Here is a 115,343-nt window from a genome sequence, read left to right as displayed (position 1 = left end):
TCAAGAAACTATAGCATTTATTCCAAATACAGATTTATTTCCTGACGGTATTAGCGTATCATTTAAGTTAAACCAAGATTTTGAAGGCTTAAAAAAAGATAAGAAATATGAAATTTTCAATTTAAAAGCTCCTCAAGATATCAACTACACTCTACAAATAAATAACTTAATTTTAGAAAATAAATTATTAAAGAATGCTGGTTATAAGATAAGTAAACTAGAAGTTCCTATGTCAAAAGAGCTTTTACCAAGCTTTAAAATAAAACCGAAAAACTTTTTAATTCTAGACACCCCTTTCCAATGGAATAATATTATTAAACAAGTATTTATTAATAAATTATATGATGAAAATTTATCTTATAATTTAATCTACGAACATTTAACTAATTCTGAAAAGTATGATTATGTCAACTTTTTAGAAGAAAATTGTTTAGTTGAAATTGAGAAAAATATTTATGCTTTATTACATGAAAGAGGCGGTTTTTTATTCATAGGCTATCATCCAGAGAATTTAGTAGAAAGTGTAATGTGTGACGATGATATAATGGACTATTATCATCTTTTAAATTTCATTTTTTCTAAGGATAAATATCTATACAAAAACATTAGCTTAAATATTATCAATTACGAAGACTTTGCAGTTTTAGCCGTAAGCGTTTATCCTTTAAACGAAGAATCTAAAAAACAACATGCTTACAATGGAGATAAAATTTTTGTTAGACTTAATAATAAAATTGTACGATTAAATGAAGAATTAGAAGATTAATTAATAAAACTTCTATTTTTTATTTTAAAATCATATTTAATATCAAGACATCTTAAAGATGTCTTTTTTTATTTATCAAATTGTGCTAATTTAGGGACAATTTGTAAAATTTAAGTTTCATGAAATTAATTAACACACTTACCTACTCTACTTTATTATTATCTTCAATTGCTATTCATGCACAAGAAAAATTAAATCCGACAGTTCAGAATTTTGTTAACGAAATAGAAACTAATTCTCAATTAGAGAAAATGTCTGTTGAGTTACTTGATGGTATTGGACCACGTTTAGTTGGAACTCCACAAATGGATCAGGCAGGAGATTGGGCTATTAAAACATTAAAATCTTGGGGTATTGATGCTCGTAAAGAAGAATATGGAACTTGGAAAGCTTGGGAAAGAGGTTTAACGCATGTTGATATGACTTACCCAAGATTAAAATCTATAGAAGCTACTCAACTAGCATGGTCGCCAGCAACAAAAAAAGCCTTCACTGCAGATGTTGTTGCAATGCCTTTATTTAAAACAAAAGCAGAATTTGATGCTTGGTTACCAAAAGTAAAAGGAAAAATTGTATTAATAACACAAAACCAACGTTATGGACGTTCAGATTATCAATACAAAGAATTTGGTAGAGAAGAATTATACAAAAAAGTAACAGAGACTAGAAAAGCCGAAGCTGAGGCTTGGGCGAACTCAATAAAATTAACGGGGTATACAAACAATACATTACCAGAAGTTTTAGAACAAAATGGTGCTGCTGCAGTTGCTATTTCTAATTGGACTGGAATTATGGGTGCTAACAGAATTTTTGGTGCTAAAACTAAAAAAATTCCAATGTTAGATATTTCTAATGAAGATTATGGTTTATTATACCGTTTAGCAGAAAGTGGAACAACTCCTAAATTAACTGTAAATGCAGAATCTAAGCACAACGGAACTGCAAAAACTTTTAATATTGTTGGTGAAATAAAAGGAAAAGAAAAACCTAACGAATATATTATTCTTTCTGCTCATTTTGATTCGTGGGACGGAGCACAAGGTGCAACAGATAACGGAACGGGTACAATTACAATGTTAGAAACAATTCGTACTATCAAAAAATTATATCCAAATAATAAAAGAACAATCCTTATTTGTTTATGGGGAAGTGAGGAACAAGGTTTAAACGGTTCTCGTGCTTTTGTGGAAGATCACCCAGAAATTATCAAAAATACACAAGCAGTTTTCAATCAAGATAATGGAACTGGTCGTGTTGTAAATATTAACGGAAGTGGTTTCGAGAAATCTTACGAATACATGACACGTTGGTTAGCTGCTACACCAAATTCTGTTCGTAGCGAAATAAAAACAGATTTCCCTGGAATGCCAAGTGGTGGTGGTTCTGATCACGCATCATTTATTGCTGCTGGAGTTCCTGCATTTGGTTTAAGTTCTTTACATTGGGGATATTTTAACTATACATGGCACACAAACAAAGATACTTACGACAAAATTGTTTTTGAAGAAATACAAAACAATGCCATCTTAACAGCTACATTAACTATGATGGCGGATCAAGAAAAAGACTTAGTAAACCGTGAAAAACGTGCTTTACCAACAGATAAAGAAGGAAAAACTGTTGAATGGCCAGAAGTAAAAAGCCCTCAAAGAAATTCTGAAAATTATTTAAAATAATTAATGAATCGTTATTTGTATTTCGAGATGTGAAATTTAGATTTCTAATTACTCAAATCTAACACCTCATATCTTATTCTATAACGAGATTTATCCATACAAAAAAAGCTGTTTTACATTTTGTAAAACAGCTTTTTTATTATTCTTTATTTAGAAAGTCTTAATGTCCTCCTTCAGATTTTACTTCACTTAAATCTATTCCTTGATTTTTAAGAATAATTGGTGATATAATAGCATAAAATGCTAAATATGAAAAACAAAAAACACCAACAATGTAGCTTAAATGAATAGAAGTTGCATCGGCTAATAATCCTTGTAAAAAGCTCATGACACCACCTCCCATAATCATCATGATTAAGAAACTACTTCCTTGAGATGTATTTTTACCTAATCCTTTTATAGCTAAAGCAAATATACCTGGCCATAAAGTACTACAGAATAATCCTACACTAGTAATTGCATATACACTTACTATTCCACTTGTATTCATACCAATTAATAAAGCTATTATTCCTAAGATAGAAAAAGTTAGTACCATTCGTGCCGGATTTCCTTTTGTAGAAATATCTGCTATAATTAGTAATAAAATAAAAACAGCATAGAAATAGAAAGGTTTTAAATCGTGACCTGCAAGATGGTTTACAAATAAGAAAACACCAAATGCTAAGAAAGGCGCAACAAACTTAAGAATTAATGTTTTTGTTTTATCTAAACCAAAAGCTTCTGCAGCTCCACCCCAACGACCAATCATCATACTTGCCCAGTAAAGAGATACATACGGTGCAACTTGAGAAATTGAAAACCCTAATTCTTTTTCCATATAATCTGGTAAATTACTAGCGGTTGAAACCTCAACACCAACGTAAAGGAAAATAGCAATCATTCCTAAGATTAATTGTGGGTATTTTAAAGCTGAAGATCTATCTTTTATAACAACTGAATCATCAATTGTATCCTCTTCTTGTTTTGGATGACTTGGTAAAGCAGAAAATTTAAGAAAAATTGCTACAAGTAAAAATGCTAATCCTAAACATAAATATGGAATTTTAACACTCTCTATACTTAATGTAGAACTTGCATTTTCTGCGTTCCCAAAAATTGCATAAGCAACAATTAAAGGACCTATAGTTGTTCCAAAATTATTAATTCCTCCAGCTAATGTTAAACGTTGTGATCCTGTTTTTGGATCTCCTAAAGCAATTGCCAAAGGATTTGCTACTGTTTGTTGTAAAGAAAATCCTAAACCAACTGTAAATAACCCAGATAACATTAAAGGAAATGATTCCAAGTTTACTGCTGGAATAAATAATAATGTTCCTAAAGCAGAAACTAATAAACCTAATGATAAACTATTCTTGTAACCTAATTTATTCACTAAATCTTTACCCATAATAACAGAAACAATCATATAAATAATTGATCCTACTGTATAAGCGATGTAAAAAGCTAAAGATACTAATTGACTTTCTCCTTGCGATAAATCGAAAGCTTTTTTGAAAACAGGAATTAAAATATCATTACTTGCTGCAACAAATCCCCAGAAGAAGAAAACTGTAACTAATGGAATGAACTGTCCCCAATTTGTTTTTTGTGTTTGACTCATTTTTTGTAATTGTGTTTATTGTAGTAATTACTTATTTTTTCGCTAAATATAGGCGATTTAAAGTGTATTTTGCAAATACTTTTTTATTCAAAATAGAATTTAAATTAATCCCTATTTAACATTAATTTGAATGTTATTCTTTGTTGAATTAATAACTGATTGATTAATAAAATCAAAAACTTGATTAAGATGTTCTTGTTTTAACCCAGACCATTCGTGTTTTCCAGATGTAGAGAATATTGACAAAGAAGCTTGTTGATACTTTCTACTTAATGCATCTAAAGAATATGATCCATTTAAAGGAAAAAATCCTGGTTGATTATCTAAACAACTTCTGTGTGGAGCATCATAAGCTGGTACAACATCGTCACTTAATCCATGCACATAAACTGTAGGTATAATATTAGATTTAGTTACGAAACGATTATCTACAATTGCTCCTGCATAACTTACTAAACCATGTACTATAACATTATCAAACTTATTCCCAAACCATAAATTTCTCAAATAATAAGCATTTAATATAGCTTCTGCTCCTGCACTACTTCCTCCTAAAATAAATTTATTCATTGTCATGCTTAATTCTGGTTGATTATTTTGAATATAGCTTAATGCTTTCAAAACATCAAAAGAAGCTTCTTTAAAAATATTTAATTTCTGATCTTTAGGTAACTCACAACCAAATCCTTCTGGTGTATTAGCTAATAATCTGTATGAAATAGATATTGCGATAAAATCTCTATTTTGTGCATCTTTCATACGAGCTACTTCTTCTTTATCTGCTCTAGTTCCTCCAGAAAAACCTCCTCCATGTACCCATGCAAATACATTGTACATTTTATCTTTTCTATAATTTTTTGGATAATAAATATCAAAAGCTAAATTATTCTCTTTGTCATAAACAACTGTTTTCTGACCAAAAGAAAAACTACCAAAAACTAAAAGTATTAACGTTATATATTTCATTATTTTACATTTATTATTGATGATTTTTTACTGATACCATTTTCATTAAAGGCTTCTATTTGGAAAAAATATTCATCGGAAAAATCCATACCAGTAAAGTAGTATTCTGTATTATTATATACCATAATACTACCATATAATTTATCAGATTTTTTACCAAAATAGATTACATATCCATCAGCATCAGGATTTTGTTTCCATTTTAACCAAGCACTTCTTCTCTCTCCTTTCTTTTTAGGCTCTGTACGAAGTACGATAAAATTTTCGACATTTTTAGGAACTTCTCCATTTCCTTTTCCAAAAATTCTTAAACCAGAAATAGCAAATTTACCTGTAGGCATTTTAATGTTTTCTAATTTCACATAACGATATTTTACAGGCTTATCTAGCTCTATATAATCATGTGGAACATCTTTTGTATTTTTTGATTTATCTGTAATTACCGACCATTTCTTTAGGTCGTTAGAACCATATAAGATATATTGATGACTTTTACCAATCGTTTTTCCTAAGAACTCTGCATCTTGATCGGCATAGTTAATCTGAATAGCATGAATAGTTAATTGATCTTCTAAATCTGAAATAATATTTTCCCCTTTATTTCCTGTTTTTGCAGACCAATAAGTCTTTATATCTTCATCTACTAAATAGTTTGCTTTATATCCACCCAATGTAGAAGAAACTTGTACTGGTTTATTAAAATTTAATAACATCCAGCCTGGTGTATTATTTTGGGTGTGATTAACTGATTTTTTTGGTAAAAATGTGGGATAATCTCCGTAAGCTGTATTAGAATATAAAATTCCATCTTGATCGAATCCAGAAGGAAATAAAACATTTCTACGTTCAAAGTTATTTTTAAGAGAAATAATTCCTGTCGTTATATGCCACCAGTTTTTATAATTATCCTGAAAAGTGGCTCCATGTCCAGCTCCACGTATAAAACCACCCGGTTTATATGAAAATGGATTATGCGATTGATATTGAAAACCTCCTAGAGGTTTATCACTTACATAAACACCATCTCCATATCCAGAAAATTCTGTTCCGGGTGCTCCATACTGTAAATAGTATTTCCCATTATGTTTCGTCATCCATGCACCTTCCATAAAAGGTTGCAAGAATGTATTATCATTGTATTCTCCAAATCTTTCCCAACCATGCTCTTGATCGTTTAAAGTAATTAATTCTACTTTTTCTCCAATCGGTTGAAAAGTCTTTCTGTCTAATTCTTGTCCGTATAATGGATAAACATTACTCGATCCCCAATAGATGTAAACTCTATCTTGGTCTTCGTCATAAAAAATATCAGGATCCCAAGCGCCAACTTGAAAATCATCTACTAAGGATTCCCATTTATTATTTTTAGGATCAGAGCTTTTCCATAAAGTAAACTCTTTTGTATGTGTTGAACCAATAACAACTAAATCGTCTCCGATAGAGCGAACAGCTGGCGCACACAATTCGTCGTAAACTTTATTTTTATCTCGCAAAAATTTACGTTCTACAAAATGCCAATCAGATAAATCGTCACTCCACCAATATCCCCATTGATTGGTTGAGAATAAATAGTAAGTACCTTTATGATTTACAATTACCGGATCTGCTGTAGCACGATGTTTCCCGTTTGTAGCAAATGCTGGAATTGGTGTATAACCATAATCTAAATTCATCGGATTAGCATACGTTTTGTTTTGCCCAAATACATGAGAAAACATTCCAAAAACTGCTAAAAAAAGAAACTTTTTTTTCATTTTATTGAATTAAAAATTTTGCTAAAATTGGTAAGTGATCAGATGGGTATTTAAAGTCGTAAAAATCATCAATCGTATTAAAACTTTTACAAGTTACTTTATCGTTTTTCTTGTAAAAGATATAATCTAAAATTTCTGTTCCTTTTACATTAAATTTAAAATCTTCCCATGTAAAATTTGGCCCGTAAACTAATTCTGCATTTAAACGAGTATCTAAATATTTATTTTGAATATATTTTACAGAAGCATCATCATGATTCATATTAAAATCTCCCATAAAAAAAGTTGGAACATTTTTCTTTTTCGTTAAATCCTGAATCAATTGATCTATTAATTCTAACGATTTTTGACGAGCTATTTTACCAACATGATCAAAATGAGTATTAATTACCCAAAATGTTTTCTTTGTTTTCTTGTCTTGAAATAAACCGTACGTAATAATTCTATTGTAAGCTGCATCCCATCCTTTCGAAACTTTTTCTGGTGTTTCTGATAACCAAGATGTTTTTTGTTCTAAAATTTTATATTGATCCTTTTTATAAAAAATAGCTGAATATTCGGCATTATTATCTTCAGAACGTGGTAAACCAATAAAATCTAATTGAGGATTATTTTGTTTGATAAACTCTAATTGTGGAACTTGAGCTTCTTGAACACCTATAAAATCAGCATCATAATATTTTATTAAATCGACTAATTTCTGTTTTCTGATATTCCAATGGTTTGCACCATCGTCTACAGAACCTAAACGAATGTTGTAAGACATTACTGCCAAATTTTGTTGAGCAAAAACAAGCATTATTGTCATTAAAAACAAACTTAAACTAAGGTATTTTTTCATTGTTTTTTCTTTTAAAAATAAATCCAAGTAAGCAACTTAATGCTTACTTGGTTGAGAAATAAAAAATTAAATTTCTATATATGAGGAATTTAATCAACTAAAGTGAAACTTGCTTTTAATGGTGCGTTAGAATTTGTACCAACAAATACATCAAAATCACCAGCTTCTGCAACATGTTTCATGTTAATGTCATAAAACTTTAAATCATTAGGTGTTAAAGTGAATGTGATTGTTTTAGTTTCACCTTTCTTAATCATCACTTTTTCAAAACCTTTTAATTCTCTTACAGGACGTGTTACACTTCCTACTAAATCGCGAACATATAATTGTACAACTTCTTCTCCATCATAGTTTCCTGTGTTTTTAACATTAACAGTAACTTTAATTTCGTCTTTTCCATTTTTCATTGTCGATTTATTCAACTTAAGATTACTATAATCAAATGTTGTATAACTTAAACCGTAACCAAATGGGAATAATGGAGTATTTGGAGAATCTGTGTAACGAGATTTATATTTTTGTTCCGCATCTACATCACCTAAATAAGGACGTCCTGTATTTTTTTGGTTGTAATGAATTGGAATTTGACCAACTGAACGAGGGAATGTCATTGGCGTTTTTGCAGATGGATTGTATTTTCCATATAAAACATCTGTAATTGCTAAACCTCCCATTGTACCAGGATACCATGCATATAAAATAGCATCCATATTATCATTTTCCCAAGAAATTGTCATTGGACGACCAGACATTAAAACTAAAACAATTGGCTTACCTAATTTTTTTAATTCTTTTAATAATTCTTTTTGATTTCCTGGTAAATCTATATTTGTTTGAGATGCTGCCTCACCTGTTTGACCTTCATTCTCTCCCATTACAGCAACAATTACATCAGAGTTTTTTGCAATGTTAATTGCTTCTTGGAAACCATCTGTTTTTGTTGTGTTAATATCTGTTCCTTGTGCGTAAGTTATTTTTGCATTTTTACCTAAAACATCATTTAAACCTTCCCAAACAGACCAAGCTTTTCCAAAACGATCTCCACGAGCAGCCCAGTTTCCGATGATATTTTTCTCATCTTTTACTAATGGTCCAATTACTGCAACTTTCTGAGATTCTTTTAATGGTAAGATTTGTTTATCATTTTTTAATAAAACCATTGACTTGCGTGCAATATCTCTAGCTTCATTTAAAAACTCTTTTTTCATTACTGTTTCTTTCTCACGCTTAGCATTAGAATAACGGTAAGGATCTTCAAAAAGACCTAAATCATATTTAGCTGCTAAAATTCTACGAACAGCAGTGTCAATAACATCTTCTTTTACTTTTCCTTCTTTTACCAATTTAGGTAAATGATTTAAGAAAGCACCACTCATCATATCCATTTCGATACCAGCTTCAACAGATTTTAAAGTTGCTTCTTCTAAATCTTTTGCAATCCCATGCGGAATTAATTCCTGAATAGCTGTATAATCTGTTACAACAAAACCATCATAATTCCATTCTTTACGAAGAATTTGATCGTATAAATATTTACTTGCTGTAGATGGAACTCCTCCAATTTCATTAAAAGAAGTCATGAAAGAAGCTGCTCCTGCATCAACAGTTGCTTTAAATGGAGGTAAAACATAATCTCTTAAAAAACGATCAGAGATTTCTACCGAACCATAATCACGTCCAGCTTGCGCTAAAGCATAACCAGCAAAATGTTTTGTACACGCTAAAATAGTATTTAAGTCATGTAAGTTTTTACCTTGAAAACCATTAACACGAGCAATTGCTATTTTACTTCCTAAGAATGTATCTTCTCCTGCTCCTTCCGAAACACGTCCCCAGCGAGGATCAAAACCTATATCTACCATAGGTGCAAATGTCCAATGAACACCTCCTGCAGCTGTTTCTTCTGCAGCAATTTGTGCCGATCTTTCGATTGCTTTTAAATCCCAAGAAGATGCTTCTCCTAATGGAATAGGGAATATTGTTTCGTAACCGTGAATAACATCGTAACCAAAAATTAATGGAATACCTAAACGTGTTTCTTCTACGGCAATTTTTTGTAATTTTTTAGTAATGTCTGTTGTCGTTGCATTAAAAATCGACCCCATCATTCCTTGTTTCGTATATTTTATGTAATTTTTATCGATTGCTGATCCTGTTACGTCTCCTCCATCGTATGTATACTGTACCATTTGACCAACTTTATCTTCTATAGTCATTTGGTTCATTACATAATCAATAAATTCTGTTTTAGACTTTGTTTTATCAAATTTTATTTTCTGTGCATAAGCATTAAAAGCTAATCCTAAGAAAGCAATTGAATAAATTAATTTTTTCATTTTTTTATTGTTTTAATGTGAGGCTTTAGTTGTAAAGTTCAATTTTTTTAGACCTCTTTGTACATCTTCATTTTTCATAAACAAATCCCATAATAATCCAGAACGGTAGTTCTCTATCATTGGGGTAATTGTTCCTTGATCTATCGCTAAGTATTTCGTAATTACTTTATCATTTTTTAAATCAACAGCATCATATGGTCCTGCAACACCTATTAATTTCTTATTCTGTTTTTGATAAATAAACTTTAAGAAATCCATTGATTCTTTTGGTGTGTAAGGGAATGAAGATAAAGCAGCTGTTGGTGTAATAATATCTCTATCGTTTGTAGGAGAATGTGCTGTGTATCCATCTGTACCATCTGGATTAAAAGAATAACTAGCAGTTAATCCCCACATATTTTTCTCATAATTTTTGAAAGATTCTGTTTTATTTTGATTGTAGACATAATGAATTTTGGCTTGATTTTTTACCACTTTTCCATAATCTACACCAATACCATCAACCAAATGAGTAGGATTTAATCCGATAAAAGAATATTGAGACCAAAATAATGGTCCTACATTTTTATCTATCCCATTATGTTTAACAACTAATGGAATTCCATAAACTGAATCTGTCGATTTTATTGCTCCATTTCTTGTCCAACCTTTGTAATAAACATCAGAAGAAATAGAATGGTTTGGTGAAGCCGCTGCAATAATGTAAGTAATCAACGTTTCATCAAAACCTTTTAATGGGAAATTAATTTTCCATTCGTAATTAGGCGACCAATGCCAATATAAAACATCTTCACCTTTTGTATAAAAATTAAAATCGATTCCTTTCCAAAGTTGATCTGCTAATTTTGAAATCTCTATTTCTTTCTCATTTTTACCATCTTTGAAATATTCTTTCAAACAAATTAAACCTTGAGCAAGAAATGCAGTTTCTACTAAATCTCCTCCATTATCATACGTACTAAATGGTTTTACTTTTCCTGTTTCTCCATTTAACCAATGTGGCCATGCACCATGAAAACGATCTGCTTTTTCTAAGAATTTTAAACCAGTTAAAATTCTGTTTACAGCTTCTTCTCTTGGAATAAATTTTCTATCTATCCCAACTATTAAGCTCATTAATCCAAATCCTGTACCTCCTGTTGTAATAATATGAGCATCATTTTCTGGATAATTCCCATCTGGATGAAAACGTTCTCTCGCTAATTTAGATTTTGGTTCAGCATAATCCCAAAAATATTGAATAGATTGTTTCTGAACTTTATCTAAAAGCTTATTTTCTTGTTTTGTTTGAGCAAAGCTACTTGCACTACATAACATAGTGCAAGATAGAATTGCTATTTTATTTAAATTGATCATTTTTACCAATTTGGATTTTGCAACATTGCTGGTGTTTGAAGAATTTGATTATTTGGAATTGGGAACAATTCATGTTTACCTGTCACGAAATTCTTACCATCTAAAGCCATCATTTGTTTTGCTTGTCCTGTACGAACTAAGTCGAACCAACGGTCATGCTCAAATGCTAACTCTAAACGTCTTTCGTTCCAAATTTTTAATCGTAATTGATCTTTTGATAATCCAGTTACTGATGCTAAACTAACTCTGTTTCTTACACGGTTAAGAGGCGTTAATGCATCTTGACCGATTTCGTTAGCTGCTTCTGCTTGAATTAATAAAACTTCAGAAAAACGAATTACACGAACGTTTTTATCACCATCTCCTGCTCCTAAATTAGCACTAGAATATGCTTTTTCATTGTACATTGGGTTTGCAACTGATTCTGGAATAAGACGTCCATCGTATAATGTTTCTCCGCGGAAAATGATTGTTGCATTCTTACGAATAACATCACCTTCAGCATCAAATGCATTTACTAAGTTTTGAGTAGGAACATTGAATCCCCATCCCCAACCTCCGGTACCACGAACACCTTGAGTTTCTGAATATTGTTGTACACCATGTGCTACAGCATCACCACGACCTTGAATTTCGAAAAGAGATTCTTTTCCATTCTCTGTCGATGCTCTCCAAGTTGTTGCGTAATCTGCCTCTAAATCATATTGACCAGAGTTAACAACTGTAGATGCCATATCATACGCTTGTTGATATTTTTGCTCGTATAAATATACTTTTGCTAATAATGCTTGTGCAGCTCCTTTTGTTGCTCTACCTAAATCTTTTGCTTGGTATTCGCTTTTTAAAGGTAATTTTTCGATTGCATCTAATAAATCTGCCTCAATGTAAGCATATACATCTGCTTTTGGTTGACGAACAGAATAAGTTGTAGGATCTTCTAAATCTTGAATCACCGTATCACCAAACATACGAACTAAATAAAAGTAAGATAAGGCACGTAAGAATTTTGCTTCTCCTGTTAATCTTGCTTTATCTGCATCTGTAATTGAAGTAGATTCTGCTGTATATTTTATAGAATATGATGCACGACCAATTGTTTTGTAAAATCTTCTCCACATTGCTTCTATAGAACCAGATGTCGAGTTGTGCAACAACATATCTAAATCTCTTTTATCACCTCCATTATCAGTATCAGAACTTCCTTTATCTGCATTATCAGAAATTATTTCTGTTACTCCTAACCAAGAGAATCCAAAATCCCAATCTGTAAATGCTCCATAAATTCCGTTTACAAATTGCTCCGGCGAAACACTTGCTTGATCATCAATTGCTACGTTTTCTTGTGATTTTACATCTAAAAAATCATCTGTACAAGAGCTGAAAACTGCTAAAGAAGAAAACGCTGCAACTACTGCTATTTTGATAGTATTTTTTTTCATTTTGTTTAAATTTAAAGATTAGAATTCAACATTTAATCCTACCAAGAATGTTCTCACGTTTGGATATGCAGAGAAATCCATTCCTGTTGTTCCATAAGGATTAGCATCGTAACGCTTTCCTTTAACATTGTCTAACGTTAACTCAGGTGTAAATCCAGAGTATTTTGTAATAATGAATACATTTTGAGCACTTACATAGAAACGTAGATTTTTGATAAAATCAATCTTATCTCTAAAGTTATAACCTAATGTAATATTACTTAAACGGAAGTAATCTCCTTTCTCTAAATAGTATGATGATGCAACTTGATCTCTTTCAGAACCTGGATTTGTATTAGAAGTTCCTGGACCTGTCCATCTTGAGTTGAAAGTATCAACTGTTATATTTTCTCCTCCTAAACGCGTGTTTTTAATTCCGTTGTAAATTTTATTTCCACCTGCACCGTAACCACTAATGTTTAAATCGAAGTTTTTATATTCCATGTTGATGTTGATACCATAGTTAAACTTAGGAATATAAGATCCCATAAATTTCTTGTCACGGTCATCAATCACACCATCTCCATTTACATCTTTGTAACGTAAATGTCCTGGACGCGCACTAGATAAATGTGGATTATTATCTATTTCTTCTTGTGTTTGCCATACTCCGTCAGCCTCTAATAACCAGAAAGATCCAAGTGGTTGACCAGCTTCAAGACGTTTTGCAATTTGTCCATTTCCTAATGATCCTCCTGTCATTCCTTCGTATCCTGGTTTTACAGAAACTACTTTATTTACATTGTAATTGAAGTTACCTCCTATCGAGTAACGGAATCCTCCAGATGTTTGATCGCTATAATTTAAACCAATTTCAAAACCTTTGTTTTCAATTTTAGCTGCATGATCATAGAAATCTTTTTCGTAAGGAGATGATAATACTTGTTTAACATTAATAATTGCATTCTTAGTTGTTTTGTTGTAGTAATCGAAATTACCCGTTAACTTACCTCTAAACAATTCGAAATCTAAACCTGTCGTCCATTCTTCTACAATTTCCCAAGAAACATTAACTGCTGGCGCTCCTAAGTATGCTCCAAAAATTAAGTCTTGACCTGGTCCAAATACATAGTTATAACTCTCACTTCCTGGTCCTCTATCAAAAGTTGTGTAATTAAATGGAATCTCAGCATTACCTAAGCGTCCCCAACCTCCTCTAAGTTTTAAGAAAGAAATAGTATTGCTATCTTTTAAGAAATCTTCATTAGAGATATTCCATGCAACAGAAGCTGATGGGAAAGTTCCCCAATATTGATTATTTAATTTGAATTGACTTGATCCATCTCTTCTTAAGATACCAGAAACGTAGTATTTGTTATCATAATTATATTGTAAACGTCCAAAATAAGATGCATAAGCAACTGGCGTATAATTATTTTGTTTTGTTATTGGCGTATATCTAGCTAAGTCTGCATGGTTTGCTGCCCAATATTGTTCTTGTACTGGTACATCATAAACAGTAAGATCTGAAAATTGTCCAATTCCAACTTTTTCTCCAGAAACACCAACTACAGCATTAATCGAGTGTTTACCAAATTTACGATCAAAAGAAACGAAATTTTCCCATGACCATCTAAATGTCTCAATATTATTTAAGTTTAATGAATTATCAGCCCATGTAACAGATTTTTGATTTGCACTTTTCTGAGCTTCAAATTCTCCTGCAGTTCTACTAGGGTTTGCAGCAATCCATCTGTCTTTTATTGGAGAAAATTCTCTGTATTTAGACCAGAATTTTGTAGCACCAGCACGAGAAGTAACAGTTAAACCTTTTGCAAGTCTTAACTCTGCTTCTATATTACCTTGTAATACAGTTGTATTTGTTTTTTGATTATCATAAAACAACGATGATACAGGATTTCCATGAGAATTGAATGTATCTGTAGATTGCCCTGGTTGAGTAATATACGTTGCTTCTCCTGTTGTTCTATTAAAAATTGGAGCTCCCCAACGACCATTGTCGTATTTAACTGGTACTAAAGGAGACTGGCGGTAAGCCATATCTAACACTCCATAAGGCTTAGGAATTTCTCTAGAGAAAGTAGCACTTACATTTTGTTTAATTTTCAACTTACCATCTAATAACTTATAATCATTGTTATTACGAACAGTTGTACGTTTAAAATTATTTCCTTGTATAATTCCTTTTTCTTCGAAATTGTTAATACTAAACATGTAGTTAACATTTTCAGTAGCTCCAGATAATGCAACATTGTTACTTACCATCTGACCTGTTTGTAAAACTTGGTCAAACCAATTGGTATTATAACGTTGCGTCGTAGAAATTGGAGTACCACCTAGTGCAGCTCTTTGTTCGTTGAAATAAGTAATATATTGATCAGCATTTGCCATATCAACCATATTCATTGTACTTCTTACTCCAAAATAAGTATCGTAGTTAACTTTTAATTTACCCGTTTTACCTCTTTTTGTTGTAATTACAACAACTCCATTTGCTCCACGAACCCCATAAATTGCAGACGAAGCTGCATCTTTTAAAACATCAATTTTCTCGATGTCACTTGGGCTAATATTTGCAATGTTTGGAACAATAAGACCGTCGACAACATATAATGGAGCTTTACCTCCTAAAGCTGTTCCCATACCACGAACTAATACTGTTGGCGTTCCACCAGGAGTATCAGTATTAATAATATTTACACCCGCTAATTTTCCTTGTAGGGACTGCATTGCAGTTGTACTAGCAATTTGTGTAATATCTTTTGCATTTGCAGAAGAAACTGCAGATGTCAAATCAGATTTCTTAACAGATCCGTATCCAATTACTACAGCTTGATTCAGAATAATAGAATCACTTGCAAATGGATCTTCTTCAACTGGTATAGAATCGTTAGTTACTTGGGCGTTTACATATAAAGACCCAAGAATTAATAATGGAAAAAAATATTTTTTCATTCTATTTCAATAATGGTTAAGTCAAAATTAGCATCATTTAACACTTGATTAACATGATGAATAGTGTACAAAATACATTTCTGAAATAATAAAACGTATAAAACTGATATTCTTATTGTTAAATATTTAGTTTTAACACTTTGATGTAGTTATGATGTATAAAATATTCTGATTTTTAAAAATTAATCATCCATTTATTAAGGTTTACCTCCGAAGAAATTTGCATTTTTTTGCGTAACCTATAACGTTGTAGTTCTATCGAACGATAATTAAGATGCATTAATGGAGCTATTTCTTTTGTAGAAAGATTCATCCTAAGGAAAACGCATAGCTTTATATCTTTAGCTGTTAAACTTGGAAACTTAAGCGTTAGTCTTTGAATGAAATCTTGATGAATTTCTTGAATATTCATTTCGAAATTCTGCCATTCGTTTCTATTATAATTATATTCCGAAAACGTTTTCTCGAATTTTCTTTTCAGCTTCTTATTTTCATCAGTTACCTCCAACTGTGAAAATAATTCATTAACCTCTGTTATAATGGCTCTTTGGTTAACTAATTTTAATGCTTGCGCAGCTAATTCTGTCGATTTAGACTGTAAAGAACTTTCTAAAAGTTGTCTCTCCTTTTTATAATTAACCTCTTTTAATTCTTGCTGATGGCTGATTTCTAATAAATTCAACTCGTACTGAAACTCTTTCTGCTTCATACGAAAACGTTGTTTTATTTTTAATTTATTATATCTGTAAAAGATAAAAACAATTGCAGCAATTATAAAGATGTAAACCAAAATCATACCATTAGATAAATACCAGATTTTTTTTATGGTAAAATCAAAAGAATTTAGTTGTTCGAAATTTCCATTTTTAAGCGAGAAAACCGAAAGTTTATATTGCCCACTCTCTAATTGCTTATAATTAAGAATTGGTGATATTAAAGGCAATAACTTAGAATCATTTAATTGATAAAATAATTGATAGTTTGTAAAATCGTCACTTAATATAGATATAAAGAAATCTATATAATTATTAGAGTATTCGATGCTTGAATTATTTGTTAAAACATTCTGATTAATTTTTGCAGATATTTTAACTTTTGGTAAATCTCTTCTAATCGATTTTAAATCATATTTCAGTACTCCATTTTCTAAATTAATGTATAAAAAATCTTCTTTCTTTTTTACAACTAAATTATCGTCAACAAGTTTTCCGTCGTATAATTTCTTTGGAATTAAGTAATAAATTAAAGTGTTGTTTTCAATTTTAGAATAATATAGAATATTATCTGCCTCTATAAGAAAAGTATTATAGTCTATTTCTCTAATTCTATATATATTCTTAAGTTTAGAATTTAGTTTATTCGTTGTAAACTCTTCCGAATTAACATCAAATTCCACTAAATTTTGAGCATCAATCAAAATATAAACTTTATTATCTTCTCTTATGATTTGAGGATTTATTAAAGATTGATTTTTGTATAAAATCTCTTTACTGGTGTTATCTTTTATATTAAATAAATACAACCCTCCATTTTTACCAATTCCTAAAATTTCGTTGTTTAGATATACAAAATCTAGAATTGGAACTGAAAGGTGACCTATTTTTTGAGGATTATTAATGGTAGATTTATCAAACTTATAAACTCCAGTAAACGTAGATTGATAGTAAGTAGCATCTTGTTTTATAAGTTTATATCCTCCGTTATTAGAAGAAATTTTATCTAAAGAGTTTCTATATAAATAAGTCCCCCATCCGTCAGAAACAAATAATTGATTGTCTATATTGGATACATTCCAGATTAATCCTTTTTCTATAAGCTCTTTTGTAATGTTTTGTTGAGATGAATAAGAATAAAAACCGTGATTTGTACCAATGTAAAATTTATCATTCGAAAAATCGAAACCAAAAACATTTCCTAAATTCCCATTGTAATCATACAATAATTCAGTTTCGTTTTTTAATTCGATTTTAGAAATCCCTTTATCCGTTCCCAACCATGCATTTCCTTTATGATCTAATTTTATGGTTTGAATGGTATTACTAATCAAACCTTGATTTTGATTGTAATTTCGATACGTTTTATTTTGCAGATTATAAATGTAAATTCCATTATTTGATGTTCCTACAATTAATTTATCTTCAAGAATAAGCATTTTAAGTATTAATGTATTCTTTAAGACTTGATTAAATTTTTCATCAAATTGTCGAACTTCATTTTTATTATTAATTACAAAAATTCCTTCTGTTAAAGTTCCTACTAAAAAATCATTCTTATAATGTTCTATTCCATGAATAACAACTGGTTTATCATTTAAAACATTAAATTTTTTAATAAAATTACCTTCTAAAAATTCGTAAACACCTTTAGAAATGGTTGCTACAAGTAACTTACCATCAACTAAATATACATAAGAAGATAATGCAGGAAGTTTATAGCGTTTTACTTGATTCCCATCAAAAGCAAATAAATAATTAAACGATTGAAAGTAAATTTTCTTTTTATGATAAAATATTTTCCAAATTTCTTCTTGCTCTAATCCTTTAAAACTATTAAACTTATCTGATATAGAAATATATTTCCTCTTCCCATCTACCCATTTCCAATAACCAAAATTTTTAAGAGAACCAGTATATACTACATTATTGATACTTGCAACAGAACGAGTAATAGAAAGATTATTAGTTACAATTTTTTCCCAGAAATTACCATCGTATTTAAGTATATTACGATTATTCGCAAAAAAAACTGTCCCCGTTTTGCTATTTTCCGCGATATCCCAAATTGGAGATTCGCCCATATATTCTGTTTTAGAATAATTTGTTATTATTGGCGCAAACGATTGAGCTTTTGTAAAAATTGAAAGTATTAAAAGTATGTATTGGCAATATTTCATCATAAAAAAAGACTGCTTTAAAAACAGTCTCTAAAATTAACGTATATTTTTTAATTATAATTATTTAAAATCTACATCAAAAACTTCTGCAAAATGTTTTTGCGTCATGTTTTTTATTTCTTGCATATCAACCTTGTAACCAAGTTCTCTTTCTAAAGAAGCAACAGCTTTATCTTGAATTCCACAAGGAACAATATATTCAAAATAGCGTAAATCTGGATTAACATTTAAAGCAAAGCCATGCATCGTAATCCATCGAGAAGCTTTTACACCCATCGCACAAATTTTTCGTGCATAAGGCTTTCCTACATCTAACCAAACACCAGTTTCTCCTTTAGAACGTTCTCCTTTTAATCCGTACTCTGCAATAGTTTTTATAATTACTTCTTCCAGATTTCTCATATATAAATGAATGTCTGGTTTAAAATTATCTAAATCTAAAATAGGATAACCAACCAATTGTCCTGGTCCGTGATAGGTAATATCCCCTCCTCTATTTGTTTTTACAAAAGTTGCGTTTATCTCCGATAATTTATCACTAGAAGCCAACATATTCTCTAAATGTCCGCTTTTTCCTAATGTATAAATATGTGGATGTTCTACAAATAATAAGTGATTCTTAGTCGATTTAAAATCAGAACTTCCTTCTTTTTCTTGCGCTCTATTATATTGTTTTGTCGCTATATTTTCCGCTAAAAGACTTTCTTGAAAATCCCATGCTTCTTGATAATCTTTATTAATTCCTAAATCTTGGAACTCGACAACTTGTTTCATTTTGAAAAAATTTCAGATAACAAATTTACAAAATGATTTAATGATTAGCATAAAAGTTTCTTGCAAAGAATTTATAGCCTCATAGAGATAAATAATAAAATAGAAGTACAGTTTTAATCTTCTAATTCAACTTCAAAATTTGCTAGTTCTGGATTATCTATAATATCACTTAAAGAATACTCCATAATAAAAGATTTACCATCTGCTGTAAACATGGCATCTTTAAGACTTAATGACTTTATTTTTCTAGGAAAAGTATATTTGTATTTATACTTTATCTTCTTCATCATACCTAAAAGCATCAGTTTTTCTCCTTCTTCTTCTTCCGAAGAATCATCTGAATGAAAATTGTTTAAGTATCTTTCAACATCAATTTTTTTAGTAAAATTTTTCCCATCAAAAGAATAATCAAAACCTGTTGACATTGAAAATGGATTATCCGAAAAGGGATTCTTTTCTTCTACAGCATTCTTCTTTTTTTTCTTCCTTTTAGTAAGCGCTGTATTTTTATTAGCTTCAATTCTTTCATCTTCCCTTAACTTAATTTCTTTAAAGGTATTATCGACTAATTTAGATTGTGCATTAAATTCATCTACAGATTTTGATCTATTAATAATTTCCACAGTAAATTTATCGCGCATATCTAATCGAAATTTGAAAAAATCAATCTTTGATAATTCAGTTTTATACAACTTATATTTTTCAAATTTTCCTTTGTTTTTCTTACTACCCATTTCTTCCAACAATTGCATAAAATCTAAGTAAGAATATTCAGCATTAGAAATCTGATTAATTTGTATTTTTTCATCAAGATCGGCTTTATTTAAAAGTGCTCCCATCTGTGGAATATCAATTATTTCAACATAATCTATTGCTCCAGTCTCGGAAATCAAGACCTCTTCGGTAACAGAACAAGAGTTAGTAAATAAAATAAGTATTAAAAAAGTAAAAATTCTTTTTATCATCTGTAAGTAATTAAGGTTCATTTAATTTGCTAAATTACATTATTAATATAAAACATAAAAATGTCTTTCATCATCTATAATAATCATTTACTAAGTATTTAAATTAAAATAAAAAGATGACAGTCAAGTCATAATCTATTATCTTTGATTTTTAAGAAATCGATATAAATTTTAATAAAGAATGAAAAAACTGATTGTTAAAGGATCTGTTTTGATGACTTTGTTGGCAAGTTTTAGTGTATTTGCACAACAAGGCGGAGGAATGTGGATTCCGACAGAGTTGAATGAAAAGGAGATGAAAGAAATGGGATTAAAAATATCTGCAAATGATATTTTTAGTACTGGCGATAAAAGTATTAACAATGCTGTTGCTCATTTTGGAGGAGGATGTACTTCGGAAGTTATTTCTCCAAATGGATTATTATTAACAAATCACCACTGTGGATATGGAGAAATACAAGCACATTCTTCTTTAGAACACGATTATTTAACAGATGGTTTTTGGGCAAAAGAATTAAAAGACGAATTACCTAATGATGGTTTAACTGCAACTTTTATTACAGATATAAAAGATGTTACTTCTGATATTTTAAAAGGAATTAAGGATAATACTTCTGAAGAAGAACGTAACAAAATCATCAAAAAAAATATAGAAAGCTACAATGCTAAAAGTAAAACAGATACTTTTAAAGCAGTTTTTATAAAACCTTTTTACAAAGGAAATAAATATTACCAGTTTACAACAGAAACATATAAAGATGTTCGTTTAGTTGGTGCGCCACCTTCTGCAATTGGTAAATATGGTAATGATACAGATAACTGGGTTTGGCCTCGTCACACTGGAGATTTCTCTATGTTCCGTATTTATGCTGATAAAAATAATAAACCAGCAGACTATTCACCAGAAAATGTACCGTATAAACCAAAACATTTTTTACCAATTAATATAAGCGGAATTAGCGAAGATGATTTCACGTTTGTATATGGTTTCCCAGGAACAACAGACGAATATTTACCAGCTTCTTCTATTCAACAAATAAAAGATGTTATAGATCCTGCACGTATTAATGTTCGTACAATTGCCTTATCTCATATTGATAAAAAAATGAGAGAAGATAATGCTACACGAATTGCTTATGCTTCTAAACAGGCTCGTATTTCTAATTCTCACAAAAAATGGATTGGAGAAGTTTTAGGACTTAATCGTTCTAAAGCTGTAGAAAAACGTCAGGCTTATGAGCAAGAATTCTTAAACAGAATTGCTAAAAACTCAAAATTAAAAGCACAATACGCAAATACAATTTCAGAATTAAATGATTTAAATAAAGCGAATGAAGATTATGCTTTAGCGTATACAATGTATACAGAATCTTTCTATTCTAATTCTGAAACATTTAGAATGGCATTAGCGTTAAATACTGTATTAAATGCTGTTGGACAAAAAGATTATGCACAAGTAAAAGCAAAAGCATTAAACACTGTTGCTGGAATGCACAAGGATTATAATGCCGACTTAGATAAAACAATTTCTTCTGATCTTACAGATAATTATTTTAAAGTTGTTCCTAAAAATTTATTACCAAATACAACAGCAGAAAATATTAAAACTGCACTTAATAATTCGGTAATTAACGGAACTAAAAAGTTAAATGGACAATCTGTTTTAGGAAATATAAAAGAGTTAGCAGAAAATGATGCTGAGTTTGTAAAAACTTTACAAAACGATGCTTTAATTGCTCAAATTCGTTTAGTTTTAGATGCTAACCAAACAAAAGTTAGTCCTACTTATTTAGCTAATCAAGAGAAAATAAGCAAATTAATGCGTTCTTATATGAAAGGTCAAATGGATGTTTTTACAGACAAAAAAATCTTTCCAGATGCTAATTCAACATTACGTGTAACTTATGGTAAAGTAGATGGTTACCAACCTCGTGATGCTGTTTATTATGAGCCTATTACACACATCGAAGGTATTTTAGAAAAATATGTTCCTGGTGATTATGAATATGATTTACCTAAACACATGATTCATTTATACGAAAACAAAGATTATGGTAAATATGCTGATAAAGACGGGAAACTTCCTGTAAACTTTATTGCAACAAATCATACTACTGGTGGTAATTCTGGTTCTCCGGCTTTAGATGCGAAAGGAAATTTAATTGGATTAAATTTTGACCGCGTTTGGGAAGGAACAATGTCAGATTTAAATTATGATCCAGAAATTTGTCGTAACATTATGGTTGACGCTCGTTACATTTTATGGGTTGTAGATAAATATGCTAACGCACAACGATTAATTGATGAAATGACAATTATTGACAACAATAAAAAATAATTGACTAACACAATACTTAAAAAGCAGTTTCAAAAATTTGAAACTGCTTTTTTTTATTTATAGATATATTTTCTGTCAGTTCGAGTGATTTTTTGAAATGAAATGAAAAAAAAAATTGTATCGAGAACTTAGACAAGAAAATCAATTAATCCTTACTTATTTCTCGATACAAAATTCTAAACGAATTTCACTCGAAATGACGGATTAAAAATAATATGAAATACAAATTTTCTGTCAGTTCGAGTAATTTTTTTGAAATGAAATGAAAAAAAATTGTATCGAGAACTTAGACAAGAAAATCAATTAATCCTTACTTATTTCTCAATACAAAATTCTAAACGAATTTCACTCGAAATGACGGATTAAAAAAAATATGAAATACAAATTTTCTGTCAGTTCGAGTGATTTTTTGAAATGAAATGAAGAAAAATTGTATCGAGAACTTAGACAAGAAAATCAATTAATCCTTACTTATTTCTCGATACAAAATTCTAAACGAATTTCACTCGAAATGACGGATTAAAAATAATATGAAATACAAATTTTCTGTCAGTTCGAGTGATTTTTTGAAATGAAATGAAAAAAAATTGTATCGAGAACTTAGACAAGAAAATCAATTAATCCTTACTTATTTCTCAATACAAAATTCTAAACGAATTTCATTCGAAATGACGGATTAAAAAAAATTGTTCTCTCAACTCATAACTTACTTCCCAAGCAATCTCTGTGTAACATGATTACTAAAAGTTTCTATTTTATCATTTTTAAGAAACTTTACGGTCATTGTTCCATCAAACTCTTCTAAATCAAGAATAACAATTTTATCATTCAATTGGATATTTTTAGAATTTAAATATTTTAAAAACTCATCTGATGAACCAGTCACAGCACAAATCTCTACCTCATCATCTTTCTTAAATTCTGCTAGTTTTTGATAATTTGTTGTATCAAATTTTCCATTTTTATCTGGAATTGGAGAACCATGTGGATCAAATTTAGGGTAATTTAATAATTCATCCATTTTGTCAAAAAACAATGGACTTTGTATATGCTCAATTTGTTCTGCAATTTCATGTACTTGCTCCCATCCAAATCCCATTTCTTGCACTAAAAACATTTCTGTTAAACGATGTTTTCTTACAATAAGAGATGCCTTTAAAATACCTTTTTCCGATAAACGCAAAGGTTTATATGACTCGTAAATAACCAAATCTTTCTCAGCTAATTTTTTCATCATACTATTTACTGTTGGCATTTTTATTTCTAAATGCTTACTTAAGTCCTTTACATTCACTTCTCCTCCCCCATTTTTAGAAAGGTGAAATAGCGCTTTAAGATAGTTTTCTTCAACCAATGAATTCATTTTGTAAAGATAATTGAAACAGTTATTAAAATTAAATTTTTAATTAAATAAATATTTTTGTTAGATTTGTCTAACTTTTATATTTCAATAATAAATCTCTTATGAATAAAATATTAATCCCACTACTATTTGCTTGTTCTATTTTGCAAGCTCAGGAAACTGAAACAAAAAACGATTCTATAAAAAGTGAATTAGATGAAGTTGTATTAACAGGAACTATGAAACCCGTTTCTAGAAAAGATTCTCCAGTTCCAATAGAAGTCTATTCTTCAAAATATTTTAAGACCAATCCGAATCCTTCTATTTTTGAATCTATTGGAATGATAAATGGTATTCAACCACAATTAAATTGTAATGTTTGTAATACAGGTGATATTCACATTAATGGAATGGAAGGACCATATACAATGATTTTAATAGATGGAATGCCAATTGTTTCTTCTCTTTCTACCGTTTATGGTTTAAATGGAATCCCGAATAGTTTAATTGAAAAAATAGAGGTTGTTAAAGGCCCTGCTTCATCACTTTATGGAACTGAAGCAATGGGAGGAATTATAAATATCATTACAAAAGATACTGAAAAAGCGAATAAATTTAGTGCCGATATTTACACAACCACTTGGTTAGAAAATAATATTGATTTATCCTACAAAGCAAAAATTAGTGATAATACAAGCACACTTTTCGGCGTAAATTATTTTCTGTTCGACAACAAACAAGATAAAAATAACGACAATTTTACTGATGTAACTTTACAAGATAGAATTTCCATTTTTAATAAATGGACTTTTAAACGCCCAGAAAATAAAATTGCTTCTCTTGCTGCACGTTATGTTTACGAAGACAGATGGGGCGGAGAAATGCAATACGATAAAAGAAAAGATAGAGGAAGCGGAGATGTATATGGCGAAAGTATTTTTACTAACCGTGCAGAAGTAATTGGAATGTATCAATTACCAATAAAAGAAAAAATATTTACACAGTTCTCTTATAATTTCCATCAACAAAATTCATTTTACGGAGAAAATTCATACCAAGCAAAACAACATGTTGCTTTTGGTCAGCTTTATTGGGACAAAGAAATCAAAAGCCATAGTCTCTTGACCGGAGCAACATTTCGTTATACTTATTATGACGATAATACACCTGGAACAGCTACAAGCGATGGAAAAAACAATCCTATGAAAACTCCATTACCAGGAATTTTTATTCAAGATGAAATTACATTTAATAACCAACATAAACTTTTATTAGGTTATAGATTAGATTATGACAAACACCATAAAGACATACATTCACCTCGATTCGCTTATAAGTTTTCTCCAAACAAAACGCATACATTTAGAGCAAGTTTTGGTACAGGATTTCGTGTTGTAAATTTATTTACAGAAGATCATGCAGCTTTAACAGGATCAAGAGAAGTTGTCATTAAAAATAACCTTAATCCTGAAAAATCATATAACGGTAATTTAAATTATGTTTACAATAAAACCCTTGGTTTTGGAAATCTAAACATTGATGCGACAGCTTTCTATTCATATTTTACAAACAAAATTATTGGAGATTTTGAGAGTGATCAAAATTTAATTATTTATGATAATTTAGATGGACATGCTGTTTCGCGTGGAATTTCGGTTAATTCTGATATTACTTTTCGTTTTCCATTAAAAATTAATCTTGGTGTTTCTTATATGGATGTTTACCGAACAGAAACAAATGAAGAAAATCAATCCGAAAAAATACAACAATTGCACGCACCAAAATGGTCTGGTAATTATACTATAAGTTATAATTTTCCTAAGAAATGGACGGTTGATTTAACGGGAAATTGGTATGGAGCAATGCGTTTACCTATACAACCTAATGATTATCGACCAGAATATTCACCATTTTATATGCTTACAAATATTCAATTAACAAAAACATTTAAACAGTTTGAAGTCTATGGAGGTTTAAAAAACATATTTAATTTTATTCCAAAAAATCCATTAATGCGCCCATTCGATCCATTTGATAAAAACGTGAATGATCCCGTAAATAATCCTTATGGTTATACATTTGATACAGCATATAATTATGCTCCATTACAAGGCATACGAGGTTTTATTGGTTTAAGATATACAATTAAATAATGAAAAAATTATTATTCTCAATATTCACAGTCCTTTCTATCTTTTCTTTTGGTCAAATCTCATTAGAACACTATAATCATGACTATTTAAAAGATAAAAAAATTACAATTCTATATTTTTATACCGATTGGTGTGCGTACTGTAAAATTCAAGAAAGAGAAATTGAGAATAATAATGACATTAAAAATAGCCTCAATCATAATTTCTATTTTATAAAATTAAATGCTGAATCAAGAGATGAAATTATATTTTTAAACGAAAAATATTCTCCTATCATCATCAATAACAAAGTTAAAACACACAGTTTTGTAAGGAATTTTGCAGAGGATAACGAAAATGACAGTTATCCTCTCTGGATTTTTTTAGATAAAGATTTAAAAATAATAGGAAAACATTCTGGCTTATTAAGTGTAAAAAATTTAAATAAAATTTTCACACAAGTCAAATCAATTAATTATAATTAATTGATTTGATCCTCAATATAATTCAAAATATCACTTTCATTACATAATTTTTGATTAGGCATAATTCCTCTTTTATAAACTTTTTTTTGATTATCTGCCATGTAATTTACAGTCAAACGCAATTTATCTAAATTTTTCAAACTAACATCAACATTATTAGTTGTATAACCTCCAGTTCTACTTCCAATAAATTCTACATTAGATAATGATTTTAATGATATTACTACAGCTTCAGCTGAACTCATGGTCTTTTGATCAATTAAAACAAAAACTTTTTTAGGATTAACAGTAAAATATATTTTATCATTTAAATAATGTTCTGATTGATTCTGATCTCCCAGAAAAATAGAACCTTCCTTCTTTACCCACGCTGTACTAAAATTATTTTTTTTAAAAACATTATGTCCAATTATTCCATCTTGATAAAAAGGCAGCAATGAAATTAACATTGGCCATATAGCTCCTCCAGTATTACCTCTCAAATCAATAATCCAATAATCTGAATTTATTTTACTTGAAATTAAACTTAAATTCTGAAAAATATACTCTCTTTCAGACATTTGAGATTTGTTATCTATTCTATCAATTTTGATGTATGAAATGTTTTTTAAGCTTTTAAATAAATTGTTATTGGTAAGATTAAAGCAATTTTCTTCAACTTTATTTATCGATTTATTAAATTTCCCTCTCAAATGAACACCATTAGCTTTTATATAAGATGTATGCCTATTTCCCAACAAAGTTAAAGCTTCAATTATTGCAGAATCTTTAGAAATTTTATTTTTCAATAAAACAGCTTCTTCAAATTTCAACCAGTCTATAGAATCCTTATCTATGAAATTTTCTTTTAGTATAGAAAATAACTCATCAAAGGAATCATCTCTCTTTTCTATTTTTAGATCACTTTCAAATTTAGAATTACAGCTGTAAAATAATACAGATAGGAAAATTATTATAATATTTTTCAAATACATTTTAAAATTGCGATGAAATAAATTTAAATAAAATTCTTAATAATAAAAAAATCGCAACTAAATTATAGTTGCGATTTCACCACAAAAAATTACTCAAAAGCAATTATTGAAAGATTGTCATTTTCAATAATATCTTTATTTTTTAGCTTTTCTATATCTATTATTCCTATAATATGATTATAATCTTTACTTTGGTATCGCTCTTCTACCTCATCTAAAATTTTAAAAACAGTATCATCTGCCTGTTTAAAACCTATATAGACACGTATTTTTCCCGATTGATTAAAAACACCACTTTGAGTATTTTCATATTTTCTTATCGCATATTTATAATCATATTTTAAAGCAGAAATATCACTTAATACAGCAGACGCTGTAGGAAATCTCCCTGCTCCTTTTCCATATAAAAATTGTTCATCTGCCAATGAGCTTCCGATCAAAACACCATTATACTCGTTATTAACTAGCGCTATTGTCTTGTGTAACGATACAAATGTTGGTAAAACAGTAGATGTTATTTCTCCTGTTTTTATATCTATCTGTGATTTAGCAATTAATTTTATTGTTGCTCCTTTTTCTTGCGCATATTTAAAATCTTCAACCTGTAAAGATGTTATTCCTTTTCTAATAACTTCTTCTGCTTTTATTTTCTTACCAAATGCGTGTAAGGTTACAATAGAAATTTTACTTGCTGCATCAAACCCTTCCACATCTGCTGTAGGATCTGCTTCAGCAAAACCACTTTCTTGCGCAGAACTTAAAGCATCTTGGTAAGACTGATTTTCATTTGCCATTTTAGTTAAAATGTAATTGGTTGTCCCATTTACAATTCCAGAAACATAATTCAGTAAATCATTATCAAAATATTCCTCTAAGTTTCTAATAATTGGAACTGAACCACATACTGATGCTTCATATAGAAATGAAACATTATTTGCATGTTGTAATTCTAATAACTCTTGGTGATGATCTGCTATCAATTTCTTATTCGCACTAACAACATGTTTTTGTTTACCAAATGATTTTTTAATAATTGTATAAGCTGCATCTGCATCAGAAATTAATTCTACCACAACATTAATATCGTCGTCTTCTAAAATATCATCTGGATTTGAAGAGAATAAATCTTGTGGTGCATTTCGCGGTTTATTTGGATCTTTTATTACGATTTTTTTTATAACAGCATTAAGTTGAGGCTTTTCTTCTAAAACTTTGTAAATTCCTTCTCCTACAACTCCAAATCCGAATAAACCGATATTCAATTTTTTCATAAAATGACTTCTTATTTTTCTGGGTTACATTTTATCAAGCTAAAGAAGAGACAAAAAAAATTGGTTAAATTGTCAATAAAAACAATTCAACCAATTCTCAATTAAATATTAAATGATCGTTTTTGGTATTCAGTTTTTATTATCTCTCCTCTTACGAGGCTGGAATTAGCACCTTGATAATATAATCAGGTTGCTAAAGCTTCAACGGGCCATTTCCCTCCACTTTTCTTGATAAATTGTAAAATTTAATAAACTATTTCGTTGGTACAAATTTAAAGTAAACTAATTCAAATTTCCAAAATTATTTTTTACCTAAAACAATACATTTTTCTAAATAATCTAAAATTAAAGCATAAAATAATTATATTTTTCTTTATTTTAAATTATTATAGAATTTAATTCTAATTTTTTTCATTTTTCATTAAAAGAAATATTTTATTATCTAATTATTAAGTACTTAACTTACTATTTATATAATAAAATTTTATAAAAAATGAAAGAACATAAGTCATAAAGCGGGTTATTTAATCTTTTTTTATTTTTTTTTACAGTATCATAACCAAAGCATTAAAACCCCTTAACGTTTAATTAACAAGTCGAAATTATGTTTGTAAATCAAAAAAATACAAAAACAATAATTCTATTAAAATGATTCGACAGATCACAACACTCGCCGCGCTAACAGCATCAACAATTTGTGTTTATGGCCAAGGAACACAGAGTTCTATCTCAGGAAAAATTAATGACGAAAACGGACAAGGAATACCTTCTGTTACAGTTGAAGTAAAAAATGAATCGACAGGTTTTACAATTTCTACAACTACAAATGAAAAAGGAGAATTCTATTTTAAACAGTTACCTCTTGGCGGTCCTTATACTGTTACAGCAAAATCGAATGAACTAGGAGAACAAATACAAAATGGTTACCAATTGAACCTTGGTGATGACCTTAAGGTTGATTTTGATTTTAATTCTTCTGATGTTATAGAAATTGACGCTGTAGAAATTACAGGAAATTCCTTAAAGAAAACAATTAAGAACATTGGTTCTTCAACTTCTGTTACTGCAAAAGATATTGAAAGATTACCCGTTAACGGACGTAATTTTACATCTTTAATAGATTTATCTCCATTAAGCTCAGGAGAAACTTTATCTGGACAGTTAGCATCTTCTACCAACTTTACTATTGATGGTATGACTGCAAAAAACCCTACTTCTGGTGGAGCTACTAACCGTAATGGAGGTCCTTACTCTATTTCAATGGAGTCTGTTCGTGAATTTGCTGTTGTAACAAATGCTTACGATGTAACATTTGGACGTAGTGGTGGTGGTACAATTAATACCGTAACAAAATCTGGTACCAACACATTTTCGGGTAGTGCCTTTATGTTTGGTCGTACAGACTGGTTATCTAGTCCTTATGACATTAATGCAAATAAAAGAGATTCTAAATTCTCAACTTATCAATATGGTTTAACTTTAGGTGGACCAATTATTAAAGATAAATTACATTATTTCTTTGCATGGGATCACCAAGCTCATTCATCACCATTAATTATTGCAGATATAAGAAATGCTGAGGATGAAGCAAGATACAATTTAACACAATCTACATTAGATCGTTTTGTTGATATTGCAAGAAATAAATATGGTGTTGCATCTTCACCTCAATTTGGTCAGTTTGATAAAAAAAGAGGAACAGATGCTTTATTCTTACGTTTAGATTGGCAAATTAACAGCAATAATTTATTAACTATTCGTAATAACTATGTTAACGATAGAAATAATTTAGGGTTAGGAGATAATACAACGATTAATTTATATGAAGTTTATGGAGATGTAAAATCTGTAGACAATAGTTTTTTAGCTAGTTTACGTACAAAAATAAGCTCTAAAATAACAAACGAATTAAAAGTTCAGCATTTATATACATCAGAACAATCAACTCCAAGTAAGCAATTACCACAATCTAATATTCCTCGTGGAATTGTAGAAAGGGTACAATCTTCTGTTGGAGGAAGAGATGTTTTTACAAACATACAAATTGGTGGACAACGTTATTCTCCAGAGAATTTTTACAACCACGTTTTCCAAATTACAGATAACTTATACTGGAATACAGAAAAAGTAAATTACACTTTTGGTGGTGATTTAATGTACACAAACATGAATTCACTTTATGGAAGTGAAATAAATGGTCGTTACTACTTTACAGGAATGGATAACTTTGATAATTTAACGCCATACCGTTATGCAAGAGAAGTTTATTTAAACGATGATAATCGCGTAAAACAAAATATCTTAGCTACTGGTGTTTATGGACAATTACAAACTAATCTTGCTCCTGGTTTAGAGTTAACAGCTGGTTTACGTTTAGATTATACACATTACTTTGACAAAGGAAATTTCAATCAGTTAGTTTTTGACGAATTAGGTTTAAGAACTGATAATGTTTTAAAAACGTTCCAAGTTCAACCTCGTTTCCAATTTACATGGGATGTTAACCAAGATAAGAAAGACATTATTCGTGTAGGTGCTGGTATTTTTGGTTCTGATATTAACAACTATGCTATGATTAATAACATGGTATTTGACGGAACAAAAGTTGCTTCTATCGACGTACAAGGAAATTTAGTTCCAAGACCAGATTTTATCGGATATAGAGAAGATCCTAGAACTGCTCCAGGTGCAGAATTATTCAACAATCCAAATATTCCTAAAATAGCAACTATCAATATGAACTCTGCAGATGCAAAAGTTCCTGTTGTATACAAAGCAAATGCATCTTATACACACTTCTTTAGCAATCGCTTTAAGGTTGGTGCACACGCTTACATGTCTTTAGGAAGAAATAACTACATGTATGTAGATAGAAACATGGTAGATGATCCATTCTTTAGAATTGCTGCAGAAGGAGATCGTGGTGTTTTTGTACCTGCAAACTCAATTAATACGACTAATGGTGCTACAGATTGGATGTTAGGTAGAAAATCTGATAAAATTGGACGTGTTTTAGAAATGGTAAGTGATGGTAAAGTAAATCAATATGCATTTGTTGTTGATGGAACTTGGAATTACTACAAAGAAGGACAAATTTCTGTTTCTTATACTTGGAACGATACAAAAGATAATACAACATATACTGGTAACGTAGCTAACTCTGCAACTTTATCTTTAATGGTAAATGACGATCCAAGAAATTTAAGTAGAATGACGTATTCAGATAATCATTTTCGTCACAAAGTAGTTATTTATGGAACAACTCCTACATTCTTTGGGATTAATGCTGGTCTTAGATTCTCTGCCATTGGAGGTACAAGATATTCTTTAGGTGTTGCAGGAAATGTGAATGGAGATTTCGTTAATTCTAATGATTTAGCTTATATTTATGACATCAATAGCGCAAGTACGCCTGATTATATCAGAGAAGGAATTCAAACTATCTTAGATAATCCTGATGTAGACAAGAGTACTAAAAAATATATAAGAAATAGTTTCGGGAAAATTGCAGAAAGAAACGGAGGTGTGAATGGTTTCTATGGGTATGTAGATTTACGTTTATCTAAAAAAATAAAAATCGTAGACAAACATAGCTTAGAAATTTCTGCTGATATTTTTAATGTTGCGAACTTAATGAACAAAGAATGGGGACGTGCTAAAAACTTAGGTAAACAAAATATTTATTCTGTTAGAAGTTTTGATGCAGAAAAACAAGAATTTGTTTATAATGTTAATACAAATACAGGAGTATCAAGTTATTCTGGTAATCCATACCAAGTTCAAATTGGATTGAGATACGCTTTCTAAAAAAATTAAAATGATGAAAAATACAGTAAAAAAACTTTTATTTGCAGGATTATTTATTCCTACAGTTATGATTAATGCACAAACAAAAGTTATCGGACACCGCGGATATTGGGATACTCCAAACAACGCACAAAACTCGATTCAATCTTTACAAATGTCTAACAAGATTAACGCATTCGGAAGCGAATTTGATGTTTCTATTACAACAGATGGTGTTTTAGTTGTTAATCATGATGCAGATATACAAGGAGTTGATATTGAAACAAACACGTACGATAAAATCAAAAATCTTACAATCAAAAATGGAGAAAAAATTCCAACAGTAGAACAATACTTACTTGAAGGAAAAAAGTATCCAAAATTGAAAATGATTTATGAGATAAAACCTCATAAAACAAAAGAAAATGAGGATCGTGCAGTTTTAGCTTCATTAGAATTAGTTAAAAAATTAGGTGTAGAAAATCAAGTAGAATATATTTCTTTTAGTAAAAACATTTGTGAACAATTAAAAAAACACAATCCTAAAAGTCATGTATCTTACTTAAATGGAGATTTAAGCCCAGAGGAAGCTAAAAAACTTAATTTCACAGGAATTGATTATCATTATTCTTTATACAAAAAGAATCCAACTTGGATTAAAGATGCACAGAAATTAGGATTAATTGTTAATTCTTGGACTGTAAATAAAGAAGATGATATGCAGTATTTACTTGATCAAAAAATTGATTATATCACAACTGATAAACCAGAGGTTTTACAGAAATTGATTAAATAAATATCTACAAATAGAAAAAGGGTATTCAACTAAGTTGGATACTTTTTTTTGTTATTGGAAAATAGAGGTTGGAAATTAGAAGTTAGGTTTTTACTTCACCTTCTTAAACCTACTCAACCACAAAGAATACAAAGATTACGCAGAGAACGCCAAGTTTAAAATCTAGTTTGTCATACTGAAATTAGATATTGGAAATTAGAAGTTAGATTTTACTCTATATAATTTTAAACCTACTTTAATCAATATTTCGCAGTGGTTTGTCCTGTTGAACTTGTTTCAGTATCACATCATGCAAGGTTTCTTGATATTAGAAATGAGATTTAAATAATAAAATCTAATAAAATAGAATCCAAATTTCGAGTTTCCAACTTCTAATTTCTTACTACTCAAATCTCATCTCTAGCAACTAACCTTTACCAAATATTTTTTTATCTAAAATAGCTATTTAACATTATTAAAAATATTTTTTCTAAATAAATCAACATAAATAGAATTTATTTCTAAAAAATAAGAATTAAAAAACTCATCATCAACAAAACTAACTTCATTAACTAATTTATTTTAAATCAAATTATTTTTTAAATTCTTTACTTTTTTATTATCAATACTTTGAATAATTTTGTGGGAACCTTATAGCGAAAAGATGGAGGGAATAGGACCGCTGAAATCTTGGCAACCCAAAACATAGTTGGGTGCTACATCCTACTCTAGTTTTATAGAGAAAGATAAGGAAATACTTTATTCAAAGATTCGCTATTCGGTTTAATTAAATAACAAAAATGACATTAAACGATATACTTAAAGAGCGAATTGTTATTCTAGATGGTGCAATGGGAACTATGATCCAAAAGCATAATTTACAAGAAGATGATTATAGAGGCGAAAGATTTAAAGATTTTCATACTTCCTTAAAAGGAAATAATGATTTACTTGTCTTAACGCAACCAAAAATTATAAAAGATATTCATCGTGAATACCTTGCTGCTGGAGCAGATTTAATTGAAACAAATACATTTAATGCTAACATCATTTCTATGGTGGATTATGATATGGTGGATTTGGTAGATGAATTAAATTATGAAGCTGTTCGTTTAGCAAAAGAAGCGTGCGAAGAATATTCTACACCAGATAAACCTCGTTTTGTAGTTGGTTCATTAGGACCTACAAATAAAACAGCGTCTATTTCGCCACAAGTAAATGATCCTAGTTTTAGAGATATTGACTTTGATACATTAGCCAATGTTTATTATCGTCAGGCAAAAACAATGTTAGAAGCTGGTGCAGATATTTTATTAGTTGAAACTATTTTTGATACATTAAATGCAAAAGCTGCATTTTTTGGAATACAAGATGCAATAGAAGAAACAGGAATTAACGCACCTTTAATGGCTTCTGGAACAATTACAGATAAATCTGGAAGAACATTATCAGGACAAACAACAGAAGCTTTTTTAATTTCTTTAGAACATATCGATTTAATTTCTGTTGGGTTAAACTGTGCTTTAGGAGCAACAGATCTTATTCCATATTTAGAAGTTTTAGCAGAAAAAGCGCCTTTTTATGTTAGTGCATATCCGAATGCTGGTTTACCAAATGCATTTGGTGGTTACGATGAAACGGCAGAAATGATGCTAGAAAATATTCGTCCTTTTTTAGAAAAGAAAATTGTCAACATAATTGGAGGATGTTGTGGAACAACTCCAGACCATATTAAATTAATGGCAGACTTAGCAAAAGAATACCAACCAAGAAAAATTGCAGAACAATGGCAGGCGTAAAAATTCAACTTTCTGGATTAGAACCTTTAATTGTTAGAGAAAATTCAAACTTCGTAAACGTTGGTGAACGTACGAATGTTACTGGTTCTAAAAAATTCTTACGATTAATAAAAGAAGAAAAATTCGAAGAAGCTCTTCAAATTGCACGTGATCAAGTAGATGGTGGTGCGCAAGTAATCGACATCAACATGGATGAAGGAATGCTTGATGGTGTTTCTTCTATGGTAAAATATTTACGTTTAGTTGCTTCTGAACCTGACATTTCTAAAGTTCCAATTATGATTGATTCCTCTAAATGGGAAATCATAGAAGCAGGACTTAAAAACGTTCAAGGAAAAGCAATTGTAAATTCAATTTCTTTAAAAGAAGGTGAAGAATTATTTATTGCTCATGCTAAAAAAATAAAACGTTACGGAGCGGCTGCAATCATCATGGCATTTGATGAAAACGGACAAGCCGATAATTACGAACGTAGAATAGAAATTGTAAAACGTTCATATGATATCTTGGTTAATCAAGTAAAATTTAATCCAAGAGATATTATTTTTGATATCAATATTTTCCCAGTTGCAACAGGGATGGAAGAGCATCGCCGTAATGCTATTGATTTCTTTGAAGCTACAAAATGGATTAAAGAGAATCTTCCTCATGCATTGGTTTCCGGAGGTGTTTCTAATGTTTCATTCTCATTTCGTGGAAATAATGCTGTTCGCGAAGCTATGCACACTGCTTTTTTATATCACGCAATTAAGCATGGAATGGACATGGGAATTGTTAATCCTGAAATGATTGAAATCTACGATGATATTCCGAAAGATTTATTAGAACATGTAGAAGATGTTTTACTGGATCGACGTGATGATGCAACAGAAAGATTAATTGATTTTGCTGAAGGTTTAAAAGGTGTCACTAAAGAGAAAAAGAAAGATAATGCTTGGCGCGAATTACCGTTAGAAAAACGAATAGAAATTGCTTTAGTTAAAGGAATTACAGAATTTATTGATGAAGATACTGCAGAAGCTTTAGAAAAAATAGAATCTCCATTACGCGTTATAGAAGGTCCTTTAATGGACGGGATGAATGTGGTTGGTGATTTATTCGGAAGTGGAAAAATGTTTCTTCCTCAGGTTGTAAAATCGGCGCGTGTAATGAAAAAAGCTGTTGCCTACCTTACACCCTATTTAGAAGAAGAAAAACTAAGAAATAAAACAGATAAAGAACCTGCTAAAATATTAATGGCAACCGTAAAGGGTGATGTACACGATATCGGAAAAAACATTGTTTCGGTTGTATTAAGCTGTAATGGTTTTGAAATCATAGATTTAGGTGTAATGGTTTCTTCGGATATTATTTTAGAAGAAGCACAGAAAAATAAAGTAGATGTAATTGGTCTTTCAGGATTAATTACGCCATCGTTAGATGAAATGGTACATGTTGCAAAAGAAATGAAACGTCTTAATCTTGATATCCCATTAATGATTGGTGGCGCAACAACTTCTAAGGCACATACAGCTGTAAAAATTGCACCAGAATACGATAAAGCAATTCATGTTTTAGATGCATCTCGTTCCGTAACAATTTGTCAGAAATTAATTGGTCAAAATCAAAATACATTAATCGCTGAAACAAAAGTTGATTATGATAAAATAAGAGAAGGTTTCTTAAACAGAGCTGTTGTAAAAGAATATTTATCAATAGAAGCTGCACGAGAGAATAAACTAAAATTAGATTTCAACGAATTTAAACCAGTTAAACCAAACAAATTAGGCGTATTTACACACGAAGCTAAAGTTGCCGATTTAAGAGAGTTTATAGATTGGACACCATTTTTTAAAACATGGGATTTACACGGAAAATTCCCAGCTATTTTAGATGATGAAATTGTTGGTGAAAATGCAAAAGAATTATATGTTGATGCATTGGCTATGTTAAATAAAATTGACGAAGAGAATTTAGCAAAACCCAAAGGTATTTTCGGTTTATTTAAAGCCAATACAATAAATGATGATACAATAGAATTATTTGATGAAAATAATAACAAACTAAATGAATTCTATACAATTCGTCAACAAGCAAAGAAAACTAAAAACATTCCGAATATTTCTATAGCAGATTTTATTGCTGAAAAAGAATCTGGAATCGAAGATTATATGGGAGCTTTTGCTGTAACAGCAGGTACAGAAATAGAAGATTATGCGAAAGAATTTCATGATAATTTAGATGATTACAATTCTATTATGGTAAAAGCAATTGCTGATCGTTTAGCAGAAGCTTATGCTGAATATTTACACAAACATGTGCGTACAGAAATTTGGGGTTATGCAAAAGATGAAACATTATCTAATGATGAATTAATTGCAGAAAAATACAAAGGTATTCGCCCTGCTCCTGGCTATCCTGCTTGTCCAGATCATTTAGAAAAAGAAACTATTTTTCAACTTCTAGATGTTCCAAATAAAATTGGAATTAATCTTACAAGTTCTTTAGCGATGTATCCTGTCTCGTCTGTTTCTGGTTATTATTTCGGAAATGAAAAGGCTAAATATTTTGGAGTTGGTAAAATTAAAATGGATCAGATTGAAGATTTTGCTCAACGAAAAAACATTTCTGTTGAATTAGCTGAACGCTGGCTTAGTCCTAATTTAGCTTAGTTAGAAGTTAGAAGTTAGAAGTTAGAAGTTAGAAGTTAGAAAGATAAAATTTTCTGTCAGTTCGAGTGATTTTCCGAAATGAAATAAAGAAAAATTGTATCGAGAACTTAGACAAGAAAATTAATTAATCCTTACTTATTTCTCGATACAAAATTCTAAACGAATTTCACTCGAAATGACGGATTAGAAATAATTAGAAAGATAAAATTTTCTGTCAGTTCGAGTGGTTTTTCATAATAGAATAAAGAAAAATTGTATCGAGAACTTAGACAAGAAAATTGAAATAATAAAATATAAAAACGGAAGTTAGATTTCGTTAAATGAAAATAAAATAATGAAAGTTACCGAACATATAGAACGTGCAAACGGCAAACCTTTGTTCTCTGTGGAGATTTTACCTCCATTAAAAGGTCAAGACGTTAATTGCACTTTCAAAACATTAGATCCTTTGGTTGAGATGAAACCTGCATTTATAGATGTTACTTATCATCGTGAGGAATTTGTTTACAAACAAAAAGAAAATGGTTTATTAAAACGTCATCAGGTAAGAAAAAGACCAGGGACTGTTGCTATTTGTGCTGCTATACAGAATCATTATAAGATAGATGCTATTCCGCATTTAATTTGTGGTGGATTTACAAAAGAAGATACAGAAGATGCTTTAATAGATCTTAACTTCTTAGATATTGACAATGTATTGGTTTTACGTGGAGATCCTATAAAATCTGAAAAAACATTTGTTCCTGAAGTTGATGGGAATGCTTATGCTTCTGAATTAATAGAACAAGTTACAGCTTTAAATAAAGGTGTTTATTTAGACGATGAATTACAAGAAACTAACAAAACAGATTTTTGTATCGGAATTGCTGGTTATCCAGAAAAGCATTTTGAGTCTCCGAATTTAGCAATGGATATGTTCTACCTAAAGAAAAAAGTAGAATTAGGTGCTGATTATATTGTAACACAAATGTTTTTTGACAATCAGAAATATTTTGATTTTGTAAAAAAATGCCGCGAAATGGATATTAATATTCCTATTATTCCAGGAATTAAACCATTATCAACTTTTAATCAGTTAAAAACTTTACCTCAAAATTTTTATCTCGACTTACCAGAAACACTTGCTATGGAAGTTTTAAAAGCAAAAGATAAAGAAACTGTAAAACAAATTGGATTAGAATGGTGTATCAATCAATCTAAAGAGTTATTAGAATTCGGTGTTCCAGGGTTACATTTCTACACAATGAGCAACTCTATCAATACACAAAAAATTGCAAATGCTATTTTTTAGAAAATAAAGAAAAATCTCAGTAAAAATTTACTGAGATTTTTTATTTTTGTTACCATGAATACAGCTGAATTATTCGATTACTTTCTAAAATCTAAAAAAGTAACGACGGACACACGTAACATTTCAAAAGATTGTATCTTTTTTGCTTTAAAAGGTGCTAATTTTAATGGAAATACTTTTGCTCAGGAAGCAATTAATCAAGGTGCTACTTTAGCTATTGTTGATGAAGAAGAGTACGAAAATCCATCAAATAATATTTTCTTAGTAAAAAATACTTTAGAAACTTTACAAGATTTAGCTCGTGAATACAGAAATTATTTAAAGATTCCATTTATTGGTTTAACTGGATCTAATGGTAAAACAACTACGAAAGAGTTAATTTCTGCTGTATTAAAAGAAAAATTTAAAACACATTATACGTTCGGAAATCTAAACAATCATATTGGTGTTCCATTAACTATTCTATCTATACCAGAAGATACAGAAATTGCTGTAATAGAAATGGGTGCAAATCATCAGAAAGAAATAGAATTATTAGCTTCTATTGCACAGCCTGATTATGGTTACATTACAAATTTCGGAAAAGCACATTTAGAAGGTTTTGGAGGAATTGAAGGTGTTATAAAAGGAAAATCTGAATTGTATGATTATTTACGTAGCAATAATAAAACTGCTATTGTTAATTACAATGATCCGCTACAGGTTGAAAAAACAAATGATATAAAAAGAATTACTTTTTCTGATGAAAGTAGTACAAATTATCAAATAAAATTAATTGAAAGCAAACAAGAGTTTTTAGCCGTTTCTTATGAAAACGAACTAATTGAATCTCATTTAACTGGACATTATAATTTTAGCAATATCTCATGTGCCATTACTCTTGGAGCATATTTCGGAATTGATTCTGTAACTATTAAAAAAGGAATTGAAGACTATTTTCCATCAAACAGTCGTTCTCAAATTATAGAAAAAGAAAATCATAAAATTATAATGGATGCCTATAATGCCAATCCTAGTAGTATGGAAGCAGCATTAAATAATTTTGTAAAATTTGAAGGAACAAAAACTGTTATTATTGGTGATATGTTCGAGTTAGGAAATGAATCTAAAATAGAACATCAACGAATTTTAGATTTAGCAGAAAGCTTAAATTTTGACCAAATTTTTATTTTAGGTCTAAATTTCAAAGAGACTATTACGCACAACTCGAAAGTCAAAAAATTTGATAACAGGACTACTTTTGAAGAATATTTGAAAGATAATCTCATTTTAACTCAAAATATCTTAGTCAAAGGCTCGCACGGTATGAGACTTGACCTACTTATAATTGAATAACATAACAACATTAAACCTATAAAACCAAATCCCTATGAAAACAAATTTTTTTACGGTAATTATAATTTACTTATTACCATTATTAGTAAAATCCCAAAATTATATAGAATGGGATAAGAGCACTAAATTAAACTACGAGAACTTTAAGAAAACTCCAGATCAAACTAAATCTCCTCAAGGAGTTTTAGACATGAGAATGGGATGGCAAATTGCACAAGGAAATGGACAAGTTCCTGAATTATTTGTCCATAATAAAGTTGATCAAAATACATCTTGGATTTCGATGAAAAATCAAGAGATATTAAATGACATGCAATTACAATTTGATTTATCTGAATTGTATACACGTAAAATTAGAAAAGAGTTTGAAAGCTTAAGAGAAAAGAAAGAAATGAGCAAAGATGCCTACAAAGCAAGATTTATGGCTCTTCAGAAAAACTTTCAAAAAAGATTGAAATCAGTTGCTACAACAACTCTCAATCAACCAAGTTTATATAAACTTTTAAATAAACAAATTCAAGATTCTTTGATTATTTACAATGATTATCAAAAAAAATAGTTGAAATTATAAACTTATTTTAATTGTATTTTGTCATAATGAGTTTGTTGAAAGATTTTAATAGAATTCTTTATTATGTTTTGACAAGCTCAACATGACAGGATTCGATAAAATGCGTAAAATTATAATTCACAACTCGACAAGCCTTATTCCTTATAATCTTATATCTTAAAACTAAATCTAGTTTCCACTTCGTTTTATATTATTTTAACTACAAAGAGCACAAAGGTTACGCAGAGAATAAAAAATTCACTACGTAATTATAATTTACACCACCATATAAACTATAATGACAATATTTATAAATAAGGTTTTTAATTAATTAGCAACATTAAAAAAAAAATTCAAGTTTAAATTATCATTAAATTATTTAATTTTAAATGGATATTTGTTTTAGTTTCATAATTTTGCTCTCCTTGATATAGGGACAATTATTAATTTGAAATAGATTTATATGAAGAAAGGATTTACTTTATTTATTACCATTATTAGTTTTATTGGTTTTGCACAAGCTCCATTAAATTATTATAATACTGCTACAGGTGATAAGTTCGAACTTAAAACACAGTTATACAATATTATAAAAGGACACACAAGTGTAGGTTATGGAGGATTATGGACAATTTATGCTTCAAACGACAACAGCAATGGTTTTTTAGATAAGTATTATGAGAAAGACAATACTATTTTAGATATCTATTCTGAAAATCCTACTGGAGCGGATCCATATAGTTTTACAAAAAGTACTAATCAATGTGGTAGTAGTGGTTACAGAAATGAAGGTGATTGTTATAACAGAGAACATTTAGTTCCACAAAGTGTTTTTAGCGAAAGATCTCCTATGGTTGCTGATGCTTTCCATATTTGGCCAACTGATGGAAAAGTGAATGGAGTAAGAAGTAATTTTCCTCATGGTGTTGTAGGAGTAGCTTCACAAACATCACTAAATGGCTCAAAATTAGGAGGTAATAAAAACTCAGGTTATTCTGCAGGTTACTCAGGAACTGTATTTGAACCAATTGATGAATTTAAAGGAGATGTTGCACGTGCATACCTTTACTTTGCTACACGTTACCAAGAAGATGGTATCCAAAACTGGTCTTATGCAATGTTTAACGGTACAAAAGACAAAGTTTTTACAGATACTTTCTTAAAAATATTAATTACTTGGCATTTAAATGATCCTGTTTCTGATAGAGAAATAGACATTAACAATTTAATTTACAAGAGTCAAAAGAACAGAAATCCATATATCGATCACCCAGAATATGTAGAAAAAATATGGGGAGCTAATTTAGCAACTGATGATTTCGAATATCAAAAACGTGACGATGTTAAGGTTTACAACAAAACTTCTCGTTCTATAGTTGTTCGTTTAGAAAACAATAAAAAACAAATTGAGAAAGTTTCTGTTTTTAATATTAATGGACAAAAAGTAAACGAAGTTAATAATTCTACTCACCAAAAAGAAGTTGAAGTTAACTTCTCAAATCCTGGTGTTTACGTAATTAAAGTTGTTGGTAAAGGAATGGAAATTAACCAAAGAGTTGTAATTAAATAAGAATTACAAACAGATAAAAATTATAAAATCCTTCGCTGTAAAGTGAAGGATTTTATTTTTTAGTAAATGAGGAAAAATTAGTCATTGTTTATATTTTTTTTAAAAAATGTCATACCATAAAGTACTAAAACCAATATAAAAGGAATACCAAACAAGACCGAAAGTGTAACAATTAAATTTATCATAATAATAAAAATGTTATGGTTTCATAATATTAATTACAATTTATAAAATATATTTTAAATAATATTTATAATAATAACACATTTTTTGCGAATTAATTAACTTTTATAAATCTCATAATAAAATTGTGTTAAAAATGGTTTTTCCATAAAAAAAGTCGCTTAAAAATAAGCGACTCTAAATATTTATTTAATTGTAACCGTGATTACTATTGGTTTCCCTTTGCATAATCAGCTAGGAATTGAGCTAAACCAGAATCAGTTAAAGGATGTTTTAATAATCCTAAGATAGATGATAATGGTCCTGTCATTACATCTGCTCCAATTTTTGCACAATTTACAATATGCATTGTGTTACGAACTGATGCTGCTAAGATTTCTGTTTCGTAAGCGTAGTTATCAAAAACGATACGAATTTCTTCGATTAAGTTTAAACCATCTGTAGAAATATCATCTAAACGACCAATAAATGGAGAAACATAAGTTGCTCCTGCTTTTGCAGCTAATAATGCTTGTCCTACAGAAAATACTAATGTAACGTTTGTTCTAATTCCTTTTGTAGAGAAATATTTACATGCTTTTACACCATCTTTAGTCATTGGTATTTTTACAACGATTTGTGGGTTTAAAGCAGCTAAAGCTTCACCTTCTTTTACCATTCCTTCAAAATCGGTAGAAATTACCTCAGCAGAAACATCACCATCAACTAATTCGCAAATTGCTTTGTAGTGATTAATAATATTTTCTTGTCCTGTAATACCTTCTTTTGCCATTAAAGATGGGTTTGTTGTTACTCCATCTAAAACTCCTAAATCTTGAGCTTCTTTTATATCAGCTAAGTTTGCTGTATCGATAAAAAATTTCATTCTTTTATTTTTCTAATATGTTTATACAAAAATAAGGATTAAATCATGAAATATAGATTTAATCCTTTATAATATCTATGTTATATTTTTAGATTAAAGTGCAGTATAACCTCCATCTACCATATAATAACCTCCTGTCATAAATGAGGCTTTGTCAGAACTTAAGAAAGCAACTAATTCTGCAACTTCTTCAGCTTCTCCTAAACGACCAATTGGATGTTTAGCAACCAATGCTTCTAATTGCTCTGGAGTTAAATGTTCTTCTAACAATGGTGTTTTAATATAACCAGGTCCTACAGCATTACAACGAATGTTTTTAGTACCATATTCTGCTCCGATATTTTTAGTTAATCCAACAACAGCATGTTTAGAAGATGTATAAGCAGGGCTCATTATTGCTGCAACCATTCCGTGAATAGATGCTATGTTAACAATAGAACCTCCTCCACTCTGCTCCATTGCTTTTATTTGGTATTTACATCCATAAAAAACACCATTAAAATTAATGTCAATTACTTTTTTCCAATCTTCTGCTGTGTAATCACCTGTTAAAGAAGCTGGTCCTCCTATTCCTGCATTATTACATGCTACATCTAATCTTCCGTAAACTTTTAATGCTGCATTAACCAATGCCTCATTATCATCTGGAGAAGCTGTATTTGCTTTAAAAAATATTGCCTCGCCACCTACATTTAATATTTCTTCTACAACTGCGCTTCCTCCTTCTTCATTAATATCAGAAACAACAACTTTAGCTCCTTCTTGTGCATATAATTTAGCAATAGCTCTTCCTATTCCAGAACCTGCTCCAGTTACAATCGCTACTTTTTCTTTTAAAATTCCCATTTTGCTTATTTTAATTTGTGTCTACTAAAGTTAACTATAATTATGAAAAATGGTTTTAAAATTTTCTTAAAATTACCTCAGAAATAAATGTATTATATCATCATTATTGCTTAAAAAATTTTAAATTTGATTAAATATTAAAATAATGAAAAATATCCTGACTGTCTTATTATTGACTATTTTTTCACTTGCTAAAGCTCAATCTGTTAGTGATTACAAATACATTACTGTTCCAAGAAAATTTGCTGACTTCGATAAAAATAATTACAAATTAGATGCACACTTAAAAATGCATTTAAGAAAGAAAAATTATGAAATTGTTGTTGAAGGTGTAACAGAAAAACCTACAGATTTAAAAAACAATCCTTGTTTAGCAGCAAAAGCAAACATAGAAAGTATGAAAAGTACTTTTAAAAATAAATTAAAAGTTGTTTTTACAGATTGTAACGAAAATCTTATTAGTGAGTACGAAGGAATTTCTAGTATAAAGGAATTTGATAAAGGTTACCAAGAAGCATTAGCTATTGCAATGGCAAAAGCGCCGATGCAAAATGCAAAAGAAGTTCCAAATACAGTTCAACAAGAACAACCTGTTACAACTACTACAAACACTACAACTACTATTACAAATGAACAACCAGTTATTGTAAGTGTTTCAGAGAACAAAATATATTCTTTAAATGGACAAAAATATGAAGTAGCTACTTTATCACAAGGTAGTTTTATTTTTATGAATAGAGAAACTGCACAAATAGTTGCTCAATTCTATCCTTCTTCTCAAAAGAATGTTTACCATGTAACTGTAATTTCACCTAAAGGGAATTATCAAACAATTGGTTTTGTTTCGGAAAATGAAATCTCAATTGACTATCAGACTGCTGATAAAACATGGACTAAAACGACTTATACGAAATAAGTTATAAATAATTAATTCGAAAAAAATTCTGAAAAGAATTTTTCCTCAGAAAAGAAATAAATATGCAAGCACCTATTGCTAAAAAAATAGAAAAAAAATTAGAAAAACATGGAGATGTTCGTATCGATAATTACTATTGGTTAAACGAGCGAGAGAATCCAGAAGTTATAAAATATTTAGAAGACGAGAATGCGTATACAAAAGCTATTTTAGAGCCTACAGAAGAGTTTCAGACGAAATTATTTGAGGAAATGAAAGCACGTATCAAAGAAGACGACTCGTCTGTTCCTTACAAATTAAATGGTTTTTGGTACTTAACAGAATTTCAGAAAGGGAAAGAATATCCTATTCATAAAAGAAGAAAAGATTCTTTAGATAATAACGACGAAATTTTGTTTGATGTTAACTTAATGGCAGAAGGACATTCGTATTATAATTTGGGAGGAATCTCTATTTCTACAAATAATGAATTATGTTCTTTTGGTGTTGATAATGTATCACGTAGAATTTATACCATTCAAATTAAAGATTTAAAAACAGGAGAAATTTTACCAGATGTTATAGAAAACACGACTGGTGGTTCTGTTTGGTCTGCTGATAATAAAACACTTTTTTATACGAGAAAAGATGATACATTACGTGCATATCAAATTTGGAAACATAAATTAGGAACTGATGCAAGCGAAGACACTTTAGTTTTTGAGGAGAAAGACGATACATTTTCTGTTTACGTTTACAAATCAAAATCGAGAGAATATATTATCATTGGTTCCTCTTCTACAGTTTCGGACGAATATCGTTTTATTCCTGCAAATGAGCCAGATGCTGAGTTTAAAATATTTCAGGAACGCGAACGCGATTTAGAATATTCAATTGAGCATTTCGGGAAAGAATTTTACATCCAAACTAATAAAGATGATGCATTTAACTTTAAGTTAATGAAAACATCTATCGAAAAAACGGAGCAAAATAATTGGATTGATGTCATTCCACATCGTGAAGAAACATTTATTGAAGGATTTGAAATTTTCCAAAATTATTTAGTTGTTGAAGAGCGTACAAATGGATTAATTCAGCTTAATATAAAAGCATGGGACAAATCTGCAGATTATTATTTACCATTTAACGAAGAAACATATACGGTTGGTTCTGGAACGAATCCAGATTTTAATACTGATATTCTGAGATATGGTTATACTTCTTTAACAACACCTACTTCTGTTATCGATTTTAATATGAACGATAAAACATCGGAAGTAAAAAAAGAACAAACTGTTTTAGGTGATTTTAAGAAGGAAAATTATACTTCTGAACGTATTTGGGCAGAAGCAAGAGATGGTGAAAAAGTAGCTATTTCTTTGGTTCATCACAAAGACACTCAATTAAACGAAAATACACCGCTTCTACTTTATGCTTATGGATCGTATGGTTATACTATTGAGCCTAATTTTAGTTCTATCCGTTTAAGTTTATTAGACAGAGGTTTTGTTTATGCAATTGCGCATATTCGTGGTGGACAATACTTAGGACGTGAATGGTACGAAGATGGAAAAATGCTAGAAAAGAAAAATACATTTTTTGATTACATCGATTGTGCTAAATTTTTAATTGAAAAGAATTACACATCTTCTACTCATTTATACGGAATGGGTGGTTCTGCTGGTGGATTATTAATGGGTGCTGTAATTAATTACGAACCAAACTTATTTAATGGTATTGTAGCCCAAGTTCCTTTTGTGGATGTTGTAACAACAATGTTAGACGAAAGTATTCCTTTTACTACTGGAGAGTATGACGAGTGGGGAAATCCTAACGATGAAGAATATTACCATTATATGAAAGAATATTCTCCTTACGATAATGTGGAAGCAAAAGCATATCCTAATTTATATATTTCAACAGGTTTACACGATTCTCAAGTACAATATTGGGAACCTGCAAAATGGGTTGCTAAATTGAGAGAATTAAAAACAAACGATAATATTTTACTTTTAGATACCAATATGGATACAGGACACGGTGGTGCTTCTGGTAGATTTGAGTCTTTAAAAGAAGATGCCAAAGAAGATGCATTCTTATTTATGCTGGAAGGTATAACTGAGTAATAAAAAGTAATACATAAATCAAAATATTAATTATAAAAAAGGAGAGGTTTTAAACTTTTCCTTTTTTTTATAAAGTAGATTATTTTACCACAATTAATTAACACAATTTAAGAACAATATATTAAACGTTTTTAAACGCTTTTGTCCACCCCAATGTCCACCCCTATAAGATACATTTTCCTTTCATATCTTATTACATTTACTGCATTAAATAAAAAAATAAAATTTATAGCACATGAAACACTTCAACTCTTTAATGATTGCATTATTTATAATGCTTTCCAATTTTACTTTTGCACAAACCAGTACAGAGGCTTTCGAAACAGAATCTCCTGGAAATTCTAGATTTACAGATAATGGTGTTGAATTTAATATCATTTCTCATCGAGGTACTTTTACTATACAAGGAAACTACCCAGGTACGGGTTGGAATGGTACAAGTGCTGATAACCGTTATATAGATAACAGCAGTTCTACTGCAGATACTCCTGCTTCTTTTAGTATTAAAACAACATCTAATTTATTTAAAGTAAATAGATTTTGGATGTATCTTGGTGCAGCTAACACAGATCTTGGTGTTCAAGGTACCTTAACAATTACAGGAAAATTAAGTGGAATTACAAAGTTTTCTACAATAAAAACAACAGGTTTTAATCAAACTACTGCTGTTACAAATGGATATACATTAATAGATTTAACAAATCTTAATGGACAGAACTACACAAATCTTATTATTGATGAATTACAAATAACATTAGGAGGTGCCTATAGATACGGAGCACTTGATGCATTTACATGGGTAAAAGATTCTAATGTAATTATAGATCCAAACGCTTTACAAGTAACAGCTACTACTACAACTATAGCTTGTAATGGTAGTGCTACTGGTGAAATTTCTTTAAATGTTACTGGTGGAACTACACCTTACACATATCTTTGGTCAAACGGTGCAACTTCATCTACCATAAAAGGGTTAGTTGCGGGTAATTATTCGGTAACAATTACAGATGCAGCAAACCGAACTAAGACGGAAAATTATTCGGTAACACAACCATCTGCAATAAATGTAGCTAGTTCAAAAACAGATACAGGTTGTGGAGGAGCAAATGGTGCTGCTGCAGTAATTCCTACTGGTGGAACTTTGCCTTATACATACCTTTGGTCTAATGGTGCAACAACTTCTTCTATAAATAATTTAGCTGCTGGAAATTATTCGGTAACAATTACAGATGGTAATGGATGTAATGTGATTAGAAATTTCACTATAAATTCTTCGGATTCAGCTCCAGCTCCTGGTATAAAATTAAGCTTTAGAAATGGAGATCAATTATCTGTTTTTGAAACGATAGGAGAAAATATAAAATGGTATCAATCAAAAGAAGACGCTAGTCAGCATATTAATTCAATTTCAAATACAACACAAATTGTAAATAATACAACTTACTATGCTACACAAACTGTAGATGGTTGTGAGTCTATAGAAGCTTTAACAATTAATGCACAATCTGAGACATTAAACAGTTCTGACTTATTATTAAATTCTTCTTTTAAACTTTATCCTAATCCTACAAATGATATTTTAAGAATATCAACAAACGAAAAGATTAATAAAGTAATTGTATCTGATTATAATGGTAGAAAACTTTTTGAAAGAGCGCCAAATGCTAAAAATGAAGTAGATGTAAATTCATTATCAAAAGGAGTTTATATTATCAAGATTTTTACAGATAAAGAATCAAAAACAATGAAATTTATCAAAGACTAATAAAATATCCTTGTCATAAAATTATTCAAAAATTTAGGAACGTAATTTGATTTATGTTCCTAAATTTTTTTTATGGAAAACACAAGTAAAATAGCAATTATCGGAGGAGGACCAGCAGCACTATTAATGTTAAAGCATCTTTTAAAGATGGCTATTTTACCAGAAGAAATATATATTTTCGAGAAAAACAAACGTTTTGGAGTCGGAATGCCTTACAGCGAATTTGGCGCTACGGCGGAACATATTGCCAATGTTTCTGCTAATGAATTACCAGAAATGGTGAATTCTTTTAAAGAGTTTTATTTTGAAAAATACAAAGAGAGTTACAATGAAAACAAAGTTCTTCCAAGACTCTTATTAGGTGATTATTTAGAAAATCAGTTTGAAAAGTATCTGCAAATAGCAAAACAAATAGGTGTTAAAGTTATTGCTAGAAAAAATACGCCTGTATTAGATATTATCAAAAATGATGAGATTGATAAATTCGAAATTATCACAAATCCCGAAAATGATCTTTTTGTAGATAAAGTAATTGTATCAACTGGTCACGTGTGGCCAAAAACACACGAGGATAAAGTAAAAGGTTGGTATGACTCTCCCTACCCTCCTAATAAATTTAAAGAAAAAACTAATTGTGTTGTTGCTATAAGAGGAACTTCTCTTACAGCGATTGATGCTGTGAAAACAATTGCCCGTTTAAATGGAAAATTTGTAAAAGAAACCAATGGCGATTTAAAATATATCGTTAATAAAGATTCGGAAAAATTTAAAATTCATTTATTTTCTACAAGTGGCTTTTTACCTGCATTACGTTTCCATACCGAAGATGAAACCTTTTCATCTAAATGGATTATGTCATTACAAGAAATATACGACATTAAGCAAAAGAATGATGGTTTTGTTCCATTAGATACGGTTTTCGAATATAGCTTTAAGAGACCATTACGTGAAAAAGATCCTAAATTTTATGAAGAAATTAAAGACTTAACAATTAAGGAATTTGTAGATAAAATGCTCGAAATAAGAAAAGAAGTAGATTCTTTTGATCTTTTTGAAGCTGAATACAAAGAAGCTCAAAAATCGATTAAAAACAAAGAATCTATTACGTGGAAAGAAACAATTTACGCTTTTAGTTATGCCATGAATTATCCTGCTAAGCATTTTTCTGCAGAAGATATGTTACGTTTACAAAAAACTTTAATACCCTTAATATCTGTAATTATTGCGGCACTACCACAATCTTCTTATCATGAAATAATGGCACTTTATAAGGCTGGTTTAATCGATTTAATACAAGTCGATAAAAATAGTACAGTAGAACCTGATGGTGACACTGGTGTTATTTATTCTTACAAATCTGTTGAAGGAAAAAATATAAATGCACATTATGATTTTTTTATTGATGCAATTGGTCAAAAAAAGATGAATTGGACTGATTTTCCTTTTGATGGTTTAAGAAATTTAAAATTAACAAGTCCCGGTTTCTTGGACTTTAAAGATGAAAAGATTGGCAAAAAAATGCTCGAAGAGAAAAAAGAAAAAGTTGTAGAAGGTTATAATCACAATTATTACCTCGAAGTTTCTGGACTCGGAATAAACGATTATTTTCAATCTATAAACATTTACAAAGAAACTATTCCTTCTGTTTATATTATGACAGTACCATTTATAGGAGGATTAAACCCCGATTATTCTGGATTAGATTTTTGTGATACTGCAGGAGAAAGAATCGCAGAAGCTATAATTGGAGGTTAGATATTAGAAACTCGAAATTGGAAATTCGAGGTTGGAATATATAGTTTAAAATATACCACATACTACGTTTATCGTTAAACTCATAACAAAAAAAGAGCAATCTTGTAAAAGATTGCCCTTAGTTGCCTAAAAAATTATATTAATTCTATGTTTAATTACATTTTTATTAATCCTCACTATAAAAAGTTACAACCAAAGAACTTATTAAAGTTCTATCGTAGTTTATATCTTCCACATCTAATGTATTCGTTGTAGGTGTAATGAATCTAGTTATAGTCGATATTTTCTGACCAGCTACTAAACGAATAACTCCACTAGAATAAAGTGTAACAGGAGCGTTTGCATCTGCATTAAAATTAGGTTGAGTAAAAAAAGAGAATGTAGCATTGCTTGCTGTTGATAATGTACCAGTATAAGCTCTAGAAAACCCTAGCCTAACAAAATCGTTATAAGGACCTCTGAATACCAAATTGGCAGCAAACTGAAAGTATCCTGTTCTATTAGCCGTAAAAGAATTATCTGTAGCATTATACGTAATAATATCCGTAACCTGTTTTCTTACAGCATCCCATCTAACCTTTCTGATATTAGCACCCATATTAGCACCTAGATAAGTTGTTGTGTTACCTGTAGATGCAGGAGCAAAACCATATATTCCCGCAATAAGAGCAGCACCAGAAAGATCGGTTGTATCAGAATTAATTTTTTCCCATTCTACCCCATCGTAAAAATAATAACCCACACTAGTAACACGAACTGTTTTTGGTGTCGTTACAATTGAAGGTACCGTAATATAAACAATAGCACCTATTTGATTTGTTGTATACAAATTATCTTTTGCTTTCAACTCATCTCCTGTTAATTTAGGAGGAATGAAACCATCTATTTTTGCAACATCTGTTGGTGAAGAAACAACATCTAATGTTGCATTAGGTACAGCAGTATTTATACCCACTTGTGCTGAGATAAAACTAGATATAAAAAAAATACTGCATACAAATTTTTTAAAAGTAATACTTTTCATCATAATTATAAGTTTAGTTGGTTATCCAAATATAACTCTTTTTTAAAAAAAACAATAACATGTTATTGATATTTTAATTTTCTAATTAAAAATTAGAAATTAATAAATCGTATACTGCTAAATTCAACAATCACAATAAAAAAAGAGCAACCTTTTACAAGATTGCTCTAAAGAAAATTAAAAACAATTATGGTATTTATTCTATTTTTATACACTAAAAAATGAATGTTTTATTTCAATTTAGAAGTTGAAAGTTAAAAACGTTTATTTTCACTTTACATCTAATTTCATAAAACATTACTTTAATAGGTATTTCCTATACAGAAATTAAATATAGAGCCATTTCCTATACTAGCAATAGCAGAAATAACAACTTCATCAAACCACACACCTCCAACACTATATACTACACCTGCTTGAGTAGTAGAGTCACACCTAACGCGATTTTGAAATATATTAAATTGACCAGGAATACAGCTTCCTGAATATACTCTTGTAATTGGTGAAGTTGGTGTAACATCTACTCCATTACGTTTTAATGTATAGAAGAACGTTTCTTTACTATTAGTAGTACTTATAGAAGCTGTTTGGAATACCTTTAGGTTTGATACAGGTCTATCAAATTTTATAGACATAGAAGATACATTATTACCTCCTCCTAACCAGAATGTATTTTCTGCAAAAGTTGCAATACCACAATCAACATTTGATCCTAACGTACCAATATTCACAAATTCATTAAAAGTTGACGTAACAGGTAAACCACTTACTGTTCCTACAGCTGTAGTATTATTTGTTCTATATGGTAACAAAAATCCTGAACAATTAGCTATAATAGTTGGAGCAGGAACAGGAGGAGGAAGAATTACAGATCTTGACACATTACAAGAAATTCCGCCTATGGTAATTGGAAAAATAGCTGTTCCTGTACTAGTAGCTGTTCCTGTAATTGTGTACGTTACAGTACCATTTCCATTATTAAAATTACCAGCAATTCTGGTTGCTGTTAATCCTTCAATTCCTGTAGAATTCACCACCTCTTGAGGATAAGAAGAACCATTACCTCCTGTGTAATTAATTGTAAAAGTAACTCCTGGAGATACTGCTTCATTAACAACCACATTTCCAGTATTAGTCGGATTATTACAATTAATACTAGCAACAGATGTAGGTGTAGATTCACCAGCACCAATACAAGTCGACCAACCTGGTGATCCATTTCCCACGTTTTGTCGGTATAATCGTATACAATCTAGTGTACTATCATACATTAAACTACCAGGTACGACTGCTCCTCCTTGTGGATTAATCATATTATTTACACTAACATTTACAGGTAATACCAATGGCATATTAAAAGTAGTTGGATTATTTATATCCAACGCTCCTCTTGGAGTTGTTGTTCCGATTCCCACTTGTGCTGAAACAGAATAAAAAGTAAAAAAAATACTAGGTAGTAGTATTCTAAAAGTAAGACTTTTTTTCATAATTTTATAGGTTTAGTTGGGTTATAAAAATATTTTTAAAAAAAACAATAATATATTATTGATATTTTAATTTTCTAATTAAAAATTAGAAATTAATAAATCGTATACTGCTAAATTCAACAATCACAATAAAAATAGAGGAATCTTTTATAAGATTGTTCTAAAGAAAATTAATTATAAATCGGATTTTTTTACATTAATAAAGTTACTTGACAAGTGCTGAAATTCCAATCTCTATATCTCCAAGTGCCGTAATGGCTCCAGCACATTCCGAATCGCCTGATACATATCTATAACTATTTGCAAGAGAACTAATACCACTTCCCATACTAGTTGTTCTATAAAGGCCTAAATTAGAAGTTACACCTTCTATTCTAATAGCGCTTCCTTTGAAAACAATATAATGTTTACCTGCTGAGGGGATTACTATATTTGGAGATCTCCATAAACTTGTATAATTAGTCATTCTTACAATCTTGAAATGGATTGTTTGTGGAACTCCAGTAAAAGCAAAAGCAAAATAGTTTTTACCTGAAGTTGCTGGATTAGTGAGAGCTACTTCGCTATAAGGTTTATCAAAAGTAGATGTACCATTAAGTGTTTGAGAAGCTACTCGAGATACACCACTAGAAGCTTGTATATTTAGAAATTCTGTTTCTGTAATAAAGACAGTAGATCCGACACTTGCATTTTTATATGCGGCAAGAGTTGTTGTTAGATAAGGTAGAATGGGATCTGAGGTAAGGTTGGGTGCAACTACCTCATTATCACCACAAGCTGTTCCGAATGCAACTAAAGCCTCAACCGATCTAGATACATTACAAGAAATTCCACCTATAGTTATTGGAAAAACGGCTATTCCTTTACTATTTGGTGTTCCTTTAATAATATAAGTAATATATCCATCACCGTTATTAAACTCCCCTTCTACTCTGGTTGCTGTAAGTCCTGTTACACCAGTAGAATTGACAATCTCTTTAGGATAAGAAGAACCATTTCCTTTAATATAATTTATAGTAAATGTAGCTTCTGAAACTTCTATATTTTCAGCTAAAACACCTGTATTTTTTGGTTGATTACAAACTATACTTTCTACGGATCTCGTAGTCGAATCGCCTAAACCTAAACACGGCGACCAACCTGGAGATCCATTTCCAGTATTTTGTTTGTATAATCGTATACAATCTAGTGTACTATCATACATTATACTACCTGGTACAACTGCTCCTCCTTGTGGATTAATCATATTATTTACACTTACATTTGCAGGTAATACCAATGGCATATTAAAAGTAGTTGGATTATTTATATCCAACGCTCCTCTTGGAGTTGTTGTTCCGATTCCCACTTGTGCTGAAACAGAATAACAAGTAAAAAAAATACTAGGTAGTAGTATTCTAAAAGTAAGACTTTTTTTCATAATTATTAGGTTAAGGTTAACCAAATATAAATCAAATAAAAAATAACTAAGTATTTAGGACAAAAGCATATAACCGTAAAAATCAATTTTCTTAAAAAAGTATTTCATTGGCAGTACACGTCTTATGGTAATTTTTTTAGATTTAAATTTTTTTAAAAAAAAATAAAGATTTAATGTTTTATTTTTTTTAATTGTGACATACTTTGTCGTTAAAAAAGATTAAATTTACCTAAAATCATTTAGCATTTGACACCAAAAGAAATTCTATTACATTATTGGAATTACGATTCGTTTAAATCGCCACAGGAAGAAATTATCGCAAGTATTTTAGAAAAAAAAGATACGCTTGCTATACTTCCTACAGGAGGTGGTAAGTCTTTATGTTATCAAATTCCTGCTATTATTCTTGATGGATTAACATTGGTTATTTCTCCATTAATAGCCTTAATGAAAGATCAAGTACAGAATTTACTTTCTAAAGGAATTCCTACAGCATATATTACAAATGAACTAGATCAGCATACAATTGGAAAAATTTTAGACGATTGTCAAAATCGAAAAATTAAATTATTATATGTTTCTCCAGAAAGGTTGCAGAGCCGTTTATTTATAGAAAGAATTAAACAAATAAGTCTTTCACTTGTTGCAATTGATGAAGCACATTGTATTTCGGAATGGGGACATGATTTTCGCCCTGCATATCATAAAATTACAAATCTAAGAACACTATTTCCAGACGTTACTGTTTTAGCATTAACAGCTACAGCAACAGATAAAATTAAAGATGAAATAATAGAAAAGCTTAATTTAAAAGAGCCTGCTATTTATAAATCTTCATTAAAAAGAGAAAATCTTAGTTACCATGTTTATTTATCTTCTGATAAAAAGAATGATTTGGTATATTATTTAAAAAAATATCCTGGTCCAAGTATTATTTTTGTCAGAAATAGAAAACTAACTTACGAAATCGCTAACTTTTTAGCTTCTGCAGGTTTCGATGCCGATTTTTTTCATGCAAAATTAACCAAAGATGAAAAAGAACAAAAGCAGAGAGATTGGACATTAAGTAGTTCCCGTATTATGGTCTCTACGAATGCTTTTGGTATGGGAATAGACAAGCCAAATGTTCGCACCGTTTTCCATATCGATTTACCCAACGGAATAGAAGCTTATTACCAAGAAGTGGGTCGAGCTGGAAGAGATGAAAATGAAGCTGTCGGAATTTATTTATACAATCCTGATGATCGTATTCAAGCAGAAAATATTTTTAAAGCAAACTTGCCTTCTGAACAAGAGTTTATAAAAATAGCAAACTGTTTATTTAGTCAATTACAAATTGCTGATGGCGAATTTCCTCAAGAAAATTACCAATTAGATTTACCGCATTTTGCAGAAAAATTTAGTTTAAATCTTAAAATGGTTGTTCACTTTTTAGAATTTCTAAATACGAAAGAAGTTATTTTTCAAAAAAATTATACACAGAATAGTACATTAAGAATTTTAGCTTCTCCGCATGCGATCAATCTCAATGAAAATAAAATATTCGAATATTTACAGCGCTATTATGCTGGTATCTTTACTTACAATAGAGAAATATCTGAAAGTAAAATGGCTTTCGATTTACATTTAAGTATTACAGATATTAGAAATTCTTTGCACGAATATCATAAAAATGAAATGATTGATTATTCGGATCGATATTTAGCTCGATTTAGATTTTTAATTCCAAGAGATTCTAATCTATTTCAAAAAAAATTTTGGAAGGAGTTTGAAGCAATTCAAGTAAATAATTGGAAACGCTTACAAGCAATGGCATATTATGCAGAACAGCATACCATATGTAGAGAAAGATTACTATTTGGTTATTTTAATCAGAAATCTGATGAAAATTGTGGAAAATGCGATGTATGTATAGCGAAGCAGCAATCTAAAACATTTAACGAACAAGATTTGATCGCGTATTTGACAGAAGGTCCAAAAACGCAGACCGAAATTCTTACAAAATTCTTACATTCGCCAAAAGAAAATATCGTCAGCGAATTACAATTTCTAATTGACGAATTAAAAGTTCAACCAGTCGGTTTGGACGCTTATAAATTAATAGAATAACAATGCGAGTAGTCTTTATGGGAACGCCCGAATTTGCGGCGACATCTTTACACGAAATCAATACAAATAGTCATCACGAAGTAGTAGGAGTTGTTACAGTTCCAGATAAACCATCTGGAAGAGGGCAAAAAATACATATTTCTGATGTAAAAAAATATGCTGTAGAAAATAATCTAAATTTATTGCAGCCAGAGAAATTACGAGATGAAAAATTTGTTGAAGACTTAAAAGCTCTAAATGCAGATGTTTTTGTTATCGTAGCTTTTCGTATGTTACCACAAGTTGTTTGGTCTATCCCAACTAAAGGAACATTTAATTTACATGGATCACTTCTTCCTCAATACCGCGGTGCTGCTCCAATAAATTGGGCTGTAATGAATGGTGACGAAGAAACTGGTGTAACGACTTTCTTAATTGATGAGAAAATCGACACAGGTAATATTTTAATTGCTGATCAAGTAAAAATCGAGGAAAATGATAATGTCGGAAAAATTCATGACGAGTTAATGCACATAGGTGCTAAATTAGTTGTGAAAACTTTGGACGGATTAGAAAATGATACTTTAAAACCTCATCCTCAAGATGAAACTTTAGAACTGAAACATGCACCTAAAATTTTTAAAGAAGATTGTAAAATTGATTGGAACGATTCAGTAATTAATATCCATAATAAAATTCGTGGTTTATCTCCTTATCCTTGTGCATGGACAACATACGGAAATGATGAGGATTATAAATCTTTAAAAATTTATGCTGGTCTTAAAACAGATTTGGTGTTAGATGCGAAAGATTTTGAAATCGTTTTACAGAAAAATAATTTGTATGTCAATCTTCCTCAGGGAGTTTATGAAATATTAGAACTTCAACCAGAAGGTAAAAGACGTATGTCGGCAAAAGATTTTATTAATGGACATCAAAATGAAGGTTCCTTATTTGTTAAATAACGCATTTTTTACTGATTTTTGACACATATTATTAAAAATATGTAAATTTTGTTGATTTTTTTTGTCTCGAAACTTGCACAAATAAAGGGAAAGAGTATATTTGTGTATAAATTAATTTAAAAAGTTACAACTATGAACAAATCAGAACTTATTGATGCAATTGCAGCAGACGCTGGAATTTCTAAAGAAGCTGCTAAAAAAGCCTTAAACTCATTTACAGAAAATGTAACTAAAGCTTTAACAAAAGGAGACAAAGTTGCTTTAGTAGGATTCGGAACTTTCTCAACATCTGAGAGAGCTGCAAGAACAGGTATCAACCCTCAAACTAAGAAAGAAATTAAAATTGCTGCTAAAACTGTAGCTAAATTTAAAGCTGGATCTGAATTATCAGGAGCAGTTGATACAAAGAAAAAATAATTTATTCTGATTAATGAATAAATAAAAAATCCCTCAATTGAGGGATTTTTTTATGTCTTATATCTTCTATTTATTCTTCTGTTAAATCTGTTTTATACGTTTCTGGAATTGTAAAGTAATTAACCAAAATCGCTATAAAGATTAACACTAATGGATAAGCTAATCCAATATATGGCGACATAGCAGCAGAAACAATAATTGTACTTTTTATTAACTCTGTAATAAAAGTTGTTGCTCCACCAATAAATCCATTCCCCATATTTTGAGCAAACCCCATACTTGTGTATCTAATTTTTGTAGGGAAAATTTCTAACATAAATGCTCCTAAAGGTCCGTACGTTGCTGCACCTGCAATAGATGTTACTAAACTAACTACAATAATTCCTACTACAGCTAAATTAGATATTGAATGTACTTCTTTTAATCCTTCTGGATTTCCTAATTGCATGTATAAGTAAAATGATAATGGAATTAAGATAAAACTACATATCATTCCTCCTAACATAACTGGTTTTCGTCCAATTTTATCACTTATTGCTCCAAACCATTGGTAAAAGAATGAACTGAATAATGTAGAACATAATACAACGATTAAAACAGTTTCATATGGTAAGTTAACGGCGCGTTGTAAGAAAAATAATGTAACAAATAAAGTTGTTTGCATAATTGTACTTTGCGCTGCATTTCCTCCAAAAATAGCTTTCAACATTAATTTTACATTTCCTGGAGTTGTAAAAGCATCTTTAATTGGTGTTTTAGAAGTTTTTCCTTCTTTTTTTAATTGCTCAAAAATAGGACTTTCATGTAAACGCTTACGAATAAAGTAACTTAATACAACTAAAAAACCACTAAATAAAAATGGTATTCTCCATCCAAAACTTGCAAATGTTTCTTCCGACAATACAGACTGAGTTAGAAAAACCACTAATAAACAAAGTAATAATCCAATTGGAACAGTTGCTTGTATAAATCCTGTATAGAAACCTCTTTTCTTAGCTGGAGCATGTTCTGCAACATAAATTACTGCACCAGCATATTCTCCACTAATTGCTAATCCTTGCATAATTCTACAAACTAATAATAGAATTGGAGCAAACCAACCTACACTTTCAAAAGTTGGAATACAACCAATTAAAAAAGTTGCAGACCCCATCATGATTAAAGAAACTAAGAAAGAATATTTTCGCCCTATTCTATCTCCAATACTTCCGAAAATTAATGATCCAATTGGTCGGAACATAAAAGAAGATACAACTACTGCTAAAGTCTCTAAGAAGTGAGATGATCCATCGTTTGGAAATAATTGTGTTGATAAAACACTTGCTAAAATAATAGCTAAAAACATGTCATACCATTCGATTAATGTTCCTACTGATGAAGCTATAATTACTTGAAATATATTATTCTTCTCTGTTGTAGGAGAAGGAGCGTTTGTTAAATTTTGTGTACTCATTTTTTGTGTAATTAGAAATTAAATAATGTTGTTAGATGAAATCTGTTATTGTTTGCTAAAAATTTATTAGCTCCTCCAGTTCCTTTAATTGTAGCATCTGCCCATTGCGCTGTACTGCGATCATATTCAAAACGGAATTTAAGCGCTTTACTCAATGTAAAATCTAGCCTTGGAACAAACTTATATAAGTAGTTAACTGTTCTTCCTCCAGGCGTTGCAGAAATTGCACCCCAGCTTGTTGTTACACCATAAGATGTAGCAGTAGCTCCTTCTACAGGATCTTTAACACCATTATTACGAACATAACCTGCAAATAAACCAAAAGCAAATCTACCTTTAGAATTTTGTTGCAAATCTACCCACATACTATGTGTATTCATAGGCTTATATGTTTCTAATGCTGTTGGTGAAGTCTGATAACCAACTATTCCTCCTAATTGTACAAAAGATGAAGCATCTTGCATTAAATATCCTGCAAGCGTAATTTGTAACGGTTTTGTATCAAATTTAGAATACGCCATAAATGAAAGATTATCTACTCTTTCATTCGATTTAATTGGTGGATTACCCGAAGATAGTTTCGGCTTTAAATTTTCGTATTGTGCAGCAACTCCAGCAGTAAACGTTTTTGTTTTATACTGTAACTGTAAATGCGCAGCCGGCATACCACTATTTCTAAATGGTTCTGTATTCGGCGTAAAATCTCGTTGAGAATGTAATGCTGCAATAACTTTTAATTTATCCGTGAACTTATGCGTTAAACGGATTTGTGGATTTCTATTTAATGCATAAACGGGTGCTCCTGTTCCATAGTTAACTACATTTGGTAGAGCTTCTAGTACAACAAAAGGATGCCAAAATTGTCCGATACCTAATTGGGTATTCTTCCAATCCATCATAAAGTAGGCATGCCTCAATCTAAATTCATTAATACCTCCTTCGGTAGCACCGAAAAATTCTCCTTCTAAAATACCAGAAGTTTTTGCTCCTAATAATTCTGGACCTTTAAGCTTTACTCCTGCTCTAGAAACTATAGAAAGCATATGAAATTTTGATGCGTCATTAATATCTGCTCCATTTACGTCTAGTAATCTATCTCTTGGATATAATGGTACTAGCGTTTCTCCTGCTCCAATCATTTGTCGTGTATCCATAAAAATATCATTTCTGATAAATCCATAAAATTCGACATCGACTTTGTCTTTGTTCTGAATTGGTGTAGAAACTACAATACTATCTTTTTTTATGAGAGTTGTGTCTGTTATATTTTGTGCAGACAAATTCGCATGAGAGCATAATATGCTTAAAAAGATCAGTTTTTTGAAATTTTTACTCATTTTTTTTGATGATTTTGAGCGACTAAAATACTCAAAAGAAAAAAACTAACAAATGTTTGTTAGTTTTTTTTTCAAAAAAGTTCCACTTCTTGTAAAATCAGTAAAAATTGAACCTAAAAAATAATAGATTGATATTTGTCAGTAAACAAATGAGGATATGGATTGAAAAAACAATAATTAAATTAGTGTATAGTTTACACTTTTAAGAAGAAAAATACTTACATTTAAAAAAGAAAAAAATAGAGAGAAGAAATATAATTTAACAAATGAGGAGAAATCAAAATCTTCTCTCAAGTTTTAGTTTTAAAAATGTACGCAAATTTAATGATATTTTAGAATATTATTCATGATATTTAGCAATAAACTTACGTTAAATCATACAAATTTAATATTGGAGAAATTTCGTCTGTTTATCACGTATCAGCAAACACTTCTACTCAAACGTTTTAGTAGAAAAAAAATAATTAAAATACGATCTAAATAATTTATATATTTTTTTAAATAATTTTTATCAAAAATATAAATGTTGGTTATATTTTTGTTGAGCAAATAATAGTTATGCAAACAAATATCGAAATACATACTTTAAACAATGTTGACATTAGTAAATTGTCAGCATTATATAATCTTTCTTATCAGAATTATTATATTCCTATAGAACTTACTCAAGAACAATTCGAAAGTAAATTAAAAATGGAAGATATTGATCTACAACAATCTGTTGGGGCTTATATTAATGATGAATTAGTTGGTTTCCTACTTTATGGAATAAGGTTTTATAAAGATGTAAAAACGGCTTATGTTGGCGGAACTGGAGTTGCTCCTGATAAAAGAGGAAATAAGATAACACAAAAAATGTTAGATTATAGTTTTTCTAGATTAAAAGATGCAGGTGTTCAAAATATTTTTTTAGAAGTTAATACAAAAAATGATTTTGCAATTAATGCGTATCAAGCATGTGATTTTACAAAAACTAGAGTTTTAAATAGCTATAAAGGGATTCCTACATTAATTGTTAATCCATTACATGCAATTGTTTCTTTTGATGATTTAAACTTAATTACAGAAGAAAACTTTTGGGATATTAAACCTACATGGAAAAACCAAATACAAAGTGTAAAAAATATTATTGATAGTTGCCATATAAATGGGATTTTTGAAGATGATATTTTAGTTGCATATAAAATTATCAATAAGAATAATACGCGTATTTACCAATTTGGTGTTCACAGAGATTACAGAAATAGATATTTAGCATCAATACTTTTTAGTGATTTAAAGAATAAAGAAATTAAAATGATTAATGTTGATGAGAGAGAAATTTCTACTATCGATTTTATTCAATCATTAGGGCTAAAGTTATACGATCAGCAATACGAAATGAAAAAAGAATTATAAGAGTTATTTTATTAATTTAAAGTTGTTTATTAAATCATTTGTATCCTACGATTTTTCAATTTTATTAACTTCAAACATTTAAATACCATTCTTTTAACCCGTTTAAAAAAGAAAATTAGCTAAATAATGAAATTTGTCAGTTCGAGTGATTTTTAGAAATGAAATGAATAAAAATTGTATCGAGAACTTGGACAAATAAATTTAAGTAAGAAATGAATAACTAATAATCTTTATTAACTCCGACAAACTCAGAAAGAAGATTATTCAAAAAAAATTAAATACATTATAAAATAAAAAAGCGAAATCAAATGATTTCGCTTTTTTTATGCTCTATAATTGATAGTTTATAATTGAGGCAGTTTGGTAATTAAATTCTTCTGATAAATATAATCATCCATTACATAACCATTACCAATATCAAACGTCTTTGATTCTATATTTTTAAATCCATTCTTTTCATAAAAACGAATTGCTCTCGCATTTTCTTTATTCACCGTTAAGTGAACATCTTTTGCATTAATGCTATTTGCATACTCAATTACATGATTCATCATAACTTGCCCTACTCCTTTCGTCTTGTCTGTAGTTTTAAGATAAATCTTAGATAAGAAGACTGTATTATTCTCATCTAACTTATAATGTAAATAACCAACTGGAACATTATCTACTTTTACTATTTCCCAGATTTCACCATTTGCAAGTCCTTCATTTACTTTATCAACATTATACATCATATCTAACATATAATCTATTTGCTCTTGGCTTAATAAATCCTTGTAAGCATCATTCCAAATATCTTTAGATAATGATTCTATCAAATGAATATTCTTTTCATTTACAGCATGAAAATGTACATATACATTTAATTTTATAGGAGAAATTTTCTTTTTAATTTCTATATTTTCAAGTACTTCTTCTTTTCTTTTATTCATTTCTCCTTCGATCATTTCGAAAGTCCATTTTCTTTTTAAAGAATTATAGTATATCATTCCAATCGCTACATATAAAAATAGCTGTACAGCAATTGTAACATAGTTATCCATTAAATACTTATTCATCTTAAGAGAATTCTCTGTAAGATTATTCACCGACATATTGTTAATGTTTATACCAATATCAATTACACCAGTAGCAAACAATAAAACAAAAACAAAAGAAAAAGCTATTTCTCCTGCTATGTACAATCCTACAGCAGACAATATGGTTTTCAACTTATCTTTCTTGAAAAACTTTGCTAGCAAATAGAATTGAACACTAAAAATTATGATTAAAAACACCGATTATTATTTTTTATGTATTACAAAGTTAATCAAAAACTAAGGTAAACCACTATATTTGTCATAAACAAAAGTGATTTACTATGTACAGTAATAAATTTCAACAACATTTACAAACGCAACTAAATGATTTAGAAGAACAAGGATTGTTCAAAAAGGAGCGAATCATTGCTTCTCCACAAAGTGCTGAGATAACTTTAGAGAATGGAAAAACATTATTAAATTTTTGTGCAAACAACTATTTAGGATTATCTGATAATAAAGATGTTATTTCTGCTTCTCAGAAAATGTTAGACGATAGAGGATACGGCATGTCTTCTGTTCGCTTTATTTGTGGTACACAAGATGTTCACAAGCAATTGGAACAAAAAATTGCTGATTTTTTAGGAATGGAGGATACCATTTTATATGCTGCTGCTTTTGATGCAAATGGAGGTGTTTTTGAGCCTTTATTTACAGAAGAAGATGCTATTATTTCTGATGAATTAAATCACGCTTCTATTATTGATGGTGTACGTTTATGTAAAGCTGCTCGTTACCGTTACAAAAACAATAATATGCAAGATTTAGAAGCGCAATTAATTGCTGCTTCAGAAAAAAATCACCGTTTTAAAATCATCGTTACAGATGGTGTTTTCTCAATGGACGGAATTGTAGCTGACTTAAAAGGTGTTTGTGATTTAGCTGATAAATATGATGCTTTGGTAATGGTTGATGATTCTCATGCAACTGGTTTTATTGGTAAAACTGGTCGTGGAACACATGAACATAACGAAGTTATGGGGCGTGTAGATATTATTACTTCTACATTAGGAAAAGCGCTTGGTGGTGCAATGGGAGGTTTTACTTCTGGTAAAAAAGAAGTAATAGAAATGTTACGTCAGAAATCTCGTCCATATTTATTTTCTAATTCTTTAGCGCCAGGAATTGTTGGTGCTGCTTTACAAGTTTTAGAGATGTTAGAAAAAGATACAACATTACGTGATAAAGTAATGTGGAATGCAGAATATTTCCGTAAAGAAATGGTTGCTGCTGGTTTTGATATTCCAGAAGGTGATGCTGCTATAGTTCCTGTTATGTTATACGATGCTAAATTATCTCAAGTAATGGCAGATAAGTTATTAAATGAAGGTGTTTACGTTATCGGATTCTTTTTCCCTGTAGTTCCTAGAGATAAAGCTCGTATTCGTGTACAATTATCTGCTGCACATACAAAAGAACAATTAGACCACACAATTGCTGCTTTTACAAAAGTGGGTAAAGAATTAGGTGTTATAAAATAATATTTAGTTTACTAAAACTATAGAAACCGTTTCTTTTTTGAAACGGTTTTTTTTATTACTTTTAAATATGCTTTTCAAATCATCTCAATACAAAATAGAAACAAAACAATCTCAGGAAGAAGTCTATAAAATTCTTTCAGAAAATACAGATAAAAAACGTCTGCATCTTTTTGGTAAAAGCAATTTTGAGTTTGAAGGTATAGTTGCTCAAGATCATTTTAAATTTGAGAAAACTATAAATGGAAGAAACTCTTTTAATCCAATGATTATAGGAAAGTATAATGAAAATATCAACAAACAAACTTTAATTGAATTTGAACTAAAGATAAGTTCATTCGTTGCTATTTTCTATTATTTTTGGTTATTTTTAATGTCTATAATTGGAATATTTTCATTGTTTTTAATGAAAGAATGGTACATTGCAATTGGTGTATTAATCTCAATGTTATTTATAGCTTTTGCTATTTATTATATTGGTTTTTCTATGGCAAAGGAGAATATTCTGAATACTTTTAAAAAGTTATTTAATGAAAAGATTATAGAATTAAAGCAATAATTGATGCGTTAGGGTAACGTCAAAGCTTTAAATATCATTTTTTTCAGATTGTTGTAAAACATAATTCGAAATGTAAAATTAAGAATTTAGATCAAAATCTTCATTTGTGTAAATCACTAAAGTATAGATTGTATTTGTCCCTCCATAATCACTAGATTGAGTATCTGTATGAACTTTATAAGTCATTGTTGAGCCTCTATATATTTTTATAATTGCTCCATCATCTACATATGAATTGTATAACTTTCCTCCCCAAGATTTTATTTGATTTACAAAAACATTTAATATTGAAGATTTATGAATTTGAATTCCAATTCTTTTAGTTGTTGAATAATTTGAATAATAATATTTTATAAATGATAACGCTTCATCATCATAATTACTCTTACCAAAAGCATACGTTAAACTTCCTAAAATTTCATCAGAAGGTTCTTCTGCTTCTAAAAAACTCCATTTCTTATTTGTTAAATATTCATCAACTTCTGCTATATCTTTCTTTCTCAAAGCAAGTAAATCACTTAATGTTAAGTTTTGTGCAAAGATTATAATTGAAAAACAAAAGAATAAAAAAGTAAAATATTTTTTCATCATAAATAATTTTTGCAAAAATCGTTTAAACATATTGTTAAAAAATATGGAAAACCATAATCTCAAAAAAATTATTTAATTCTGTTTTTAACTTCACATATTCTCTTTCAAAAAACTTACATTTACAACAACTCTATTTATTAGCTTCAAATGGCACAATTCATACAACAAGTTGTTTCAGATTTAATCGAAAAAAACACTAATTTCTTAAATACAATTTTAATTCTACCAGGAAAACGACCTATGTTATTCTTTAAAGAAGAGTTTCAGCGTCAAACAAATAATGTTGTGCTTCCAGAAATGAAAAGTATTGAGGAATTAATGAGCGATCTTTCTGGTTTAGAAATAATTTCGGGAATTAACCTTTGGTTTAAAGCCTACAAAGCGTATAAAAAAGTAGTTGACAAACCCGATACATTCGAGGAATTTATAAAATGGGGTCCAACTGTTTTAAAAGACTTTGATGATATTGATGCTTCTTTAGAACCAGCTCATAAAATTTTAGATTATTTGGTTTCTGTAGAACGAATTAACCAATGGGGAGAAGGAAAAATAGAAATCGGAAAAAATGATGTTATCCAAAATCATTTAACTTTTTGGGGAATTGTTACTAAAATCTATTTTCAATTGCAAAAAGATTTATTAGAGGCAAAACAAGGTTATGCTGGAATGGTTTTTAGAATTGCAAGTGAAAAAGTAAACGAAATTTCAGAAAACCGTTCTTCTCATTATATTTTTGCAGGTTTTAATGCACTAACAAAAGCTGAACAAGGTTTAATTTTTAGATTAGAAAAAGAAAATCTTGCAACACTTTATTGGGATGCAGATAAATATTATTACGAAAATCCTAATCAAGAAGCTGGGGCGTTTCTTAGAAAATACAAAGAGAAAATAAAACCAATTACGACTATTAGTGATGATTTTTCTCAACCCAAAAACATACACACAATAGGTGTTGCAAAACAGGTTGGACAAGCAAAATATGTTGCCGATTTAATTGCAAATTTATCTGAAGATGAAATTAAAAAAACAGCTTTAATATTAGCAGATGAAGCAATTCTACCTGCTATTCTTAATTCATTACCCGAAAATATTTCCTATTTAAATATTTCGATGGGAATCCCACTACGCTCTGTTCCATTGGCTCAATTCTTTAAATCTATTTTTGAATTACAAATGAATAGAGAAAAATTAGGAAAAGGATCCTTGTTCTATTTTAAAAATGTAGTACAAATTCTCGAAAATAAAACCTTATCAAATTATAGTTCTGATGAGAGTAGAAATTTAGTAAATGACATTAGAACACAAAATAGAATTTTTAATAGTGAAAATTCTATCCAAAAAGCATTAGGAGAATCTGTTTTTAAAAGTTTATTTCATATTCCTAGTTCTATCACGACGTTTATTCATCATTTAAAAAATTGGACAGATGAGTTATTACATCATCCAACAATGAATGATTTGTTAACAAAGGAATATTTATTCTTTTTTAAAAAAGTATTCAATCAATTACATGAAAATCTTTTACAAGTTAATGATATAAAAGATTATAGAACTTTGTTTTTATTATACAACAAAATTGTATCCGCAGAAACAATTGCATTTATTGGAGAACCGCTAAGAGGATTACAATTAATGGGATTACTAGAAACCAGGTTGCTAAATTTTGACAATATTATTATGACATCTGTTAATGATGAAATTTTGCCACTTGGTCGTCAGAACAATACATTTATCCCTTACGATATTCGTAAGCAAATGAAATTAAACACATTTACTGAAAACGATTCTATTTATGCTTATCACTTTTATCGTTTAATACAACGTGCTAAAAATGCGTATTTTATTTATGATACAGAAGCAGATGGAATGGGTTCTGGAGAAAAGTCGAGATTTTTAGCACAAATAAAATTTGAAAGTAATCACGATATAAAAGAAACTTTTGCGGCACCAAGTTTTAAATCGGAACCGTTAAAAGAAATCATTGTTCCAAAAACAAACGAAACAATGAATAAGTTATGGAATTGGGCAAATTATGGTATTTCTCCTTCTTCATTATCTACTTATTTACGCAATCCGTTAGATTTTTATGAGCAACGTGTTTTTAATGTAAACGAGGTTGAGGAAGCAGAAGAAACCGTAAGTGCAAGAACATTAGGAAACATTGTACATGGTGCTTTAGAAGAGCTTTATTTGCCTTATTTGGATAGAATTTTAACGGAATATGATTTTAAAGAAATAAATAATAAAAAAGAGCAAGCCTTACAAACTCATTTCCGAAAAGAATACAAAGATGGACATTTGGATAAAGGACCAAATTATTTGATTTATAAAATTGCAGAAAAAATTGTTGATGGTGTTTTAACGAAAGATGCTAAAACTGCAAAAGAAAATGAGTTAATTATTATGACCTTAGAAAGTAAACATGAAGTTGATTTTACTTTAACAAATGGTCAACATGTAAAACTAAGAGGTATTATTGATAGAATTGATGCTGTTAACAATCAAATTAGAATTATAGATTATAAAACAGGATATGCAAAAGACATTGGCGTAAAAACGGAAGAAATAGACCTTGTTTATCAAAAAGAAGATAAAGCAAAGCAATTACAATTAATATTTTATGCGCATCTTTTTTATGCTGAACAAAAAAATCAAAATAAAGAAATTGAATTATGCATTTATCCTATTCGATTTCCTAAAAAAGAATTGATTAAATTAAAAGTTGACAATCAGACATTAATAAATTTTTCTATTGTAGAAATATCGAAAGAACCGATGTCAAAATTGATTGAAGAAATTTTAAATCAAGAAGTTCCATTTAGGCAGTTAGACTAACACTAAAAAAATATCCTGTAATTAACTATTTATTAAATGGATAGACTTTAATTAGTGTATTATTTTTTATAATTTCTTAATATTTTATTAAAAAAATAGTAGTTTTGGAGAGAATAAAATCGCACAATGAAAAACAACAAACTTTTTATAGCCATTATTATTGCATTACTTTTAGGTGTTGCACTTGGTGGTTATGTACATTACAATTCATCACCAGAATTCATTAAATCTTTCTCAACAAATATAAAATTACTTGGAACAATTTTTATCCGTTTAATTCAAATGATTATTGCTCCATTAGTATTTTCAACATTAGTTGTTGGTATTGCTAAAATGGGTGATATGAAAATGGTGGGACGAGTTGGTGGACGTGCTATGGGATGGTTTATTACAGCTTCTCTTACCTCTTTAGTTATTGGAGCTATCGTTGTAAATCTAATGCAACCAGGAGATGGACTTACTATTGAAATGGATGCTAGTAATGCACAAGATTTATTAAACGCACAGTCTTCTTTAACATTAGAGCATTTTGTTACGCACATGATACCAAAATCTGTTTTTGAATCATTTGCTACAAACGAAATTTTACAAATTGTTGTTTTCTCTATTTTCTTTGGTATTGCATTGGCTGCATATGGAAAAGAAGGAGAAATGGTTACAAAGGCTTTAGATAAAGTATCTCACGTTGTTCTTATCATGGTAGGATATATTATGTGGACTGCACCATTAGGAGTTTTAGGTGCCATTGCTGCTGCTATTGCAACATATGGATTTGGAATTTTTATATTATATCTAAAATACATCATAGCTTTTGCTATTGGTATTATTCTTTTATGGGTTGTACTTTGTCTTGTAGGTTATTTTATTTTAGGAAGAAGATTATTTGATTTATTAAGACATATTAAAGAGCCTTTATTAATTGCTTTTTCTACAACTTCATCGGAAGCAGTATTCCCTAAATTAGTTGAAGAATTAGAAAAATTTGGAGCTCAGAAAAAAATTATCACTTTTACTTTGCCATTAGGATACTCATTTAACTTAGATGGATCTATGATGTACATGACATTTGCATCATTATTTATTGCACAAGTTTATGGGATTCACATGCCAATAGAAAAACAAATTTTAATGTTATTGGTGTTAATGTTAACTTCTAAAGGAGTTGCAGGTGTTCCTAGAGCTTCTTTAATAGTTGTTGTAGCAACTTGTTCTATGTTTGGTATTCCACCAGAAGGTATTGCTTTAATTTTACCAATAGACCACTTCTGTGATATGGCGCGTTCTATGACAAATGTATTAGGAAACGCATTATCTACAGTTGCTGTTGATAAATGGGAAGGTCATGTTGCAATTGAACAGACTTTTACAGACGAAGAATCTTAAAATGACATACACATAAAAATAATGCGCTCTTATGGAGCGCATTATTTTTATGTGTTAATTTGTAGTTTCACTTAAATGATATAATGAACTTTTTACTTCCATCCATTTTCTTACTCCAATTAAAATTATTGCAATGCTTCCAAAACCAAATGTTAACCAAGGCGTGTACGCTACTCCATAATTTGCAATTACATAACCTCCAGTTACTGTTCCAATTGAAACACCTAAATTTCCAAAAGATGTAGCCAAACTATTTGCAAATTCAATTGCATTAGGAGCTGATGATATCATATAAGTTGACGCATTAAAAAAGCTTGGAGAGTACATAAATCCCCATAAACCAATTATAAAAACTGTTATTAAAATTGTTGTTCCAGAATAATATAATAGTATTGGAATTATAACAGTTCCTGTTAGAAAAAATAAAATGGTCTTGTAAATACTTTTGTTCATTAATTTACCTGCCAAGAAATTTGATAAAACTCCTAAAATTCCAAAAACAAAAAACATATAACTCACCATAGTATCATCCATATTCTTTGCTTTATTTAAATATTCAGCAAAATAACTATAAGTAGAAAACCAAGCTGTAATCATAAAAAAGTTAACTGCAGTACTTACTAAAAATATAGGTTGTTGTAATATTTTGATCTGACTTCCGTAAGATTTTTTTTCTTTTACAGGTAGATTTGGTAAACCAAAATATATAAAACAAATCGCTATAAAGCTTACAATTGCTTGAATTAGAAATGAGACTTCCCAAGTAAATATACTTGCAAAATAGGTTGCTAAAGGAACTGTTGTTACCATGGCAATTGTTATTCCACTAAAAACAATACTCATTAATTCATTTTCATTGGATTTATTTCCTTTTGATATTGCAACAGATAAAGCAGTCGCAATATAAACTGGTTGTAAAAATGCAGGTAATAACCTAACAAAAACCAACAACCAAAATGGAGGCGAAAGTGAGGAAACAATTCCTGAAATTAGAAATATAAAAATACTTAATAACATTATTTTCTTTCGATCAAAACCCGACGTCAATAATGTCATAAAAGGACCTGTTAATGCAATTACCAAAGCAAAAGCACTTAATAATATTCCTGCTTTATCAATACTGATTGAATAGTATTTTGCAATTTGTGGTAAAATTCCAATTACACCAAATTCAGTTGTAATAACTCCCATAGCTCCTATAGAACCTATATATGCATATTTTTTCATTCTTAAATTTATTGTTCATGATTATTTTCAGAGACAAATCTATTTAGGAATTACTATTTTTGCACAGTACTGAATTAATTGTTCGGTACATACAAAAATGTAAGTTATGGGAATTAGAAAGGAAAATTCAACAAATATGCTGAATGAAAAGAATCTTATGGAATGCGATTTAGCTTATGCCGTTTGTAAAATCGGTGGACGTTGGAAAATTCTTATCTTAGGTAAACTGGAACAAAAGAAATTACGTTTTAGTGAATTAAGAAATCAAATTAATGGTATAACAGAACGCATGCTAACCCTACAACTTAGAGAATTAGAAAAAGAGGGATTATTAAAAAGAACTGTTTATGCTAAAGTTCCTCCTCATGTTGATTACGAATTAACTGATGTTGCAAGAGAGTTAATTCCGATTTGGCGAGAATTAGAAAAATGGGCTGTAAAACACAAACAGTTAACGAATAAATAAGTTTATTAAGCTTTCTTTAATTCTATTACCGTAATCTCTGGCCACACACCTACTCTACCTGGATAAAAATGATAACCAAAACCTCTGTTAACATTAATTATTTTTCCTTGATAATCGTAAAACCCTGCCCATTGTGGGTAAATATATTGTGCAGGACTCCAACGTAAACCAATTTTAGGAACTTCAATACCTAATTGCATTCCGTGTGTATGTCCAGATAATGTTAAGTCATAATGTTTAGGATCACTTTTTACAATTTCATTCCAATGTGAAGGATCATGAGACATTAAAATTTTAAAATCATTAAGAGAAACATCTTTCGAAGCTTCTTCTAAATCTCCTAATTTTTTAAAACGTGTTCCCCAATTTTGTACACCTACAATTGCTATTTTTTCACCATTAATTTCAATAAATCTATTTTCATTAAGTAACAACTCCATTCCTATTTGTGGAAAAATAGCTTTTATTTTCTCAAAATTATCTTGTTTATCTTCTTCAGATTTCCAATCTGTATATTCACCATAATCATGATTTCCAAGAACTGCATAATTTCCGTAGGGTGCTTTTTTTATTTTCGAAAAAACGTTTATCCATCTATCCATTTCCCAATGAAAATTATTTACAATATCTCCCGTGAATAACAAAATATCAAACTCTTGTTGATTAATTAAATCGACCGCCTCTACTATTTTTTCTCTGTTATCTAAACTTCCAGAATGTATATCTGTTACATGTAAAACCTTAAATCCGTCGAATGATTTTGGTAAACGATTGTAAGCTAATTTCTTTTTAATGACTTTGTAATTGTACTTTCCCAATGTCATTCCATGTAATAATCCTAAAAACGGAATAGAAGCAATAGACAAACCAGAAATCATAACAAATTTTCGTCGAGAAGGCAAATATGAACCTTCTGTAGATTTCGTATTCGTTGTTCTATTAAATATCCAACCAAAACCTCTAAAAATATCTTGTATTAGAAATATTAAGAAAAGTATTATTCTTGGAAATCCGAACAACATAAATAAACCTGTTGCCCACATTGTTGTTTGAGTTTGTCCGATATTTCTATCGAAAAAAATCATATTATAACCGAAATTTCCTATTATTAGTAACCAAATAGCAATGTTAGCAAATAATACAAATTTACTTTTTATGAATCTCTTAAAGTTAAAAAACAAATATATTTCCAGAAGAACAGAAATAATAACTATTACAATAGTTGCATTTACAAACATTATTTTTGATTGAATTTGAACAAATTTAAATTAAATCTCAACATTAATTATACTTTATTGAATTCTTAACAGATTATTATAAAAAAAATAAATAATCCTAGAGGAATGCTGAAATTAGAATAACGTAAATTTGCAATAATAACAAGTATAGATTATGAAAAATAGGTTACCTGTAACGGTACTTTCTGGATTTCTTGGAAGCGGAAAAACAACACTTCTTAACCATATATTACACAATAAAAAAGGTTTAAAAGTTGCCGTAATCGTTAACGATATGGGCGCTGTGAACATAGATGCGCAAATGATTGCGAGAGAAAATGACTTTATTCAGACAGATGAAAAATTAATTGAATTAAGTAATGGATGTGTTTGCTGCGAATTAAGAGAAGATTTAATTGTAGAGATAGAAAAACTAGCTAAAGCAAACAAATATGATTATTTAGTGATTGAAAGTTCTGGAATTTCTGATCCAGGTCCTATTGCACAATCGTTAGATTTTGTTTCTCCTGATGGAAAAATAGATTTACCACAAGTTTCTCGTTTAGATACAATTGCAACAGTAATAGACGCTTATAACTTCTTTAATAATTTAGGTACTGATGAAGATGTTTTTGCCAGAGGTTTTACTGAAAATAAAGAAGATAATCGTCCTATTGTAAATCTATTAATTGATCAAATTGAATTTTCTAATGTTATCATTTTAAATAAAATGGATTTGGTTGATGAAGAAACTTTATTAAAAATAGAAGCTTTTGTGAGTAAGCTAAATCCTACAGCAAAAATACTTCCTACAAACTTTTCTCAGGTTGATTTAAATGAAATCTTAAATACCAATCTTTTCGATTTTGAGAAAATTCAAGATATGGATGCTTGGGTAAAATTACTAGAAGAGCAAGAGCATGAAGCGCATCACCATCATGACCATGACCATGAGTGTGGAGAAAATTGTACTCACGAACATCACAATCATTTAGAGGAAAAATACGGGATGAGTTCTTTTGTATACCGTCAAAAAATTCCTTTTAATGCGGAACGTTTCTTAACGTATCTTAATGATGATTTTCCTGCAACCATTTACCGTTCTAAAGGATTATTTTGGTTGGCTAATCGTCCAAGTGATGCTATATTTTTAAGTCAAGCTGGAGGAAGTATCAGAATAGATCCTGCTGGCGCTTGGTGGTGTTCTATGTCTTATGACGAAAGAATTCAGTTTGCTGCTTACCAATACAATCAAAAAGAAATAGATGCAAAATGGTCTAAAGAATGGGGAGATAGAATTATCGAGCTCGTATTTATTGGTCAAGGATTAGACAAAGAGAAAATAATACAAGAGTTAAATGCTTGTCTATTAAACGAAACTGAAATTGCTGAATGGCAAGCAAAATTCAATAATTAATTTTTAGATAAAGTAAAAATTTATAAATCAAAAAAGCTGTTTTCATAAAAATGAAAACAGCTTTTTTATTTTACTTAGAAGTTTATAAATAATTATAATTTATTTACTATTTGTAAACAAATTAACCCAATATTTATCTTTAGTTAACATTTAAAAAATCATATATCACTAAATTTGCTCAGTTAGTAAAAGAAATTGCTATGCCATTTAAAATTGAAAACATTACAAATAGTAAAAAAATCCCAGTATGGCTAATGCTCCTTGTTATCTTTTTATGTTATACAAGTATGTATGCTGTACGAAAATCTTTTTTAGCTGGACAGTATAAAGATCTTTCAATAGGTTTTGAAATAGATTCAAAAATCATTTTAGTTATTAGTCAAGTTCTTGGTTATATGATTTCAAAGTTTATTGGGATAAAGATTATATCCGAAATGAAAAAAAATAAAAGAGCAGTTTGGCTTATCAGTTTTATTTCTTTTAGTTTATTAATGCTTGGTCTTTTCGCCATTGCTCCTCCTAAGTTAAAAGTACTTGCACTATTTCTTAATGGATTACCCTTGGGAATGATATTCGGTTTAGTCTTTTCTTATATAGAAGGGAGAAAAAATACGGAATTACTTGCAGCAGCTCTTAGTGCTACCTTTATATTTTCTACTGGTTTTGTAAAAACTATAGGTCTTATTTTAATGCAGGATTTTAATATAAGTGAATATAATATGCCATTTGCTACAGGACTTATATTTTTTCCGATATTTTTAATTTCAGTGTATATTCTAAATAAAACCTCATCGCCTAGTATAAGCGATTTAGAATCTCGCAAACAACGAGTACCCATGCATAAAGAAGATAGGAAAGCTTTTATAAAACACAATGGGTTGGGTTATTTTGGTTTAGTAGGTATATATATACTACTTACTTTAATGCGAGATTTTAGAGATAATTTTATTGTAGAGTTCTGGGCAGAAATGGGCTTTAAAGGCACACCAGAAATTGTTACTTTAACCGAAATACCTATCGCTATTATTGTACTTCTTATTGCAGCGACTGGCACATTAATACGAAAAAACAAAATTGCATTTAATACAAGTATGTGGTTCACTGCTTTAGGAGCTCTAATTATTATTGTAACAACTGTATTATTTGATAAAAATATGATATCACCAGTATTCTGGATCATTACATCTGGGATAGGTATTTACTTACCATATATTTTATTTCATTGTATGATATTTGAAAGACTAGTAGCATTACTTCATTTTAAAGGAAATGTAGGTTTTCTATTTTACACAGCAGATGCAATGGGATATTTAGTAAGTGTAGCAGTTTTATTTTTAAAAGAAATTATCACATTTAAACAAAGTTGGGGAGTTTTCTTTACAAAACTTAATCTACAAACAGCTACGCTAATGCTTTTGTTAACCATAGTGACCCTGTGGTATTTTAATCGACGCTTTACAAAACAACAATTATATACGCTTAAAAATGAATAAAAAATATGATTTAATCGTTATTGGTGGTGGAATTCTAGGGACTTTTCATGCTTACCATGCATTACAAAAAGGTTTAAAAGTTGCATTAATAGAAAAAGATGCTCAACCACTTGGCGCTACAGTGCGTAATTTTGGTCAAGTTGTTCCAAGTGGAATGGATAGTAAATGGCAAAATTATGGTAGAGAAAGTCTTAAAATATACAATCATATTCAAAATAAGTTTGATATCTCAGTCCGTAATAATGGCTCTGTATATTTAGCTTCTAATCATGAAGAAGTCCAACTTATAGAAGAACTATCAATTATTAATAAGAATAATGGCTATGAATCGCATCTACTTACCAAAGCACAATGCCTTGAAAAATATACTGGATTAAAGACAGATTATATTAAGGCAGGTTTATTTTTTCCGCAAGAAATAACCATAGAACCCAATTTAATGATTAATAAACTGTTGGATTATCTTACAACAGAAAAAGAACTCGATTATTTACCAAACACAAAGGTAATACATTGCGACATTTGGGACGATGAAGTTGAAGTTGAAACAAGCAAAGGCGAAATTTTAAAATCATCTAAAGCAATCGTTTGTTGTGGTTCTGAGTTTAAGACACTTTATCCTACTGTTTTTGCCGAAAGCGATTTGCAAGTCACGAAACTACAAATGCTACAAACTAAACCCCAACCAAATTATAAATTAAATGGCTCTATACTTACTGGTCTATCTATCCGTCGTTATGAAGCCTTCTACGAATGTCCTTCTTTTAAAATGATAAAAGCAAAAGAAGATCCTAATTCTTTCGAAAAAAAATGGGGTGTTCACATACTTTTTAAACAAGCAACAGATGGTTCTATTATACTTGGTGATTCTCATGAATATGCTGATGCTAAAGACATTGATAATTTAGGATTTGATTTACGTAATGAGGTTGATGATTTTATGATAAATGAAGCAAAGAAAATTTTTGATTTACCTACATATGAAATTCAAAAAAGATGGTTTGGTATCTATTCTCAATCTAAGGAAAATGACATTTTTAATCATACAATAGATCAACACATTCATATTATAACAGGAATTGGTGGTAAAGGAATGACAGGAAGTGCAGGTTTTGCAAAAGAAAATATTAATAAAATTTTTAATTTTTATTAAATGATAGATATAAAGATGGTTGTACTCGATATGGCTGGTACAACGATAAACGAAAATAATTTAGTTTACAAAACTGTTCAAAAAGCAATTAATGAAGAGGGTTTTAATGTTTCACTGCAAGATGTATTAGTACATGGTGCTGGAAAAGAAAAACACAAAGCAATAACAGATATACTTACTTCTTCTACTAATTTGGAGAATATAACTGATATAGCCAATAAAGCATTTACTAATTTTAAAATTTTACTCGAAAAAGCATATGATGAATGTGAAATAACAACTTTTAATGGTATGGAGAGATTCTTTAGTATTTTAAGAGAGCACAACATTAAAATCGTATTAAACACAGGATATGATAGTAAAACGGCCAATAAACTTTTAAAAAAACTTAATTGGAAAGTTAATAATCAGATAGATGCACTCATTACCGCAGATGATGTAGAAAATGGAAGACCTTTTCCAGATATGATAGAAATGGCGATGCAAAAATTTGACATTACAAATGCCTCTTATGTATTAAAAGCAGGCGATTCTGAGATTGACATTCTAGAAGGTAAGAACGCCAAATGTGGAATAACGGTAGGTGTATTAAGTGGTGCTCAAAATGAGGAGCAATTAAAGGTTGCAAAACCAGATTATATTTTAAATGATGTTACAGAACTAAAAACAATATTATTTAGGTAAGTGTTTTATTAAAATTATTTTTAAAAAAAAATTGATAATCCGTCATTTCAAGTGAAGTTCGTTAGAATTTTGTATCGAGAAATAAGTAAGGATTAATCGATTTTCCTGTCTAAGTTCTCGATACAATTTTTCTTCATTCCATTTCGAAAAACCACTCGAACTGACAGAAAATAGTTTTAAAAACTTCATTCCTCTTTTTTAATAAAAAAATATAAAACTAACATTTTACAAGATACATTACCTCTATTAATAGGGACATGTGGAATACGTCCATCAAAGAATATAGAATCTCCTTCATTTAAAATGACTTCATCTTCACCAATAACGTAAGAGCATTCGCCTGTAAGAATATATTTAAACTCGTAAGCATCTGTCTCTACTTTATCTCGTTTACAATTGGGTTGAATTTCAAGTAATGCGGCTTCAAAACCGATAGAAGATTGCTGTTTTCCAAAGATATATTTGTATTCAAAACCTTCTGCTGAATCTTCTTTTTCTATTGAAAGATTGTCTTCTTTACGTGAAACAATAAAAGACTTCATATCCGATTTTGGTAGACTCTGAAAAAAATCAGATACTTCAATTTTAAGTGCTTGTATAATACTTAATAAAACTGGTAATGATGGTATTGTACGACCATTTTCTATTCTAGAAATAAGTCCATTACTCACATCAGCATCCGTTGCAATAGTATGAATTGTTAAGTTATTTTTTTTACGGATTTCTTTTATTCTTTTTCCTATACCAATCAGATAATCTTCCATTTCTTTTTATTAGAATGACTCAAATTTCATAAAAATACTTGACTTATTCAACAGAACATTATCTTTTTTAGATTGGAGATTGGAGATTGGAGATTGGAGATTGGAGATTGGAGATTGGAGATTGGAGATTGGAGATTGGAGATTGGAGATTGGAGATTGGAGATTGGAGATTGGAGATTGGAGATTGGAGATTAAATTTATAGAAGCTCTAACAACACTATCAAACATAGTATATTAAATCTTTCTTAATTTGTACATCGACTTTGTACAACAAAAAAAGCTGTTTTCATTTTATGAAAACAGCTTTTTTATTTGTGATCCAGTCAGGATTCGAACCTGAGACCTACTGCTTAGAAGGCAGTTGCTCTATCCAGCTGAGCTACTGGACCAATCCAAAATTTTATTTCTAAAAATTTGTCGGGGTGGCAGGATTCGAACCTGCGACCTCCTGCTCCCAAAGCAGGCGCGATGACCGGGCTACGCTACACCCCGATTGGTCTAATTATATTGCGGAGAGACAGGGACTCGAACCCTGGCATCGGTTACCCGATGACAGATTAGCAATCTGCTCCGTTACCACTCCGGCACCTCTCCTTCGTTTCTTAGACGAACAACTAATTTGTTGTTTGAAACGGTTGCAAATATAGAATGTCTTTTATTGCAAAACAAGTCTTTTTTGAAAAAAAATTAATTTTTTTGGCTTAATTTTGGCTTGTATAAAAGGAATATAGAACTAAAATAATGAATGTTAAAGGATTAATATTTTCGGCAATTGCGAGTATTTTTATACTAACAAGTTGTGCAACAAGTAAAATACCACCAAAAGTAATTACAAAAGTAATTAGAGATACGGTTATCATCAACTCTAAAACGGAGCAACCAGAGATGACTCGTGCTGCAAAATTAGATAATTATAAAGTGACTACGGATTATTATCCTGCAATTTCGCAAGATAATCGTGTTCGTTTTTTAATTTTACACTACACAGCTATTAATACCGATTTATCTTTAAAAGTTTTAACACAAAAAGATGTAAGTGCTCATTATTTAGTAAATGATTACGATGATAAAGTAATTAACTTGTTAGTTGATGAAACAAAACGTGCTTGGCATGCTGGAATTAGTAATTGGAAAGGTCTTGATAATTTAAACTTCTCTTCTATCGGAATTGAAATTGTAAATCTTGGAAACAAAGGAAATGATCTATCTCCTAATTATACACCTTATCCAGATTATCAGATTAAAAAAGTTGGAGAATTAGCACAGGATATTGTTAAGCGTTATGCTATTTCACCTGTAAATGTTATTGGACATTCTGATATTACTCCTGGAAGAAAATTTGACCCAGGACCACTTTTCCCATGGAAAAGATTATACACAGAATATGGTGTTGGTGCTTGGTATGATGATGCTGATAAATTATTATTTATATCTCAATATCCTTGGGATACAACAAGTAGTGTATTTATAACTCAATTTCAGACAGATTTAAAGAAATATGGTTACAATGTTCCAACAAATGGAATGATAGATACACAAACTAAAAATGCTATTGTTGCTTTTCAAATGCACTTCCGTCCAGAAAAATACGATGGTGCAATAGATGCTGAAACATGGGCTATCTTAAAAGCATTAAATAAAAAATATAATCCTTAACAACAGATTATAATATAATTTAAAAAACGCTCAACAAATGTTGAGCGTTTTTTTTTGACATTATTTCATTTAACACAAAAGCAATAATTTGATTGATTACTCTACATTGTTTTTTTTAGATAAAACAATGTAATTTTTATTTCTTTTTACAATTATTGTTAAAATATTTGTATGACATATTTTAAAAAACTATCTTGGCAAAAAATGATTAATTTTTATGATTTAAATCACTGAATAATAATTTATTACAATACAATTAATTATTTTAATTTAATTTGCAAAAAATACAAAAACAACAAATCTATAAAGTACAATATTTTCTCTACACACCTCTTAAAATCTATTTCAACTCAACTATAAATAATCAATATGACAAAAAAACAATTACCCTTATTATTTTTACTGATAGTAAGCAGTGCTAACGCGCAAGTAAAAATAACTGATTCTAAAAATAATCAGATTAACACAAATGCTATACTCCATTTAGCGAGCGAAAATAACAACAAAGGTTTTCTTTTACCAAGGTTAACACTTAGTAATGTTAATTCTCCATCACCTTTAACTGCACATGTTTCTGGTATGGTTGTTTACAATACTGCAACAGTTACTGGAGTTAATGGTGTGCAACCAAGTATTTATTTTAACGATGGTACAAAATGGATAAAGCTAACAACCAAATCTAATAGATTAGGAGATTTAAAAAACAGTTTTGGAACAACAGATACAAATGGCTGGTATTTACTAAACGGACGTGCGATTTCTACATTACCAACAAATGCTAGAGCTGTTGCACAAAAAATGGGGTTTACGACTAATCTTCCCAACTTAACAGATAGTTTTCTAAAAAATAAATCTAATTCAGAAGCGATGAATTCTATTAACGGAAATAATAGTTTTACAATTGTACAAGGTAATTTGCCAAATGTTAGTTTTACTGGTACTACTTCTGCTGTAGGAGATCATACACACACTTATTTAGATAATCCAGCTACAACGATTGGCACAGCCTCGGGATCTGGTAACCCTGTAGCAAATAATGCAAACTCTAATTTAACTACACAATCTGATACACACTCGCATACTATAAGTATGCCTTTAGGAGGAAGTAATGCACCTGTTGATTACAGACCAAAGAGTATTGCTACAAATATTTTTATCTACTTAGGAACTGAAGCATAAAAAACTATACAAATGAAAAATACATCTATAATTATTTCTCTTTTTTGCCTTTTAACTATCAACGTAAATGCGCAAGTAGGCTTAGGTACTCAATTGCCAAATACCGCTTCTATTCTAGAAATTAATACAACCAACAAAGGTATTTTATTCAATAAATTGCAACTTACTTCAACCAATAGCCCTTCTCCACTTTCTAATCATCAAGAAGGTTTATGGGTTTACAATACAGAATCTGCTGGTACAACACCAAATGAAGTTTATCCTGGTCTTTATTATAATGACGGTACAAAATGGATATTATTAAGTACAGATATTTCTCATCCAAGAATAGGAGACATAAAAGCGAATGTAGCTGCAACTGAACATAATGGATGGTATTTGTTAAATGGACGTGCAGTTTCTACATTACCAACAAATGCCAGATTAAATGCAATCAACATCGGAATTATAACAAATTTACCTGATTCAACAGATCGAATTTTAAAAGGGATTGCTGCAACTGAAGTTTTTGCAATAACGGGAGGTAATAGTAATATTGTGCTTACTCAAGCTAATCTACCCAATATAACTTATAGTGGTAGTGTAAATTCAGTTCTAGATCATACACATAATTTCACGAGTTACGCCAATTCTACTTGGAACCACAATAATGGTAGTGCTTTAGCACTAAGAAATTTAGCAACCGAAACAAGAACTACAAATCCAGCAGGAGCGCATAGTCATACTGTTACTATTCCTACAGGAGGTACAGCAACTCCAATTGTTAATTATCCAAGAAACCTTACAACTCAATATTTTATTTATTTAGGAAACTAATCTATTATGAAAACAATTATAACTATTATTCTTTTTATAAGCGCTTTAACTACTGTATATTCTCAATTATTAATTTCTGATGAAAGCACATCAAGAGCTGTCGATAGTAATGCTATTTTAGAATTAAGTACTAATAGCGCTTCTAAAGGTTTATTATTACCTTATGTAAATTTAGCCTCAGTAACAAATGCTACACCACTACCTTCTCATATTACAGGGATGATTGTCTATAACATTAATACTTCTATTAATGATGATGTAAACACAAGTGTTTTTCCTGGTCTTTATCATAACGATGGTACAGCTTGGCAAAAATTAGAAGTTGAAACGCCTGCTTTTGGAGATATTAAATATTCCGCAACATCTAATGATCATGACGGATGGTATTTACTTAATGGGCGACTTATAAATACATTGTCTACAAATGCTTCTCAAAAAGCTACAGCCCTAGGTTTTACAAGTAATTTACCTAATGCCAATGATCATTTTCTTAAATACAAATCTACAACAGAAAATTTAGGACAAGTTGTTGGTGCTAATACTGTTCAATTAACACAATCTAATTTACCCAACATTACTTTAAATGGGACAACAAATTCTTCAACACATAGCCATGTCTATAATGAAAGAGGTACTGGTGTTTTGGTAAGTATAGAAGTTGGGAGTACTCGAAATTTAATAGATGATAACAATCAAATTAGAACTACAGGTGCAGCTGGAGGTCATACGCATACATATACGGTAAATTCGGGAGGAAGTAATACTCCTATTGCAATACAACCAAAATATTTAGGGGCGTATATTTTTATTTATTTAGGAAATTGATTGAGTATATAAAATTTGCAATTGAAGTTTTTTATTTTTTTTTTAGATAAATAATTTTAATTAGCTCAGCGTGTCATTCTAATTTCTATGACAAAACTAAATATTATGTTATAATAAATTTAGTTTAAGTTTGGTATGTCATCCTTGTCACATTGTGCTTGTCGAAATGTCGTTTCAGGATCTCATTTCGCTACAAATCATTGATAAGCTAAATTTATGCTTCGACAGGCTCAGAATGACAAATTTGATATTCGTTATTAGTTAAATTAATAATTTTAATATATTTTGTCTAAAGGAGCTTGTCGAAGAATAATAAAATGTTTCGACAAGCTAAACAAGACAGACTGTATAAAAACAATCTTATCAGAAATAAAAATTCAGAAAAATTAAACTAATTTTGAAGACTAATAATTCAGAAAATGGCTTTTAAAAGTTTACGTCCTATTATTTGGACAAAAGATTTACAAAAAACAACAAAATTCTATAAAAGTTTAGGTTTTAAAATTGAAGATCAGAATGAAGATTGGATATGGGCTTGTTTAAAGAAAGATGATGCAGAAATTATGCTTGCTTTTCCTAACGACGATGCTAACTTTAAACAAGCAGCTTTTACGGGTTCTTTTTATTTTGTGGTTGATAATGTAGATGAATTATGGAATAGTGTAAAAGATACGTGCGAAGTTGTTTACGAAATTGAAACTTTTGAATGGGATATGCGCGAGTTTGCTATATATGATAACAATGGATATGTCCTACAATTTGGAGAAGAAGTAAAGTTAACTTTTAACGATTAATAGCTTGAAAAAACAATATCATACACTTATCGCAGTTATCATTTTTCTTATTATTCCTATTCTGTTCCTTTTTCTAATTAACACAATGGTGAGTATAAAATATGAAACAGATGGTATAGAAACTTGTATTTCTTCCGTTACTGGTGAAAATTTATGTACCAAAGTATCTCAAATAAAAATTGGAATTTATATTGATTTAATTGTGCTAATTTTCTGGTTAGGACTAAGATCTTTCATTGTAAAAAAATAGGTATGAATTATTACGTAGATGAGACTTTTTCTCAAAAAAATTTTACGAAAGAAACGATTAATGAGTCTGAATATGAAAATTGTATATTTATAAATTGCGATTTTAATTCTACTGATTTAAGTAACATGAAATTTATAAATTGTGAGTTTATAGAAAGTAATTTAAGCAATGTAAAATTAAACGATACAAGTTTTCAGGAGGTAACGTTTAACGCATGTAAGCAGATTGGTTTTAACTTAGAAAACAGTAATCAATTTGGATTAAGAGTGTCATTTAATAAATGCATATTAAATGATTCTTCTTTTTACAATCTTCAATTAAAAAGAATTCTGTTTAAGAATTGTTCCTTACAATTTGTAGATTTTACGGATACTGATTTAAGCAATTCTTTATTTGATAATTGTAATTTTGAGCATGCTATTTTTTACAATACAAACCTAACACAAGCAGATTTAAGGACTTCTAATAATTTTATTATTAATACCACAGAAAATAAATTAAAGGGTGCTAAAATAGCGAAAGAAAATTTGATTGGTTTGGTTCAACATTTAGGAATAAAAGTCGAAGAATAAAATTTATTTTTTAATCTTTCTAAATGACTGTAATATTTTCTAGCACTAGCATTCTGAGCTTATTTCAGAAGCTCATTCTACCATACACTATCTTGAAAAGCTAAATTTCTAGTTTCTAATTTCTAGTTTAGAACTTAAAAACAAAAAGAACTGTATAAGTAGTTATACAGTTCTTTTTGTTTTTAAGTTTAATTCTTATTCATATTATTAATCTCCTAATCTAAAAATTACAACTTCAGTAGATCCTGCAAAAAGAGTCATACCTGTTCCTCCACAATTTCCAGACTGTCCTCTTCCAAGACGCATTTCCCAAGTTCTTGGAGCTGTTAAAGTTGTCGTATAACTAATTGTCCCTCCATGATTACTATTATTCCCTTCAGTATGAGAAGATGTACCATGAATACGTTGTCTGGTAGTAGAACCAACAATATCTACAGGAAAATCAACAAAGTAAGAGCTTATTGTGCAGCCAGCTATATTATGCGTTGCTTCATAAACAAATGTTATTTGGTAAGTTCCTGGTTGAAATGAAACTACACTTGTAGAAGTATTAAATGTAAGTCCAGGGATAACATTTTTCTGAAGATTAAAATTTACAATTTGTGATCCTCCAGCACCTGCACTACTCAAAAAATTTGTTATACTTGTAGGTAAAATAAAAATAGCTGGTGTGGGTATAGATAGAGCATTTGTTATATTATCTACTCGCTTAACATTATTTAATTCATCTAAAACTAAATATTTTCCTTCACTAACACTTCCTTGCTGCAAACCACTTAATCTCAATGTATTGGATAAAGAGGTTGTAATTGTAGTCGTGGGATCTGTTAATGTACCTCCAAGCTTAATTTTATTTTCAGAAATAGTCAATCCGTTAATTGCATCATCAGCATTTACACCTTTCATTTCTTGCCATAATGCCCCATTAAAATAATAATGTCCAGAAGTTGTTACATTTACAGTTTTTGGAGATGGTGTAACAACAGGAGCCGTAATATAAATGATAGAACCTATTTGAGCTGTTTGATATGCTCCGTCTTTCATTTTTAATTGTTCTCCTGTTAATTTAGGTGGAATAAATCCATCAGCTTGAGTAGTATTGGTTGGAGAAGAAGCTACTTCCAATGTTGCATTTGGGCTTGTAGTATTTACTCCCACTTGAGCATGTAACTGAATAGCTACAAAGATGCTTCCTAAAAAAAGGTAAATCTTTTTCATAATTCATATATTATAGGTTAGTTATATCAAATATATGAAAAATATTAAATAATTTTCCTTATATATATTATTGTTTTATAGATAAATAATTAAAATTTAAATAATTATAAAACATCTAAACCTAATTTTTATATATAAAATTAGATTGGTGTGTAGTAGGATATTATTTAAATAAATAATAATTAAAGACAATTAATTGATGATAATTAAGCTAAAAATAATATATAATTATTTTCATTTTTGATGATTTATTAATTCTAGAACTTTAGAAAACTTAGTAAATTTGGAAAATGAAAAAAACATTCTTAACTATATTTTCTGCTATAGCTTTTACAACTTCAGTAGTTATAAATGCTCAAGAAATTGAAGAACAACTTGTAGTAGAAAATCGTGTAAACGATAGCAAACAGCAGGAAAAACCATATGTTATTTTAATTTCTGCTGATGGTTTTCGTTACGATTATGCTGAAAAACATGACGCTAAAAACTTATTGGCATTAGCTAAAAGTGGTATAAAAGCAGATGCTATGAATCCTTCTTTTCCGTCTGTAACATTTCCTAATCATTATACTATTGTAACAGGATTAATTCCTCCTCATCATGGTTTAGTAGGGAATAGTATGTTCGATAGAAAAACTGGTGAACGTTATTCGCTAGGAAATAAAAGTGCGGTAACAAATCCTAAATGGTACGGTGGAACACCAATTTGGAATTTAGCAGAACAAAACAACATGTTATCTGCTTGTTACTATTGGCCAGGATCAGAAGCTGCGATAAATGGAAGTCTACCAACATATTCGTATAAATACTCAGAAAAATCGCCTGTAGATTTTCGTATTCAACAAGTTGTAAATTGGTTAGAGTTACCAGCAGAAAAAAGACCTCATCTTATTACATTTTATTTCCCTGAAGTTGACCACGCAGGACATTCTTATGGTCCAGATGCTAAAGAAACAAAAGAAGCAGTACAATTTGTAGATGAGTCTGTAAAAAAATTAAACGATGCTGTTACTAAAACAGGATTAAAAGTAAATTTTGTATTTGTCTCTGATCATGGAATGACAAGAATAGACAATCAAAATCCTTTAAAACTTCCAATTAAAATAGATGAGTCTAAAGTAGATGTTTCATCAAATGGTTCTTATGTAAGTTTATTTGTGAAAAATGAAAAAGATATAGAGTCTATTTACCAAGAAATAAAAGCTGCAAAAACTGAAAAGTTCGAAGTGTATAAAACTACGGATGTTCCAAAAAAATATAAATTCGATAAAAAGAACGATTATCATAACCGTATAGGTGATATCATTTTAATTGCGCATGCGCCAAGTTATTTTGCGAACAATAAAGCGCCAAATGGCTCGCATGGATTTTTGGTAGAAGAAACACCAGAAATGAAAGCTACTTTCTTTGCTTGGGGACCTAATTTTAAAACAGGAAAAGAAATTAAGACTTTTACAAATACAGCTGTTTACCCTATGATTGCAAAATTATTAGGCTTACCTATAACAGAAAAAATTGATGGAAATAATAAATTAGCAAAAGAGATTTTAAAATAATTCTCACATTACTATAAAATATAAAAAGCATCTCCAAAGGAGATGCTTTTTTTTGTACGAATTGAACAAAAGTCATTTCATAATAAGATATATTGTTATTATTTTTACTCCATCAAATTATCATTATGAAATATCTTTTGTTTTTAGCTCTAGCTTTTCCATTTTCAACTCTTTTTGCTCAACAGCTTTTATGGACAACTTCAGAAAAAAGTGGCGAAAAATATATTCCAATTAAAACTGTTAGTGATAAAGTTTTAGATTTCCATGAGCATTATAAATACTATTATGATGGATCTGGTTTTTCTAAAAATAGTTTTATAAAATCTTTCGAAAGTTCTAGCTCTTATAAAAAAATTTCTGACGAATCTGTTTGGGAAGAATTAAAAGAAATTGTTAAAACAATTAATACACCAACTGTTGTTGCTTTTAAAGATAATTTAGGAAATGGTTCTGTAGTTTTTGTAATTTTTATAAGTAAAGAAAATGTAGATATGTTAACATTCTCCAATAATCTTGAAGAGAATGCTATACTAACTAATTCATATAAAAAAGAGGAATTTAGAAAATGGTTTAATTCTTTCTTAAAATAAAAAACTAATAGCGTGATTAACGAATTACAACTACTTGAGAAGATTATTTTTAAACCAATAGATTTACAAATTACTGATGTCGTAAAAGACAAAGAATGCGAGGAATATTTAGGTTTTAATTTTAAGGTGAATGAATGGAATATAAAATTCAGAAAATCGAAAATAACGCCTAAAAAGGTTGGTCAATTTGTAACATTCTGGAAAAGGAATGAGGAAAAGCAAACAGAACCTTTTCATTTAAATGATGAATTTGATTTTTATATCATTGCTTCATTTGATGAAAATAATTCTGGCTTTTTTATTTTTCCTAAAGATATTTTAGCTAAAAAACAATTGATTAGTATCAACGAAAAAGAAGGTAAAAGAGGATATAGAGTTTATCCTAATTGGGTAAAAACGGAGAATAAACAAGCCCAGAAAACACAAGCATGGCAAGTGAACTATTTTGTGAATTTACACCATACTGATTCTGATATCATCAATAAAATTAATTCTATATTGAAATAAACTTGTTTTTCAAGTTTGGTATGATGTTTCGACAAGCTCAACATGACACTGTATATTGAACATCAAACTTTTACACCCAACCGAAAACTGTCAGTTCGAGTGAAATTCGTTTAGAATTTTGTATCGAGAACTTAGACAGTTTTATTTATTTTCTTATCTAAGTTCTCGATACAATTTTTCTCCATTTTCATTTCGAAAAATCACTCGAACTGACAGAAAATTGTATTTTAAACGATGTTTCGACAAGCCCAACATGGTATTGTACATTTCACTTTGTACTCTCCTCTACTTCTTCCCAAAACTAACATTAGAAATAATAATTGCAAAAATGATGATTGCAATTCCCGTCCATTGAATTAACAATACTTTCTCTTGTAAAACAATAAAAGCCATTGTTACAGAAACTGGTAATTCTAAAGACGAAACTATACTTCCTAATCCTAATCCTGTATGAGGAAATCCTTTATTTAATAATATTGGAGGTAATACTGTTCCAAAAACAGCCAATGGTAAACCCCAAACGTAAAATATGCTGAAGTTAAATGAATGTATTCCGGCTACATCATCAGAAAAATTTCTATATAAAGAAAATAATCCTTCCGAATAAAATGGACCTAATTGACTAAAGAATAAGAATAAACTAACCACAATTGCCCCTCCATATAACATCCATAAACTTTTTTTGTATGGTGGTAAATAATTGGCAATTTTATTCGAACTAAACATCGTAGATGTAAAAGAACATGCTGCTAAGAATCCCCAAAATAATCCTTTTGGGTTTAGTTCTACTTCTTGGTTAATTAAATTTGTTGCTAGCACAGTTCCAAATAAAACCAAGACCATAGCAATTAGTTTTTTTGCAGATGGTATTTGTTTATTTAAGATACTTTCTACTAATATACTTATCCAAACAGTTTGCATTAATAAAACAATTGCAATAGATACATTAATATATTGTACCGATAAATAATAAAACAAACTTGTAAAACCTAAAGAAGAACCAGCTAATACTAAACGTTTTTTATCTATTTTTTCAACCTTTGGTAAGCTTTTTTTATTCATCATAATTAAGTTTACAATTCCTAGAATTAATATTCCGATTGCAAACTGAGCTGTTGTAACTTCTGCTGTAGTATATCCCTGATCGTAGGCAACTTTTACAAAAGTGGCTAGCATTCCATAGAAACTAGCTCCTAGCCCAACGAACAAAACTCCTTTTAAAATATTTTTATTTTCCATAATTATTTTTCACAAAAAACGGCTTGATTTCGAAAAAAACAAGCCGTGCAATTTACTGTATTTTTATCGACTAAAAAAGCCCATGAATTTCCGCCTCTATTTTATCAAAGATGAAACCTAAGTCCTCTTTGTTTTCTACGAAATCTAAATTATCAACATCAACCACTAATACTTTTCCTTCTTTATAATTATCAATCCAATTATCATACTTTTCATTAAGACGACTTAAATAATCTATACTAATAGAGTTTTCATAATCTCGTCCTCTTTTTTGTATTTGTGCAACCAATGTCGGAATTGAAGCTTTAAGATAAATTAATAAATCTGGTGCTTCTACAAAACTTGTCATTAAACCAAATACACGTAAATAGTTATTGTAATCTCGTGTAGATAATAATCCCATATCGTTAAGATTACTAGCAAAGATGTGTGCATCTTCATAAATCGTACGATCCTGGATGATGTCTTTTCCACTTTCTCTGATTTCTTTTACTTGATTAAAACGACTTCCTAAGAAATATATCTGAAGATTAAAAGCCCATTTTCCCATGTCGTTATAGAAATCATCCAAGTATGGATTAGTTTCTACATCTTCAAATTGAGCTGTCCAATTGTATTGTTTGGCTAAAAGATTAGTTAGAGTAGTTTTACCTGCTCCAATATTTCCTGCGATGGCGATGTGCATTTTTACAATTTATTTATACGTTTGCAAATATAGTAATGATAAAAATTCAAAACAAAATCTTAAAACTCTACTTATAGAAAAATCTTTTTTTAGAAAAAAATAATTTCAATTGATTTGTTTATCCTCCTACTCTATTTATTCTGATTAAGTAATTAAACAATCTTATTTACTATTCATAAACAACTAATTAACTGAATATACATAAACTTGATTACCCGTATAAGCATAAAAATTTGTTTCATTAAATGCTATACTTTTAATAAACCTTAATGGAAATAAAGTTACTGATTCTTTTGTTGTTAAATCTACTTTTATTAATTGATTATCTTGAATATAAAATAATACGTTTTTGTAAAAATAATAAGGTTGATTTTGAGTAGCTAATTCAAAATTATATTTAAAATTTCCATAATCATCATAAACATATATTGTTTGCTCTCCTTTTAGATAGACAAAGTTTTTATAAGAATGTATTTTCTCTATCGCTTGATCGTTATTTTTTAAATAAACTTGTCTCGAAATTACAATTGCTTTTTGTAATTGATAATTAAAGTAGATTAATTTATTTGCCAACATATCATAAAACCAACAAAACTGATTATCAATAACTTTTAATGCTGTCGGAATATAATCGGATGATTTTATAGATATTGGATCTTGAATAGGATTTAAATCTTCATCTAAAATTGATAACCTATTAAAGTTAGAATAAATGTACATTCTAAGTGGATTTGTAGCATCTACAGAAGTAATTACATTTTTAAAATCAATTATTTTTGATGCTTTATTTTGGAATCTTTTCTCAATTTTAGTTTCAGAAATTAAATAAAGCGAATTATTTAAATCTGTATCAATCATCTTAAACGATTGGTTAGCTACCGCAATAGAATCTTTGAATACAAAGCTTTGTGAAAAACCAATTGTACAAAAAGAAAAAAATAAGATTAAATAATAAGATTTCATTTAAACAGGCTCTTAATTGATAATTACTTCGTAACCAAATCTACAAATAGACAATAAGATAACAAAAATAAATATATAACGAATAAATTGGTTTCCTTTACTAATTGCCAATTTTGCTCCAACAAAACCTCCCAAAGCATTACAAACAGCCATTGGTAAAGCTATTTTCCAAATAATTTGTCCTTTGATAAGAAATAAACAAATAGAACCAAAATTAGTGGCTAAATTTATTAATTTGGCATTTGTACTGGCTTTCAGAAAATCCATTCCAAGTAATGTCACAAATCCTAGAATGAAGAATGTTCCTGTTCCTGGACCAATAAATCCATCATAAAAACCTACAATAATACTTACGGCACAACCATAAATTACAACTCTATTATACGGAATATTTCGTTCTGCAGCTTGTCCGAAATCTTTTTTAAAGATGGTATATATTGCTAATGCAATAAGAATAATTAATAAAAGTGGTTTCATAAACTCATTGCTAACAACAGTTAACAATTGCGATCCTATGAAAGCAGAACCAAACGCACAGATTGCCATAATGAGGAAGAGTTGCCAATCTACTTTTACTTTTTTCAGATAATGATAGGTTGCGATTGCTGTTCCACTGAATGCCGGAATTTTTAATGTTCCTATAACAGAAGAGATTGAAATGTTAGGTAAAAATGCTAACGATAATGGTGTTTGGATTAAACCTCCTCCACCAACAATAGAATCTATAAATCCCGCTATAAAAGCAACGATACATAGATAAAAAAGTATATCTAGTTCCAACTTATTGTAAATTTCGACAAATGTATTATCTATATCTGAACTTACTTCTGTTTATGCCCTAAAATTTCTACTTGTTGAAGCCATTTTTTTCGTTTCTTTTCGTCTGCTGTTTTTATAATACCTACGTAAGTTACTTTTACAGGTTTTACTCCACAATATTCTAAAACAGTTTTCTTTAATTGATTGACACTTGGTCTTGCAAAAAATAGGCGGTAATACCAGCTTGGTTGATCTAATGTTGTAATAATATGAGCAGTTTTCCCCTTTAGTAATTTATCCCACCAAACAGAATTTTCTCTCGGTTTAAAAACTAATCCTGGAAGAAAAAGACGATCTATAAAACCTTTTGTTATTGCAGGAAGTCCTCCCCACCAAACAGGATGTACCCAAACCAAATGTTCTGCCCATTGTATTTTTTCCCAAGCATCTACTAAATCTGGTTCTAATTCCATTCGTTTTTGATAACCAAATTCTAAATTAGGATTAAACCTAAGATGAGCAATTACAATTTCTTCAACTTCTGCACCACTATTTAGTGCTCCTTTTTTATACGCATCTACTAAAGCGTAATTAAAAGATTCTTTATTAGGATGACCATTAATAATAAGTATTTTCTTCATATCAAATTTTAAATTTTATGATGAATCAAAATTAAATTATCAGCCATTTTAGGAAAAGGACAAATGTCTAAAAAGAAACGTTATTTCTAATTCTACTAAGATGTCTTTGTGTAATTCCTAAATAGGATGCTAAGTGATACAACGGAATGTCTTGTATGTAATTTGGATGTTTTTCTGTTAATGTCGCATAACGTTGAGAAGCATTATCTCGTTGTAATTCGAAAAAACGTTTTTCTAATCCAATGTATTCTTGTTCTGCTATTATTTTTAAAAACTTTATCCAATTCAAATTATCCTTTCCAAATTCTTCCAAGTCTTTTTTACGGATAATTAAAACACTTGCATCGGAAATAGCTTGTATATTTTCTACACTTGGTTCATTAGAAATAAAAGAAGAATATGAGGCTAATAAATCATTCGGAAATCTAAAACAATATGTAACATCTTTACCATCCTCAGAAATATAATAGGTACGAAATATACCCGATTCTAAAAATGCTATTTCTTTGCACTTCTCTCCTTCCTTTAAAAATAATTCGTTTTTATTTATGGTCTTTCTTTCAAAAAGACGAGTTAGTTGATCTACTTCTTCTTCAGAAAATAGATTAAACTGTCTAAAAAAATCACCTATCATTTTTTAGCTTATTTTGAAGTATTATTTTTATAAAACAAAGATAAACGTTTACATCTCTTTATTATTAAAAAATATCGTTATCAGCATATAGTTAATAATTGAAACAGTTTTAATATATTTGATAGTCAAATTGTTGTATAGCATCAACACTAAAATCTAACCATGAAAATTAAAATAGCGTTTCTACTTCTTACACTTTCTAATTGTGTATTTTCACAAACCATTAATTCTGAAAAGTTAGACAATTACTTCAACTACATAGAAAGTAATAATTTAGGAGTTGGTAGCCTATCTATTTTTAAAAATGGTAAGGAAGTTTATGCTCGAAATTTCGGGCAAAAAAATATCCCTCATTTAGTTTACAATAAGGATACTCGTTATCAGGTTGGTTCTGTTACCAAAATGATGACAGCGACTTTAATTTTTAAACTGATTGAAGAAAACAAATTAAACTTAAACGATAAGCTTTCTCAATTTTATCCGGAAATTCCGAATTCTGATAAAATCAGTATCAAAAATTTATTAGAACATACAAGTGGATTAGGGAGCTATGTTGTAAAAGATGGAGAAGTTTGGGTGACAGAAAAGGTGACAGACAAACAGATTATGGATCTTATTGTAGCACAAGGAAAAAGTTTTGAGCCTGGCGAAAAAGTCGCATATTCTAATTCAGCTTATTACTTACTAACAAAAATTCTTGAAGAAAAATATAAAAAACCGTTTAACAAGATAATTAATAAAGAGATTATAAAACCTCTGCATCTTAAAAATTTAACTTCTTTTACAACTAACCAAAAAAATGTATTCCTTCCTTATCGTTATGATAATAATGCTTGGAATATCTTAGAAAAAGACATCGACTTTCCTAATGTAATTGGTGTTGGTGATGTTTCCGCAACTCCTTATGATTTAAATATTTTCATCAATAATTTATTCCATAATAAGATCATCAAAAAAGAATCTTTGCAACAAATGGTTCCTATATTAGGAAAAGAAGATTGGGGAAGAGGAATTGCTCTTTGGGATTTTGATGGTATTCTATTTTATGGACATGGAGGTGATACATTAGGTTCTCACGCTATTCTTTTTTATAATAGAGAGGCAGATATATCAATAGCTTATGATACAAACGGTGAAAGAATTAACAAAGACGATTTTATAAAAAACATAGTTTATTTACTTTATAACAAAGAATTTAAACTTCCTGAAATTAATTAGTTTATTAGTAACCACGATGAGTTCTCTAACAAACTCTTTGAAATATTTATTCAAAATTAATAGAGTTAATAAGTAAGTGTGAAAATTAAAGTTTTACTTAATATGTAACTCAATCTTGTTTTTAAATAAATCTTCACACTCAAAGTTAAATTCAACTAACTTCATTTTACTTAATAAATCATTAAAATTTTCATTTCTTCTGATATTTAAAATTTTCATTTCTTCCAAATCGACTTTATTAAATGTTATTTCAAATACAGTAAAATGATTGTTAGCTCCTACAAAAAATTTATTATTCTTAATAGGTAGATTTATTGAATTTAAATAAAATGTATTTTCATTATAAAAATCATTAAAAGTTTTATAAATAGTTTCATTATATTTTAATGTATAATTTTGTACAATTAGAGGACCTAAACCAAGATTGTTAATGTTGACTTTGTAACTTAAGTTTTTATAGTCGATTTCATGGCTTAATATACCTAATGGTTTAACTGAGTCAATTTTATTTTGATTATTTCTCTCTTCATCAATTGAATTAAGTTGATAGCTCACTTTTATAAGTAAATATAAATTACCTGCTCCAAAAATAAGAGTTCCATATCCTCCGATAAAACTTCCAAAATCAGACCAATTGGTATTTTTAAGAGACAAACCATTTGCTCCAAATACGAAAAGATAGATAATGATAGGAAGAATTGTCCCAATTAAAATCCATAAAGAATATTTATTTAATTCTTTTTTAAATTTCTTTTTCATTTAAAGTTAAGTTTTTACATAAATCCCTATTTACAACACGTTTTCTTAATTTACGTTTATCCGTAAAATTTCGATAAATATTCATTACTGTATCTTGATAATTATCTCTATCAGTTCTAATGAAAGGTACTATACTTATACAATTATCATGTTCAAATATTGTATTCAATAATGTTCTATCAGAAGTTCCGCATGAATGACCAAAAATAAATACTTGAAAATGTTCTGATTCTAGAAATTCAATCAATTTTCTATAACTATTATTTTGAAGGTAATTAATAGATTTTATATGTTTTAGAAAGCTATTATTATTCTTATCTTCTAAAATTTTATAGTTTTCATCTAATTCGTCACCAAAGCCAAAGATGATAGGACTATTTAGATTTCCTGTCAAATCTCCGTGAATATTTAAATAAACATTATTCTTATCTTCATTAATAAAATAATTGGGAGTATCAGTATAATTAAAGTTTAAAAAAAGGTAATTATCAATATTGAATTCATCAGAAAGTAATTTTAAATCTATATCCTTAGTTATAATATGATCAATAAATTTTTTACTCATAAAAGATCCTTTAAATTCAATTTTCTCTTGTAATTCCCTTCTGATACTATAATCTTTCTGTAAAAGAGTTTGTCTAAAATCAACTAATTTTTCTTTTATTGAAGTAGGACAAAATTGACTTGATCTTAAATCATCTGAATATATATTTCCTTTGATGTAGTTCATGTAATTTTTAGATTTTGAATTTATTATTGTTTCAATATCTATTGTTTTAAGGTATTCTTCTAATTTATTTATAAGTACTAAAAAATCTTTATTTAACTCCTCTATTTTATCATCAGAAGTTTTAATTAATTCATCATAAAATATTTGTTCAATATTTCCCCAATTATCATTAGCATGATATTTTTTAATTAGTAAACTGAAAAATATATTATTAAATTGTATTAGACTATTATGAAAATGTTTAAACTGATCAGTATTTCTTATTATTTCTTCTTTAAAACCATTATTAGTAAAGTATGAAGAAGCTTCTTTAGTCTTACGAAAGAATAAGTCTCTATTAATATTTTGAAAATCTATACAATTACAAAAAATAAAATCATCACAATAATCTTTTGTATGATCTCTTATATTAACCTTATATATAATATTTTTATATATAATATCATAATCTGAAGGGATTTTATTATTTATATTTTCAATAATACCTTCTATCAACCACTCCGTAAAATCACTATATAAAGTTGGTAGACCTACACCTTTGTCAAAGCCATTACCAATAAGTATAATTCTATTCATTTTCCTATTAAGAGGATTTGCATTTTTTCAAATGTAATAAAAAAAGAGGATTTGTTAAAATCCTCATTATAGTAACCACGATGAGACTCGAACTCATACTGTCAGAACCGGAATCTGATATTCTATCCATTAAATTACGCAGCCAAATAAGAATGTAAAATTAGGAATTTACACTACTTTTAAACCATCTCTTTTCTAAAGTTTCGATGTTGCGTTGCGGTGAAAAAATCTCTAAAAATTTGATTGATTTCATTATTTATTTTAGAAGCTTGTATTCCCATTTGAGGATATAAAACTATAATATATTGTGTTAATTGCTGAACAACATCTTCTCCGAATTGATGAATTTCTTTTTCTAATGCTTCAGAAATAGAAATTTTACTAATTAATAACTTCTCTATTTTCTTTGCACAAGCAGTAACTTTTAATGTACTAGCTATTAAATATTGATGCAGTTCATCTTGTAAAGCAAAGGTAAAATGTTTTAAACTTTTCTCTAAGAAGTGTTCTGCCATTCCTATATAATTAACTAATAAAGTTAAATCTGCAAAAATTCTAAATGGGACTTGTTCTACTAAATCATTCGAATAAAAGTGATTATAAACAAAACTATAATCCTCATGGACAAGTTGCTTATTTACTTGGAAACTATGAGAAGAGGTTGCTACCATTCCCATTGACTGCCATGTTGAAATCATTTCTACTTGAGACTCATCTAACACAAAAGATAAAAATTGAGGTTCTCCATTTTCATCTAATAGCTCTACCTCATTTTCAATAATTTTCGCATTCAATGTAAAATGTGTTAAATAGGGCGCACCTGTTGCGTAATACCATAAACCATGTATCAAATAATAATCTCCTTGTTTTTCAGCAGTTCCTCCTAACATTCCACTCCCTCCAAAACAAGTTTTTTGAGAAGAAAATAATTCTTTTGCAATTGTTGGTTTAAGATTACGAGAGAAATAATTTGCTCCACTACACAAAGTAACTAACCACCCTAAGCTTCCATCTATTTTTGCTACATGTTGCAATCTTGCTAAGCCTTCAGAGAAACTTAATCCTAAACCATTGTAGTTTTTAGGAACCCATATATTTAACCAATTTTCACTTTCTATAATGGCAAGAATTTCATCATCAAATCGGTCAACATTTAATAATTGTTTTCGAATAGTTGATATATCAAGCATTTTTCTCTTTTAAAATAGTTCTCCAATTCATATAACCCGAAATTGCAACACTAAATAGTATGAATGATAAAATAGCATACAAATACAACCCTTTATGTACCATTAAAGGAATAGAGATTATATTGCTAATGTTTAATAGTATCCAATTTTCTAATTTTCGTTTTGCCATTAACCACATTCCTGCCCATGCAAAAGCACTTACAAGAGAATCCCAAATAGGAACATCAGAATCTGTAAAATGAGTTAATGCGAAGTAAAAAATAAAGAAACTAACGACAACAATAGCTGCAACAATTTTCCATTCTTTGCTATTTGTTTCAGAAATTTCAATTTCATCTTTTTGTTTTCCAAACTTCCAATATAACCAACCATAAATGCTCATTACTAAGTAGTAAATACTTAGTGTAAATTCAGCATAAAGTTTCGCATTGTACATCACAAAAAGTGATAGAATAATTCCTGCTATTCCAAATAAATAATTTTTTGGATTATTGTATCGAGCTAAAACAACTTGACATACAGAAAAAATAAAGCCTAGGCACTCTTGCCAAGACAACATGTTAAGAAAATCCTTCATCATACTAATTTTATATTTTTTGATGAGGAGATAGAAGTTATTACTAACATCAATCCCTCCGCCAGCATTACCTGGATCAGGTATAGAACAAAATGTTCTTGGGTATATTCTCAGCCAAAAATATCAGCACCCCATTGTTTGTCAAAGATGGAAAGTTTTAATGAATAATCCTACTTTTAAGTAAAATTTTTACAAGGATAATGTAGGGTATAAAGTAGAAATTGGATAGTTGTTCTTCGAAATTAGTTTAAAATTCAGAAAATGAAAAAATTATAAGATTATGACGCTTCAATAGCATCAACTTGAAAAAATTTCACATCTAACATCTAACATCTAACATCTAACATCTAAAAATTAAGAAGACACTTCTATAATACTTCCCTTTTCTTCATCTTTTGTAACAGATAAAGCCATCGGAATTCTTTCTTTTAATTCTTCTACGTGCGATATAATCCCAACAATTCTATTTTCTTTTTGTAAGCTTAATAAGGTTTCAAAAACAATATTTACAGCATCTAAATCCTGAGTCCCAAATCCTTCATCTATAAAGAAAAAGCTTTTTTCTGATTTTGCATCAGCTTGCACACTTTCTGCCAACGCCAAAGCTAAACTTAATGATACTTGAAAAGATTGTCCGCCAGAAAGTGTTTTTACACTTCTACTTTTACCTTCGTTTAAGTAATCAATAATTTCAAAATCGTTGTTTTCATTAATTTGTAAACTCAATTGATTTCTAGTCATTCTATGAAAACGAACATTTGCATTCTCACACAATTGTTTAAGATAAATAGAAGAAACATACTGTACAAAACCTGCTTTGTAAAATAAGTTTTGCATGATTTTTAAATTATCTGCTCGCTGCTGTATCTCTTGTAAGTTGATTAGCAATTCTTTTTTCTCTTCAAAGGATTTTGTTAATCGATCGATTTCAGATTTTAACTGAATCACTAATTCGTTTGCAGATTTATATTTCTGTTCTGCTTCAATTAATTTTTGTTGTTCGAGTTGAAAAGCGTCTTCATCAAAAGAAGTATTTTCTGTTTTTGATTCTAATTCAATAATCACATTTTTTAATGTTTCAAATTGAATTGTAAATTGTTCTACCTCTTTTCTAATTTCAGAGATATTCAATTTTAAAGCTAATATTTCTTCAACTTTTTCTATAGATTGTATTTGTTGTTCGTTTAAAAGAAGATGAATATTCTCTTTTAAACTTTTCTCTTGCGCTTCTAAATCTATTTTATTCTTTTCGTTGATCTCAATTGATTTTTTCTGAACAGATAACAACGGATTTATTTTGTTTAATTCTTCATTTAAAGCATTATACTCTTTCTCAGTCGAACTATTTTTTTGTTTTAAAACAATTAACTCTTGTTGAATTTCTTCAACGTTTTTAGTTGTAAAATCATTAAAATCAAGAACTTTTAAATTGTTTTTATTTTGTTGAATTTGAGTTTCTTTCTGAATTTCCTCTACTCGAATCCTTTCTAATTCTTTTGAGAATCTTTCAACTTTTTGTCTTGCTGTTTCTAAATTCTCTCTACTTTTTTGGATAGAGCTATTTTTTTCTTCAAGTGATTTTTCAAGTGAGATAGTATTGTTACGTTTTGTTTCGAAATCATCAAAATTATGTGCATCAAATTCCTTCCAAATAAACTTCTTAAAATGCTCTTCAAGTAAGTTTTTGTAATGTATTGCACTCTCTTTTTCTACTTTTAATTGATCATCAATAAACTTTTTCTCCGAAAAAATATTTTTTAAAAGATTGATTTTATCATTCAATACTTTTAATTCATTTTCTATTAAAAGTGCTTTATCAGAAATATTTTCTAATTCTATTTTTGATGGATGTTCTAATGCTCCACAAAGAGGACAAGCTTCGCCATCGTGCAAATTATGAGCATAATGCGCTAATTGTTCCTGAACTTGAATGTGTGTTTTTTGTTGTTCTAATACAGTTTTATTCTTCTCTAAATCATTTAAATTAACCAAATAATCTTCTTCACTTATATGCTCTCCTTCCACTTTAAAAGTTGAAAGAAGTTGAATAATTTTCTGCTCTAAATTTTCTATCTTTTGTTGCTGTTGAGTAGCAGTTTCTTGTATATTTTTTTGTTGAGAAAACCAATTTCCTGCATCTATTAAATTAGAAGAATTAATACGATTTTTGGCTAAATATTTTATTTCATTTTCGACTAATTTTATTTGATCATCTATTGCTTTTACTTCCGCCTTTACTTCTTCTACTCTTTCTAAACCATTTTGAGTTCGAACTTTATTATCATTAATATTTTTTTGATAATCAAATATTTGAATAATTAATTCTAAATCATTTTCTTCTTTTTGTTTAGTTGTTAGTTCATCAAAGTAAGGTTTTATGGTAGAAATTTTAGTCGATATATTTTCTAATTGATTGGTTAATGCAACCAATTCTTTTTGTTGTTGTTCTTTTTCTGTAGAATTTATTTCTAACTCTTTTTTTACTTTCTTTAAATCAAAAAGTTTTTGATGAAATTGATGATAAATACGCTCATATAAATCTAATTGAACTTTCTTTTGTTGTACAATCTCTTTCTGATGATTAAGTTTCTCAAATTCTACTTTCTTTTGTTTTAAACGTTCAAAATCATCTTTGAGCCTTTTTAAACGTTGAAAATTCTCATTAATTTGATTAACCTCTTGTTGAAGTTTTACCGCAATTTCGTTTTCTGAACTTAATTTATCTTGATGAGTTTTGATAATTTCTTCCGAAACCTCTTCAAAACCAGATAATTTTCCTTGTAACAGATTAAGATTCGTCGTGTTTTTACTATTTAATGCTGCAACTTTATCTTGTAAATCGTAACGATGAAGATTAAAAATATCTTTCATCATGTGTGTACGCTCTGTTGGTTTTAGCTGTATAAAATCCTGAAATTTTCCTTGAGGAATAATAATTGTTCGACGAAAGTTCTCTGAACTTAAACCTAAAATAGGTTCAACATCAGAACTTTCTTGTGGCATCCAATTATTGTCTATCAATTCATATAAAACAACACCAGAGTTTGTTATTTTTTCAAAGTTCTTACTGTTTCGTTTATATTCTCTCGTAATTTTATAGTGCTTATTTTCATGATTTAGGAATTCAAATTCAATAAATAACTTATTGGATTTTAGATTCATCATATTATAAGCAAAATCTGATTTCCCTAAACGATCAGAATTTCCGTAAAGCGCAAAAGTAATTGCTTCTAAAATAGAAGATTTTCCAGAACCTACGTTCCCGAAAATTCCAAAAAGACCAACTTCTGTTAACGAAGTAAAATCTATTGTTTGTCTTTCTTGATAAGAATATAAACCTTCTATTGTTAATTGAATTGGAAGCATGATTATTTTAAGTTACGGTGATAAAGTTTTTTATTGAATGATATTTTGATTCTGATCCATTTGATCTATTTTAAATAAAATAAGATCTTTCATTATTCTTGCTCTATTTTTAGCTTCTGTTGCAATATCTCCTTCAAATAAACTATCTACAATACCGTACCATAATTCTATCCAACGATCGAAATGGTGTGGTAATAATTTCTCTTTTTTATTTAAAACTAAATGTGTGCGCATCGGCCAACCTTCAAAAGTTGCTTTTCCTAATAAAACAGTTTCCCAAAACTGAATCATGTGAGGTAAATGTTCGCTCCAATTTACTTTTGCAACATCTGAAAAAAAGTAACCAATTACATCATCATTTTGTACTTTATCATAAAAAGTATTCACTAATAATGCTACATCTTCTGAAGTTTCGATATCGTTTTTCATATAAACAAATTTAGGAAGAACTAAATCAAAACATGAATGTTTTTAATCACAAAAAAATACAGTAATTTTACATCCTTAATAAATAGAAGAAAATTGGATAGTAATAGACAACAAAAAGTAAGTAAATTATTTCAAGAAGATTTAGCAGAAGCATTCAGAAAATGGGCTGTACAAGAGTTTCCTGGAAATTTAATAAGTGTTACAGAAGTAAAAGTAACGCCAGATTTAGGTGTTTCTAAAATTTATGTAAGTATATTTCCAAACAATAAAAAAGAAGAAATCTTTAAAGCAATTAAAGAAAATATTCCGTTTTTTAGAGGAATCTTATCAAACGGAGCATCAAAAGAAATGCGTATTACACCAGAATTAATTTTTATTTTGGATAATTCTTTAGATGAAATAGATAAAATTGACAAAGCTTTAAAAGGAGAAGGAAATAATCCAATCTTGTAATGAAGAACATTTCACTTTACATTGCGAAACGCTACATTTTTTCGAAAACAAATACCAATGCAGTAAATATTATTGCAGGTATTGCTGTATGCGCAATTTTAGTAGCAACTGCAGCTTTGTTTATCATTCTGTCAGTTTTTTCGGGTTTAGAAAAAATGAATCTGAAATATTTTAGCAATGTAAATCCTGAATTAAAAATATCTCCAGCAAAAGGAAAAACATTAGATAGTTTAACTTTTGTTATTAAAACACTAGAAAAACAGCAAGATATAAAAGCTTTTTCTAAGGTAATTGAAGAAAAAGTTTACATTGATTATAAAGGCAAGCAAGACATTGCTTATCTAAAAGGAATTGATGAAAACTTTACGAAAGTTACTCGTTTAGATACAGTTGTTTATGGCGGTGACTATTTAGATTTTAGTAGAGATGATAATTTTATTGTTTCTAATGGAATTGCAGAACGCTTACAATTGTATATTGATCCCGTTACACCAGCAGATTTAATGATGCCAAAAGCTGGAACTGGATTAATAAAACAAGAAAGTGAAGCTTTTACAAAGAAAGAAGCTTACAGTGTTGGTGTTTTTATATTGAATGAACAGTATGACAAACATATCTTTACAACACTAGGTCTCGCACAAGAGTTACTAGATTTAAAAGAGAATAAATGTTATGCAATAGAACTAAAAACAATAGGTAATAAATCTCTTAATGATATAAAAAGTACTTTACAGCAATCTCTTGGTTCTAATTACATCATTCAGACAAGACAAGATTTAGATTCTGCTTTTTTAAAGGTAATGAACATGGAAAATTTAATTAGTTATTTAATTTTCACATTGGTTATTATTATTGCATGTTTCAATTTAGCTGGAACAATTATTATTTTAATCTTAGATAAAAAGAAAGAAATCCAAACCATGTATAGTTTTGGATTATCTAGAAAAAACATTCGTAATATATTTTTCTACACTGGACTTATAATTACGCTTTTAGCAATGTTTACAGGACTTTTAATTGCTTGTGTAATTGGTTTACTACAAGTTAATTTTGGATTGGTTATGGCGTCTGAAACTGTTCCATTTCCATTTTTGTTTTCTGTACAAAACTTTACGGCTGTAATTGTTACTGTTTTAGGATTAGGAAGTTTTGTTTCGTGGCTTATATCAAGACAAGTGAAATAAAAGAACGAGATTATAAAATTTCAAAAATGGAAAATGATATAAAGTGAAATATATCGTTTTCCATTTTTTATTTTATAAGAATTAAGAAACTGCTTAAATCTATTTTCTAGTTTTCAACCAACCTGTAATACTATATCTTGGTTTATTTACCTTTTTTACTTCATGTGGAATCGTTTTACTATCAAAAATAGCTAGTCGTCCTGCAAGTGGTAAAATATCTAGTTCTTTTTCTTTATTATTTTCATCAGGAAGAAATAAAGTTAATTGTCCTCCAAAATCATCTTTCCAGTCTTCATCGTTTAAATAAAAAACCATAGAAAGTGTTCTTCTATCATCGTTTTTAAAAGCATCTACATGACGTTGATAAAATGTTCCTTCGGGATATATCGCATAATGAAACTCACTTTCTTCTATTCCCATGTAACATGTTCTGTTTAGATAATCGATAAAATGATTAATCTTAGAAAAGAAAATTTCTTCTGTTTCTGTCATTTTACTTTCATCTATCCATAAAATTTTATCGCCACGAATAGATTTTACAATTTGCTCATTCTGAGAATTACCAATGGCTGCTTGATGAAAATCTTGTTTAGTATCTTGTTGAATAATAGATTCGCGAAGTTGTTTTGTTTCTTCATTAGAAAAGAAGAAATCGGAAATAGAATACTTTTGATTCAACAAATCATCAATAATCTTTTCATAAATTGGGTTTACTGTAATATCACTCATTCATTTATATGAAAACTTCAGTAAAAGTAGTTTTTATTGATAAAATGATAATCATAGATTGATAAAAAAATAATTATCTTCGAAATAAAAAATTATGTTTTTAAACTTTGAAGATAAATCTAACCTTATAACGCTTTTAAAAACGTTGAAAGTAGAACAACAACCAGAGTGGGGAATTATGACGCCTCAACACATGGTAGAACATTTAATTGTAACAGTTAAAATATCTAATGGAGGATTATCTATTGCTTGTGCTGTTCCAAAAGAACAAGTTCCACAATACAGACAAGTGCTTTTAGAAACTGACCAAGAGATGCCAAGAGGAAGAAAAGCAAATGGAATGGATGGTTTATTAGATTTACGTTATGAGTCTTTAGAAAAAGCAATTGATAAATTAGAAGCTGAGATAGAAAAATTCCATGTTTATTTTGACGAAAATCCAGATGCTAAACCTGTAAATCCAGTTTTAGATGAAGTTGGTTATAATGATTGGAAAACATTTCATAAAAAACACTTCACACATCATTTTAAGCAATTTAATTTGATATAAAAATATAATCCTAATTTCGAGTTTTAGATTATAAAACTCGAAATTAAGATTTTTTAAGCGTTAAGCAAACTAAAAATTATCTGGTCATAAAACAAACAGCTGTAACTTCATCTTGAAATTTACAGTTATTAATTTCTATTGGAATAGAATGATTTCCTTCTTCCAATGTTAACTCAGATGTCTTTACATTATAAGTTCCTGAATTGTTTCTCATTGTTAAATAAAAATAGCCTGTTTTACTAAGAGGTATTGTTTTAGAATAACTAATGATATATGAACAATTTCTTAATGACTTGTTCCAACTATTAATTTTTGTATAACTAGAACATGAATAAGTTATTTTACCTATACTATCATCATCGCTATTATTCAAGAATTCACAAGAGTAAAACAGAAATAATAAACCAATAAAACTATATTTTATAAACTTCATTTACATTAATTTGCGTAGTGAATAAGCCATAATTTACGAAAACAACTTCTTTCTTTATTTTATCTATTGTACCAACAGATGTAGAACCATGAATTTTTACACGATCACCAACTTTTAAAGCATCAATTTTCTTTTGTGTTGCAGCTTTTTCTTTTGTTTCAATAACTTCTTTTTGCTTAGAAATTGTATCAGAATTTTGTTTTAATTCTCTTTGAACTTCTTTCTCTACAATTTTCTCTATCTTCTTAAGCTGTTGAACCTCTTTCGTTTTTTTAGCATTTTCCATTTCTATCAATTTCAAGAAATTAGAAATCATTTGTTTCTTATTTTTTGATTTTAAATAAGAGTCTGCCATATCAGAAATTCGTTCTCCAAGTTTTAATCGTTTCTGTTCACGATCATACAATTGTTGGAAATCGTAAAGTTTCTGTTGAATCTTTTCGTTTGTTTGTTCTAACTTTTCGTTATTCTCTATATTAGTTTCGCGTAATTCTTCTACGTGATCTTTCGTTTTCTGAATTTCGAATTTTTCTTGTTGCAGCTTCAAAATTGTTTTATCTAAACTAACTTTTCCACTTTCCACTTTCTTCTTCGCTCGATTAATTAAACGAAATGGAATTTTATTTTTCTCCGCAACCTCAAAAGTAAATGAACTTCCCGCCTGCCCTAGTTCTAATCGATACAAAGGTTCTAGCGTTTTTTTATCGAACAACATACAAGCATTTATTGCTTCTGATAATTGCTCGGCACTTAATTTTATATTGGTATAATGTGTTGTAAAAATTCCGAACGAATTTCTTTCGTAAAATTCTTCAAAAAAGACCTCAGCTAAAGCTCCTCCTAATTCAGGATCTGATCCTGTACCAAATTCATCTACCAATAGTAATGTTTTCTCGTCTGCATTTTTTAAGAAATAAGACATTTGTTTTAAACGATAACTATATGTTGATAAATGATTTTCGATGGATTGATTATCCCCTATATCTGTAAAAATCTGATTAAAAAATCCAAACTGACTTCCTTCTTTTACTGGAACTAAAATTCCACTCTGAATCATAATTTGCAATAAACCAATTGTTTTTAAAGTAATTGATTTACCTCCAGCATTTGGTCCAGAAATAATGATAATTCTACATTCTTCATTAATTTCTAAACTTTGTGGAATAGTTTTTTGTTGCTTTCTCTTGTTATTAAGAAACAAAACAGGATGATACGCATCAACTAATTTTATAATCCTACTTTCGGAAATTTTAGGTAAAATAGCATTAATAGAATAAGCATAATTTGCTTTTGCTTGTGTAAAATCTATGTATTCTAAAAAGGCTTGATATTCTTCCAAATTAGGTTTGTATTCAGCTATTTTAGCTGTTAAATCTAATAAAATCTGAATAACCAAATGCTTTTCTTCTTCTTTTAATTCTTCCCATTCTCTACGAGGATTCTGAACACTTTCTGGCTCAATAAATGTAATAGAACCAGTTTTAGAAGTTCCTAAAAATTGTCCTTTTACACGTTTTCTTAAAGCAGATTTTACGGCTAAAACACGTCTATTTCCAATAACAGATTCTCTAATATCATCTAAATAATCTGCATGATACGTCATCGATTTATTAAATAATTCGGTAATTCTTCCATTTAAATGGCGTAATCTGTCACGAACGATTTTTAGCTCTGGACTAGCATCATCTTTAATATCTCCAAATTTATTAAAAACCTGATCTATTAATTTTACAATATTCTTCTCATAAAGAATCGTAGAAGCTTTACTAAATAATACTGGAGCATATTCTTGGAAAGCCGTTAAATATTTCAAGATTTCTTTTATTTGCAATGTATTTGCTTTAATCTTAAAAAATTCTTCGGCAGGTAAATAATAATTTTCGATTTCTAATCGACTCAGATTTTCATCTAAAATATAATATTCTGAAAAAGGAACGCGATTTCCTGTTTCAAATGATGTTAAATATTCGTTTGTTATTTGTAAATCCTCAACTAAATTCTGATGATTTTCGTACGGTTTTAAGTTAAAAATAAACTCTTCAACTTTTTCTGTATAAGCAAATTCTGCGATTTCTTTCTGAACCGCATTAAATTCTAAATCTTTTAAAGTTTGTTCTGATATTTGCATTGATACAAATTTACGCATAATTTTATAGTCCAAAAAATTGTAAAATGAATGTAAAAATAGATGATTCTTGGAAAGAGATTTTGAATGATGAATTTGCAAAAGATTATTTTGTTAATTTGACAGATTTCGTTCGCAACGAATATCAAACAAAAACAATTTATCCGCCAGCATCTAAAATATTCTCTGCTTTTAACCATACTTCTTTTGATGATGTAAAAGTTGTTTTGATTGGGCAAGATCCTTATCATGGAGCTGGACAAGCAAATGGATTATCTTTTTCTGTAGCAGATGGTGTAAAATCGCCTCCAAGTTTAAGAAATATTTACAAAGAATTATACGATGATTTGGGCATTCAAATTCCAGCATCAGGAAATTTGGAACCTTGGGCAAAACAAGGTGTATTGATGTTAAATGCAACCTTAACTGTAGAAGCATCTAATGCTGGTTCTCACCAAAAGAAAGGTTGGGAAGAGTTTACAGATGCGGTTATCCAATCGCTTTCCGATAAAAAAGAAAACTTAGTTTTTATTTTATGGGGAGCTTACGCACAGAAAAAGGGAGAAAGAATAAATCGTAACAAGCATTTTGTTATCGAATCTGCTCATCCTTCTCCATTTGCTGCACACAGAGGTTTTTTTGGAAGTAAACCTTTTTCTAAAACAAATGATTTTCTAAAAAGTAAAAATTTAAATCAAATCAATTGGAATTTATAGTTTTATAAACTTCTTATTTTTTCTAAATACTCATTAAATTCTCTTGGAGAATTAACATTTACATAAGGAACACTTGTTTTTAATGTTTCTTTTATATTGGCATACGAAGCGACAAAAATTGTAACATCTGGTGCAACGTTCTTTATTTCTTCTAAATAAGTTGCTAAAACGTTTAAGTCGTAATCGTCGTCAATGTAAATGAAGACGTGTGTTATTTTAACACTTTCTAGACATTGTACAACTGTCGATAGTTCTTGGTTTTCACCTAATAACAAACCACTTTCTCCATTTATTTTAAAATATAAATGGGCAAAAAGTAGATCTATATCGTTCTTTTCCCCTTCTGGTAAAAAGCACAACCATCTTCTTTTATCGTTGGTTTTTATTGTATGAGATGAAACGATAATGTAATAATGTAAATGATTTCGAACTAAATTTCGAGTAAATGATTTAACCGATTCTTCCATTGAATGGGTTTTTAATATTTCTACTATTTCATGAATAAATGGAAATATTAAATCTAAACAACAATCTTCAATGCCAAGTTTCTTGAAACAAATACTCAAAATAGAATCAAATGATTTTTCATCATAAGAAAAACAAGAACTAATCATTAAACGAATAATTGGCTGATAATCATTGCTTTTTTGTAAATAGTTCTGAACTTCAAATTCTGCTAAAACTTGTAATTCTGAAACATTCATTGCACACAATCTTTCAACTGTAAATTTTTTATTTGAATCGGCTAAAAAAGAAACATAAATAAGTTTTTTAAGGTCAAATTTGTTAAAAACTGAATCTCTATCAATTTTTTCTTCCCTAAAAATTTTATATTTTTTATTCCAAAGAGTAATCATTTGATGATTCAATCCAGAGAATTGCATCAAATTCTTAAATGTATAAATGTACATAGCTTTATTTCGGTTTATTTAGTATGGTAAAACAAATTTATAAATATTATAAGTATTATTGTTAATCGGACAAAATAATTTAACATTTATTGATATTATTAAACATTTATTTAAGAATATCGCTTATAAAGCTATTTATTAGTAATTTTGAAAACTACATTGTGATGAAAAAATGAAAGTATTAATTATAGATGATGAAGAGAAATTAAGAAATCTTCTGGCTAAAATTATCAGTTTTGAAGGATTTGAAGTTTTTCAGGCTCCTAATCTAAAATCTGGCTTAAAGAGATTAGAATTAGATGATATTGATGTCTTAATTTGTGATGTAAAATTACCTGATGGAAATGGTATAGAAACAGCAAAACTGATTAAAGAAAAACATTCATCTGTAGAAGTTATTTTACTAACCGCTTTTGGTAATATTCCAGATGGTGTACAAGCAATAAAAAATGGTGCTTTTGATTATATTACCAAAGGAGATGATAACAACAAAATAATTCCTTTGTTGTATAAAGCTTTCGAAAAAGTAAAATTGAACAAAAAAGTTATCCATCTTGAAAAGCAATTAGAAAAAAAATACTCGTTTGATAAGATTATTGGAAAATCTCAACCAATTATTAAAGCAATAGAGTTAGCTAAAAAAGTTGCTAAAACTGATGCAAACGTCCTACTTACAGGAGAAACAGGTACTGGAAAAGAAGTTTTTGCACAAGCAATACATTATGCGAGCAATCGTACTAATCATAATTTTGTAGCAATAAATTGTTCTGCTTTTAGCAAAGAGTTATTAGAAAATGAATTGTTTGGGCATAAAGCAGGTGCTTTTACAGGTGCCATAAAAGATCAGAATGGTCTGTTTGAAGAAGCTCATAACGGTACTATCTTTTTAGATGAAATTGGCGAAATGCCCATCGATTTACAAGCAAAAATTCTACGTGTTTTAGAAACGGGTGAATTTCTTCGTGTGGGAGATACGCAGCTTATAAAAGTTAATGTTAGAATTATTGCAGCTACAAATAGAAATTTAGCAGATGAAATAGAAAAAGATCATTTCAGAAGTGATTTATTTTACAGATTATCTGTTTTTGATATTCATCTTCCTTCTCTACGAGATCGTAAAAAAGACATACCAGAAATTGCACAACATTATGCTGATATTTTTGCTATAAAAGCAAATAGAAAACCTTTGGTATTAACGGACGATTATCTAAAAGCATTAGAAAACAACACGTGGAAAGGTAATATACGTGAATTAAAAAATGTAATTGAAAGAAGTGTTATTTTAGCTGATAATGACGAATTAAATTTAGATACTCTTCCAGAAGATTTACAATATAAAAAGTCTTATTATGATCAATTATCTGCCTTCTCAATGGCGAGCGCAGAAAAATTACATATTCAGAAAATTCTAAATCATACTGCTGGAAATAAAGCGGAAGCTGCACGCCTTTTAGAAATTGGAATTGCAACACTTTATAGAAAGTTGGAACAATATAAGATTGAGTAAACATCGCTTGAATCTGTTTAAAAATATATAATTTAAAAACTTCCTTCTAAAAAAAGATTAAGCCTATCATTTTGATAAAACCTTATCAAAATGATAGGCTTTTTATTTGCTCTAAAAATGGTACAAATACAATAAAAAACTACATATCAATACCTTATGAAAAATTTTAATTGACTGGACTAAAATTTGGCATTACTCCTCAAAATAATAAATGAAATGTCACAAAACAGTTTAATTAAAATTTTAAAAATATGGTAACAATTATTCTAATGCTTACAGGCATTGTCTTCTTTGGCGTCTTTATCAAATCAATTGATTTTTTTGAAAATATCTAAATATGAACAATATAAACAAAGACATCGTTGCAAGTTATTTAACAAGTCATTACAATGAAATAAATGATGAACTACAAGATTTATCATCTCATCAAAATTTCGTCGGAATGTTTCAAGCAATAATTAATCACATCAATGTTTTACTTACTTCTGGTCAAATTCAGAAAATAGGAACTAAAATAAAACTAATTGGTTGGTTGTATAAAAGAGGAAATGAATATGTAAAATACATTATCGAAAATCTTTTTGTTCAATCTTTTGTAGGAATGAAAAGAAGATGTAATCCTCAACAATGGGCTGACTTATATAACACGATTCCAGCAAACCTTAAACAAGTTTACTTGTTACAAAACAAAAATTATTCGATACAAAAATCAATATCATGATAGTACTTTTTATTGTAGCAGTTATTGTATTTATCTACATCTGCTACGTACTGATTAAACCAGAAAAGTTTTAAAAAAATAAAAAATGAATACAGAAATTTTAGGAATTATATTCATGTATGTTTTAGTGATCGCATTCGCATTACCATTAGGACGATACATCGGAAAAGTTTTAAATAATGAAGTGACTTGGTTAGATAAAATATTTAATCCATTAGATCAACTTTTTTACAAACTAAGTGGCATTAATTTTAAGAAAGAGATGAATTGGAAACAGCATCTTATAGCTCTTCTTACAATAAATTTTGTATGGTTTTTACTGGGTATGTTTGTTTTGATGAATATGTCTTGGCTGTCCTTAAATCCAGATCAAAATCCATCTATGAATGCTGAATTAGCTTTTAATACAACCATAAGTTTTATATGTAATACCAATTTACAGCATTATTCTGGAGAAACGGGAATGTCTTATTTAGGGCAACTTATTTTAATGCTTTTTCAATTTATAAGTGCTGGATGTGGAATAACTGCTGCTGCAATTGTATTTACTGCAATGAAAGAAAAATCTACCGAAAAATTGGGTAATTTTTATTTCTTCTTTGTAAGAAGTTGTACAAGAATATTATTTCCTATTGCGATAATCGTTGCAACATTAATGGTTTTTAATGGAAGTCCTATGACGTTTGAAGGTAAAATAACGACCACAACATTAGAAGGCGCTGAGCAACAAATTAGTCAAGGTCCAGTTGCAACTTTTGTGGCTATAAAACATTTAGGAACAAATGGAGGTGGTTTCTTTGGTCCCAATTCGGCTCATCCGCTCGAAAACCCAAATTACTTTACAAATATCATAGAAATGGTAACGCAAATGATTATTCCTATAGCAATAGTTTTTGCGATGGGATATATGATTAAACGCAAAAAGTTAGCGTGGACAATTTTTGGTGTTATGACTGTAGGATTTCTACTTCTTTCCATTCCTACAATTATCTCGGAAATTAAAGGAAACCCAGCCATCTCTGAAATGGGAATTTCTCAAACAATGGGTAATATGGAAGGTAAAGAAATTAGATTTGGTTCGGCAGCTTCTGCTTATTGGAGTATTGCAACAACTGTAATTTCAACGGGAAGTGTTAATTCTATGCACGATAGTTTTATGCCTTTAAGTGGTATGAATCAATTATTAGGAATGATGGTGAATTGTCTTTATGGTGGTGTTGGTGTTGGTTTTTTAAATTTTTACATTTTTATTATACTAGCCGTCTTTATTAGTGGATTGATGGTAGGTAGAACGCCAGAATTTTTAGGTAAAAAGATAGAAGCTAGAGAAATGAAAATAGCCATGATTATAGCTTTACTTCATCCATTTTTAATTCTAGTTGGAACGGCTCTTTCAAGTTATATGATTACCAATAATCCAGAAGAATACGGCAGTTGGCTTAACAATCCTGGATTTCATGGTTTTAGTGAAATGTTATATGAATTTACTTCTTCAAGTGCGAATAACGGAAGTGGTTTCGAAGGTTTAAGTGATAATAATCCATTCTGGAATATCGCCTGTGGAATTGTCATGTTACTTGCGAGATATTTACCAATTATAGGTCCTATTGCAATAGCTGGAAGTCTTGCTCAGAAAAGATATATTCCAGAAAGTGCAGGAACTCTAAAAACAGATACAGCAACCTTTGGCTTTATGATATTTGCAATTATCGTAATTGTTGCGGCATTATCTTTCTTTCCTGCATTAACACTTGGTCCTATTGCAGAATACTTTAGTATGTAGACAGAGTTGTTAGATTTGAGATATTAGATATTAGATATTAGATATTCAAAATTGAATTAAAAATTTCATTTTTCAATTCTCACTCTTCACTTTTTTACATTTTACAAATAAAATATTTTCATAAAAATGAACAATAATAAATCCCTATTTCAAAAAGAAATGGTTCAAGAAGCCTTGAAACAATCTTTTCTGAAACTTAATCCCAAAAGTATGTTTCGTAATCCAGTAATGTTTACTGTAGAAATCGGAACATTTGTAATGCTTATTGTAAGCTTATGGACATTAATTGGCGCAAAAGACCAAGGAAGTTTTGGTTATAACTTTACTGTTTTTATCATCCTTTTATTAACCTTATTATTTGCAAATTTTGCAGAAGCCATTGCAGAAGCTAGAGGAAAAGCACAAGCTGATAGTCTTAGAAAAACAAGAGAAGAAACTCCTGCAAAATTAAAAAATGGAGAAATAATTTCATCTGCAAAACTACAGAAAGGAGACATTTTTGTCTGTGAAGCTGGCGATATTATTCCTACTGATGGAGAAATTATAGAAGGTTTAGCAACAATAGATGAAAGTGCTATCACAGGAGAATCTGCTCCCGTAATTAGAGAAGCTGGTGGAGATAAAAGTTCCGTAACTGGTGGAACAAAAGTGCTTTCTGATAAAATTGTGGTTGAAGTAACAACGCAACCAGGAGAAAGTTTTTTAGATAAAATGATTGCGCTTGTAGAAGGAGCTTCACGTCAAAAAACACCTAATGAAATTGCCTTAACAATTCTTTTAGCTGGTTTTACATTAGTGTTTATCATTGTTTGTGTAACATTAAAACCATTCGCAGATTATTCAAATGTGAATATAACAATCGCTGCATTTATATCATTGTTTGTTTGCCTTATTCCTACAACTATTGGTGGTTTACTATCTGCAATTGGAATTGCTGGAATGGACAGAGCGCTTAGAGCAAACGTTATTACAAAAAGTGGAAAAGCTGTAGAAACGGCTGGCGATATAGATGTTTTACTATTAGATAAAACAGGAACAATAACTATTGGAAATAGAAAAGCAACTCATTTTTATCCTGCATACGGAGTAAATGAAAAAAAATTAATCAGAGCTGCTGTTTTAAGTTCTATGGCTGATGAAACGCCAGAAGGAAAATCAATTATAGAATTGGCTAATATTTCACCAGCAACATTTAATGTTCAACAACCAGAATTTATAAAGTTTACTGCTGAAACGAGAAGCTCAGGTATTAATTTCGAGAATACTCGTATTCGTAAAGGTGCAACAGACGCTATTAAAAATATTGTAACACAAGCTGGAAATACATTTCCGAATGAAATAATAGAACGTGTAAAATTAATATCTGAAAACGGAGGAACGCCGTTAGTTGTGTCTGAAAACGAAGAAGCTTTGGGTGTTATCGAATTACAAGATGTTATAAAACCTGGCATTCAAGAACGTTTTGAGCGTCTACGAAAAATGGGTATTAAAACCGTAATGGTAACAGGA

Annotated in this window: 93 protein-coding genes, 4 tRNA genes and 2 riboswitches (2 of these 99 only partly in view); of the genes, 50 read left to right on the top strand and 47 right to left on the bottom strand. The window is 29.4% G+C overall.

The features are described 5' to 3' along the window. Positions 1–766, top strand: the 3' portion of a protein-coding gene (locus tag BUA86_RS09075) for a hypothetical protein (protein ID WP_072931948.1). Its footprint begins 275 nt before the window's first position; 766 of the gene's 1,041 nt are visible here — the last part of the coding sequence; its start codon lies off the left edge, out of view; its stop codon occupies positions 764–766. A gap of 119 nt (positions 767–885) precedes the next feature. Then, entirely contained in the window at positions 886–2,442 is a 1,557-nt protein-coding gene (locus BUA86_RS09070) for a M20/M25/M40 family metallo-hydrolase (RefSeq protein WP_072931946.1), read from the top strand. A 160-nt stretch (positions 2,443–2,602) separates the two neighbouring features. On the opposite strand, the gene BUA86_RS09065 is transcribed toward BUA86_RS09070, so the two are convergent. From BUA86_RS09065 to BUA86_RS09015, 11 genes are all read right to left on the bottom strand, one after another. Then, positions 2,603–4,045, bottom strand: coding sequence for an MFS transporter (locus BUA86_RS09065; protein ID WP_072931937.1), 1,443 nt, complete (start codon positions 4,043–4,045; stop codon positions 2,603–2,605). Positions 4,046–4,156: 111 nt separating this feature from the next. After that, the gene (locus BUA86_RS09060; RefSeq protein ID WP_072931935.1) at positions 4,157–5,011 is read right to left on the bottom strand and encodes a carboxylesterase family protein; all 855 of its coding nucleotides are present in this window, start codon (positions 5,009–5,011) and stop codon (positions 4,157–4,159) included. Continuing rightward, positions 5,011–6,765, bottom strand: coding sequence for a family 43 glycosylhydrolase (locus tag BUA86_RS09055; protein WP_072931933.1), 1,755 nt, complete (start codon positions 6,763–6,765; stop codon positions 5,011–5,013). The genes BUA86_RS09060 and BUA86_RS09055 overlap by 1 nt, the downstream gene beginning before the upstream one ends. A 1-nt stretch (position 6,766) precedes the next feature. Then, complete coding sequence (locus BUA86_RS09050; protein WP_072932058.1) at positions 6,767–7,606, bottom strand: endonuclease/exonuclease/phosphatase family protein; 840 nt, start codon at positions 7,604–7,606, stop codon at positions 6,767–6,769. A gap of 89 nt (positions 7,607–7,695) precedes the next feature. Then, entirely contained in the window at positions 7,696–9,942 is a 2,247-nt protein-coding gene (bglX, locus tag BUA86_RS09045) for a beta-glucosidase BglX (RefSeq protein WP_072931931.1), read from the bottom strand. Between the two features lie 12 nt (positions 9,943–9,954). Then, positions 9,955–11,298: a glucoamylase family protein gene (locus tag BUA86_RS09040; protein ID WP_072931929.1), complete on the bottom strand. Its 1,344-nt coding sequence runs from the start codon at positions 11,296–11,298 to the stop codon at positions 9,955–9,957. A gap of 2 nt (positions 11,299–11,300) precedes the next feature. Next, positions 11,301–12,737, bottom strand: coding sequence for a RagB/SusD family nutrient uptake outer membrane protein (locus BUA86_RS09035; RefSeq protein WP_072931926.1), 1,437 nt, complete (start codon positions 12,735–12,737; stop codon positions 11,301–11,303). An 18-nt stretch (positions 12,738–12,755) separates the two neighbouring features. Further along, entirely contained in the window at positions 12,756–15,692 is a 2,937-nt protein-coding gene (locus BUA86_RS09030) for a SusC/RagA family TonB-linked outer membrane protein (protein ID WP_072931924.1), read from the bottom strand. A 175-nt stretch (positions 15,693–15,867) separates the two neighbouring features. Beyond that, positions 15,868–18,588, bottom strand: a complete 2,721-nt coding sequence (locus tag BUA86_RS09025) for a ligand-binding sensor domain-containing protein (protein ID WP_143147283.1) — start codon at positions 18,586–18,588, stop codon at positions 15,868–15,870. A 57-nt stretch (positions 18,589–18,645) separates the two neighbouring features. Next, the gene (gene lipB, locus BUA86_RS09020) at positions 18,646–19,359 is read right to left on the bottom strand and encodes a lipoyl(octanoyl) transferase LipB (RefSeq protein WP_072931920.1); all 714 of its coding nucleotides are present in this window, start codon (positions 19,357–19,359) and stop codon (positions 18,646–18,648) included. Positions 19,360–19,472: 113 nt separating this feature from the next. Beyond that, a complete protein-coding gene (locus BUA86_RS09015; protein ID WP_143147282.1) occupies positions 19,473–20,324 on the bottom strand; it encodes a hypothetical protein in 852 nt (283 codons plus the stop codon). Positions 20,325–20,505: 181 nt separating this feature from the next. On the opposite strand from BUA86_RS09015, the gene BUA86_RS09010 reads away from it, so the two are divergent. Beyond that, positions 20,506–22,662: a S46 family peptidase gene (locus tag BUA86_RS09010; protein ID WP_072931916.1), complete on the top strand. Its 2,157-nt coding sequence runs from the start codon at positions 20,506–20,508 to the stop codon at positions 22,660–22,662. Positions 22,663–23,368: 706 nt separating this feature from the next. Here BUA86_RS09010 and BUA86_RS09005 read toward each other — a convergent pair. After that, positions 23,369–24,025: a metal-dependent transcriptional regulator gene (locus BUA86_RS09005; protein ID WP_072931914.1), complete on the bottom strand. Its 657-nt coding sequence runs from the start codon at positions 24,023–24,025 to the stop codon at positions 23,369–23,371. A gap of 101 nt (positions 24,026–24,126) precedes the next feature. On the opposite strand from BUA86_RS09005, the gene BUA86_RS09000 reads away from it, so the two are divergent. Together BUA86_RS09000 and BUA86_RS08995 are read left to right on the top strand one after the other, a co-directional pair. After that, positions 24,127–26,157, top strand: coding sequence for a TonB-dependent receptor plug domain-containing protein (locus BUA86_RS09000; RefSeq protein ID WP_072931912.1), 2,031 nt, complete (start codon positions 24,127–24,129; stop codon positions 26,155–26,157). Then, entirely contained in the window at positions 26,157–26,621 is a 465-nt protein-coding gene (locus BUA86_RS08995; protein WP_072931910.1) for a thioredoxin family protein, read from the top strand. Before BUA86_RS09000 ends, BUA86_RS08995 begins: the two co-directional genes overlap by 1 nt. Here BUA86_RS08995 and BUA86_RS08990 read toward each other — a convergent pair. Both BUA86_RS08990 and BUA86_RS08985 read right to left on the bottom strand, forming a co-directional pair. Next, a complete protein-coding gene (locus tag BUA86_RS08990; RefSeq protein ID WP_178300409.1) occupies positions 26,618–27,589 on the bottom strand; it encodes a S41 family peptidase in 972 nt (323 codons plus the stop codon). The two genes, BUA86_RS08995 and BUA86_RS08990, sit on opposite strands and share 4 nt — an antisense overlap. 95 nt (positions 27,590–27,684) lie before the next feature. Beyond that, positions 27,685–28,866 (bottom strand): homoserine dehydrogenase, encoded by a 1,182-nt coding sequence (locus BUA86_RS08985; RefSeq protein WP_072931906.1) that lies wholly within the window; start codon positions 28,864–28,866, stop codon positions 27,685–27,687. 136 nt (positions 28,867–29,002) lie between these two features. Continuing rightward, positions 29,003–29,104, bottom strand: a riboswitch (SAM riboswitch). A gap of 404 nt (positions 29,105–29,508) precedes the next feature. Between BUA86_RS08985 and BUA86_RS08980 the strand changes: the two genes are divergently transcribed. The 8 genes from BUA86_RS08980 (at position 29,509) to BUA86_RS08945 (ending at position 42,623) form a co-directional block, all read left to right on the top strand. Then, positions 29,509–32,673, top strand: coding sequence for a TonB-dependent receptor (locus BUA86_RS08980; RefSeq protein ID WP_072931905.1), 3,165 nt, complete (start codon positions 29,509–29,511; stop codon positions 32,671–32,673). A gap of 10 nt (positions 32,674–32,683) precedes the next feature. Further along, on the top strand, positions 32,684–33,448 hold the full coding sequence (locus BUA86_RS08975) for a glycerophosphodiester phosphodiesterase family protein (protein WP_229731828.1): 765 nt from the start codon (positions 32,684–32,686) through the stop codon (positions 33,446–33,448). A gap of 627 nt (positions 33,449–34,075) precedes the next feature. Further along, a riboswitch (SAM riboswitch) is annotated at positions 34,076–34,180 on the top strand. A 47-nt stretch (positions 34,181–34,227) separates the two neighbouring features. Next, positions 34,228–35,226 (top strand): homocysteine S-methyltransferase family protein, encoded by a 999-nt coding sequence (locus BUA86_RS08970; RefSeq protein ID WP_072931903.1) that lies wholly within the window; start codon positions 34,228–34,230, stop codon positions 35,224–35,226. After that, on the top strand, positions 35,214–37,877 hold the full coding sequence (gene metH / locus BUA86_RS08965) for a methionine synthase (RefSeq protein WP_072931901.1): 2,664 nt from the start codon (positions 35,214–35,216) through the stop codon (positions 37,875–37,877). The genes BUA86_RS08970 and metH overlap by 13 nt, the downstream gene beginning before the upstream one ends. Before the next feature lie 334 nt (positions 37,878–38,211). Beyond that, a complete protein-coding gene (metF, locus tag BUA86_RS08960) occupies positions 38,212–39,168 on the top strand; it encodes a methylenetetrahydrofolate reductase [NAD(P)H] (RefSeq protein WP_072931899.1) in 957 nt (318 codons plus the stop codon). 54 nt (positions 39,169–39,222) lie between these two features. After that, a complete protein-coding gene (locus BUA86_RS08955; RefSeq protein WP_072931898.1) occupies positions 39,223–40,503 on the top strand; it encodes a UDP-N-acetylmuramoyl-tripeptide--D-alanyl-D-alanine ligase in 1,281 nt (426 codons plus the stop codon). Positions 40,504–40,537: 34 nt separating this feature from the next. After that, entirely contained in the window at positions 40,538–41,062 is a 525-nt protein-coding gene (locus BUA86_RS08950; protein WP_072931897.1) for a hypothetical protein, read from the top strand. A 454-nt stretch (positions 41,063–41,516) separates the two neighbouring features. Next, positions 41,517–42,623 carry an endonuclease gene (locus tag BUA86_RS08945; protein ID WP_072931896.1) on the top strand — a complete coding sequence of 369 codons (1,107 nt, stop codon included), beginning with the start codon at positions 41,517–41,519 and terminating at the stop codon, positions 42,621–42,623. A gap of 391 nt (positions 42,624–43,014) precedes the next feature. Here the strand turns inward: BUA86_RS08945 and fsa are convergent, their stop codons facing one another. Together fsa and BUA86_RS08935 are read right to left on the bottom strand one after the other, a co-directional pair. Continuing rightward, a complete protein-coding gene (gene fsa, locus BUA86_RS08940) occupies positions 43,015–43,671 on the bottom strand; it encodes a fructose-6-phosphate aldolase (protein WP_072931895.1) in 657 nt (218 codons plus the stop codon). 93 nt (positions 43,672–43,764) lie between these two features. Then, a complete protein-coding gene (locus tag BUA86_RS08935; protein ID WP_072931894.1) occupies positions 43,765–44,517 on the bottom strand; it encodes an SDR family NAD(P)-dependent oxidoreductase in 753 nt (250 codons plus the stop codon). 145 nt (positions 44,518–44,662) lie between these two features. Between BUA86_RS08935 and BUA86_RS08930 the strand changes: the two genes are divergently transcribed. The 4 genes from BUA86_RS08930 (at position 44,663) to BUA86_RS08915 (ending at position 51,058) form a co-directional block, all read left to right on the top strand. Further along, entirely contained in the window at positions 44,663–45,433 is a 771-nt protein-coding gene (locus tag BUA86_RS08930; protein WP_072931893.1) for a hypothetical protein, read from the top strand. 62 nt (positions 45,434–45,495) lie between these two features. Continuing rightward, on the top strand, positions 45,496–47,538 hold the full coding sequence (locus BUA86_RS08925; protein WP_072931892.1) for a S9 family peptidase: 2,043 nt from the start codon (positions 45,496–45,498) through the stop codon (positions 47,536–47,538). A gap of 235 nt (positions 47,539–47,773) precedes the next feature. Beyond that, complete coding sequence (locus tag BUA86_RS08920) at positions 47,774–49,303, top strand: T9SS type A sorting domain-containing protein (protein WP_083580330.1); 1,530 nt, start codon at positions 47,774–47,776, stop codon at positions 49,301–49,303. 72 nt (positions 49,304–49,375) lie between these two features. Then, entirely contained in the window at positions 49,376–51,058 is a 1,683-nt protein-coding gene (locus BUA86_RS08915; RefSeq protein WP_072931890.1) for an FAD/NAD(P)-binding protein, read from the top strand. Positions 51,059–51,224: 166 nt separating this feature from the next. On the opposite strand, the gene BUA86_RS08910 is transcribed toward BUA86_RS08915, so the two are convergent. From BUA86_RS08910 to BUA86_RS08900, 3 genes are all read right to left on the bottom strand, one after another. Continuing rightward, positions 51,225–52,085 (bottom strand): hypothetical protein, encoded by an 861-nt coding sequence (locus BUA86_RS08910; protein WP_143147281.1) that lies wholly within the window; start codon positions 52,083–52,085, stop codon positions 51,225–51,227. Positions 52,086–52,384: 299 nt separating this feature from the next. Then, positions 52,385–53,569, bottom strand: coding sequence for a hypothetical protein (locus tag BUA86_RS08905; RefSeq protein WP_072931881.1), 1,185 nt, complete (start codon positions 53,567–53,569; stop codon positions 52,385–52,387). 205 nt (positions 53,570–53,774) lie between these two features. Further along, the gene (locus BUA86_RS08900) at positions 53,775–54,989 is read right to left on the bottom strand and encodes a hypothetical protein (RefSeq protein WP_072931879.1); all 1,215 of its coding nucleotides are present in this window, start codon (positions 54,987–54,989) and stop codon (positions 53,775–53,777) included. A 246-nt stretch (positions 54,990–55,235) separates the two neighbouring features. Here BUA86_RS08900 and BUA86_RS08895 point away from each other — a divergent pair, with 246 nt between their 5' ends. From BUA86_RS08895 to BUA86_RS08885, 3 genes are all read left to right on the top strand, one after another. Further along, entirely contained in the window at positions 55,236–57,098 is a 1,863-nt protein-coding gene (locus BUA86_RS08895) for a RecQ family ATP-dependent DNA helicase (RefSeq protein WP_072931877.1), read from the top strand. Between the two features lie 2 nt (positions 57,099–57,100). Beyond that, the gene (fmt, locus tag BUA86_RS08890) at positions 57,101–58,042 is read left to right on the top strand and encodes a methionyl-tRNA formyltransferase (RefSeq protein ID WP_229731830.1); all 942 of its coding nucleotides are present in this window, start codon (positions 57,101–57,103) and stop codon (positions 58,040–58,042) included. A gap of 132 nt (positions 58,043–58,174) precedes the next feature. Continuing rightward, on the top strand, positions 58,175–58,459 hold the full coding sequence (locus BUA86_RS08885; protein WP_072931873.1) for an HU family DNA-binding protein: 285 nt from the start codon (positions 58,175–58,177) through the stop codon (positions 58,457–58,459). Positions 58,460–58,529: 70 nt separating this feature from the next. Here the strand turns inward: BUA86_RS08885 and BUA86_RS08880 are convergent, their stop codons facing one another. Beyond that, positions 58,530–59,912: an MFS transporter gene (locus BUA86_RS08880; RefSeq protein ID WP_072931871.1), complete on the bottom strand. Its 1,383-nt coding sequence runs from the start codon at positions 59,910–59,912 to the stop codon at positions 58,530–58,532. A gap of 11 nt (positions 59,913–59,923) precedes the next feature. Next, positions 59,924–61,249, bottom strand: a complete 1,326-nt coding sequence (locus BUA86_RS08875) for a DcaP family trimeric outer membrane transporter (RefSeq protein ID WP_072931869.1) — start codon at positions 61,247–61,249, stop codon at positions 59,924–59,926. A gap of 558 nt (positions 61,250–61,807) precedes the next feature. Here BUA86_RS08875 and BUA86_RS08870 point away from each other — a divergent pair. Beyond that, positions 61,808–62,647: a GNAT family N-acetyltransferase gene (locus BUA86_RS08870; RefSeq protein WP_072931867.1), complete on the top strand. Its 840-nt coding sequence runs from the start codon at positions 61,808–61,810 to the stop codon at positions 62,645–62,647. A gap of 344 nt (positions 62,648–62,991) precedes the next feature. Here BUA86_RS08870 and BUA86_RS08865 read toward each other — a convergent pair whose 3' ends face one another. After that, on the bottom strand, positions 62,992–63,858 hold the full coding sequence (locus BUA86_RS08865; RefSeq protein ID WP_229731834.1) for a GNAT family N-acetyltransferase: 867 nt from the start codon (positions 63,856–63,858) through the stop codon (positions 62,992–62,994). A gap of 149 nt (positions 63,859–64,007) precedes the next feature. On the opposite strand from BUA86_RS08865, the gene kbl reads away from it, so the two are divergent. Further along, on the top strand, positions 64,008–65,207 hold the full coding sequence (gene kbl, locus BUA86_RS08860; protein ID WP_072931865.1) for a glycine C-acetyltransferase: 1,200 nt from the start codon (positions 64,008–64,010) through the stop codon (positions 65,205–65,207). 67 nt (positions 65,208–65,274) lie between these two features. Continuing rightward, positions 65,275–65,763, top strand: coding sequence for a hypothetical protein (locus BUA86_RS08855; protein ID WP_072931863.1), 489 nt, complete (start codon positions 65,275–65,277; stop codon positions 65,761–65,763). Between the two features lie 78 nt (positions 65,764–65,841). On the opposite strand, the gene BUA86_RS08850 is transcribed toward BUA86_RS08855, so the two are convergent. Continuing rightward, positions 65,842–66,354 carry a hypothetical protein gene (locus BUA86_RS08850; RefSeq protein WP_143147280.1) on the bottom strand — a complete coding sequence of 171 codons (513 nt, stop codon included), beginning with the start codon at positions 66,352–66,354 and terminating at the stop codon, positions 65,842–65,844. Between the two features lie 147 nt (positions 66,355–66,501). Between BUA86_RS08850 and BUA86_RS08845 the strand changes: the two genes are divergently transcribed. Continuing rightward, a complete protein-coding gene (locus tag BUA86_RS08845; protein WP_072931841.1) occupies positions 66,502–69,189 on the top strand; it encodes a PD-(D/E)XK nuclease family protein in 2,688 nt (895 codons plus the stop codon). 126 nt (positions 69,190–69,315) lie between these two features. Further along, entirely contained in the window at positions 69,316–70,572 is a 1,257-nt protein-coding gene (locus BUA86_RS08840; protein ID WP_072931839.1) for a dicarboxylate/amino acid:cation symporter, read from the top strand. A 54-nt stretch (positions 70,573–70,626) separates the two neighbouring features. Here BUA86_RS08840 and BUA86_RS08835 read toward each other — a convergent pair whose 3' ends face one another. Continuing rightward, entirely contained in the window at positions 70,627–71,799 is a 1,173-nt protein-coding gene (locus tag BUA86_RS08835; RefSeq protein ID WP_072931837.1) for an MFS transporter, read from the bottom strand. Between the two features lie 106 nt (positions 71,800–71,905). Here BUA86_RS08835 and BUA86_RS08830 point away from each other — a divergent pair, with 106 nt between their 5' ends. Beyond that, the gene (locus BUA86_RS08830; RefSeq protein ID WP_072931835.1) at positions 71,906–72,265 is read left to right on the top strand and encodes a winged helix-turn-helix transcriptional regulator; all 360 of its coding nucleotides are present in this window, start codon (positions 71,906–71,908) and stop codon (positions 72,263–72,265) included. A gap of 5 nt (positions 72,266–72,270) precedes the next feature. Here the strand turns inward: BUA86_RS08830 and BUA86_RS08825 are convergent, their stop codons facing one another. Next, positions 72,271–73,350: a metallophosphoesterase gene (locus tag BUA86_RS08825; RefSeq protein ID WP_308419260.1), complete on the bottom strand. Its 1,080-nt coding sequence runs from the start codon at positions 73,348–73,350 to the stop codon at positions 72,271–72,273. 307 nt (positions 73,351–73,657) lie between these two features. On the opposite strand from BUA86_RS08825, the gene BUA86_RS08820 reads away from it, so the two are divergent. The 4 genes from BUA86_RS08820 (at position 73,658) to BUA86_RS08805 (ending at position 78,229) form a co-directional block, all read left to right on the top strand. After that, positions 73,658–74,899, top strand: a complete 1,242-nt coding sequence (locus BUA86_RS08820) for a CobW family GTP-binding protein (protein WP_072931831.1) — start codon at positions 73,658–73,660, stop codon at positions 74,897–74,899. 200 nt (positions 74,900–75,099) lie between these two features. Next, a complete protein-coding gene (locus BUA86_RS08815; RefSeq protein ID WP_072931829.1) occupies positions 75,100–76,392 on the top strand; it encodes a DUF5690 family protein in 1,293 nt (430 codons plus the stop codon). Then, the gene (locus BUA86_RS08810; protein ID WP_072931827.1) at positions 76,385–77,545 is read left to right on the top strand and encodes a TIGR03364 family FAD-dependent oxidoreductase; all 1,161 of its coding nucleotides are present in this window, start codon (positions 76,385–76,387) and stop codon (positions 77,543–77,545) included. The genes BUA86_RS08815 and BUA86_RS08810 overlap by 8 nt, the downstream gene beginning before the upstream one ends. Beyond that, positions 77,546–78,229, top strand: a complete 684-nt coding sequence (locus BUA86_RS08805; RefSeq protein ID WP_072931825.1) for a phosphonatase-like hydrolase — start codon at positions 77,546–77,548, stop codon at positions 78,227–78,229. Positions 78,230–78,414: 185 nt separating this feature from the next. On the opposite strand, the gene BUA86_RS08800 is transcribed toward BUA86_RS08805, so the two are convergent. After that, positions 78,415–78,993, bottom strand: coding sequence for a helix-turn-helix domain-containing protein (locus BUA86_RS08800; protein WP_072931823.1), 579 nt, complete (start codon positions 78,991–78,993; stop codon positions 78,415–78,417). Between the two features lie 72 nt (positions 78,994–79,065). Here BUA86_RS08800 and BUA86_RS16350 point away from each other — a divergent pair, with 72 nt between their 5' ends. Continuing rightward, a complete protein-coding gene (locus tag BUA86_RS16350) occupies positions 79,066–79,188 on the top strand; it encodes a hypothetical protein (protein ID WP_280521935.1) in 123 nt (40 codons plus the stop codon). Between the two features lie 120 nt (positions 79,189–79,308). Here BUA86_RS16350 and BUA86_RS08795 read toward each other — a convergent pair. The 3 genes from BUA86_RS08795 to BUA86_RS08785 form a co-directional block, all read right to left on the bottom strand. Next, positions 79,309–79,382 (bottom strand) — tRNA-Arg (locus BUA86_RS08795). A gap of 28 nt (positions 79,383–79,410) precedes the next feature. Continuing rightward, positions 79,411–79,485: transfer RNA gene (locus tag BUA86_RS08790), tRNA-Pro, on the bottom strand. An 18-nt stretch (positions 79,486–79,503) separates the two neighbouring features. After that, positions 79,504–79,587 (bottom strand) — tRNA-Ser (locus tag BUA86_RS08785). Positions 79,588–79,734: 147 nt separating this feature from the next. Between BUA86_RS08785 and BUA86_RS08780 the strand changes: the two genes are divergently transcribed. From BUA86_RS08780 to BUA86_RS08750, 6 genes are all read left to right on the top strand, one after another. Next, positions 79,735–80,649, top strand: coding sequence for an N-acetylmuramoyl-L-alanine amidase (locus tag BUA86_RS08780; RefSeq protein WP_072931821.1), 915 nt, complete (start codon positions 79,735–79,737; stop codon positions 80,647–80,649). A 369-nt stretch (positions 80,650–81,018) separates the two neighbouring features. Further along, positions 81,019–81,828 carry a hypothetical protein gene (locus tag BUA86_RS08775; RefSeq protein ID WP_072931819.1) on the top strand — a complete coding sequence of 270 codons (810 nt, stop codon included), beginning with the start codon at positions 81,019–81,021 and terminating at the stop codon, positions 81,826–81,828. 12 nt (positions 81,829–81,840) lie between these two features. Beyond that, on the top strand, positions 81,841–82,644 hold the full coding sequence (locus BUA86_RS08770; RefSeq protein WP_072931817.1) for a hypothetical protein: 804 nt from the start codon (positions 81,841–81,843) through the stop codon (positions 82,642–82,644). A 6-nt stretch (positions 82,645–82,650) separates the two neighbouring features. Further along, entirely contained in the window at positions 82,651–83,469 is an 819-nt protein-coding gene (locus BUA86_RS08765) for a hypothetical protein (RefSeq protein ID WP_072931815.1), read from the top strand. A gap of 419 nt (positions 83,470–83,888) precedes the next feature. Beyond that, positions 83,889–84,263 carry a VOC family protein gene (locus tag BUA86_RS08760; RefSeq protein WP_072931813.1) on the top strand — a complete coding sequence of 125 codons (375 nt, stop codon included), beginning with the start codon at positions 83,889–83,891 and terminating at the stop codon, positions 84,261–84,263. 252 nt (positions 84,264–84,515) lie between these two features. Then, positions 84,516–85,085 (top strand): pentapeptide repeat-containing protein, encoded by a 570-nt coding sequence (locus BUA86_RS08750; RefSeq protein ID WP_072931809.1) that lies wholly within the window; start codon positions 84,516–84,518, stop codon positions 85,083–85,085. A gap of 207 nt (positions 85,086–85,292) precedes the next feature. Here BUA86_RS08750 and BUA86_RS08745 read toward each other — a convergent pair whose 3' ends face one another. After that, positions 85,293–86,303, bottom strand: a complete 1,011-nt coding sequence (locus BUA86_RS08745) for a hypothetical protein (RefSeq protein WP_072931807.1) — start codon at positions 86,301–86,303, stop codon at positions 85,293–85,295. 290 nt (positions 86,304–86,593) lie between these two features. Between BUA86_RS08745 and BUA86_RS08740 the strand changes: the two genes are divergently transcribed. From BUA86_RS08740 to BUA86_RS08730, 3 genes are all read left to right on the top strand, one after another. After that, positions 86,594–87,859 (top strand): alkaline phosphatase family protein, encoded by a 1,266-nt coding sequence (locus BUA86_RS08740; protein ID WP_072931805.1) that lies wholly within the window; start codon positions 86,594–86,596, stop codon positions 87,857–87,859. 125 nt (positions 87,860–87,984) lie between these two features. Further along, a complete protein-coding gene (locus BUA86_RS08735) occupies positions 87,985–88,449 on the top strand; it encodes a hypothetical protein (RefSeq protein ID WP_072931803.1) in 465 nt (154 codons plus the stop codon). 12 nt (positions 88,450–88,461) lie between these two features. After that, positions 88,462–88,956, top strand: coding sequence for a MepB family protein (locus BUA86_RS08730; RefSeq protein WP_072931801.1), 495 nt, complete (start codon positions 88,462–88,464; stop codon positions 88,954–88,956). Positions 88,957–89,241: 285 nt separating this feature from the next. On the opposite strand, the gene BUA86_RS08725 is transcribed toward BUA86_RS08730, so the two are convergent. The 6 genes from BUA86_RS08725 to BUA86_RS08700 form a co-directional block, all read right to left on the bottom strand. Further along, positions 89,242–90,195 carry an EamA family transporter gene (locus tag BUA86_RS08725; protein ID WP_072931799.1) on the bottom strand — a complete coding sequence of 318 codons (954 nt, stop codon included), beginning with the start codon at positions 90,193–90,195 and terminating at the stop codon, positions 89,242–89,244. Between the two features lie 70 nt (positions 90,196–90,265). Further along, positions 90,266–90,880: a deoxynucleoside kinase gene (locus BUA86_RS08720; protein WP_072931796.1), complete on the bottom strand. Its 615-nt coding sequence runs from the start codon at positions 90,878–90,880 to the stop codon at positions 90,266–90,268. A 183-nt stretch (positions 90,881–91,063) separates the two neighbouring features. Continuing rightward, positions 91,064–91,843 (bottom strand): hypothetical protein, encoded by a 780-nt coding sequence (locus BUA86_RS08715; RefSeq protein WP_072931794.1) that lies wholly within the window; start codon positions 91,841–91,843, stop codon positions 91,064–91,066. A gap of 12 nt (positions 91,844–91,855) precedes the next feature. After that, positions 91,856–92,623 carry a sulfite exporter TauE/SafE family protein gene (locus tag BUA86_RS08710; protein WP_072931792.1) on the bottom strand — a complete coding sequence of 256 codons (768 nt, stop codon included), beginning with the start codon at positions 92,621–92,623 and terminating at the stop codon, positions 91,856–91,858. Between the two features lie 41 nt (positions 92,624–92,664). Beyond that, a complete protein-coding gene (locus BUA86_RS08705) occupies positions 92,665–93,243 on the bottom strand; it encodes an NAD(P)H-dependent oxidoreductase (RefSeq protein ID WP_072931790.1) in 579 nt (192 codons plus the stop codon). A 67-nt stretch (positions 93,244–93,310) separates the two neighbouring features. Next, positions 93,311–93,877 carry a Crp/Fnr family transcriptional regulator gene (locus BUA86_RS08700; RefSeq protein WP_072931787.1) on the bottom strand — a complete coding sequence of 189 codons (567 nt, stop codon included), beginning with the start codon at positions 93,875–93,877 and terminating at the stop codon, positions 93,311–93,313. Positions 93,878–94,039: 162 nt separating this feature from the next. On the opposite strand from BUA86_RS08700, the gene BUA86_RS08695 reads away from it, so the two are divergent. Next, positions 94,040–95,095 (top strand): serine hydrolase domain-containing protein, encoded by a 1,056-nt coding sequence (locus BUA86_RS08695; protein ID WP_072931785.1) that lies wholly within the window; start codon positions 94,040–94,042, stop codon positions 95,093–95,095. 93 nt (positions 95,096–95,188) lie between these two features. Here BUA86_RS08695 and BUA86_RS08690 read toward each other — a convergent pair whose 3' ends face one another. The 7 genes from BUA86_RS08690 to BUA86_RS08660 all read right to left on the bottom strand — a co-directional run bounded on the left by BUA86_RS08690 (position 95,189) and on the right by BUA86_RS08660 (position 102,722). Continuing rightward, positions 95,189–95,854 carry a hypothetical protein gene (locus BUA86_RS08690; RefSeq protein ID WP_072931782.1) on the bottom strand — a complete coding sequence of 222 codons (666 nt, stop codon included), beginning with the start codon at positions 95,852–95,854 and terminating at the stop codon, positions 95,189–95,191. Further along, positions 95,838–97,160 carry an AbiH family protein gene (locus tag BUA86_RS08685; protein WP_072931780.1) on the bottom strand — a complete coding sequence of 441 codons (1,323 nt, stop codon included), beginning with the start codon at positions 97,158–97,160 and terminating at the stop codon, positions 95,838–95,840. Before BUA86_RS08685 ends, BUA86_RS08690 begins: the two co-directional genes overlap by 17 nt. Before the next feature lie 72 nt (positions 97,161–97,232). Further along, positions 97,233–97,304: transfer RNA gene (locus tag BUA86_RS08680), tRNA-Arg, on the bottom strand. 35 nt (positions 97,305–97,339) lie between these two features. After that, positions 97,340–98,350 carry an acyl-CoA dehydrogenase family protein gene (locus tag BUA86_RS08675; RefSeq protein ID WP_072931778.1) on the bottom strand — a complete coding sequence of 337 codons (1,011 nt, stop codon included), beginning with the start codon at positions 98,348–98,350 and terminating at the stop codon, positions 97,340–97,342. Further along, on the bottom strand, positions 98,343–98,930 hold the full coding sequence (gene pnuC, locus BUA86_RS08670) for a nicotinamide riboside transporter PnuC (protein ID WP_072931776.1): 588 nt from the start codon (positions 98,928–98,930) through the stop codon (positions 98,343–98,345). The genes BUA86_RS08675 and pnuC overlap by 8 nt, the downstream gene beginning before the upstream one ends. A gap of 351 nt (positions 98,931–99,281) precedes the next feature. Continuing rightward, positions 99,282–102,293: an AAA family ATPase gene (locus tag BUA86_RS08665; RefSeq protein WP_072931774.1), complete on the bottom strand. Its 3,012-nt coding sequence runs from the start codon at positions 102,291–102,293 to the stop codon at positions 99,282–99,284. A gap of 30 nt (positions 102,294–102,323) precedes the next feature. Then, positions 102,324–102,722: a group III truncated hemoglobin gene (locus tag BUA86_RS08660; protein ID WP_072931772.1), complete on the bottom strand. Its 399-nt coding sequence runs from the start codon at positions 102,720–102,722 to the stop codon at positions 102,324–102,326. A 93-nt stretch (positions 102,723–102,815) separates the two neighbouring features. Between BUA86_RS08660 and rbfA the strand changes: the two genes are divergently transcribed. Together rbfA and BUA86_RS08650 are read left to right on the top strand one after the other, a co-directional pair. After that, positions 102,816–103,175, top strand: a complete 360-nt coding sequence (rbfA, locus tag BUA86_RS08655; RefSeq protein ID WP_072932053.1) for a 30S ribosome-binding factor RbfA — start codon at positions 102,816–102,818, stop codon at positions 103,173–103,175. Further along, positions 103,175–104,359: an ABC transporter permease gene (locus BUA86_RS08650; RefSeq protein WP_072931770.1), complete on the top strand. Its 1,185-nt coding sequence runs from the start codon at positions 103,175–103,177 to the stop codon at positions 104,357–104,359. Before rbfA ends, BUA86_RS08650 begins: the two co-directional genes overlap by 1 nt. A 99-nt stretch (positions 104,360–104,458) precedes the next feature. Here the strand turns inward: BUA86_RS08650 and BUA86_RS08645 are convergent, their stop codons facing one another. Further along, on the bottom strand, positions 104,459–105,088 hold the full coding sequence (locus BUA86_RS08645) for a 2OG-Fe(II) oxygenase (protein WP_072931768.1): 630 nt from the start codon (positions 105,086–105,088) through the stop codon (positions 104,459–104,461). A 94-nt stretch (positions 105,089–105,182) separates the two neighbouring features. Between BUA86_RS08645 and BUA86_RS08640 the strand changes: the two genes are divergently transcribed. Next, a complete protein-coding gene (locus BUA86_RS08640; protein ID WP_072931766.1) occupies positions 105,183–105,638 on the top strand; it encodes a hypothetical protein in 456 nt (151 codons plus the stop codon). A gap of 76 nt (positions 105,639–105,714) precedes the next feature. Here the strand turns inward: BUA86_RS08640 and BUA86_RS08635 are convergent, their stop codons facing one another. After that, on the bottom strand, positions 105,715–106,071 hold the full coding sequence (locus BUA86_RS08635) for a hypothetical protein (protein WP_072931764.1): 357 nt from the start codon (positions 106,069–106,071) through the stop codon (positions 105,715–105,717). Then, positions 106,052–108,199, bottom strand: coding sequence for an endonuclease MutS2 (locus tag BUA86_RS08630; protein ID WP_072932050.1), 2,148 nt, complete (start codon positions 108,197–108,199; stop codon positions 106,052–106,054). The genes BUA86_RS08635 and BUA86_RS08630 overlap by 20 nt, the downstream gene beginning before the upstream one ends. A 44-nt stretch (positions 108,200–108,243) precedes the next feature. Here BUA86_RS08630 and BUA86_RS08625 point away from each other — a divergent pair, with 44 nt between their 5' ends. Next, entirely contained in the window at positions 108,244–108,912 is a 669-nt protein-coding gene (locus tag BUA86_RS08625) for a uracil-DNA glycosylase (RefSeq protein ID WP_072931762.1), read from the top strand. Positions 108,913–108,914: 2 nt separating this feature from the next. Here the strand turns inward: BUA86_RS08625 and BUA86_RS08620 are convergent, their stop codons facing one another. Continuing rightward, positions 108,915–109,823, bottom strand: a complete 909-nt coding sequence (locus tag BUA86_RS08620; protein ID WP_072931760.1) for a hypothetical protein — start codon at positions 109,821–109,823, stop codon at positions 108,915–108,917. A gap of 172 nt (positions 109,824–109,995) precedes the next feature. Here BUA86_RS08620 and BUA86_RS08615 point away from each other — a divergent pair, with 172 nt between their 5' ends. The 5 genes from BUA86_RS08615 to kdpB form a co-directional block, all read left to right on the top strand. Next, positions 109,996–111,330 (top strand): sigma-54-dependent transcriptional regulator, encoded by a 1,335-nt coding sequence (locus BUA86_RS08615; RefSeq protein WP_072931758.1) that lies wholly within the window; start codon positions 109,996–109,998, stop codon positions 111,328–111,330. Between the two features lie 337 nt (positions 111,331–111,667). After that, the gene (locus tag BUA86_RS08610) at positions 111,668–112,051 is read left to right on the top strand and encodes a DUF7674 family protein (protein ID WP_072931756.1); all 384 of its coding nucleotides are present in this window, start codon (positions 111,668–111,670) and stop codon (positions 112,049–112,051) included. Continuing rightward, entirely contained in the window at positions 112,048–112,125 is a 78-nt protein-coding gene (gene kdpF / locus BUA86_RS16400) for a K(+)-transporting ATPase subunit F (RefSeq protein ID WP_072932048.1), read from the top strand. Before BUA86_RS08610 ends, kdpF begins: the two co-directional genes overlap by 4 nt. 11 nt (positions 112,126–112,136) lie before the next feature. Further along, positions 112,137–113,834: a potassium-transporting ATPase subunit KdpA gene (gene kdpA, locus BUA86_RS08600; protein ID WP_072931754.1), complete on the top strand. Its 1,698-nt coding sequence runs from the start codon at positions 112,137–112,139 to the stop codon at positions 113,832–113,834. A gap of 126 nt (positions 113,835–113,960) precedes the next feature. Further along, positions 113,961–115,343, top strand: the 5' portion of a protein-coding gene (gene kdpB, locus BUA86_RS08595) for a potassium-transporting ATPase subunit KdpB (protein ID WP_072931752.1). Its footprint extends 627 nt past the window's final position; 1,383 of the gene's 2,010 nt are visible here — the first part of the coding sequence; its start codon is at positions 113,961–113,963; the stop codon falls past the right edge of the window.

Origin of the sequence: Chishuiella changwenlii (assembly GCF_900142565.1) — a bacterium.
GTDB lineage: Bacteria > Bacteroidota > Bacteroidia > Flavobacteriales > Weeksellaceae > Empedobacter > Empedobacter changwenlii.
Note: the sequence above shows the minus strand (reverse complement) of the source record. Positions and strands in the feature narration are given on the sequence as shown.

Excerpts from the sequence above, each read along its gene's own strand:
- BUA86_RS08665 (WP_072931774.1), bottom strand. The coding sequence starts at position 102,293 with ATGCTTCCAATTCAATTAACAATAGAAGGTTTATATTCTTATCAAGAA.
- BUA86_RS08800 (WP_072931823.1), bottom strand. The coding sequence starts at position 78,993 with ATGGAAGATTATCTGATTGGTATAGGAAAAAGAATAAAAGAAATCCGT.
- BUA86_RS09015 (WP_143147282.1), bottom strand. The coding sequence starts at position 20,324 with ATGATAAAAAGAATTTTTACTTTTTTAATACTTATTTTATTTACTAAC.
- BUA86_RS08725 (WP_072931799.1), bottom strand. The coding sequence starts at position 90,195 with ATGGAAAATAAAAATATTTTAAAAGGAGTTTTGTTCGTTGGGCTAGGA.
- BUA86_RS08905 (WP_072931881.1), bottom strand. The coding sequence starts at position 53,569 with ATGAAAAAAAGTCTTACTTTTAGAATACTACTACCTAGTATTTTTTTT.
- BUA86_RS08750 (WP_072931809.1), top strand. The coding sequence starts at position 84,516 with ATGAATTATTACGTAGATGAGACTTTTTCTCAAAAAAATTTTACGAAA.
- BUA86_RS08995 (WP_072931910.1), top strand. The coding sequence starts at position 26,157 with ATGAAAAAATTATTATTCTCAATATTCACAGTCCTTTCTATCTTTTCT.
- BUA86_RS08840 (WP_072931839.1), top strand. The coding sequence starts at position 69,316 with ATGAAAAACAACAAACTTTTTATAGCCATTATTATTGCATTACTTTTA.
- kdpA (WP_072931754.1), top strand. The coding sequence starts at position 112,137 with ATGAATACAGAAATTTTAGGAATTATATTCATGTATGTTTTAGTGATC.
- BUA86_RS08610 (WP_072931756.1), top strand. The coding sequence starts at position 111,668 with ATGAACAATATAAACAAAGACATCGTTGCAAGTTATTTAACAAGTCAT.
- BUA86_RS08780 (WP_072931821.1), top strand. The coding sequence starts at position 79,735 with ATGAATGTTAAAGGATTAATATTTTCGGCAATTGCGAGTATTTTTATA.
- BUA86_RS09030 (WP_072931924.1), bottom strand. The coding sequence starts at position 15,692 with ATGAAAAAATATTTTTTTCCATTATTAATTCTTGGGTCTTTATATGTA.
- BUA86_RS08675 (WP_072931778.1), bottom strand. The coding sequence starts at position 98,350 with ATGCTTGATATATCAACTATTCGAAAACAATTATTAAATGTTGACCGA.
- BUA86_RS08920 (WP_083580330.1), top strand. The coding sequence starts at position 47,774 with ATGAAACACTTCAACTCTTTAATGATTGCATTATTTATAATGCTTTCC.
- BUA86_RS08615 (WP_072931758.1), top strand. The coding sequence starts at position 109,996 with ATGAAAGTATTAATTATAGATGATGAAGAGAAATTAAGAAATCTTCTG.
- BUA86_RS08770 (WP_072931817.1), top strand. The coding sequence starts at position 81,841 with ATGAAAAATACATCTATAATTATTTCTCTTTTTTGCCTTTTAACTATC.
- BUA86_RS08650 (WP_072931770.1), top strand. The coding sequence starts at position 103,175 with ATGAAGAACATTTCACTTTACATTGCGAAACGCTACATTTTTTCGAAA.
- kdpF (WP_072932048.1), top strand. The coding sequence starts at position 112,048 with ATGATAGTACTTTTTATTGTAGCAGTTATTGTATTTATCTACATCTGC.
- lipB (WP_072931920.1), bottom strand. The coding sequence starts at position 19,359 with ATGAAACAAGTTGTCGAGTTCCAAGATTTAGGAATTAATAAAGATTAT.
- BUA86_RS08915 (WP_072931890.1), top strand. The coding sequence starts at position 49,376 with ATGGAAAACACAAGTAAAATAGCAATTATCGGAGGAGGACCAGCAGCA.
- BUA86_RS09040 (WP_072931929.1), bottom strand. The coding sequence starts at position 11,298 with ATGATCAATTTAAATAAAATAGCAATTCTATCTTGCACTATGTTATGT.
- BUA86_RS08820 (WP_072931831.1), top strand. The coding sequence starts at position 73,658 with ATGAAAAATAGGTTACCTGTAACGGTACTTTCTGGATTTCTTGGAAGC.
- BUA86_RS08720 (WP_072931796.1), bottom strand. The coding sequence starts at position 90,880 with ATGCACATCGCCATCGCAGGAAATATTGGAGCAGGTAAAACTACTCTA.
- BUA86_RS08850 (WP_143147280.1), bottom strand. The coding sequence starts at position 66,354 with ATGATGAAAAAATATTTTACTTTTTTATTCTTTTGTTTTTCAATTATA.
- fsa (WP_072931895.1), bottom strand. The coding sequence starts at position 43,671 with ATGAAATTTTTTATCGATACAGCAAACTTAGCTGATATAAAAGAAGCT.
- kbl (WP_072931865.1), top strand. The coding sequence starts at position 64,008 with ATGTACAGTAATAAATTTCAACAACATTTACAAACGCAACTAAATGAT.
- BUA86_RS08760 (WP_072931813.1), top strand. The coding sequence starts at position 83,889 with ATGGCTTTTAAAAGTTTACGTCCTATTATTTGGACAAAAGATTTACAA.
- BUA86_RS08700 (WP_072931787.1), bottom strand. The coding sequence starts at position 93,877 with ATGATAGGTGATTTTTTTAGACAGTTTAATCTATTTTCTGAAGAAGAA.
- BUA86_RS08975 (WP_229731828.1), top strand. The coding sequence starts at position 32,684 with ATGATGAAAAATACAGTAAAAAAACTTTTATTTGCAGGATTATTTATT.
- BUA86_RS08825 (WP_308419260.1), bottom strand. The coding sequence starts at position 73,350 with ATGATTTTTTTCGATAGAAATATCGGACAAACTCAAACAACAATGTGG.
- BUA86_RS08685 (WP_072931780.1), bottom strand. The coding sequence starts at position 97,160 with ATGAATAGAATTATACTTATTGGTAATGGCTTTGACAAAGGTGTAGGT.
- BUA86_RS09025 (WP_143147283.1), bottom strand. The coding sequence starts at position 18,588 with ATGATGAAATATTGCCAATACATACTTTTAATACTTTCAATTTTTACA.
- BUA86_RS08620 (WP_072931760.1), bottom strand. The coding sequence starts at position 109,823 with ATGTACATTTATACATTTAAGAATTTGATGCAATTCTCTGGATTGAAT.
- BUA86_RS09060 (WP_072931935.1), bottom strand. The coding sequence starts at position 5,011 with ATGAAATATATAACGTTAATACTTTTAGTTTTTGGTAGTTTTTCTTTT.
- BUA86_RS09000 (WP_072931912.1), top strand. The coding sequence starts at position 24,127 with ATGAATAAAATATTAATCCCACTACTATTTGCTTGTTCTATTTTGCAA.
- BUA86_RS08835 (WP_072931837.1), bottom strand. The coding sequence starts at position 71,799 with ATGAAAAAATATGCATATATAGGTTCTATAGGAGCTATGGGAGTTATT.
- BUA86_RS08810 (WP_072931827.1), top strand. The coding sequence starts at position 76,385 with ATGAATAAAAAATATGATTTAATCGTTATTGGTGGTGGAATTCTAGGG.
- BUA86_RS08715 (WP_072931794.1), bottom strand. The coding sequence starts at position 91,843 with ATGAAATCTTATTATTTAATCTTATTTTTTTCTTTTTGTACAATTGGT.
- BUA86_RS08735 (WP_072931803.1), top strand. The coding sequence starts at position 87,985 with ATGAAATATCTTTTGTTTTTAGCTCTAGCTTTTCCATTTTCAACTCTT.
- BUA86_RS08925 (WP_072931892.1), top strand. The coding sequence starts at position 45,496 with ATGCAAGCACCTATTGCTAAAAAAATAGAAAAAAAATTAGAAAAACAT.
- BUA86_RS08695 (WP_072931785.1), top strand. The coding sequence starts at position 94,040 with ATGAAAATTAAAATAGCGTTTCTACTTCTTACACTTTCTAATTGTGTA.
- BUA86_RS08740 (WP_072931805.1), top strand. The coding sequence starts at position 86,594 with ATGAAAAAAACATTCTTAACTATATTTTCTGCTATAGCTTTTACAACT.
- BUA86_RS08930 (WP_072931893.1), top strand. The coding sequence starts at position 44,663 with ATGAAAAATATCCTGACTGTCTTATTATTGACTATTTTTTCACTTGCT.
- BUA86_RS08970 (WP_072931903.1), top strand. The coding sequence starts at position 34,228 with ATGACATTAAACGATATACTTAAAGAGCGAATTGTTATTCTAGATGGT.
- BUA86_RS09070 (WP_072931946.1), top strand. The coding sequence starts at position 886 with ATGAAATTAATTAACACACTTACCTACTCTACTTTATTATTATCTTCA.
- BUA86_RS08885 (WP_072931873.1), top strand. The coding sequence starts at position 58,175 with ATGAACAAATCAGAACTTATTGATGCAATTGCAGCAGACGCTGGAATT.
- BUA86_RS09005 (WP_072931914.1), bottom strand. The coding sequence starts at position 24,025 with ATGAATTCATTGGTTGAAGAAAACTATCTTAAAGCGCTATTTCACCTT.
- BUA86_RS08830 (WP_072931835.1), top strand. The coding sequence starts at position 71,906 with ATGGGAATTAGAAAGGAAAATTCAACAAATATGCTGAATGAAAAGAAT.
- BUA86_RS08625 (WP_072931762.1), top strand. The coding sequence starts at position 108,244 with ATGAATGTAAAAATAGATGATTCTTGGAAAGAGATTTTGAATGATGAA.
- BUA86_RS08745 (WP_072931807.1), bottom strand. The coding sequence starts at position 86,303 with ATGAAAAAGATTTACCTTTTTTTAGGAAGCATCTTTGTAGCTATTCAG.
- BUA86_RS08815 (WP_072931829.1), top strand. The coding sequence starts at position 75,100 with ATGCCATTTAAAATTGAAAACATTACAAATAGTAAAAAAATCCCAGTA.
- BUA86_RS08900 (WP_072931879.1), bottom strand. The coding sequence starts at position 54,989 with ATGAAAAAAAGTCTTACTTTTAGAATACTACTACCTAGTATTTTTTTT.
- BUA86_RS08875 (WP_072931869.1), bottom strand. The coding sequence starts at position 61,249 with ATGAGTAAAAATTTCAAAAAACTGATCTTTTTAAGCATATTATGCTCT.
- BUA86_RS08950 (WP_072931897.1), top strand. The coding sequence starts at position 40,538 with ATGAAAACAAATTTTTTTACGGTAATTATAATTTACTTATTACCATTA.
- BUA86_RS08935 (WP_072931894.1), bottom strand. The coding sequence starts at position 44,517 with ATGGGAATTTTAAAAGAAAAAGTAGCGATTGTAACTGGAGCAGGTTCT.
- metH (WP_072931901.1), top strand. The coding sequence starts at position 35,214 with ATGGCAGGCGTAAAAATTCAACTTTCTGGATTAGAACCTTTAATTGTT.
- BUA86_RS09055 (WP_072931933.1), bottom strand. The coding sequence starts at position 6,765 with ATGAAAAAAAAGTTTCTTTTTTTAGCAGTTTTTGGAATGTTTTCTCAT.
- BUA86_RS09065 (WP_072931937.1), bottom strand. The coding sequence starts at position 4,045 with ATGAGTCAAACACAAAAAACAAATTGGGGACAGTTCATTCCATTAGTT.
- BUA86_RS08660 (WP_072931772.1), bottom strand. The coding sequence starts at position 102,722 with ATGAAAAACGATATCGAAACTTCAGAAGATGTAGCATTATTAGTGAAT.
- metF (WP_072931899.1), top strand. The coding sequence starts at position 38,212 with ATGAAAGTTACCGAACATATAGAACGTGCAAACGGCAAACCTTTGTTC.
- BUA86_RS08645 (WP_072931768.1), bottom strand. The coding sequence starts at position 105,088 with ATGAGTGATATTACAGTAAACCCAATTTATGAAAAGATTATTGATGAT.
- BUA86_RS08640 (WP_072931766.1), top strand. The coding sequence starts at position 105,183 with ATGTTTTTAAACTTTGAAGATAAATCTAACCTTATAACGCTTTTAAAA.
- BUA86_RS09010 (WP_072931916.1), top strand. The coding sequence starts at position 20,506 with ATGAAAAAACTGATTGTTAAAGGATCTGTTTTGATGACTTTGTTGGCA.
- BUA86_RS08705 (WP_072931790.1), bottom strand. The coding sequence starts at position 93,243 with ATGAAGAAAATACTTATTATTAATGGTCATCCTAATAAAGAATCTTTT.
- bglX (WP_072931931.1), bottom strand. The coding sequence starts at position 9,942 with ATGAAAAAATTAATTTATTCAATTGCTTTCTTAGGATTAGCTTTTAAT.
- BUA86_RS08945 (WP_072931896.1), top strand. The coding sequence starts at position 41,517 with ATGAAGAAAGGATTTACTTTATTTATTACCATTATTAGTTTTATTGGT.
- BUA86_RS08845 (WP_072931841.1), top strand. The coding sequence starts at position 66,502 with ATGGCACAATTCATACAACAAGTTGTTTCAGATTTAATCGAAAAAAAC.
- BUA86_RS08880 (WP_072931871.1), bottom strand. The coding sequence starts at position 59,912 with ATGAGTACACAAAATTTAACAAACGCTCCTTCTCCTACAACAGAGAAG.
- BUA86_RS09035 (WP_072931926.1), bottom strand. The coding sequence starts at position 12,737 with ATGAAAAAAAATACTATCAAAATAGCAGTAGTTGCAGCGTTTTCTTCT.
- BUA86_RS08870 (WP_072931867.1), top strand. The coding sequence starts at position 61,808 with ATGCAAACAAATATCGAAATACATACTTTAAACAATGTTGACATTAGT.
- BUA86_RS08805 (WP_072931825.1), top strand. The coding sequence starts at position 77,546 with ATGATAGATATAAAGATGGTTGTACTCGATATGGCTGGTACAACGATA.
- fmt (WP_229731830.1), top strand. The coding sequence starts at position 57,101 with ATGCGAGTAGTCTTTATGGGAACGCCCGAATTTGCGGCGACATCTTTA.
- BUA86_RS08690 (WP_072931782.1), bottom strand. The coding sequence starts at position 95,854 with ATGAAAAAGAAATTTAAAAAAGAATTAAATAAATATTCTTTATGGATT.
- BUA86_RS08765 (WP_072931815.1), top strand. The coding sequence starts at position 82,651 with ATGAAAACAATTATAACTATTATTCTTTTTATAAGCGCTTTAACTACT.
- BUA86_RS08910 (WP_143147281.1), bottom strand. The coding sequence starts at position 52,085 with ATGATGAAAAGTATTACTTTTAAAAAATTTGTATGCAGTATTTTTTTT.
- BUA86_RS09050 (WP_072932058.1), bottom strand. The coding sequence starts at position 7,606 with ATGAAAAAATACCTTAGTTTAAGTTTGTTTTTAATGACAATAATGCTT.
- BUA86_RS08855 (WP_072931863.1), top strand. The coding sequence starts at position 65,275 with ATGCTTTTCAAATCATCTCAATACAAAATAGAAACAAAACAATCTCAG.
- BUA86_RS08775 (WP_072931819.1), top strand. The coding sequence starts at position 81,019 with ATGACAAAAAAACAATTACCCTTATTATTTTTACTGATAGTAAGCAGT.
- BUA86_RS08955 (WP_072931898.1), top strand. The coding sequence starts at position 39,223 with ATGAATACAGCTGAATTATTCGATTACTTTCTAAAATCTAAAAAAGTA.
- BUA86_RS08985 (WP_072931906.1), bottom strand. The coding sequence starts at position 28,866 with ATGAAAAAATTGAATATCGGTTTATTCGGATTTGGAGTTGTAGGAGAA.
- pnuC (WP_072931776.1), bottom strand. The coding sequence starts at position 98,930 with ATGATGAAGGATTTTCTTAACATGTTGTCTTGGCAAGAGTGCCTAGGC.
- BUA86_RS08630 (WP_072932050.1), bottom strand. The coding sequence starts at position 108,199 with ATGCAAATATCAGAACAAACTTTAAAAGATTTAGAATTTAATGCGGTT.
- BUA86_RS08635 (WP_072931764.1), bottom strand. The coding sequence starts at position 106,071 with ATGAAGTTTATAAAATATAGTTTTATTGGTTTATTATTTCTGTTTTAC.